Origin of the sequence: Cupriavidus mimosae, from assembly GCF_023952485.1 — a bacterium.
GTDB lineage: Bacteria > Pseudomonadota > Gammaproteobacteria > Burkholderiales > Burkholderiaceae > Cupriavidus > Cupriavidus taiwanensis_C.
The window spans coordinates 112,775-225,120 of record NZ_JALHRY010000011.1; the positions used below are offsets into that span (position 1 = coordinate 112,775).

General features: G+C 67.4%; 104 protein-coding genes, 1 tRNA gene and 1 other RNA gene (2 of these 106 running past the window's edge). 60 read left to right on the forward strand and 46 right to left on the reverse strand.

Annotation, left to right across the window (positions count from 1 at the left end; translation table 11 throughout):
• Positions 1-123 carry the start of a polyamine export protein PaeA gene (gene paeA, locus MKD50_RS20540; RefSeq protein ID WP_252668483.1) on the reverse strand. Its footprint begins 1,197 nt before the window's first position, so only the first 123 of its 1,320 coding nucleotides appear in the window; the start codon lies at positions 121-123; the stop codon falls past the left edge of the window.
• An 83-nt stretch (positions 124-206) separates the two neighbouring features.
• Positions 207-1,172 (reverse strand): LysR substrate-binding domain-containing protein, encoded by a 966-nt coding sequence (locus tag MKD50_RS20545; RefSeq protein WP_115706569.1) that lies wholly within the window; start codon positions 1,170-1,172, stop codon positions 207-209.
• Positions 1,173-1,354: 182 nt separating this feature from the next.
• On the opposite strand from MKD50_RS20545, the gene MKD50_RS20550 reads away from it, so the two are divergent.
• The 4 genes from MKD50_RS20550 to MKD50_RS20565 all read left to right on the forward strand — a co-directional run bounded on the left by MKD50_RS20550 (position 1,355) and on the right by MKD50_RS20565 (position 5,461).
• On the forward strand, positions 1,355-2,638 hold the full coding sequence (locus MKD50_RS20550) for a D-amino acid dehydrogenase (protein WP_252668484.1): 1,284 nt from the start codon (positions 1,355-1,357) through the stop codon (positions 2,636-2,638).
• Positions 2,639-2,742: 104 nt separating this feature from the next.
• Entirely contained in the window at positions 2,743-3,654 is a 912-nt protein-coding gene (locus MKD50_RS20555; protein ID WP_115706570.1) for a glutamate/aspartate ABC transporter substrate-binding protein, read from the forward strand.
• 193 nt (positions 3,655-3,847) lie between these two features.
• A complete protein-coding gene (locus MKD50_RS20560; protein WP_115706274.1) occupies positions 3,848-4,669 on the forward strand; it encodes a transporter substrate-binding domain-containing protein in 822 nt (273 codons plus the stop codon).
• A gap of 132 nt (positions 4,670-4,801) precedes the next feature.
• Positions 4,802-5,461 (forward strand): amino acid ABC transporter permease, encoded by a 660-nt coding sequence (locus tag MKD50_RS20565; RefSeq protein WP_240073872.1) that lies wholly within the window; start codon positions 4,802-4,804, stop codon positions 5,459-5,461.
• A gap of 245 nt (positions 5,462-5,706) precedes the next feature.
• Here the strand turns inward: MKD50_RS20565 and cphA (MKD50_RS20570) are convergent, their stop codons facing one another.
• On the reverse strand, positions 5,707-8,277 hold the full coding sequence (cphA, locus tag MKD50_RS20570; RefSeq protein ID WP_252668485.1) for a cyanophycin synthetase: 2,571 nt from the start codon (positions 8,275-8,277) through the stop codon (positions 5,707-5,709).
• Positions 8,278-8,320: 43 nt separating this feature from the next.
• Positions 8,321-10,954, reverse strand: coding sequence for a cyanophycin synthetase (cphA, locus tag MKD50_RS20575; RefSeq protein ID WP_252668486.1), 2,634 nt, complete (start codon positions 10,952-10,954; stop codon positions 8,321-8,323).
• Positions 10,955-11,192: 238 nt separating this feature from the next.
• Here cphA (MKD50_RS20575) and MKD50_RS20580 point away from each other — a divergent pair, with 238 nt between their 5' ends.
• A complete protein-coding gene (locus MKD50_RS20580) occupies positions 11,193-13,487 on the forward strand; it encodes a cyanophycin metabolism-associated ABC transporter (protein WP_115706278.1) in 2,295 nt (764 codons plus the stop codon).
• A complete protein-coding gene (locus tag MKD50_RS20585) occupies positions 13,477-13,971 on the forward strand; it encodes a cyanophycin metabolism-associated DUF1854 family protein (protein WP_240073875.1) in 495 nt (164 codons plus the stop codon). Before MKD50_RS20580 ends, MKD50_RS20585 begins: the two co-directional genes overlap by 11 nt.
• 15 nt (positions 13,972-13,986) lie before the next feature.
• Here the strand turns inward: MKD50_RS20585 and MKD50_RS20590 are convergent, their stop codons facing one another.
• The 6 genes from MKD50_RS20590 to ompA form a co-directional block, all read right to left on the reverse strand.
• Positions 13,987-14,388, reverse strand: a complete 402-nt coding sequence (locus MKD50_RS20590; RefSeq protein ID WP_115706571.1) for a hypothetical protein — start codon at positions 14,386-14,388, stop codon at positions 13,987-13,989.
• 99 nt (positions 14,389-14,487) lie between these two features.
• The gene (locus MKD50_RS20595; protein ID WP_252668487.1) at positions 14,488-15,510 is read right to left on the reverse strand and encodes a fimbrial protein; all 1,023 of its coding nucleotides are present in this window, start codon (positions 15,508-15,510) and stop codon (positions 14,488-14,490) included.
• A 410-nt stretch (positions 15,511-15,920) separates the two neighbouring features.
• Positions 15,921-16,279: a transfer-messenger RNA gene (gene ssrA / locus MKD50_RS20600) on the reverse strand.
• Positions 16,280-16,364: 85 nt separating this feature from the next.
• Complete coding sequence (gene gph, locus MKD50_RS20605) at positions 16,365-17,039, reverse strand: phosphoglycolate phosphatase (RefSeq protein ID WP_115706280.1); 675 nt, start codon at positions 17,037-17,039, stop codon at positions 16,365-16,367.
• The gene (gene ubiG, locus MKD50_RS20610) at positions 17,036-17,794 is read right to left on the reverse strand and encodes a bifunctional 2-polyprenyl-6-hydroxyphenol methylase/3-demethylubiquinol 3-O-methyltransferase UbiG (protein ID WP_252668489.1); all 759 of its coding nucleotides are present in this window, start codon (positions 17,792-17,794) and stop codon (positions 17,036-17,038) included. The genes gph and ubiG overlap by 4 nt, the downstream gene beginning before the upstream one ends.
• A 115-nt stretch (positions 17,795-17,909) precedes the next feature.
• A complete protein-coding gene (gene ompA / locus MKD50_RS20615; protein ID WP_012352078.1) occupies positions 17,910-18,563 on the reverse strand; it encodes an outer membrane protein OmpA in 654 nt (217 codons plus the stop codon).
• A gap of 433 nt (positions 18,564-18,996) precedes the next feature.
• On the opposite strand from ompA, the gene gyrA reads away from it, so the two are divergent.
• The 7 genes from gyrA to aroA all read left to right on the forward strand — a co-directional run bounded on the left by gyrA (position 18,997) and on the right by aroA (position 28,424).
• Positions 18,997-21,684: a DNA gyrase subunit A gene (gyrA, locus tag MKD50_RS20620; RefSeq protein WP_240073878.1), complete on the forward strand. Its 2,688-nt coding sequence runs from the start codon at positions 18,997-18,999 to the stop codon at positions 21,682-21,684.
• A 94-nt stretch (positions 21,685-21,778) separates the two neighbouring features.
• Positions 21,779-22,342: a DUF2059 domain-containing protein gene (locus MKD50_RS20625; RefSeq protein WP_115706283.1), complete on the forward strand. Its 564-nt coding sequence runs from the start codon at positions 21,779-21,781 to the stop codon at positions 22,340-22,342.
• 161 nt (positions 22,343-22,503) lie between these two features.
• Positions 22,504-23,661 (forward strand): 3-phosphoserine/phosphohydroxythreonine transaminase, encoded by a 1,158-nt coding sequence (gene serC, locus MKD50_RS20630; protein ID WP_252668491.1) that lies wholly within the window; start codon positions 22,504-22,506, stop codon positions 23,659-23,661.
• Positions 23,662-23,765: 104 nt separating this feature from the next.
• Entirely contained in the window at positions 23,766-24,929 is a 1,164-nt protein-coding gene (gene pheA, locus MKD50_RS20635; protein ID WP_115706285.1) for a prephenate dehydratase, read from the forward strand.
• A gap of 28 nt (positions 24,930-24,957) precedes the next feature.
• Positions 24,958-26,088, forward strand: a complete 1,131-nt coding sequence (hisC, locus tag MKD50_RS20640) for a histidinol-phosphate transaminase (RefSeq protein WP_252668493.1) — start codon at positions 24,958-24,960, stop codon at positions 26,086-26,088.
• A 78-nt stretch (positions 26,089-26,166) separates the two neighbouring features.
• The gene (locus MKD50_RS20645) at positions 26,167-27,066 is read left to right on the forward strand and encodes a prephenate dehydrogenase (RefSeq protein ID WP_240073881.1); all 900 of its coding nucleotides are present in this window, start codon (positions 26,167-26,169) and stop codon (positions 27,064-27,066) included.
• A gap of 53 nt (positions 27,067-27,119) precedes the next feature.
• Entirely contained in the window at positions 27,120-28,424 is a 1,305-nt protein-coding gene (gene aroA, locus MKD50_RS20650; RefSeq protein ID WP_115706287.1) for a 3-phosphoshikimate 1-carboxyvinyltransferase, read from the forward strand.
• Here aroA and MKD50_RS20655 read toward each other — a convergent pair.
• Positions 28,414-28,659, reverse strand: a complete 246-nt coding sequence (locus MKD50_RS20655; protein ID WP_252668494.1) for a DUF2061 domain-containing protein — start codon at positions 28,657-28,659, stop codon at positions 28,414-28,416. The two genes, aroA and MKD50_RS20655, sit on opposite strands and share 11 nt — an antisense overlap.
• A 125-nt stretch (positions 28,660-28,784) precedes the next feature.
• Here MKD50_RS20655 and cmk point away from each other — a divergent pair, with 125 nt between their 5' ends.
• The 11 genes from cmk to cysM all read left to right on the forward strand — a co-directional run bounded on the left by cmk (position 28,785) and on the right by cysM (position 40,243).
• Complete coding sequence (gene cmk / locus MKD50_RS20660; protein WP_115706289.1) at positions 28,785-29,453, forward strand: (d)CMP kinase; 669 nt, start codon at positions 28,785-28,787, stop codon at positions 29,451-29,453.
• A 170-nt stretch (positions 29,454-29,623) separates the two neighbouring features.
• Positions 29,624-31,318 carry a 30S ribosomal protein S1 gene (gene rpsA / locus MKD50_RS20665; RefSeq protein ID WP_062797346.1) on the forward strand — a complete coding sequence of 565 codons (1,695 nt, stop codon included), beginning with the start codon at positions 29,624-29,626 and terminating at the stop codon, positions 31,316-31,318.
• A gap of 30 nt (positions 31,319-31,348) precedes the next feature.
• Positions 31,349-31,768 carry an integration host factor subunit beta gene (locus tag MKD50_RS20670; RefSeq protein ID WP_252668496.1) on the forward strand — a complete coding sequence of 140 codons (420 nt, stop codon included), beginning with the start codon at positions 31,349-31,351 and terminating at the stop codon, positions 31,766-31,768.
• 283 nt (positions 31,769-32,051) lie between these two features.
• The gene (locus MKD50_RS20675) at positions 32,052-32,393 is read left to right on the forward strand and encodes a lipopolysaccharide assembly protein LapA domain-containing protein (protein ID WP_252668497.1); all 342 of its coding nucleotides are present in this window, start codon (positions 32,052-32,054) and stop codon (positions 32,391-32,393) included.
• A 3-nt stretch (positions 32,394-32,396) separates the two neighbouring features.
• Positions 32,397-33,626 carry a lipopolysaccharide assembly protein LapB gene (gene lapB, locus MKD50_RS20680; RefSeq protein ID WP_240073885.1) on the forward strand — a complete coding sequence of 410 codons (1,230 nt, stop codon included), beginning with the start codon at positions 32,397-32,399 and terminating at the stop codon, positions 33,624-33,626.
• A gap of 36 nt (positions 33,627-33,662) precedes the next feature.
• Positions 33,663-35,054, forward strand: a complete 1,392-nt coding sequence (locus MKD50_RS20685) for a UDP-glucose dehydrogenase family protein (protein ID WP_252668498.1) — start codon at positions 33,663-33,665, stop codon at positions 35,052-35,054.
• 80 nt (positions 35,055-35,134) lie between these two features.
• A complete protein-coding gene (rfaE1, locus tag MKD50_RS20690; protein WP_062797352.1) occupies positions 35,135-36,082 on the forward strand; it encodes a D-glycero-beta-D-manno-heptose-7-phosphate kinase in 948 nt (315 codons plus the stop codon).
• A 27-nt stretch (positions 36,083-36,109) separates the two neighbouring features.
• Positions 36,110-37,105, forward strand: a complete 996-nt coding sequence (rfaD, locus tag MKD50_RS20695; protein WP_115706293.1) for an ADP-glyceromanno-heptose 6-epimerase — start codon at positions 36,110-36,112, stop codon at positions 37,103-37,105.
• A 164-nt stretch (positions 37,106-37,269) separates the two neighbouring features.
• Positions 37,270-37,665 (forward strand): ComEA family DNA-binding protein, encoded by a 396-nt coding sequence (locus MKD50_RS20700; RefSeq protein ID WP_252668499.1) that lies wholly within the window; start codon positions 37,270-37,272, stop codon positions 37,663-37,665.
• A 236-nt stretch (positions 37,666-37,901) separates the two neighbouring features.
• On the forward strand, positions 37,902-39,203 hold the full coding sequence (locus tag MKD50_RS20705) for a solute carrier family 23 protein (protein WP_115706295.1): 1,302 nt from the start codon (positions 37,902-37,904) through the stop codon (positions 39,201-39,203).
• A 137-nt stretch (positions 39,204-39,340) separates the two neighbouring features.
• On the forward strand, positions 39,341-40,243 hold the full coding sequence (gene cysM / locus MKD50_RS20710; RefSeq protein ID WP_115706296.1) for a cysteine synthase CysM: 903 nt from the start codon (positions 39,341-39,343) through the stop codon (positions 40,241-40,243).
• Between the two features lie 66 nt (positions 40,244-40,309).
• On the opposite strand, the gene mltB is transcribed toward cysM, so the two are convergent.
• Complete coding sequence (mltB, locus tag MKD50_RS20715; protein WP_252668500.1) at positions 40,310-41,416, reverse strand: lytic murein transglycosylase B; 1,107 nt, start codon at positions 41,414-41,416, stop codon at positions 40,310-40,312.
• A gap of 169 nt (positions 41,417-41,585) precedes the next feature.
• Here mltB and MKD50_RS20720 point away from each other — a divergent pair, with 169 nt between their 5' ends.
• From MKD50_RS20720 to MKD50_RS20755, 8 genes are all read left to right on the forward strand, one after another.
• Positions 41,586-42,509, forward strand: a complete 924-nt coding sequence (locus tag MKD50_RS20720; RefSeq protein ID WP_115679712.1) for a histone deacetylase family protein — start codon at positions 41,586-41,588, stop codon at positions 42,507-42,509.
• A 12-nt stretch (positions 42,510-42,521) separates the two neighbouring features.
• Positions 42,522-43,325 carry an enoyl-CoA hydratase gene (locus tag MKD50_RS20725; protein WP_252668501.1) on the forward strand — a complete coding sequence of 268 codons (804 nt, stop codon included), beginning with the start codon at positions 42,522-42,524 and terminating at the stop codon, positions 43,323-43,325.
• A gap of 165 nt (positions 43,326-43,490) precedes the next feature.
• Positions 43,491-44,525: a methionine ABC transporter ATP-binding protein gene (locus MKD50_RS20730; RefSeq protein ID WP_252668502.1), complete on the forward strand. Its 1,035-nt coding sequence runs from the start codon at positions 43,491-43,493 to the stop codon at positions 44,523-44,525.
• The gene (locus tag MKD50_RS20735) at positions 44,515-45,168 is read left to right on the forward strand and encodes a methionine ABC transporter permease (protein ID WP_092308203.1); all 654 of its coding nucleotides are present in this window, start codon (positions 44,515-44,517) and stop codon (positions 45,166-45,168) included. The genes MKD50_RS20730 and MKD50_RS20735 overlap by 11 nt, the downstream gene beginning before the upstream one ends.
• A gap of 33 nt (positions 45,169-45,201) precedes the next feature.
• Complete coding sequence (locus MKD50_RS20740) at positions 45,202-45,999, forward strand: MetQ/NlpA family ABC transporter substrate-binding protein (RefSeq protein ID WP_115706299.1); 798 nt, start codon at positions 45,202-45,204, stop codon at positions 45,997-45,999.
• Between the two features lie 220 nt (positions 46,000-46,219).
• Positions 46,220-46,969 carry an electron transfer flavoprotein subunit beta/FixA family protein gene (locus MKD50_RS20745; protein ID WP_062797375.1) on the forward strand — a complete coding sequence of 250 codons (750 nt, stop codon included), beginning with the start codon at positions 46,220-46,222 and terminating at the stop codon, positions 46,967-46,969.
• A gap of 18 nt (positions 46,970-46,987) precedes the next feature.
• Positions 46,988-47,923 carry an electron transfer flavoprotein subunit alpha/FixB family protein gene (locus tag MKD50_RS20750; RefSeq protein WP_115706300.1) on the forward strand — a complete coding sequence of 312 codons (936 nt, stop codon included), beginning with the start codon at positions 46,988-46,990 and terminating at the stop codon, positions 47,921-47,923.
• 119 nt (positions 47,924-48,042) lie between these two features.
• A complete protein-coding gene (locus MKD50_RS20755; RefSeq protein ID WP_252668504.1) occupies positions 48,043-49,827 on the forward strand; it encodes an acyl-CoA dehydrogenase in 1,785 nt (594 codons plus the stop codon).
• Positions 49,828-49,905: 78 nt separating this feature from the next.
• Here the strand turns inward: MKD50_RS20755 and MKD50_RS20760 are convergent, their stop codons facing one another.
• Positions 49,906-51,210, reverse strand: coding sequence for a D-amino acid dehydrogenase (locus MKD50_RS20760; RefSeq protein WP_252668506.1), 1,305 nt, complete (start codon positions 51,208-51,210; stop codon positions 49,906-49,908).
• A gap of 107 nt (positions 51,211-51,317) precedes the next feature.
• On the opposite strand from MKD50_RS20760, the gene MKD50_RS20765 reads away from it, so the two are divergent.
• Together MKD50_RS20765 and MKD50_RS20770 are read left to right on the forward strand one after the other, a co-directional pair.
• Complete coding sequence (locus MKD50_RS20765; RefSeq protein WP_115706303.1) at positions 51,318-51,821, forward strand: Lrp/AsnC ligand binding domain-containing protein; 504 nt, start codon at positions 51,318-51,320, stop codon at positions 51,819-51,821.
• 11 nt (positions 51,822-51,832) lie between these two features.
• Positions 51,833-53,062: a PA0069 family radical SAM protein gene (locus MKD50_RS20770; protein ID WP_252668508.1), complete on the forward strand. Its 1,230-nt coding sequence runs from the start codon at positions 51,833-51,835 to the stop codon at positions 53,060-53,062.
• A 319-nt stretch (positions 53,063-53,381) separates the two neighbouring features.
• Here MKD50_RS20770 and MKD50_RS20775 read toward each other — a convergent pair whose 3' ends face one another.
• The 4 genes from MKD50_RS20775 to MKD50_RS20790 form a co-directional block, all read right to left on the reverse strand.
• Positions 53,382-53,873: an NINE protein gene (locus tag MKD50_RS20775; protein WP_115706306.1), complete on the reverse strand. Its 492-nt coding sequence runs from the start codon at positions 53,871-53,873 to the stop codon at positions 53,382-53,384.
• 145 nt (positions 53,874-54,018) lie between these two features.
• Positions 54,019-54,177, reverse strand: a complete 159-nt coding sequence (locus MKD50_RS20780) for a hypothetical protein (protein ID WP_252668510.1) — start codon at positions 54,175-54,177, stop codon at positions 54,019-54,021.
• Between the two features lie 272 nt (positions 54,178-54,449).
• Complete coding sequence (locus MKD50_RS20785; protein WP_115706307.1) at positions 54,450-54,845, reverse strand: hypothetical protein; 396 nt, start codon at positions 54,843-54,845, stop codon at positions 54,450-54,452.
• Between the two features lie 153 nt (positions 54,846-54,998).
• Positions 54,999-56,123 carry a PQQ-dependent sugar dehydrogenase gene (locus tag MKD50_RS20790; protein ID WP_115706308.1) on the reverse strand — a complete coding sequence of 375 codons (1,125 nt, stop codon included), beginning with the start codon at positions 56,121-56,123 and terminating at the stop codon, positions 54,999-55,001.
• Positions 56,124-56,275: 152 nt separating this feature from the next.
• On the opposite strand from MKD50_RS20790, the gene rpsP reads away from it, so the two are divergent.
• The 5 genes from rpsP to MKD50_RS20815 all read left to right on the forward strand — a co-directional run bounded on the left by rpsP (position 56,276) and on the right by MKD50_RS20815 (position 59,401).
• Positions 56,276-56,527 carry a 30S ribosomal protein S16 gene (gene rpsP, locus MKD50_RS20795; RefSeq protein WP_018007036.1) on the forward strand — a complete coding sequence of 84 codons (252 nt, stop codon included), beginning with the start codon at positions 56,276-56,278 and terminating at the stop codon, positions 56,525-56,527.
• Positions 56,528-56,648: 121 nt separating this feature from the next.
• On the forward strand, positions 56,649-57,272 hold the full coding sequence (gene rimM, locus MKD50_RS20800) for a ribosome maturation factor RimM (RefSeq protein ID WP_252668512.1): 624 nt from the start codon (positions 56,649-56,651) through the stop codon (positions 57,270-57,272).
• A gap of 52 nt (positions 57,273-57,324) precedes the next feature.
• Positions 57,325-58,107 carry a tRNA (guanosine(37)-N1)-methyltransferase TrmD gene (gene trmD / locus MKD50_RS20805; protein ID WP_252668514.1) on the forward strand — a complete coding sequence of 261 codons (783 nt, stop codon included), beginning with the start codon at positions 57,325-57,327 and terminating at the stop codon, positions 58,105-58,107.
• A gap of 74 nt (positions 58,108-58,181) precedes the next feature.
• Positions 58,182-58,577 (forward strand): 50S ribosomal protein L19, encoded by a 396-nt coding sequence (gene rplS / locus MKD50_RS20810; protein ID WP_115706311.1) that lies wholly within the window; start codon positions 58,182-58,184, stop codon positions 58,575-58,577.
• 143 nt (positions 58,578-58,720) lie between these two features.
• The gene (locus MKD50_RS20815; RefSeq protein WP_252668516.1) at positions 58,721-59,401 is read left to right on the forward strand and encodes a CoA pyrophosphatase; all 681 of its coding nucleotides are present in this window, start codon (positions 58,721-58,723) and stop codon (positions 59,399-59,401) included.
• 20 nt (positions 59,402-59,421) lie between these two features.
• On the opposite strand, the gene MKD50_RS20820 is transcribed toward MKD50_RS20815, so the two are convergent.
• The gene (locus MKD50_RS20820; protein ID WP_115706313.1) at positions 59,422-60,270 is read right to left on the reverse strand and encodes a sulfurtransferase; all 849 of its coding nucleotides are present in this window, start codon (positions 60,268-60,270) and stop codon (positions 59,422-59,424) included.
• A 207-nt stretch (positions 60,271-60,477) separates the two neighbouring features.
• On the opposite strand from MKD50_RS20820, the gene dnaE reads away from it, so the two are divergent.
• Positions 60,478-63,990, forward strand: coding sequence for a DNA polymerase III subunit alpha (gene dnaE / locus MKD50_RS20825; protein ID WP_252668518.1), 3,513 nt, complete (start codon positions 60,478-60,480; stop codon positions 63,988-63,990).
• A gap of 30 nt (positions 63,991-64,020) precedes the next feature.
• Here dnaE and MKD50_RS20830 read toward each other — a convergent pair whose 3' ends face one another.
• Positions 64,021-65,094: a glycosyltransferase family 4 protein gene (locus tag MKD50_RS20830; protein WP_252668520.1), complete on the reverse strand. Its 1,074-nt coding sequence runs from the start codon at positions 65,092-65,094 to the stop codon at positions 64,021-64,023.
• Positions 65,095-65,141: 47 nt separating this feature from the next.
• Positions 65,142-65,906 (reverse strand): glycosyltransferase family 2 protein, encoded by a 765-nt coding sequence (locus tag MKD50_RS20835; RefSeq protein ID WP_252668522.1) that lies wholly within the window; start codon positions 65,904-65,906, stop codon positions 65,142-65,144.
• A gap of 298 nt (positions 65,907-66,204) precedes the next feature.
• Here MKD50_RS20835 and MKD50_RS20840 point away from each other — a divergent pair, with 298 nt between their 5' ends.
• A complete protein-coding gene (locus tag MKD50_RS20840; RefSeq protein ID WP_115706316.1) occupies positions 66,205-66,978 on the forward strand; it encodes a glycosyltransferase family 25 protein in 774 nt (257 codons plus the stop codon).
• A 99-nt stretch (positions 66,979-67,077) separates the two neighbouring features.
• The gene (gene msbA / locus MKD50_RS20845) at positions 67,078-68,802 is read left to right on the forward strand and encodes a lipid A export permease/ATP-binding protein MsbA (protein ID WP_172582625.1); all 1,725 of its coding nucleotides are present in this window, start codon (positions 67,078-67,080) and stop codon (positions 68,800-68,802) included.
• A 76-nt stretch (positions 68,803-68,878) separates the two neighbouring features.
• Here msbA and waaC read toward each other — a convergent pair whose 3' ends face one another.
• Positions 68,879-69,856: a lipopolysaccharide heptosyltransferase I gene (gene waaC / locus MKD50_RS20850; RefSeq protein ID WP_252668524.1), complete on the reverse strand. Its 978-nt coding sequence runs from the start codon at positions 69,854-69,856 to the stop codon at positions 68,879-68,881.
• A 178-nt stretch (positions 69,857-70,034) separates the two neighbouring features.
• On the opposite strand from waaC, the gene MKD50_RS20855 reads away from it, so the two are divergent.
• Entirely contained in the window at positions 70,035-70,625 is a 591-nt protein-coding gene (locus MKD50_RS20855; RefSeq protein ID WP_115706319.1) for a peroxidase-related enzyme, read from the forward strand.
• Positions 70,626-70,669: 44 nt separating this feature from the next.
• Here MKD50_RS20855 and MKD50_RS20860 read toward each other — a convergent pair whose 3' ends face one another.
• A complete protein-coding gene (locus MKD50_RS20860; RefSeq protein ID WP_115679735.1) occupies positions 70,670-71,179 on the reverse strand; it encodes a hypothetical protein in 510 nt (169 codons plus the stop codon).
• 303 nt (positions 71,180-71,482) lie between these two features.
• Between MKD50_RS20860 and MKD50_RS20865 the strand changes: the two genes are divergently transcribed.
• Positions 71,483-71,812 carry a hypothetical protein gene (locus MKD50_RS20865; protein ID WP_252668526.1) on the forward strand — a complete coding sequence of 110 codons (330 nt, stop codon included), beginning with the start codon at positions 71,483-71,485 and terminating at the stop codon, positions 71,810-71,812.
• A 78-nt stretch (positions 71,813-71,890) separates the two neighbouring features.
• Here the strand turns inward: MKD50_RS20865 and rng are convergent, their stop codons facing one another.
• The 8 genes from rng to MKD50_RS20905 all read right to left on the reverse strand — a co-directional run bounded on the left by rng (position 71,891) and on the right by MKD50_RS20905 (position 79,340).
• A complete protein-coding gene (gene rng / locus MKD50_RS20870; RefSeq protein WP_092308241.1) occupies positions 71,891-73,357 on the reverse strand; it encodes a ribonuclease G in 1,467 nt (488 codons plus the stop codon).
• Between the two features lie 86 nt (positions 73,358-73,443).
• On the reverse strand, positions 73,444-74,058 hold the full coding sequence (locus MKD50_RS20875) for a Maf family protein (RefSeq protein ID WP_115706321.1): 615 nt from the start codon (positions 74,056-74,058) through the stop codon (positions 73,444-73,446).
• A gap of 41 nt (positions 74,059-74,099) precedes the next feature.
• Positions 74,100-74,579, reverse strand: a complete 480-nt coding sequence (rlmH, locus tag MKD50_RS20880; protein ID WP_022533932.1) for a 23S rRNA (pseudouridine(1915)-N(3))-methyltransferase RlmH — start codon at positions 74,577-74,579, stop codon at positions 74,100-74,102.
• 64 nt (positions 74,580-74,643) lie between these two features.
• Entirely contained in the window at positions 74,644-75,393 is a 750-nt protein-coding gene (rsfS, locus tag MKD50_RS20885) for a ribosome silencing factor (RefSeq protein ID WP_240073901.1), read from the reverse strand.
• Positions 75,394-75,456: 63 nt separating this feature from the next.
• Complete coding sequence (locus MKD50_RS20890; protein ID WP_115706323.1) at positions 75,457-76,194, reverse strand: nicotinate-nucleotide adenylyltransferase; 738 nt, start codon at positions 76,192-76,194, stop codon at positions 75,457-75,459.
• A gap of 10 nt (positions 76,195-76,204) precedes the next feature.
• The gene (gene hemF / locus MKD50_RS20895; RefSeq protein ID WP_252668528.1) at positions 76,205-77,116 is read right to left on the reverse strand and encodes an oxygen-dependent coproporphyrinogen oxidase; all 912 of its coding nucleotides are present in this window, start codon (positions 77,114-77,116) and stop codon (positions 76,205-76,207) included.
• Positions 77,117-77,256: 140 nt separating this feature from the next.
• Positions 77,257-78,525: a phosphoribosylamine--glycine ligase gene (gene purD, locus MKD50_RS20900; protein WP_115706325.1), complete on the reverse strand. Its 1,269-nt coding sequence runs from the start codon at positions 78,523-78,525 to the stop codon at positions 77,257-77,259.
• A gap of 89 nt (positions 78,526-78,614) precedes the next feature.
• Positions 78,615-79,340: a YebC/PmpR family DNA-binding transcriptional regulator gene (locus MKD50_RS20905; RefSeq protein WP_115706326.1), complete on the reverse strand. Its 726-nt coding sequence runs from the start codon at positions 79,338-79,340 to the stop codon at positions 78,615-78,617.
• Positions 79,341-79,548: 208 nt separating this feature from the next.
• Between MKD50_RS20905 and MKD50_RS20910 the strand changes: the two genes are divergently transcribed.
• On the forward strand, positions 79,549-81,060 hold the full coding sequence (locus tag MKD50_RS20910; protein ID WP_252668530.1) for a helicase HerA-like C-terminal domain-containing protein: 1,512 nt from the start codon (positions 79,549-79,551) through the stop codon (positions 81,058-81,060).
• A 76-nt stretch (positions 81,061-81,136) separates the two neighbouring features.
• On the opposite strand, the gene MKD50_RS20915 is transcribed toward MKD50_RS20910, so the two are convergent.
• The 6 genes from MKD50_RS20915 to MKD50_RS20940 all read right to left on the reverse strand — a co-directional run bounded on the left by MKD50_RS20915 (position 81,137) and on the right by MKD50_RS20940 (position 88,865).
• Positions 81,137-81,301, reverse strand: coding sequence for a DUF3149 domain-containing protein (locus MKD50_RS20915; RefSeq protein WP_115706328.1), 165 nt, complete (start codon positions 81,299-81,301; stop codon positions 81,137-81,139).
• Positions 81,302-81,439: 138 nt separating this feature from the next.
• Positions 81,440-82,090 carry a uracil phosphoribosyltransferase gene (gene upp / locus MKD50_RS20920; RefSeq protein WP_012352165.1) on the reverse strand — a complete coding sequence of 217 codons (651 nt, stop codon included), beginning with the start codon at positions 82,088-82,090 and terminating at the stop codon, positions 81,440-81,442.
• 139 nt (positions 82,091-82,229) lie between these two features.
• Positions 82,230-83,630 carry an MFS transporter gene (locus tag MKD50_RS20925; RefSeq protein ID WP_240073905.1) on the reverse strand — a complete coding sequence of 467 codons (1,401 nt, stop codon included), beginning with the start codon at positions 83,628-83,630 and terminating at the stop codon, positions 82,230-82,232.
• A 552-nt stretch (positions 83,631-84,182) separates the two neighbouring features.
• Positions 84,183-87,122 carry a c-type cytochrome gene (locus MKD50_RS20930; RefSeq protein ID WP_252668532.1) on the reverse strand — a complete coding sequence of 980 codons (2,940 nt, stop codon included), beginning with the start codon at positions 87,120-87,122 and terminating at the stop codon, positions 84,183-84,185.
• Complete coding sequence (locus tag MKD50_RS20935; RefSeq protein ID WP_115679747.1) at positions 87,119-87,616, reverse strand: (2Fe-2S)-binding protein; 498 nt, start codon at positions 87,614-87,616, stop codon at positions 87,119-87,121. The genes MKD50_RS20930 and MKD50_RS20935 overlap by 4 nt, the downstream gene beginning before the upstream one ends.
• Before the next feature lie 88 nt (positions 87,617-87,704).
• A complete protein-coding gene (locus MKD50_RS20940; protein WP_252668534.1) occupies positions 87,705-88,865 on the reverse strand; it encodes an FAD-dependent monooxygenase in 1,161 nt (386 codons plus the stop codon).
• A gap of 375 nt (positions 88,866-89,240) precedes the next feature.
• Here MKD50_RS20940 and MKD50_RS20945 point away from each other — a divergent pair, with 375 nt between their 5' ends.
• The 4 genes from MKD50_RS20945 to MKD50_RS20960 are packed head-to-tail and all read left to right on the forward strand — an operon-like array spanning position 89,241 to position 92,580.
• The gene (locus MKD50_RS20945; protein WP_010812897.1) at positions 89,241-89,993 is read left to right on the forward strand and encodes a maleate cis-trans isomerase family protein; all 753 of its coding nucleotides are present in this window, start codon (positions 89,241-89,243) and stop codon (positions 89,991-89,993) included.
• 11 nt (positions 89,994-90,004) lie between these two features.
• Positions 90,005-90,835, forward strand: coding sequence for an alpha/beta fold hydrolase (locus tag MKD50_RS20950; protein ID WP_252668536.1), 831 nt, complete (start codon positions 90,005-90,007; stop codon positions 90,833-90,835).
• A 28-nt stretch (positions 90,836-90,863) separates the two neighbouring features.
• Positions 90,864-91,952: a 2,5-dihydroxypyridine 5,6-dioxygenase NicX family protein gene (locus MKD50_RS20955; RefSeq protein WP_252668537.1), complete on the forward strand. Its 1,089-nt coding sequence runs from the start codon at positions 90,864-90,866 to the stop codon at positions 91,950-91,952.
• Entirely contained in the window at positions 91,945-92,580 is a 636-nt protein-coding gene (locus MKD50_RS20960; protein WP_115706335.1) for an N-carbamoylsarcosine amidohydrolase, read from the forward strand. Before MKD50_RS20955 ends, MKD50_RS20960 begins: the two co-directional genes overlap by 8 nt.
• Positions 92,581-92,607: 27 nt before the next feature.
• Here MKD50_RS20960 and MKD50_RS20965 read toward each other — a convergent pair whose 3' ends face one another.
• Positions 92,608-93,363: a TetR/AcrR family transcriptional regulator gene (locus MKD50_RS20965; protein WP_115708662.1), complete on the reverse strand. Its 756-nt coding sequence runs from the start codon at positions 93,361-93,363 to the stop codon at positions 92,608-92,610.
• 95 nt (positions 93,364-93,458) lie between these two features.
• Here MKD50_RS20965 and MKD50_RS20970 point away from each other — a divergent pair, with 95 nt between their 5' ends.
• On the forward strand, positions 93,459-95,747 hold the full coding sequence (locus MKD50_RS20970) for a xanthine dehydrogenase family protein molybdopterin-binding subunit (RefSeq protein ID WP_252668539.1): 2,289 nt from the start codon (positions 93,459-93,461) through the stop codon (positions 95,745-95,747).
• A 71-nt stretch (positions 95,748-95,818) separates the two neighbouring features.
• Here the strand turns inward: MKD50_RS20970 and MKD50_RS20975 are convergent, their stop codons facing one another.
• Positions 95,819-96,295 (reverse strand): MarR family winged helix-turn-helix transcriptional regulator, encoded by a 477-nt coding sequence (locus MKD50_RS20975; protein ID WP_115706338.1) that lies wholly within the window; start codon positions 96,293-96,295, stop codon positions 95,819-95,821.
• A gap of 194 nt (positions 96,296-96,489) precedes the next feature.
• Between MKD50_RS20975 and MKD50_RS20980 the strand changes: the two genes are divergently transcribed.
• The 4 genes from MKD50_RS20980 to MKD50_RS20995 are packed head-to-tail and all read left to right on the forward strand — an operon-like array spanning position 96,490 to position 99,706.
• Positions 96,490-97,389, forward strand: a complete 900-nt coding sequence (locus MKD50_RS20980; protein ID WP_240073910.1) for a DMT family transporter — start codon at positions 96,490-96,492, stop codon at positions 97,387-97,389.
• Positions 97,390-97,444: 55 nt separating this feature from the next.
• Positions 97,445-98,233 carry an SDR family oxidoreductase gene (locus MKD50_RS20985; protein ID WP_012352178.1) on the forward strand — a complete coding sequence of 263 codons (789 nt, stop codon included), beginning with the start codon at positions 97,445-97,447 and terminating at the stop codon, positions 98,231-98,233.
• A gap of 43 nt (positions 98,234-98,276) precedes the next feature.
• A complete protein-coding gene (locus MKD50_RS20990; RefSeq protein WP_172581773.1) occupies positions 98,277-98,678 on the forward strand; it encodes a methylglyoxal synthase in 402 nt (133 codons plus the stop codon).
• A gap of 50 nt (positions 98,679-98,728) precedes the next feature.
• Positions 98,729-99,706 carry a quinone oxidoreductase family protein gene (locus MKD50_RS20995; protein WP_115706339.1) on the forward strand — a complete coding sequence of 326 codons (978 nt, stop codon included), beginning with the start codon at positions 98,729-98,731 and terminating at the stop codon, positions 99,704-99,706.
• A 70-nt stretch (positions 99,707-99,776) separates the two neighbouring features.
• Here the strand turns inward: MKD50_RS20995 and MKD50_RS21000 are convergent, their stop codons facing one another.
• From MKD50_RS21000 to MKD50_RS21025, 6 genes are all read right to left on the reverse strand, one after another.
• Positions 99,777-100,070, reverse strand: a complete 294-nt coding sequence (locus MKD50_RS21000) for a YkvA family protein (RefSeq protein ID WP_092308282.1) — start codon at positions 100,068-100,070, stop codon at positions 99,777-99,779.
• Positions 100,071-100,425: 355 nt separating this feature from the next.
• Entirely contained in the window at positions 100,426-101,571 is a 1,146-nt protein-coding gene (locus tag MKD50_RS21005; RefSeq protein ID WP_115706340.1) for a BMP family ABC transporter substrate-binding protein, read from the reverse strand.
• 52 nt (positions 101,572-101,623) lie between these two features.
• A complete protein-coding gene (locus MKD50_RS21010; RefSeq protein WP_115706341.1) occupies positions 101,624-102,544 on the reverse strand; it encodes an ABC transporter permease in 921 nt (306 codons plus the stop codon).
• A 17-nt stretch (positions 102,545-102,561) separates the two neighbouring features.
• A complete protein-coding gene (locus tag MKD50_RS21015; protein ID WP_252668541.1) occupies positions 102,562-103,671 on the reverse strand; it encodes an ABC transporter permease in 1,110 nt (369 codons plus the stop codon).
• Complete coding sequence (locus MKD50_RS21020) at positions 103,664-105,232, reverse strand: ABC transporter ATP-binding protein (RefSeq protein ID WP_252668542.1); 1,569 nt, start codon at positions 105,230-105,232, stop codon at positions 103,664-103,666. The genes MKD50_RS21015 and MKD50_RS21020 overlap by 8 nt, the downstream gene beginning before the upstream one ends.
• Before the next feature lie 348 nt (positions 105,233-105,580).
• Positions 105,581-106,507 carry a pirin family protein gene (locus MKD50_RS21025; RefSeq protein WP_115706344.1) on the reverse strand — a complete coding sequence of 309 codons (927 nt, stop codon included), beginning with the start codon at positions 106,505-106,507 and terminating at the stop codon, positions 105,581-105,583.
• 668 nt (positions 106,508-107,175) lie between these two features.
• Between MKD50_RS21025 and MKD50_RS21030 the strand changes: the two genes are divergently transcribed.
• From MKD50_RS21030 to MKD50_RS21050, 5 genes are read left to right on the forward strand one after another with little or no spacing between them, the layout of a single operon-like run.
• Positions 107,176-107,892 (forward strand): ABC transporter permease, encoded by a 717-nt coding sequence (locus MKD50_RS21030; protein ID WP_252668544.1) that lies wholly within the window; start codon positions 107,176-107,178, stop codon positions 107,890-107,892.
• A 26-nt stretch (positions 107,893-107,918) separates the two neighbouring features.
• Entirely contained in the window at positions 107,919-108,854 is a 936-nt protein-coding gene (locus MKD50_RS21035) for a glycine betaine ABC transporter substrate-binding protein (RefSeq protein WP_115706578.1), read from the forward strand.
• 10 nt (positions 108,855-108,864) lie between these two features.
• Complete coding sequence (locus tag MKD50_RS21040; protein WP_252668546.1) at positions 108,865-109,515, forward strand: ABC transporter permease; 651 nt, start codon at positions 108,865-108,867, stop codon at positions 109,513-109,515.
• Positions 109,512-110,687, forward strand: coding sequence for an osmoprotectant ABC transporter ATP-binding protein OsmV (locus MKD50_RS21045; RefSeq protein WP_252668547.1), 1,176 nt, complete (start codon positions 109,512-109,514; stop codon positions 110,685-110,687). The genes MKD50_RS21040 and MKD50_RS21045 overlap by 4 nt, the downstream gene beginning before the upstream one ends.
• 51 nt (positions 110,688-110,738) lie before the next feature.
• Positions 110,739-111,113, forward strand: a complete 375-nt coding sequence (locus tag MKD50_RS21050) for a hypothetical protein (protein ID WP_252668550.1) — start codon at positions 110,739-110,741, stop codon at positions 111,111-111,113.
• Between the two features lie 43 nt (positions 111,114-111,156).
• Here the strand turns inward: MKD50_RS21050 and MKD50_RS21055 are convergent.
• A tRNA-Ser gene (locus MKD50_RS21055) sits at positions 111,157-111,246 on the reverse strand.
• A 296-nt stretch (positions 111,247-111,542) separates the two neighbouring features.
• Between MKD50_RS21055 and MKD50_RS21060 the strand changes: the two genes are divergently transcribed.
• Positions 111,543-112,052: an outer membrane lipoprotein gene (locus MKD50_RS21060; RefSeq protein WP_240074620.1), complete on the forward strand. Its 510-nt coding sequence runs from the start codon at positions 111,543-111,545 to the stop codon at positions 112,050-112,052.
• Positions 112,053-112,133: 81 nt separating this feature from the next.
• On the opposite strand, the gene hemW is transcribed toward MKD50_RS21060, so the two are convergent.
• On the reverse strand, positions 112,134-112,346 hold the end of the coding sequence (hemW, locus tag MKD50_RS21065; RefSeq protein WP_252668552.1) for a radical SAM family heme chaperone HemW. Its footprint extends 1,020 nt past the window's final position; 213 of the gene's 1,233 nt are visible here — the last part of the coding sequence; its start codon lies off the right edge, out of view; the stop codon is at positions 112,134-112,136.

Here is a 112,346-nt window from a genome sequence, read left to right on the forward strand (position 1 = left end):
GCGGCCGTCGCCGCGTTCGGACAGCACTTGCAGCTTGGTGCGGCGGGCAGCGGTCAGCGCGATCTCGGAGATCGAGAAGAACGCGCTGACAAGGACGAGCAGGATCAGGGTCAGGACGAACATAGGCAGGATTGCGCTGGCAGGTTGTGCCTGCAGGCGGCTTGATGATGGTGCACGGCGCGCGCGGCTGTCAATCTGTGCTCCCGTCAGTCGCGCCGCCTGGCGGGGGCGGCGTCGAAGCTTGCCGTAGGCGCCTCCAGCCGCTGCGGCAGCGTTGCCGCCAGCGCCGCGGCGGCCTGCGCGAACTGGTTGCGCAGGTCGTCGGCCAGGCTCGAGCCGGCGCGGTGGCTGGCGCGCAGCATCTGGATCTCGAACGGCAGCACCGGCGCCACGTCATGCAGTGCGACACGCTCAGCGCTGGCGCTGAGCGCGGTGTACTGGTCCAGCAGCGTCATGCCCAGGCCGGCGTCGACCAGCGCCAGCGCCAGCGAGTAGGTCTGCACCTCCAGCGTCGAGCGCGGTTCCAGCGCGTGCCGCGCCAGGGTCTGGCGCACCAGCAGGCCCAGCGAGCTGTTGTCGTCATAGCCGATAAAGGCACGCTCCATCAGCCGCTGCATCGGCGCCACGCGGCGGCGCCCGCCGCTGGGTAGCGGCTGCGCGCGCGGCACCGCCAGCAGCATGCGGCCGCTCGCCACAGGCTCGCTCGAGATGGCCTCGTGGCGGGGTGGGGCGAAAGCGAAGCCGAGGTCGATCTGGTTGGCCAGCAACGCGCCGACGATCTCGTCGGTATGGTGCGTCAGCACCTGCACCTGGGTGTCGGGGTGGCGCGCGCAGAAGCTGCGCACCGCCGGCACCAGCAGCGGGTTGGCCAGGCTCGGCGTGGCGGCGACGCGCAGCCGGCCCGCACCCTTGTGGCGCAGGCTTTCCGAGACTCTGCGCACGCGTTCGATCTCGCCATATAGCCTTTCGACATCCCCATACAGCGCGTTGGCCTCGGGTGTTGCCTGCAGCCGTCCGCGCACGCGCTCGAACAGGCGGAAGCCGAGCGAGGCCTCGGCATGCTGCAGCACGCGCGTGACCACCGGCTGCGACACGTGCAGCAGCCGCGCGGCCTCGCTGACAGTGCCGGTCAGCATCACGGCGCGGAACACTTCGATCTGGCGCAGGCGCATGGTATCGAGGGCGTGGTGGAAAAGGCGTGGTGGAAAAGGCGTGGTGGAAAGGGCGTGGCAAGGTGGCAATAGGCGGTTGGCGCGCCCATAGCCTGAAGACATATTCTGGCACGTATTCGCATTGGGCAAGCCGGCGCGCTTGCACTACGCTCTGCCTGATGGACGCAAGCAAAGGAAAGGCAATGCAGGTGGTGATCGTGGGCGCGGGCGTGGTGGGCATGACCACGGCATGGCGCCTGGCCGAGGAAGGCCACCAGGTGACGGTGCTCGAGCGCCACCACGGCCCCGGCGAGGAAACCAGCTTTGCCAATGGCGGGCAACTCAGCTACAGCTATGTGGCGCCGCTGGCGGGGCCGGGCGTGATGGCCAAGGTGCCGGGCTGGCTGCTGCGGCGCGATTCGCCGATGCGCTTTCGCCCGGCGGCAGACCCGGCGCAATGGCGCTGGCTGGCTGCCTTCATGTCCGCCTGCAACGCCGCCACCAGTGAGGCGACCACGCGCAAGCTGCTGCGGCTGGGCTTCTATTCGCGCGACCTGATGCAGGCCTTCGTGGCGCGGCACCAGCATGACGACGGCGGCGCCGGTTTCAATTTTGCGCGGCGCGGCAAGCTGGTGGTGCACCGCGACGCGGCGGCGTTCGATTCGGCCTGCCGGCTGCTGGACTACCAGGCCAGCCTGGGCTGCGAACAGCAGGCGCTGGACCGTACTGCCTGCGTGGCGCTGGAGCCGGCGCTGGCCGGCATCCGCGACGACATCGCCGGCGCCATCCATACCCCGAGCGAGGAGGTGGGCGACTGCCATCGCTTCTGCATGTCGCTGGCACGGTTGCTGCAGGATGGCGGGTACGCGGGCGTGTCGCTGCGCTTTGGCACCGTGGTGCAAGGACTGGTGCAGCAGGGCGGCCGCGTCATCGGGGTGCGCACGCCGGCGGGGGTGGTGCCCGCCGACGTGGTGATCATGTCGGGCGGCATCGGCAGCGTGCCGCTGCTGCGTCCGCTCGGGGTACGACCGATGCTGTGGCCGCTCAAGGGCTACAGCATCACGGTGCCGCTTTCCGGCGGCGCGCCCGCGCCGCATATCAGCGTGACGGATTTTGCCAACAAGATCGTTTATGCCCGGATCGGCAATACACTGCGGGTGGCGGGCATGGCCGACCTGGTGCGCGGCGGCACCCGTATCGATCCGGAACGGGTCGGCACGCTGGTGGCCCAGACCCGCGCGCTGTTTCCCGGCATCGTGCCGGACCAGCCGCTGGCGCAGCTGCAGCCGTGGGCCGGGCTGCGTCCGGCCACGCCGGACGGGCTGCCGCTGGTGGGGCCGTCGCGGGTGTCGGGGCTGTGGCTCAACCTGGGCCACGGCGCGCTGGGGTTTACGCTGGCGATGGGCAGTGCCGGCCTGCTGGCCGACCGCCTGGCGGGGCGCCGTCCCGCCATCGACGCAGAAGATTTCGACGCCGCGCGCGCCTAGCGCCGCGGCCGAGCAGGGTTGTTGCCGTACCGGCAAGTCCGCAGTACCTGAAGCTGTCCATGAAGCATGCCTCAATGACCAAGCCCCACTACAAGGAGCGCCACATGCAAACACTGCACCCCCATCGATGCGCCACCCGCCGCGCGCTTGCGGCCGCCACGCTGCTGCTGGCCGCCGGCGCCGCCCATGCCGCCGACGGCGATACGCTGAAGAAGATCAAGGACAGCGGCGTGATCTCGCTCGGCTATCGCGAATCGTCGATCCCGTTCTCGTACACCGACGGCAAGGAGGTCATGGGCTACTCGCATGAGATCCTGCTGCAGATCGTCGACAAGGTGAAGAGCGAGCTGAAGATGCCCAACCTGCAGGTGCGCCTGACGCCGATCACCTCGCAGAACCGCATTCCGCTGGTGCAGAACGGCACCATCGACATCGAATGCGGCAGCACCACCAACAACCTCGAGCGGCAGAAGCAGGTCGCGTTCTCCAACAGCCTGTTCGTCTACGGCATCAAGATGCTGACCAAGAAGGATTCGGGCGTGAAGGAGTTTGCCGACCTGAAGGACCGCAACGTGGTCACCACGGCGGGCACCACCGGCGAGCGACTGCTGGTCAAGATGAACGGCGAGAAGGCCATGAACATGAACCTGATCAGCACCAAGGACCACGGCCAGTCCTTCCTGATCCTGGAAACCGGCCGTGCCGCCGCGTTCGTGATGGACGAGCCGCTGCTCTACGGCGAGCGCACCAAGGCCAAGAACGCCGCGGACTGGGTGGTGGTGGGCGCGCCGCTGCAGACCGAGAACTACGCCTGCATGTTCCGCAAGGACGATCCCTCGTTCAAGAAGCTGGCCGACGGTGTGATCGCCGACCTGCAGACCAGCGGCCGCGCCGAGAAGCTGTACAACAAGTGGTTCATGGCACCGATCCCGCCGCGCGGCATCAACATGAACTACCCGCTGTCGGCCGACATGAAGGCGCTGTTCGCGGCGCCTAACGACAAGGCCTACCAGTAGGTCGGGGCGGGCCGCGGGGCGGAACCGGTCCCCGCGGTTATTTAGCCATGATGAATCGATATTTAGCATTCGATAGTGTTTGCGGTAGTGTTGAGCCCGATATAGGCTCATAGCAGCACAACAGCCGGCGGCGCTCCAAAAGAGGCCGGCGGGCGCTGCCCCACACTGCTTATCCGCATCGACTGGAGAACATATGCGATCGTTTCGTACTGGCTGGTTCAAATCCCTGCTGGCCGCTTCCCTGGTGGCCGGCGCCGGCCTGGCGGCCACCGCGGCCCATGCCGCCGACCTGCTCGACACCGTCAAGCAGGCCGGTGTGCTGAAGATCGGGCTGGAGGGCACCTATCCCCCGTTCGGCTTCCGTGGCGCAAAGAACGAGCTGGAAGGCTTCGACGTCGACGTGGCGCGGGCGGTGGCGGGCAAGCTCGGCGTCAAGCCGGAGTTCGTCACCACCGAATGGAGCGGCATCATCGCCGGCCTGCAGGCGGGCAAGTTCGATGTCATCGTCAACCAGGTCAACGTCACGCCGCAGCGCCAGCAGGTGCTGGATTTTTCCACGCCCTACGTCTACTCGGATGCGCAGCTGATCCAGCGCAAGGATGACAAGCGCCAGTTCAAGTCGCTGGAAGACCTGAAAGGCCACAAGCTCGGCGTCAGCCTGGGCAGCAACTACAACGACCTGGCCAAGTCGGTGGCCGGCATCGAGGTCAAGACTTACCCCGGCGCGCCCGAGTACCTGCGCGACCTGGCGGCACAGCGCGTCGACGCCGCGCTGAACGACCGGCTGATGGTCGCGTACCTGGTCAAGACCGCCAACCTGCCGCTGCGCCCGGGCGCGATCGTGGCGGGCGCCACCACGCAGGTGGCGATCCCGTTCCGCAAGGACAATCCCAAGTTCGCGCAGGCGATCAACCATGCGCTGGAAGACCTGGCCAAGGACGGCACGCTCGGCAAGCTGTCGGTGAAGTGGTTCGGCACCGATGTGACCAAGCCCGCCGGCAAGCCGATCAAGTAAGCCGGCCAAGTAAGCTGGCCAAGTAAGCCGGCCGGCAGGGCGTTATCATGTCGCGGCGCGGCGGCCTGCATGGCTGCCGCGCCGCTTTGCTTTGTGCCCTTTTATTGCTGATCCTTTTCGCGCCGCCACGCCATGTCCGCTCTCCAGCTCGTCATCGACTCCCTGCCCGTGTTGCTGCAGGGCACGCTGCTGACCATCAAGTTCGCATTGTGGTCGATGGTGTTCGGGCTGATGCTGGGCACGGTGGTGGCGCTGATGGGCATCAGCCATAGCCGTGCGCTCAAGGGGGTGGCGCGGGGCTACGTCAGCATCATGCGCGGCACGCCGCTGCTGGTGCAGATCTTCGTGGTCTATTACGGGCTTCCCGGCATCGGCATCGCGCTGGAGCCGACGCCCGCGGGCGTGCTGACGCTGAGCCTGAACGTCGGCGCCTATTTGTCTGAGAGCATGCGCGGCGCCATCCTGGGCGTGGCGCGCGGGCAGTGGCTGGCGGCCTACAGCCTGGGCCTGACGCCGGCGCAGGCGCTGCGCTACGTGGTGGGTCCGCAGGCGCTGCGGCTGGCGGTGCCAAGCCTGTCGAACAGCCTGATCAGCCTGATCAAGGATACGTCGCTGGTATCGGTCATTACCGTCACCGAGCTGCTGCGCACCGCGCAGGAGGTGATTGCCGCCACCTACCAGCCGTTGCCGCTGTATCTGGCGGTGGCGGCGATCTATTGGATATTGAGCACGGGCTTGTCAGGGCTGCAGCACCGGCTGGAGCGGAGGTTGTCGCTGCCCGGGCGGCATTGAGTCTCCACCGACAGGGAAGAGGAGAGCGGTGTGGGGTGCTCCCAAGCCACCCGAACTAGCCCAAGCAAGGTGTTTCCCTCTCCCCTCATGGGGAGAGGGCGGGGTGAGGGGTGGTTTAGCAAGGCACCACATCGAGCGAAGCCTTCGGTTATTCCAGCACGACGCCCGTTGAAGCGCCGGCCCTCACCCCCGCCCCTCTCCCGCAAGCGGGAGAGGGGAGCGCCCCAGCAGCACAGCTAAGGGATCTACCCCTGCGCGATGCGCCCGGCGATATGCCCCAGCGCCTCTTCCACCTGGTCCACCAGGATCAGGCACAGGTCGCCCGGCTGCAGGTGCGACAGCGCGGTATCGATGGCGAGGAACTCGCCGCGGATTTCCTCGACCCGGCTGACGCGCTGCGCGCCCTGCAGGCCTTCGCGCAGCAGCGCCAGCACCTCGCCGTCGGCGCGGCCGCGCTGGCACTGGTCCTGGTACAGCACGACCTCATCGAACGCGCCGCCCAGGATCTGGGTCTGGCGGCGGATGTCGTCGTCGCGGCGGTCGCCCGCGCCGCTGATCACCACCACGCGCCGCGTGGCGGGAATCGATTCGATCGCGTTGCACAGCGCCAGGATCGCATCCGGGTTGTGGCCGTAGTCGGCGATCAGCGTGGCGCCGCGGTAGTCGAACACATTGAAGCGTCCGGGCGCGGTCTGCGCATCGTTGACGAAGGTGGCCAGCCCGCGGCGGATCACCGCCCAGTCGATGCCGAGCGCCCACGCCGCGGCAATCGACGACATCGCATTCTCGACCTGGAAACCGATGGTGCCGTTGCGCGTCAGCGGGATCTCCGCCAGCGCGATGCGCACTTCGGCATCGCCCTCCGCGGCGACGAGGTCGGCGCCGTCGACGAACACCACGCGCTTGCCCTGCGCGCGGTGCGTGGCCATGGCGGGCTGGTCGGGATCGTGCGCGAAGAAGGTGACGCTGCCCGGGCAGGCATCGGCCATGCGCACCACCATCGGGTCGGCGGCGTTGAGCACGGCCATGCCGTGCGGTGCCACGTTCTGCACGATCACGCTCTTGAGCACCGCCAGGTCTTCCACCGAGTTGATGTAGGACAGGCCAAGGTGGTCGCCTTCGCCGACGTTGGTCACCACCGCCACGTCGCAGCGGTCGAAGGCCAGGCCTTCGCGCAGCAGGCCGCCGCGCGCGGTCTCGAACACGGCGGCGTCCACGTCCGGGTGCAGCAGCACGTTGCGCGCGCTGCGCGGGCCGCTGCAGTCGCCGGTGTCGATGCGCTCGCCCTGGATATAGACGCCGTCGGTGCCGGTCATGCCCATGCGCAGGCCGCTGCTGGCCATGATGTGGGTGATCAGGCGGACCGTGGTGGTCTTGCCGTTGGTGCCCGATACCGCCACCACCGGGATGCGGCCGTCGTCGCCGTCGGCAAACATGGTCGAGACGATGGCTTCGCCGACCGCGCGGCCCTTGCCGTACGACGGCTGCAGGTGCATGCGCAGGCCCGGCGCGGCGTTGACTTCGACGATGCCGCCGGCCTGTTCCTCGAACGGCTTGAGCATGGTCTCGCACACCGCGTCGACGCCGGCGATGTCCAGGCCCACCATTTGCGCCGCGGCCACGGCGCGCGCGGCGATGTCCGGGTGGACGTCGTCGGTCACATCGGTGGCGCTGCCGCCGGTGGACAGGTTGGCGTTGTTGCGCAGCACCACGCGGGTACCGGCGGCCGGCACGGAATCGGCGGTCAGGTTCTGCTTGGCCAGCGTGGCCAGCGCGATATCGTCGAAGCGGATCTTGGTCAGGGAGGTGGCATGGCCTTCGCCGCGGCGCGGGTCGCGGTTCACTTCCTCGACCAGCTGGCGCACGGTGTGCACGCCGTCGCCGATCACCTGCGGCGGATCGCGGCGCGCGGCCGCGACCAGCTGCTTGCCGACCACCAGCAGGCGGAAATCATGGCCCGGGATATAGCGCTCGACGATCACGTCGGAGCTGATGTCCGAGGCGACCTCGTAGGCCGTCATCACTTCCTCGCGGGTGCGGATGCGCACCGCCACGCCCTTGCCCTGGTTGCCGTCGCGCGGCTTGACCACCACCGGCGCGTCGATTTCCTGCGCCGCGGCCCAGGCTTCATCGGCGCTGCGCACCGAGCGGCCCAGCGGCACCGGCACCCCGGCGGCATGCAGCAGGGTCTTGGTCAGTTCCTTGTCCTGTGCGATCGACTCGGCCACGGCGCTGGTGCGGTCGGTCTCGGCCGCCTGGATGCGGCGCTGCTTGCTGCCCCAGCCGAACTGGACCATCGAACCCTGCGTCAGGCGCCGGTACGGAATGCCGCGCGCGACCGCGGCGTAGACGATCGAGCCGGTGCTCGGCCCCAGGCGCACGTCCTCGTCCAGCTCGCGCAGCCGGTGCAGCGCGTCGGCAAGGTCGAACGGGGTGTCGTGGCGCGCGGCCTGGCACAGCGCCTCGGCCAGTTCGAAGGCGAGCCGGCCGACTTCTTCCTCGCTGTATTGCACGATCACCTGGTAGATGCCGGGCTCGACCGTCTGCGCGGTGCGGCTGAACGTGACCGGACAGCCGGCGGCCGCCTGCAGGCGCAGCGCGGTCACTTCCAGTACGTGGGCCAGCGACAGCTCGACCGATTCCTCGTCCGGGCGCAGCGGCCCGATCTCGGGGAAGCGGGCGCGCAGCCGGTCTTCAAAGCCGGGCAGGGCCGACAGCATGTTGGCGGTGTCCTGGCAGGCCACGATCGCCTCGATGGCGGTGTGGCGGCACCACAGGTTCGGGCCCCGCAGGGCCCGGATTCGGGAGACTTCCATAGAACGGTTTCCGTGTCTTCTATGCGCGGTTAGGCTGGGGGCGTCAGGCGCGGCGGGCAGGCTGGCCCATCCAGTGGTGTACCAGGTCGACGGTGGCGCCGGTGGCGGCCTCGTCGCACTGCAGGACCAGCAGGTCGCCCGGCACCAGCTGGCCCAGGGCGGCTTCGATGGCGCTGGCGCGCGTGCCTTCGTCGATGATCTTGGTCACGCGCCGGCCTTCGTACAGGCCCTGCTTGAGCAGCGCGCGCGCCTCGGCGTCGGGCAGGGCGCGCTTGACGCTGCGGTCCTCGCACAGGAACACGCGGTCGAAATGCTGGCCCAGGGCCTTGCCCTGGCGCACCAGGTCGTCGTCGCGGCGCTGCAGGCCGGCGCCGTAGACCACCATGCGGCGCTCGGCCGGGAAGCGCTCCAGCGCGGTCGCCAGCGCTTCCAGCGCGGGGGCGTTGTGGGCGTCGTCGACCACCACCGTGGCGCCGTTGCGCTCGAACAGCGTGAAGCGGCCCGGCACGTCGACCTGGCCCACATCGAAGGTCACAACGCCGGCGCGAATCAGGTCATTGGAGATGCCCAGCGCCCACCCGGCGGCGACCGCGGCCAGCACGTTCTCGATCTGGAACGCAACGCGGCCGGCGTAGGTCAGCGGCACCGCGGCCACGTCCACCAGCGCGGTCTCGCTGGCGCCGGCGGCCAGCACGACCTTGCCTTCGCGCACGTACACCGCGCGCTTGCCCGCGGCGCGGTGCGACATGATCGCAGGCAGCTCCGGGGTCAGGCCGAAGAAGATCACGTCGCCGTCGCACAGTTCGGCCATCTCGACCAGGCGCTCGTCGCGCGCGTTGAGCACGGCGGCGCCGTTCTGCAGCACCACGTCGACCTGCGTGCGCAGCACGTTGTACATGCGGTCTTCGTCTTCGACGTAATAGTCGCCGAGATGGTCGGGTTGGTCGAAATTGGTGACCACGCCGACCTGGCAGCGGTCATAGGGCAGGCCCTCGGACAGGATGCTGCCGCTGTCGTTCTCGAACACGGCGGCCTCGACCGCGCGGTTCATCAGGATGCGGTGGCCGGCTTCCCAGTTGGCGCGGTCACCGCTTTCGACCTGGCGGCGGTCGAGGAACAGGCCGTCGCTGCAGGCCAGGCCGGTATGCTTGCCCGACAGCTGCAGCAGGCGCGCCACCAGGCGCGCCACCACGGTCTTGCCGTTGGTGCCGGTCACGCCCACCACCGGGATGCGGCCCTGGTCGTCTTCCGACTCGGGAAACAGATGGTTGACGATGGCGCGGCCCACCGGGCGCGGCGTGCCTTCGGCCGGCTTGATATGCATCAGCAGGCCGGGGCCGGCGTTGACTTCGACGATGGCGCCACGCTGTTCGTGCAGCGGGCGCGAGATGTCCTCGGCCACCAGGTCTACGCCGGCGATATCCAGCCCCACCACGCGCGCGGCCAGCGCGGCATGCGCGGCGACGCTGGGGTGCACGCGGTCGGTGACATCGAAGGCGACGTTGCCGTTGCGCTGGATCAGCACGGTGCGGCCTTGCGGTGGCACCGAACTGCCGTCCATGCCCTGGCGCTTCAGTTCCAGCCGCGCGGCGGAGTCGAGCCGCACGCGGTTGAGCGGGTGGTCTTCGGTGCTGCCGCGGCGCGGATCGGAATTGATCTGCAGCTCGATCAGTTCGTCGATGGTGGACTTGCCGTCGCCGACCACGCTGGCGCTCTCGCCCATGGCAGCGGCCACCAGGCGGCCGCCCACCACCAGCAGGCGGTGCTCGTTGCCGGGGATGAAGCGCTCGACGATGACGCCGCTGCCTTCGTCCATGGCCACGCCATAGGCGGTTTCCACTTCCTCGCGGGTCATCAGGTTGGTGAATACGCCGCGGCCATGGTTGCCGTCATAGGGCTTCACCACCACCGGCACGCCGATGTCCTCGGCGGCATCCCAGGCGTCTTCCGGCGATTCGACCAGGCGGCCTTCCGGCACCGGCACGCCGCAGGATTCCAGCAGGCTCTTGGTCAGGTCCTTGTCGCGCGAGATGCTTTCGGCGATGGCGCTGGTGCGGTCGGTCTCGGCGGTCCAGATGCGGCGCTGGCGCGCGCCGTAGCCCAGCTGTACCAGGTTACCGTCCGACAGGCGGATCGCCGGGATGTCGCGGTCGTCCGCGGCATCGACGATGCAGGCGGTGCTGGGGCCCAGGCAATGCTTGTCGACCAGGCGGCGCAGGTGCTCCACCGTGGCCGCGACGTCGTACGGGCGGTCCTCGATCGCCGCCATGACCAGGTCGCGCGCGCCGAACAGGGCGGCGCGCGTGACTTCCTCATGCCAGGCGCGCACGATCACCTTGTAGACGCCGCGCACCGGCGTTTCGCGCGCCTTGCCGAAGCCGCCCGGCATGCCCGCCAGGTTTTGCAGCTCAAGCGTCACGTGTTCCAGGATATGGCCCGGCCAGGTGCCTTCCTTCAGTCGCTGCAGGAAGCCGCCGCGCTCGCCGATGCTGCAGCGATGCTCGATCAGCGACGGCAGCCAGGCTGACAGGCGCTCGTAGAACCCCGGAATCGTGTTGGAGGGAAAGTCCTCCAGTTCCCCGATATCGACCCATGCCTCCAGCACGGGCCGATATGTCCACATATTCGGGCCGCGCAGCGACATGACATCGAAAATCTCAATGTCCTTCTTTTTCATTGAATTAGCTTGAGGCAGTGGGCGGAACGCCCGAGAAATGGAAGCCTAACCTTTCAGTAACGTTACAGCACGGAGCGGGTTGACTTTCTTGGTGTAAAAGTGATTGTGCAATGCATCAGGGCTACCCGCGCGTTCGTCGTTATGTATACTGCGGGCGAATTCGCGGGCCGCCAGCGCGTGCCCGGCCTAAATTGTTTCAAGTTATGTCCGCAATTCCTGGACGCACGCCGCGCCATCCATGACCCAGTCCTCCCTGCCTGTCCCTACCGCCACTGCCGCCGATGAACCCTGGCGGGCTGAATCCGGATCGTGGCTCCGACCCGGCGAGACTGTCCTGGCCGGACTGGCACTGGACCTCGACGCGAGGCTGCATTTTACCCAAGGGTGGCTGGTTGTGACGGACCAGCGCATCGTTGCCCGCGCCCCCGGCGAAAAAAATGTGCGGGAGTGGGACATCGCCCCGGCGCTGCGCTTGTCGCATACCGACCACGCGGGCGTGGGCACGCTGGAACTGAGCGGCCCGGCAGGCCGGCTCGCCAGCTGGCGATATACGCTTGGTTACAATCCCGCCGCTTTGCGGCTGGCGGACCAGTTCGAGGCCCAGCGCGATGCCGCCGCCTCGCAACCGGCCCCCGTGGCGGGCCAGGTGTTGTGCCCGAGCTGCAAGGCGCCGCTGCCGCCGGACGAGGAACAGTGCCCGCAATGCAGCCGCGAGCTGGAGACGCCGCCGTCGACCTGGGCGCTGCTGCGGCTGTGGCGCTTTGCCCGCCCATACCGCTGGCAACTGCTGGGCGGCTTCATCCTGACGCTGCTGTCGACCGCCGCCACGCTGGTGCCGCCGTACCTGACCATGCCGTTGATGGACCGGGTGCTGATCCCGTTCCAGAACGGCGTGCCGATTGACTATGGGTTGGTACGCCTGTACTTGGCAGGGCTGCTCGGCGCGGCGCTGGTGGCGTGGTCGTTGGGGTGGGCACGCACCTATCTGCTTGCGCGGGTATCGGAGCGCATTGGCGCCGATCTGCGCACGACAACGTATGAACATTTGCTAAAGCTGTCGCTAGAGTATTTCGGCGGCAAGCGCACCGGCGACCTGATGGCGCGCATCGGCTCTGAGAGCGACCGCATCTGCGTGTTCCTGTCGCTGCACCTGCTGGACTTCGCCACCGACGTGCTGATGATCGTGATGACGGCGGTGATCCTGGTCTCGATCAACCCCTGGCTGGCACTGGTGACGCTGGTACCGTTGCCTTTCATCGCCTGGATGATCCACCTGGTGCGTGACCGCCTGCGTCACGGCTTCGAGAAGATCGACCGGATCTGGTCGGAGATCACCAACGTGCTCGCCGACACCATCCCCGGCATCCGCGTGGTCAAGGCGTTCGCGCAGGAAAAGCGCGAAGTCACGCGTTTCCGCGAGGCCAACAGGCACAACCTGGCGATCAACGACCGCGTCAACGCGGTCTGGTCGCTGTTCACGCCGACGGTGACGCTGCTGACCGAGATCGGGCTGCTGATCGTGTGGGTGTTCGGCATCTGGCAGGTATCGCACAGTGCCATTACCGTGGGCGTGCTGGTGGCGTTCCTGACCTATATCAGCCGCTTCTATACGCGGTTGGATTCGATGAGCCGGATCGTCTCGGTAACGCAGAAGGCCGCCGCCGGGGCCAAGCGCATCTTCGACATCCTCGACCATGTGTCGAGCGTGCCGGAGCCGACGCGGCCAGCCCGGCTGGACCGGGTCGAAGGCGCCATCGACATGAGCGACCTCGGCTTCCGCTACGGCAACCGCGCGGTGATCCGCGGGCTGAACCTGTCGATCGCGCCGGGCGAGATGATCGGCCTGGTCGGCCACAGCGGCTCGGGCAAGAGCACGCTGGTCAACCTGATCTGCCGCTTCTACGATGTCTCGGAGGGCGCGATCCGCGTCGACGGGGTCGATATCCGCTCGCTGCCGGTATCGGAGTACCGCCGCCATATCGGCCTGGTGCTGCAAGAGCCGTTCCTGTTCTTCGGCACGATTGCCGACAACATTGCCTACGGCAAGCCTGATGCCACGCGCGAAGAGATCATCGCCGCGGCGCGCGCCGCCCATGCGCATGAGTTCATCCTGCGGCTGCCGCACGGCTATGACTCGCTGGTCGGCGAGCGCGGCCAGGCGCTGTCTGGCGGCGAGCGCCAGCGCATCTCGATTGCGCGCGCGCTGCTGATCAACCCGCGCATCCTGATCATGGACGAGGCCACCTCGTCGGTCGACACCGCCACCGAGAAGGAAATCCAGAAGGCGCTCGACAACCTGGTGCAGGGCCGCACCACCATTGCGATCGCGCACCGCCTGTCGACGCTGCGCAAGGCCGACCGGCTGGTGGTGATGGACCGCGGCCAGATCGTCGAAGTGGGCAGCCACGACGAACTGCTGCTGCGCGAAGGCGCGTACTACAAGCTCTACCAGGCGCAGGCGCGCAACGTCGATACCGAAGAAGACGACGCCGAAGAGCCGATCCAGATCCCGGAGACCGCCCATGCCCAATGACATTGCCGCCGCCGCGCCGACCCCCGTGTTCACGCTGGACCGCAACCCGTTCGGCCGCCTGGTGCTGATCGCCGAGGACGGCACTGTCCATGAGGGCGTGGTGCCGGTGCGCGCCTTCCCGATCTCGGCGCCGCAGGGCGGCATCGGCATGATGAGCGCCGACGGGCATGAGGTGGTATGGATTCCCAGGCTGGAAGACCTGCCGATCGCCGAGCGCGACATGATCGAGGCGGAGCTCGCGGCGCGCGAATTCATGCCGGAGATCGAGCGCATCGTCAGTGTGTCGACCTACGCCACGCCCAGCGTGTGGACGGTGAAGACCGACCGTGGCCAGACCGACCTGGTGCTGCGCGGTGAAGAGGCGATCCGGCGCCTGGCCGGCAGCACGCTGCTGATCTCGGACACGCACGGCATCCACTACCTGATCCGCGACCTGATGGCGCTGGACAAGCACAGCCGCAAGATACTGGACCGCTTCCTCTGAGGGGCGGTCGGGAGATCAGTGCAGCAGCTCGGACGAATCGTCCTCGTCGTCCCAGTCGTCGTGCATCACCGGCACGTCGGGAGCCATGTCGAACACCATCGAGTGATAGCGCACGCTGAACCACTCGCGGAACATCTTCAGCGACAGTTCCTCGGGCCATGCCGAGTCGTCGAACCATTCGCCGAGCATGAACTCGAAAAACTCCTGCCAGCGCTTTTCGACCCAGTGGACGGCGTTCTCGTGCGTGTCGGCCAGCTCCTCGGGCAGCAGGAACACGCTCTGGTCTTCGCGCACCTGCTCGAGCGTGAGGCCGGCCACGGGCTGGGGATCGACCGCCTGGATCCAGTCCAGGAACGGTTGTTCCGGAACCAGGGCGATCATCGAGCGGTTGATGGTGAAGCGAGGATGGTCGGACATCGCGAAAGCCTTGAATGACTGCAGCGGGCTATTGTAGTCCTTCGATTCCGGGATGTAGCGATGAACCATGCCTCCGTTACGTCACTGCCGCGATAGCGGTTACTGGTAGTCCAGCGTAAACACCATCGAGCTGCTGACATCACCCGGCGACGGGGTGCCGCCGAGGCTGGCATAGCGGGCGCCGAAGCGATAGGTGGCGGGTACGTTGGCCTGGATGCTTCCCATGGCATTGCGTACCTGCAGCGGTACCGGCGCGGTGCCGCTGGCATTCATGATCTGCACGCCCGCGCCGCCCGCCGCGCCGGGGGTCCCGGCATTGCTGAGGCCAAGGATGCCGGACGCGGTCGACAGCACCGGCGTGCCGGCGGCGGCGTCCAGCGTCATGCCGACGATGGCCGCACTGTTGCAGCTCAACTGGATGGCGAATGGCGTGTTGCCGCCGGAGCCTTGCGTCGCAAGCGTCTTGGCGCTGATCGCAGGCAGGCTCACCGTGGTGGGCGCGACGACATTGCAGGCGATTTCGCGCGTTGCGATGGTGCCGGAAAAGCCGATGTAGTTGTCGCGGTTACCCGTGCCGCTCAGCGCGCCTTCCACCGACCCGTTATAGACCCCGAAGCCGAAGCGCGTCTGGGCGGGGTCGAGGTTACCGGTCGAAATCGGCCCGGTCTTGACGAACTCGATGGTCACCGACACGGAATAGGTCAGGTCGGCATTGAGATGGCCCAGGTTGGCCGAGCGGGTGTCGCACCAGACGCCCGAAGCATTGGTCATCGGCTGGCCAGCGGCATTGCGCAGGCGGATGCCAACGCCCGCGACACCGGTGGAATAGACGCCTGGCCTTACTTCGGTACCGGACCCGTAGTAGCACGAGACGATCGGGGCGCCAGGCACCACCCAGGGCAGCACGTTGGTGCAGCTGCCGCTGAACTGGTAGCTGCGCACCGTTCCGGGAATCGTGCTGCCCTCGGCAAGGTTGACCGCGATGGCCATGCTGTCGAGGGTCTGGTCGTAAGGCAGAGATGGCGTGGCAGTGCACTTCGCATACGCAAGGTGCGGTGCCGCGAAGCACGCCACCACGACCAGCCAGCGGCGCAGGAGATGGAACAGTTGGGATCGGTTCATAGCAGGGTCAGGGATGCGGCTTGCCTTGTCGAAAGCCCGCGGTGCGCGGGAGTCCGGCCCATGACAGCCGGCGGCATGCCAGTCAAAGTTCCTTGCTACGATAGGACCCGCACACTCGTGAAGCGATAAGGCTTGGCCTATTTTGCGGTAGGAAATTTTCCCGTCCCTGGCCGTCGCACAAAAAGAAAAAAGCCCTCGGCCGGGTGGGCGAGGGCTTGAAGTGGCAGCGGGCGAGTCGCGGATCGCCCGCATCGGATCATGGGCCAGCATGGCGCGCCCGGCATCCCCAAATCTGGGGATGTTGCTTTTTCGCGGCGCATGCCGGTGGGCGCCGCCGGGAAAAGAAAAACCCGCGCAGCCTGAGCTGTCGCGGGTTGCTGGTCCTGCTGGTACTGCATCGGACTGAATACTGGTGGAGCCGGCGGGAATCGAACCCGCGTCCGCAAGCCCTCCACAGAGAGTTCTACATACTTAGTTCTGTCATTTGATTTAACCGGCGCATCGCGGACGAACACGCTCTACGACGGCGAGTCACTAGGTTTTCGTCCCCGGCTTCGTGACCCTTCCGGAGCTTATCTGACGTAAATGACCTCGCGTGGTCTTGCGACCCTAGCCCGTCAGCGAGCCAGTGCGAGGACGGCGGCCCTTAGGCTGCCAGTGCGTAACGTTCGTCGTTAGCAGTTATTGCATTCCCATTGATTAACGAGGTGACGGGTCCTCGGTATGCCCTCCACTGCTTTGTAACCCACGTCGAAACCAGGTCGGCCCCAGTGAGGAAGCTGGATTGTACCCGGTTGGACGCAAGCTGTCTTGGGGAGTTCCAGGCCGGCTCCCCGGATACTGCCAGCGCACTTTCAGGCGATCGCGGCGGGCACCAGCAGCGGGATCAGCTCCGCCGGGTGGCGGATCAGGTGGTCCGCGCCCCAGGCCTCGGGCGGGTCGCCGTCGCCGCAGTAGCCATAGGCGGCGGTCACGGTGATCATGCCGGCGGCCTTGCCGGCCTGGATGTCGCGCAGGTCGTCGCCGACATAGACGCAGCGGCTCGGGTCGACGCCGGCACTCGCGGCGGCATGCAGCAACGGGGCGGGGTGGGGTTTGGCGTGCGGCGTGGTGTCGCCGCTGACGACGGCGCTGGCGCGGGGCGCCAGGCCGATCGCGGCGACCAGCGGCACCGTGAAGCGCGCGATCTTGTTGGTGACGATGCCCCACGGGATGCCCGCCGCCTCGAGCGCGTCCAGCACCTGCGGCATGCCGTCGAACAGGCGCGTGTGCACAGCGATGTCGGCCTCGTAGTAATCCAGGAAGGCGTCGCGCAGGGCCGGAAATTCCGCGTCTTCGGGGCGCAAGCCGAACGCGGCACCCAGCAGTCCGCGTGCCCCATGCGAGGCGACTGGGCGCAGTTTGTCATAGGCCACCGGCGGGCGGCCGCGTGCGACCACCAGCCGGTTTGCCGCCGCAGCCAGGTCCGGCGCGGTGTCGGCGAGGGTGCCGTCCAGATCGAAGAAAACGCCCGCGATCGCCACGCTCATGCCGCCACCCGGCGGAAGGCCATCAGGTAGTTCACGTCCGTGTCGCGGCTCAGGCTATAGACCTGCGACAGCGGGTTGTAGGTCATGCCGCGCAGCTCGACCAGGTCAAGGCTGGCCTGGCGCGCGAAGCGGGCCAGTTCGGAGGGCGTGATGAACTTTTCGTAGTCGTGGGTCCCTCGCGGCAGCATATTCAGCACGTATTCCGCGCCGACCACGGCCAGCAGGTACGCCTTCAGGTTGCGGTTGATGGTCGAGAAGAACACATGGCCGCCCGGCCGCACCAGCGTCGCGCACGCCTGCACGATCGAAGCCGGATCTGGGACGTGTTCCAGCATTTCCATGCAAGTGACCACCTCCACGCTGGCCGGCTCGCGCGCGGCCAGCGCTTCGGCGGCGATCTCCTCGTAGGTCACGGCAACGCCGGACTCGAGGCTGTGCAGGTCGGCCACCTTCAGCGCCTTGCTGGAGAGATCGATGCCGCGCACGGTCGCTCCGAGGCGCGCCATGCTCTCGGACAGGATGCCGCCGCCGCAGCCCACGTCGACCACCCGCTTGCCCGCCAGTCCGGCGATGCCATCGATCCAGCTCAGGCGCAGCGGATTCAGCTCATGCAGCGGCTTGAACTCGCTCTGCGGATCCCACCAGCGGTGGGCCAGTTCGCTGAATTTGTCGATTTCCTTGGGGTCGGCATTCCGGCGCTGCGGGTGCTGGCTGGCGGCGTCGGCTGCGGGGAGGGTGTGCGATTGCAACGTCATCGTATGCGGGTCCGGCGGCGCTGGCCGCGGCGGTGGAGGAAGGGGACAGTCCGGGCAACTGTACCAAAAAAAAAGCCCAGCTTGCGCTGGGCTTCTTGGATCGGAAGGGTTCCGATTAACGTGCGCTGCGGGTGCCGACCACTTCGACTTCCACGCGGCGGTTCGGCTGCTGGCAAGCGATCTGCGACTTGCGGTTGCCCTTGCACGACTTCGGATCAACCTTCAGCTGACGCTTGCCCTTGCCTTCGGTGTAGACGCGGTTGGCTTCGACGCCCTTGCTCACCAGGTAAGCCTTGACCGATTCAGCGCGGCGGATCGACAGGCGATCGTTGTACTTGTCCGAGCCGAACGAGTCGGTGTGGCCAACGGCGATGATGACTTCCAGGGTGATGCCTTGCAGCTTCGAAACCAGGTCGTCCAGCTTGGCCTTGCCTTCGGGCTTCAGCACAGCCTTGTCGAAGTCGAACAGGGTGTCAGCAGCGAAAGTGACCTTCTCGCTCGAGACAACCGGCGGAGCCACCGGAGCCGGTGCCGGTGCTGCTACGGCCGGGGCCAGGGCGCCGTCGCACAGCGCGTTGGCCGTGGCCGGGGTCCAGGAGCTGTCGCGCCAGCAGAGCTCGTTCGTGCCATTCTTCCACACGTACTCGCTCGTACCGTTGCCCCAGTTGTCGTTCACTGCCTTCTTTTCATAAGGGACGGACTGAGCTTGAGCGGATGCAGCCATTACTGCGGTAGCTGCAACGAGCGCGAGCTTGGCAAATTTTTTCATATTTCTCCTCTCAGGATGAGATCACCGCAGGGTTACTGCGAGCAAATGGACGAAAACAAGTCATACATTCTTCGGAGTATAACATTCTCGATGTGGCGGATGCTCCACTTCGAACAATGTCTGGCTCTTCGCTGGGGAATTGTGCCACAAGGGTCGTTTCCTAAGAAGTAAATATATTCGATTCGCCGCATGGGTTTTGGGCCTGTGGTGTTTGTGCAACATGGGTCTTGTATCGCCCGCAAAGCCTTGTGGCATCAGGGATTCCGGGTTTCGGCAGCAGCCCCCGCGGGATGCCGCGAGGCCTGTCCGGAGAGCGTCGGGCAGGGGGTGCCGGCATGTTAGAATGGCACGTTGCCCAGCCGTCAGGCGCCCACCGGCGCCGCGTGCCAAAGGCCCGTCATTTGCTTAAACCTGCCGCATAAACCACGCCGCAATGGATCCATTCGCAAAAGAAACCCTTCCGGTCTCCCTAGAAGAGGAAATGCGCCGCTCTTACCTGGATTACGCCATGAGCGTGATCGTCGGGCGCGCGCTTCCAGATGTCCGGGATGGCCTGAAACCGGTGCACCGGCGCGTGCTGTATGCGATGCACGAACTCAACAACGACTGGAACCGCGCCTACAAGAAGTCGGCCCGTATCGTTGGAGATGTGATCGGTAAGTACCACCCGCACGGCGATACCGCAGTCTACGACACCATTGTGCGCATGGCGCAGGACTTCTCGCTGCGCTACATGCTGGTCGATGGCCAGGGCAATTTCGGTTCCGTGGACGGTGATAACGCCGCGGCCATGCGTTATACCGAAATCCGCCTGTCGAAAATCGCCCACGAGATGCTGCATGACATCGACAAGGAAACCGTCGATTTCGACAGCAACTACGACGGCTCTGAAAAAGAGCCCTCGATTCTCCCGGCGCGTATTCCCAATCTGCTAATCAATGGTTCGTCGGGTATTGCGGTGGGTATGGCCACCAATATCCCGCCGCATAACCTTAATGAAATCGTCGACGGTTGCCTGCACCTGTTGCGCAACCCGCAGGCGACCGTGGATGAGCTGATTGAATTGATTCCGGCTCCGGATTTTCCGACCGCCGGCATTATCTATGGCATTCAGGGCGTGCGCGAAGGCTACCGCACCGGCCGTGGCCGCGTGGTGATGCGCGCCAAGACGCACTTCGAGGATATCGACCGGGGCCAGCGCCAGGCCATCATCGTCGACGAGCTGCCGTACCAGGTGAACAAGCGCACCCTGCTGGAACGCATCGCCGAGCTGGTCACGGAAAAGAAAATTGAAGGCATCTCGGATATCCGCGACGAGTCGGACAAGTCCGGCATGCGGGTGGTGATCGAGCTCAAGCGCAACGAGGTGCCCGAGGTCGTCCTCAACAACCTATATAAGAACACCCAGCTGCAGGACACCTTCGGCATGAACATGGTGGCGCTGGTCGACCGCCAGCCGCGCCTGCTGAACCTGCGCCAGATGCTGGAGTACTTCCTGGCGCACCGCCGCGAGGTCGTTACCCGCCGCACCGTGTTCGAGCTGCGCAAGGCACGCGAACGCGGCCATGTGCTGGAAGGCCTGGCGGTGGCGCTGGCCAACATCGACGAGTTCATCGCCATCATCAAGGCCGCCCCGACGCCGCCGATCGCCAAGCAGGAACTGATGAGCAAGGCGTGGGACTCGGCGCTGGTCCGCGACATGCTGGCCCGGGCCGAAGGGGAAACCCCGGGCGGGCGCGCATCGTACCGGCCGGACGGGTTGCCGGCGGTGTTCGGCATGCAAGCCGACGGCCTGTATCGGCTGTCCGACGGCCAGGCGCAGGAAATCCTGCAAATGCGCCTGCAACGCCTCACGGGCCTCGAACAGGACAAGATCGTCCAGGAATACCGCGACATCATGGCGGAAATCGCCGATCTGCTGGACATCCTGGCGCGTCCGGAACGTATTACCACCATCATCATCGACGAACTGACGGCAATCCGCGCTGAATTTGGTGATGAGCGGCGCTCGCAGATCGAGCTGAACGCGACCGAGCTGGACACAGAGGACCTGATCACCCCGCAGGACATGGTGGTGACGCTGTCACACAGCGGCTACATGAAGAGCCAGCCGATCTCTGAATACCGTGCGCAGAAGCGCGGCGGCCGGGGCAAGCAGGCGACGGCGACCAAGGAAGACGACTGGATCGATACCCTGTTCGTGGCCAATACCCACGACTACATCCTGTGCTTCTCCAACCGCGGCCGGTTGTACTGGCTGAAGGTCTATGAGGTGCCACAGGGCTCGCGCAACTCGCGCGGCCGGCCGATCGTCAATATGTTCCCGCTGTCGGAAGGCGAAAAGATCAATGTGATCCTGCCGGTGCGGCAGTTCGACGCCGAGCACTTCATCTTCATGACGACCGCGCGCGGTACCGTCAAGAAGACCGCGCTGACCGAATTCTCCAACCCGCGCAAGGCCGGCATCATCGCGGTCGACCTGGACGACGGCGATTACCTGATCGGCGCGGCGGTGACCGACGGCCAGCACGACGTGATGCTGTTCTCGGACGCCGGCAAGGCCGTGCGCTTCGACGAGAACGACGTGCGTCCGATGGGTCGCCAGGCGCGCGGCGTGCGTGGCATGAACCTTGAAGACGGCCAGGCCGTGATCGCGATGCTGGTGGCGCCAGCCGAGACCGCTGAAGAGTCGGCGGATGCGGGCGTGCGCGGCAGCGTGCTGACCGCGACCGAAAACGGCTACGGCAAGCGCACTCCCATCGCCGAGTACACTCGACATGGCCGTGGCACCAAGGGCATGATTGCGATCCAGACGAGCGAGCGCAACGGTCGTGTGGTGGCTGCGGCACTGGTTTCGCCCGAGGACGAGATCATGCTGATCACCACCGGCGGCGTCCTGATCCGTACCCGTGTGGCGGAAATCCGCGAAATGGGGCGCGCCACGCAGGGTGTCACGCTGATCAACGTAGACGAGGGCACCAAGCTGTCCGGGCTGCAGCGCATCGTCGAAAGCGATGCCGACAACGGCGGCAACGGCGAGGAGCCTGACGAGGCCGAGGGTGCGGACGGTGCCGAGGGCGCCGAAGGTGCCGCCGGTGCGGATGCCGACGCCAAGCCGTAAGACCAAACGTAAGTTGTTGCAACAATAGGACGCCAGCCGGAACTCGCCTCGCGGCTGTCCGGACTAAAACGGACGTATTTACCAGGGAGTCACAATGCTCAAAACCTATCGACGTATCGCTGTTCTGGCTGCTTTTGTTCCGACCTTCATGATGGCGCAGCATGCCCACGCACAGGACGCGGATAAGACGGCAGCCATCAAGGAACTGCTTTCCGTCATGCAGGCAGACCAGGCTGTGAAGGGCCAGGCAGAGAACTGGCAGCAAGGCGCCAAGCAGGAAGCGCCGCTGGTCCTCGAGCAGGTGCTGGTCGAAAACAAGACCCTGAACGACAAGCAGAAGCAGGCCGCCGTTGAAAAGCTGAAGAAGAACGGCGCGGTCCAGCGTGTGGTGGATGGCGCCGGCACGGCGTTCACTACCGACGCGTTCCGCAAGGACGCGATCCAGGCGCACTACGATGCCTTCGGCAAGTACTACACCACGCAGGAACTGAAGGACCTGACCACCTTCCTGAAGTCGCCGACCGGCCAGAAGTTCATGGCCAACCAGGGCAAGGCAACGCAGGAAATCTGGGGCTCGATGATGCAGAAGTACGGCCCGCAGGTCGGCAAGTCGATGCGCGACGCCGCCGAGAAGGAAATCACCGCCGCTTCGAAGTGATGCCGGCGTGATCCGCAACGGATCCGCCCGCCACCCGTCCGAGCGCGCTTGCACGGGCGCTGTAACCCCGGGGCTGGCCCCCGGGCGCCCAACGGGGCGCGGGTTTGAGGGATAATGGCTGCTTGGGTAACACCGGCAGCCATTTTTCCATCCCCCGTCTCATGAACGATCCCCAGAATCCCGCTCTTGCCGGCATGATGCAGCGTGCATTGGCCGAACGCGTCTACAACTTCTCGCCCGGCCCGGCAGCGCTGCCCGCCGAAGTGCTGCAACAGGCCGCCGAGGAGATGCTGTCCTGGCGCGGGACCGGGGTTTCGGTGATGGAGATGAGCCACCGCAGCCGCGAGTTCGAAGGCATCCATGGCCAGGCCATCGCCGACCTGCGCGAGCTGCTGCATATTCCCCCCAACTATCGCGTGCTGTTCCTGCAGGGCGGCGCCATCGGCGAAAACGGCATCGTGCCGCTGAATCTGATGCGCCTGCGCCATGCCGATGCACCCAAGGCCGACTTCGTCGTCACCGGCACCTGGTCGGTCAAGACCGAGCAGGAAGCCCGCCGCTACGGTGCGGTCAATATCGCGGCCAGCAGCGAGGCACAGAAATACCACCGCATTCCCGCCGTGGCGGACTGGAAGCTGTCGGACGATGCCGGTTATGTCCACCTGTGCACCAACGAGACCATCGTCGGCGTGGAGTTCCAGGACATTCCCGATATCGGCCAGGTCAAGGGCGAGCGGGTCGTGGTGGCGGATGCTTCCAGCCATATCCTGTCGCGCCCGATCGACTGGTCGCGCGTGCAGGTGGTCTACGGCGGCGCGCAGAAGAACATCGGACCGGCCGGGGTCACCATCGTGATCGTGCGCGAAGACCTGATCGGCCATGCCCATCCGCTGTGCCCGTCGGCATTCAGCTGGCGCCTGGTGGCCGAGCACAACTCGATGTACAACACTCCGCCGACCTATGCGATCTATATCGCCGGCCTGGTGTTCCAGTGGCTCAAGCGCCAGGGTGGCGTGCCCGCGATCGAACAGCGCAATATCGCCAAGGCGTCGGCGTTGTACGACTACCTCGACCAGAGTGATTTCTATCGCAACGAGATCCACCCCAGCTGCCGCTCGCGCATGAACGTGCCCTTCTTCCTGGGCGACGAATCGCGCAACGAGGCGTTCCTGCAGCAGGCCCGGGCCAACGGCCTGGTGCAACTGAAGGGGCACAAGACCGTGGGCGGCATGCGCGCCAGCATCTACAACGCCATGCCGCTGGAAGGCGTGATGGCGCTGATCGAATTCATGCGCGAGTTCGAGCGGACCTCCGCCTGACGCGCATTCCCGAAGGCGGCTCGCGCATGCCAGCTACGGCATGCCGGCCTGCTCGGGCAGTGTTCCTGGCCGCCACGCCCGGCGGCCCACCGGATTGATACAACATGACAAGCCAAGACCGCACCCCCGCGCGCGAGGAGACGCCGCCCAATGCGCCGCAGAACGGCGACAGCCCCCTGAGTGATGCCGAGCGCAAGCTGTCGGTCGAGCTGGGACCACTGCGCGAGCAGATCGATAGCGTCGACCGCGAACTGCTGGCGATGCTGAACCGCCGTGCCAAGCTGGCGCTCGAAGTCGGCGAGGTCAAGAAGAAGTACGGCGCGCCGGTGTTCCGTCCGGAGCGCGAGTTGCAGGTCATCCGCAAGGTGCAAGGGGCCAACCCGGGCCCGCTGCTGGGCGAAAGCGTGGCGGCAATCTGGCGCGAGGTGATGTCCGCCTGCCGCGGGCTGGAGAAGCCGCTGGAAGTGGCGTTTCTGGGGCCGGCCGGCACCTTCTCGGAGCAGGCGCTGTACGCGCATTTCGGCCATGAGGTGTCGGGCGTGCCTTGCCCCAGCATCGACGAGGTGTTCCGCGCGGTCGAGGCGGGCACGGTCGAATACGGCGTGGTGCCGGTCGAGAATTCCACCGAGGGCGCGGTGTCGCGCACGCTCGACCTGTTTCTGCAGACCTCGCTGAAGATCAGCGGCGAGATCGCGCTCAAGGTGCACCACAACCTGATGGCGTCGACCCCCGACATGAAGGGCGTCACGGTGGTGCGCGCGCACGCGCAGGCGCTGGCGCAGTGCCAGCACTGGCTGACCGCCAACTATCCGCAGCTCGAGCGCCAGGCGGTGTCGAGCAATGCCGAAGCGGCGCGCATGGCCAGCGAAGACCCGACCGTGGCCGCGATCGCCGGCGAGTCTGCCGCCAACCGCTACCACCTGCACCTGGTGCGCACGCATATCCAGGATGATCCGCACAACCGCACGCGCTTTGCCGTGATCGGCCGCTATGAGACCGAGCCCTCGGGCAGCGACCAGACCTCGCTGATCCTGTCGGTGCCCAACAAGGCCGGCGCGGTGTACCAGCTGCTGGCACCGCTGGCCGCGAACGGCGTGTCGATGTGCCGCTTCGAGTCGCGTCCGGCGCGCAGCGGCGCGTGGGAATACTACTTCTACGTCGACGTGGAAGGGCACCAGCATGAACCGTCGGTGGCGCGCGCGATTGAAGAGCTGCGCCGCAACGCGGCCTACCTGAAGGTGCTCGGCTCGTATCCGTCGAGCAAGTAAGGCAGCCGCACCAGCACAAGGAGACAAGATGGCAGAGCAGGGCAAGCAAGGCGGCGCTACGGTGTTCGGGCCGGATTATGTACGGGCGATTTCGCCATACGTGGCAGGTAAGCCGATTTCCGAAGTCGCGCGCGAGTTCGGCCTGGACGAGGCCGGCATCGTCAAGCTCGCCTCCAACGAAAATCCGCTGGGCATGCCGGAATCGGCTCGCACCGCGGTGGCCGCGGCCGTGGCCGAACTGGGCCGCTATCCCGATGCCAACGGCTTTGCGCTGAAGGGTGCGCTGTCGGCGCGCTTCGGCGTGCCCGCCGACTGGCTGACGCTGGGCAACGGCAGCAACGACATCCTGGAACTGGCCGCCCATGCGCTGGTGGAGCCGGGCCAGTCGATTGTCTATGCCGAGTACTCGTTCGCGGTGTACGCGCTGGCCACGCAGGAGATCGGCGCCCGCGCCATCGAAGTGCGCGCGCTCGACTACGGCCACGATCTCGACGCGATGGCCGCGGCGATTGCGCCGGATACGCGCCTGGTCTTTATCGCCAACCCCAACAACCCGACCGGCACCTTCCTGCCGGCGGCGCGGATCGAGGAGTTCCTGCAGCAGGTGCCGCGCCATGTAGTGGTGGTGCTGGACGAGGCCTACAACGAGTACCTCGATGCCGACCAGCAATACGACGCGATTGCGTGGGTGCGCCGCTACCCCAACCTGATGGTGTCGCGCACGTTCTCCAAGGCCTATGGCCTGGCGGGGCTGCGCATCGGCTATGCGGTGGCGCAGCCGGAGCTGACCGACCTGCTGAACCGCATCCGTCAGCCGTTCAACGTCAACAGCGTGGCGCAGGCCGCCGCCATCGCCGCGCTGGCCGATACCGATTTCCTCCGCCGCAGCGCCGAGCTGAACCGTGATGGCAAGCGGCAGCTGACCGAAGCGTTCGACCGGCTCGGCCTGGAATACGTGCCGTCGTCCGGCAACTTCGTGCTGGTGCGCGTGGGCGACGATGACGGCGCCGGCGCGCGCGTGAACCTGGCCTTGCTCAGGCAGGGTGTGATCGTGCGTCCGGTGGGCAACTACAACCTGCCGCGCTGGCTGCGCGTGACCATCGGCTTGCCAGAAGAGAACGCGGCGTTTATCGCGGCGCTGGAGCGGGCGCTGGCCTGAGGGCGGCCGCTGCAAATTGCGCCGCCCATTGATTGACCTCGGTCTGAACCGAACTACTGCCGCTTGCGGCCTGTGATTGTGAGTGCATTGCATTTTTCCCGTGTTGTCATTGTCGGCGTCGGCCTGATCGGCGGCTCGCTCGCGCTGGCGCTCAAGCGCGCCGGCGTGGTAGGCACGGTGGTGGGGGTCGGGCGCTCGGCGGCTTCACTGCAGAAGGCGCTGGACCTGGGCGTGATCGACGAGGCCGCGACGCTGGCCGATGCCGCGCGCGGCGCCAGCGTGATCGTGCTGTGCGCGCCGGTGGCGCAGAACTTCGCGCTGCTGCATGCGCTCGAGCCGCACCTGCAGCCGGGCACCATCGTCACCGATGCCGGCAGCACCAAGTCCGACGTGATCATCGCCGCCAAGACCGCGCTGGGCGACAAGGCCGCGCAGTTCGTGCCCGCCCATCCGATCGCCGGGCGCGAGCTCAACGGCGTCGAGGCCGCGCTGCCAGGCCTGTACGACGGCAAGAAGACCGTGCTGTGTCCGCTGCAGGAAAACGCGCGCGCCGATGTTGCCGCGGTGCGCGCCATGTGGGAAAGCGCCGGCGCGCATTGCCACGTGATGTCGGCGGTGCAGCACGACGCGGTGTTTGCCGCGGTCAGCCACCTGCCTCACGTGCTGTCGTACGCGCTGGTGGCGCAAGTTGCCAACGCCGAAGATGCGGCGCTGAAGCTGGGCTTTGCCGGCGGCGGTTTTCGCGACTTCACGCGGATCGCGGCCTCGTCGCCGGAGATGTGGCGCGACATCTGCGTCGCCAACCGCGACGCCCTGCTGCGCGAACTGAATACTTACCAGTCGGTGCTCGCGCACCTGAAGACGCTGATCGAGAAGGGCGACGGCGACGCGCTCGAGCGCATCTTCACGCGCGCCAGCAAGACCCGCCTGGCCTGGGGCGCCGAGCGTGCCGCGGGCAACAACCATATCGAACCCTGATGGCCGGCCCTGGCCAATCGCCTGACCGCGGCGCCCCGGCGCCCACGACATCCATGGAACACCTGACGCTAGGCCCCCTGACCCGCGCCCACGGCACCGTCCGGCTGCCGGGCTCGAAGAGCATCTCCAACCGCGTGCTGCTGCTGGCCGCGCTGGCCCACGGCGAGACCCGCGTGCGCGACCTGCTCGACTCCGACGACACCCGCGTGATGCTGCAGGCGCTGCGCACGCTGGGCGTGGCCTGGCGGCAGGAGGGCGCCGACTACATCGTCACCGGCGCCGGCGGCAACTTCCCCAACAAGTCGGCCGAGCTGTTCATGGGCAATGCCGGCACCGCGATCCGTCCGCTGACCGCCGCACTGGCGCTGCAGGGCGGCAACTACAAGTTGTCCGGCGTGCCGCGCATGCATGAGCGGCCGATCGGCGACCTCGTCGATGGCCTGCGCCAGGTCGGCGCGGTGATCGACTACCTCGGCAACGAAGGCTTCCCGCCGCTGCATATCCAGCCGGCCAGCCTGCGCATCGACGCGCCGATCCGCGTGCGCGGCGATGTCTCGAGCCAGTTCCTGACCGCGCTGCTGATGAGCCTGCCGCTGGCGCAGTCCGCCAGCGGCCGCATCGAGATCGAAGTAGTGGGCGAGCTGATCTCCAAGCCGTATATCGAGATCACGCTGAACCTGCTGGCGCGCTTCGGCATCGAGGTGGAGCGGCAGGGCTGGGAGCGTTTCATCCTGCCCGCAGGGGCGGCTTACCGCTCGCCGGGCGAGATCTTTGTCGAGGGCGATGCGTCGTCGGCTTCGTATTTCCTGGCCGCCGGCGCGATCGGCGGCGGCCCGGTGCGGGTCGAAGGCGTCGGCATGGCCAGCATCCAGGGCGATGTGCGCTTTGCCGATGCGCTCAACCGCATGGGCGCAAATGTGATGGCGGGCGACAACTGGATCGAGGTGCGCGGCACCGAGCGCGACGACGGGCGCCTGCATGGCATCGAGCTGGACTGCAACCATATCCCCGATGCCGCCATGACGCTGGCGGTGGCAGCGCTGTTTGCCGAAGGCACCACCACGCTGACCAATATCGCCAGCTGGCGCGTCAAGGAAACCGACCGCATCGCCGCGATGGCGACCGAACTGCGCAAGCTGGGCGCCGTGGTCGAGGAAGGCGCCGACTACCTGCGCGTGACGCCGCCGCAGCCGTGGCAGACCCCGGCCGACGGCATTGGCACCTATGATGACCATCGCATGGCAATGTGTTTCTCGCTGGCGGCGTTCGGCCCGTTGCCGGTGCGGATCAATGATCCGGGCTGCGTGGCGAAGACCTTCCCGGACTACTTCAGCGTGTTCGCCGGCGTCACGCGCTGACGAGATCGGCGCCGGTGCCAGGGTTGGCAGGCGCTGCGGCGCTGCCGCCGGCCGCCGACGCCTGGCGATGTTCGCGCTTGTCCCAATACCGGTCGAAGAAGTAGTGGGCCACGGTATTGATGGCCGGTTCGATAAAGGTGACGGCACCGCTCACGGCCAGACTGCCGGTCAGCGCATAGGTCACGCTGAACGCGATGCCGAGGTGCATGATGCCGAACGTCAGGGTTTTTGTCATGGTAGATTGCCTCGCGACCAATACTGAGGGATGCGCTGCGCTTGCCGCGGCGCGATGCCATGGATCAAATAGTAATGATTCTCAATAGAATTAACAATCAATCGTTTCACTGGGTGCCATAAGCAATGACTATCGTCAACGTCATCACCATTGACGGACCGACTGCCTCCGGCAAGGGCACGGTGGCGCACAAGGTTGCCGACGCGGTGGGCTTCCACCTGCTCGACAGCGGCGCGCTGTACCGGCTGGTAGCGCTGGCCAGCGACCGCGCGGGTGTTGACCTGGCCGACATGGACGCCCTGGCGCGGATCGCGTCGCGCCTCGATGTGAAGTTCGGGCCCGACCGCGTCTGGCTGCAAGGCGAGGAAGTGAGCCTGGCCATCCGCGCCGAGGCGATCGGCAACCGCGCCTCGGCCATCGCCGTGCACCAGCCGGTGCGCGACGCGCTGACCCAGCTGCAGCGCAGCTTCCGCAAGCTGCCCGGGCTGGTGGCGGACGGCCGCGACATGGGCACCGTGATCTTCCCGGACGCCCAGCTCAAGGTGTTCCTGACCGCGAGTGTCGAGGCGCGCGCGCGCAGGCGCTATAAACAATTGATTGATAAGGGAATTTCTGCTAATATCGAAGACCTTTTGCGTGACCTCGAGGCGCGCGACGCGCGGGATCGAACCCGTGCCGCCGCACCGCTGCGTCCCGCCGAGGATGCAAAGCTGCTCGATACCTCCGACATGACGGTGGATCAGGCGGTGGCGCAGGTGCTGGAGTGGTTTGCCGCTGTGCGGTCCGGTGCATGAACGCATCGGACGCATGACAAGTGAACGGACCTCGCCCGCACCAGATGGCGCCAGCCCGGACATGCCTGACCGGCCCGACGCTGGCTTTTGTCAAACCTGACCCCGCTGCACTGGCAGACTGAGCGCGATAGTCGCGCCGGCCAGCGTACCGCGGATTTCACCTTACGTTTATGTCCGACCTGCAAACTAACGAATCCTTTGCCGCACTGTTCGAGGAATCGATCGCCCGCTCCAATATGAAGGCTGGCGAAGTGATCTCCGCTGAAGTCGTGCGCATCGACCACAACTTCGTGGTCGTCAATGCCGGCCTCAAGTCCGAGGCATTTGTGCCGGTGGAGGAGTTCCTGAACGACCAGGGCGAACTCGAAGTGCAGGCCGGCGACTACGTCTCCGTGGCCATCGACGCACTCGAGAACGGCTATGGCGACACCATCCTCTCGCGCGACAAGGCCAAGCGCCTGGCCTCGTGGCTGAACCTCGAGAAGGCCCTGGAAGACGGCGAAATCATCTCGGGTACCGTGACCGGCAAGGTCAAGGGCGGCCTGACGGTGATGGTCAACGGCATCCGCGCGTTCCTGCCGGGCTCGCTGGTTGACGTGCGTCCGATCAAGGACACCACCCCGTACGAAGGCAAGACCCTGGAATTCAAGGTCATCAAGCTGGACCGCAAGCGCAACAACGTTGTGCTGTCGCGCCGCGCCGTGGTCGAAGCCACGCTGGGCGAAGAGCGCCAGAAGCTGATGGAAACCCTGAAGGAAGGCGCCATCGTCAACGGTATCGTCAAGAACATCACCGACTACGGTGCGTTCGTTGACCTGGGCGGCATCGACGGCCTGCTGCACATCACCGACCTGGCCTGGCGCCGTGTCCGCCACCCGAGCGAAGTGCTGTCGGTTGGCCAGGAAATCACCGCCAAGATCCTCAAGTTCGACCAGGAAAAGAACCGCGTCTCGCTGGGCGTGAAGCAGCTGGGCGAAGATCCGTGGGTCGGCATCTCGCGCCGCTACCCGCAAGGCACCCGCCTGTTCGGCAAGGTCACCAACCTGACCGACTACGGCGCGTTCGTCGAGATCGAAGCCGGCATCGAAGGCCTGGTGCACGTGTCGGAAATGGACTGGACCAACAAGAACGTGGCCCCGTCCAAGGTGGTCCAGCTGGGCGACGAAGTGGAAGTCATGGTGCTGGATATCGACGAAGACAAGCGTCGTATCAGCCTGGGCATGAAGCAGTGCAAGGCCAACCCGTGGGACGATTTCTCGCGTAACCACAAGAAGGGCGACAAGCTCGCCGGCCAGATCAAGTCGATCACCGACTTCGGCGTGTTCATCGGCCTGCCTGGCGGTATCGACGGCCTGGTGCACCTGTCCGACCTGTCCTGGCAAGAGTCCGGCGAAGAGGCCGTGCGCAAGTACAAGAAGGGCGACGAAGTCGAAGCCGTGGTACTGGGCATCGACGTCGACAAGGAACGCATCTCGCTGGGCATCAAGCAGCTGTCGGGCGATCCGTTCAACAACTTCATCTCGGCCAACGACAAGGGTTCGCTGGTGCAGGGCACGATCAAGGCCGTTGACGCCAAGGGTGCCGTGGTCCAGCTGGCCGACGACGTCGAAGGCTACCTGCGCGCTTCGGAAATCTCCGCCGACCGCGTGGAAGATGCCCGCAACGTGCTGAAGGAAGGCGAGCAGATCACCGCCCTGGTGGTGAACGTCGACCGCAAGTCGCGCAACATCAACCTGTCGATCAAGGCCAAGGACAGCGCAGAGCAACAGGAAGCGATGCAGAAGTTCCAGGCCGACACCGGCACGGCTGGCACGACCAACCTCGGCGCCCTGCTGAAGGCCAAGCTCGGCCAGGACAACCAGTAATCGCAGGCCCCCGCGCTTGCGCGTATGCCCATGACCAAGTCGGAGCTTGTCGAAAAACTGGCTGCCCGCTTCCCCCAGCTGCTGCTGCGGGATGCGGACATCTCGGTGAAAACGATACTCGACGCGATGTCCGAAGCGTTGGCCGACGGCCACCGCATCGAGATCCGCGGATTCGGCAGTTTTGGTCTGAACCGGCGTCCGCCTCGCGTGGGGCGCAATCCCAAGTCCGGCGAGCGGGTGCTGGTACCTGAAAAACGGGTGCCGCACTTCAAGGCGGGCAAGGAATTGCGCGAACGGGTTGACCGCAGCCAGCCGGCGCCCGCGGGCGTCAATGGCAACGGCCATTCCGGCGGCACGGCGCAAGTCCTGCCGGGCAAGGCAGGCCAGGGCGCGGCATCCGCCGCGCCGACGGGGTTGCACGAGAGCGGACTGGATTTCATTCGTTCCTGACTTCGACTGGCACTGCCTGCTACTGAGTTGTGAAAAAAGCGTCCCTTGGGGCGCTTTTTTTTTGGTCGATGCAAACCGGGGCGGCATGCCGCCGCGCCTGCCAGGCACACCGTCCACGCCCGCGAGGCGCGGGCCGGCACGCCGTTACCGCCACGTTACCGAATCCGTGAAGTGATTCCGTTACAATGCCGGGGTCTTTGCCGGGCCTTGCACGGAGCGTCCTGTTAGCCGCTGCCTCCGCGCCTGCCTGCCCCAACGCCACGCTGCCTCGCCGCCTACCCGCATGAAACTGTTTGCCTGGATCGTCCGCATCGTCGTATTCGTGCTGCTGTTCGTGCTGGCCCTGCGCAATACCGCAGAGGCCTCGCTGCAGCTGTTCTTCAATGCCGTCTGGCATGCGCCGCTGATCCTGATCCTGTTTGCCGCGTTCGCGCTGGGCGCGGTGGCGGCGCTGGCCTCGGTGGCGCCCGGACTGATGCGCCAGCGCATGGAACTGGCCAGGCTGCGCCGCGCGGCCGCGGATGCACGGACGCCCGCGGCGGCGCCATCGGCGGCCCCCGCAAGCGCCGCCCCGGTGCCGCGCGACGGCAAGTCTCCCTATAACGTAGTCGGCCCGAAAGTCTGATCCATGATGTTCGAAACCTGGTGGCTGTTGGTGCTGCCACTTGTCTTTGGCCTTGGCTGGATGGCGGCGCGCTTCGACGTGCGCCAGATGATCAGCGAGCAGGGTGCCTTGCCGCGCTCCTACTTCAAGGGACTCAACTTCCTGCTCAACGAGCAGCCCGACAAGGCCATCGATGCCTTTGTCGAAGTTGCACGGCTGGACCCGGAAACCACCGAACTGCACTTTGCGCTGGGCGCGCTGTTCCGGCGCCGCGGCGAAACCGAGCGTGCCATCCGCGTGCACCAGAACCTGGCCACGCGCCCCGATCTGCCCGAGCCCGAGCGCGAGCATGCGCTGTTCGAGCTGGGCGAAGACTACCTGCGCGCGGGCCTGCTAGACCGTGCCGAGGAATCGCTGCGCCGGCTGATGTCGGGACCTTACGCGGCATCGGCCAAGCGCGTGCTGCTCGAGCTCTACGAGGTCGAAAAGGAATGGCAGAAGGCCATCGATGCCGCGCGTGAGCTGCAGACGCTGGAGCAGAAGAGCTACAGCGTGCAAATCGCGCAGTTCTGCTGCGAGCTGGCGCAGGACGCGCTGCAGCGCAAGCGCCCCGAAGACGCGGTGAAATGGCTGAACCAGGCCGTGGCCGAGAATCCCGCCAACGTGCGCGCGCCGATCTTGCTGGGCGACGTCGCCGCCGCGGCGGGCGATGCGCGCGCGGCGCTGGGTCACTGGCTCGGCATCGAGCGCCAGGACGCCGCCTTCCTGCCGCTGGTGGCCGAGCGCGTGGTCAAGGCCTATGCCGCCCTGGACGAGCAAGGCGTGGCGCTGGAATGGCTGCGCGGCTTGCTCAAGGGCAAGCTCGCGCCCGAGGTGCTCGACACCGCGTACAAGGCCGAACTGGAAGTGAACGGCGCCGAAGCCGCGGCGCGCCTGATGCGCGAACAGCTGCGCCGCCAGCCCACGCTGCTGGCGCTGACCAAGTACTTCGAGGCGCAGGCGGCAGTGGCCGCCGAGCCCGCCGCGCAGGCCGCGGTGGCCGAGGCTGCGACTGGCCAGGCCGAAGGCGCCGAGGACGGTGACGAGGCCAAGGAAACCACCGCCATCCGCGACCTGCTGCAACTGCGCACGCGCAACATGGCACGCTATACCTGCCGCGAATGCGGTTTCCGTGCGCGGCTGTTCTATTGGCAGTGCCCTGGTTGCAACCGCTGGGAAACCTATGCCCCGCGGCGTTCCGAAACGCTCGGCTGATTCCCGGTGGCCGTGCAACGGATGTGAATTGAAGCTATGAAAGTCACCATTATCGGCAGCGGCTACGTCGGTCTCGTCACCGGCGCCTGCCTGGCGGAGCAGGGCAACGACGTGTTCTGCCTGGACCTGGACGAGCAGAAGATCGCGCTGCTCAACGCGGGCGGCGTGCCGATCTACGAGCCCGGCCTGCAGGAACTGATCCAGCGCAACCGCGAAGCCGGCCGCCTGACCTTTTCCACCGACGTGGCCGCCAGTGTCGAGCATGCCGACGTGCAGTTCATCGCGGTGGGCACGCCGCCGGACGAGGACGGCTCGGCCGACCTCAAGTACGTGCTGGCGGCGGCCCGCAATATCGGCCGCCACATGACCGGGTTCAAGGTGGTGGTCGACAAGTCGACCGTGCCGGTGGGCACCGGTGACCGCGTCACCGCCGCGATCCGCGAGGAACTGGCCGCGCGCGGGCTGGAAGACCTGCAGTTCTCGGTGGTGTCGAACCCCGAGTTCCTGAAGGAGGGTGCAGCGGTCGAAGACTTCATGCGCCCCGACCGCATCGTGCTGGGCTGCAACGCCGACGCCGCGGGCCGCCACGCGCAGGCCACCATGCGGCAGCTGTACGCGCCGTTCAACCGCCATCATGAACGCACCTTCTACATGGACGTGCGCTCGGCCGAGTTCACCAAATACGCGGCCAATTCGATGCTGGCCACGCGCATCTCGTTCATGAACGAGCTGGCCAACCTGGCCGACGAAGTCGGCGTCGATATCGAGCTGGTGCGCATGGGCATCGGCTCGGACCCGCGCATCGGCTACAGTTTCCTGTATGCCGGCGCTGGCTATGGTGGATCGTGCTTTCCCAAGGACGTGCAGGCTTTGATGCGCACCGCCGCCGACCACGGCAAGCCGATGCGCGTGCTGGAGGCGGTGGAAGCCGTCAATGGCGCGCAAAAGCGCGTGCTGGGCGAAAAGATCGTGCGCCGCTTTGGCGAGGACCTGACCGGCCGCGTCTTTGCGCTCTGGGGTCTGGCCTTCAAGCCCAATACCGACGACATGCGCGAGGCGCCGTCGCGCGTGCTGGCGCGCGAGCTGGTGTCGCGCGGCGCGTCGCTGCGTGTCCATGACCCGGTCTCGATGGCCGAGGCGCGCCGGGTGCTCGAGGCGGACCTGGCCGACGTGCCGGGGGGCGCGGCGCGCGTGAGCTTCCACCAGCACCAGATGGACGCGCTCGACGGCGCCGACGCGCTGGCGATCGTGACCGAATGGAAAGTGTTCCGCAGCCCTGACTTCGGGCAGATCAAGCGGCGGCTGAAGTCGCCGGTGGTCTTCGATGGACGCAATCTGTATGAGCCCGAGGCGATGCGCGAGACCGGTGTGGAATACCACGCCATCGGCCGCCCGACCCGCAAGGCTGTGCCGCCGGCGAACGAATGAGGCGCACGCGGGTCAACGGACTCATCAACCGATAAGCTAACGCGGCGGCCGCTGCCGCCGCGATATTGCCAAGGATCTTCATGAACAAGACCGTCATTCCGCAGGAGCAGATCCGGCAGTCCCATATCCTGGTGGTCGGCGACATGATGCTGGACCGGTATTGGTTCGGCGACGTCGAGCGCATTTCGCCGGAAGCGCCGGTGCCGGTGGTGCAGGTCAAGCGCAGCGACGAGCGCCTGGGCGGCGCCGCCAACGTGGCCCGCAACGCCGCGGCGCTGGGCGCGCGCGTCGGCATGCTGGGCGTGGTCGGCGACGACGAGCCGGCGCGCACGCTCGAGGCGCTGCTGGCCGAAAGCCACGTGCAGCCCTACCTGCACCGCGATGCCAAGATCAACACCACCATCAAGCTGCGTGTGGTGGCGCACCAGCAGCAACTGCTGCGCGTGGATTTCGAGAACACGCCGGCGCATGAAGTGCTGCTCGCGGTACAGGACAAGTTCCAGGGCCTGGTCAACGATTACCAGGTGCTGGTGCTGTCCGACTACGGCAAGGGCGGGCTGACCCACGTCACGCGCATGATCGACGCCGGCCGCGCGGCCGGCCGCAAGGTGTTGGTCGATCCCAAGGGCGACGACTACTCTCGCTATCGCGGCGCCACCCTCATCACCCCCAACCGCGCCGAGATGCGTGCCGTGGTCGGCGCCTGGAAGACCGAGGCCGACCTGACCATCCGCGCGCAGAACCTGCGCCGCGCGCTGCAGCTCGAAGCGCTGCTGCTCACGCGCTCGGAAGAGGGCATGACGCTCTATACCGAAGCCGAAGTGCTGCACGTCTCGGCACAGGCCCGCGAAGTCTATGATGTATCCGGTGCCGGCGACACCGTGATCGCCACGCTTGCCACCATGATGGGTGCGGGCGTGCCGCTAAAGGAAGCCGTGCAGCATGCCAATCGCGCCGGCGGCATCGTGGTCGGCAAGCTGGGCACCGCCGTCGTCACTTATCCCGAATTGTTCGGCGCCGCTGCCTGAGGCGCGGCGCCCCATCCTGATCCGACCATGACCATCATCGTCACCGGTGCCGCGGGTTTTATCGGCAGCAATCTCGTCAAGGGCCTGAACGAACGCGGCGAGACCAACGTCATCGCCGTCGACAACCTGTCCCGCGCCGACAAGTTCCACAACCTGGTCGACTGCGAGATCTCCGATTACCTGGACAAGCAGGACTTCCTCGCGCGCTTTGCCCGCGGCGAGTTCGGCAAGGTCCGCGCGGTGTTCCATGAAGGCGCCTGCTCCGACACCATGGAGACCGACGGCCGCTATATGATGGAGAACAACTACCGCTACACGCTGTCGCTGATGGAGAGCTGCCTGGAGCAGGGCACGCAGTTCCTCTACGCATCGTCGGCGGCGACCTACGGCGCCTCGCAGGTGTTCCGCGAGGACCGCGAGTTCGAGCGTCCGCTCAACGTGTACGGCTACTCCAAGTTCCTGTTCGACCAGATCGTGCGGCGCCGGCTGCCGTCGGCGCTGTCGCAGATCGTCGGCTTCCGCTACTTCAACGTGTACGGGCCGCGTGAAACGCACAAGGGCCGCATGGCCTCGGTGGCGTTCCACAACTTCAACCAGTTCCGCGCCGACGGCACGGTGAAGCTGTTCGGCGAATACGGCGGCTATGGCCCTGGCATGCAAAGCCGCGACTTCGTCTCGGTCGAGGACGTGGTCAAGGTCAACCTGTTCTTCTTCGACCATCCGGAGAAGTCCGGCATCTTCAACCTGGGTACCGGCCGCGCCCAGCCGTTCAACGACATCGCCGCGACCGTGGTCAACACGCTGCGCGAGGCCGAAGGCAAGGCGCCGCTGTCGCTGGACGACCTGGTGCAGGAAGGGCTGGTCGAGTACGTCAAGTTTCCCGACGCACTGCGCGGCAAGTACCAGTGCTTTACGCAGTCCGATGTGTCCAAGCTGCGCGGCGCCGGCTACGGCGAGCGCTTCCTGACCGTCGAGGAAGGCGTGGCGCGCTACTGCCGCTGGCTGCTCGAGCGCAACGGCTGAATCCGCATCGTTCCTGCCCTGCGCCGGCTGACACGCTTTCGTGCGGCCGGTGTCAACTTTTGTTGCCGCATGCGCCGCCCTCGCGGCGCGCCCCTATCCTGACCTGACCTCGCCGCCCCGGCGGGGGTGGTACCTCAGACCATCCACAGGAAAGGAGAGCCTTCATGGCCATGCACTGGATCCGGCAACTTGCCCGGCGTTTTTCCCTGATCTCCCTCGCGGCAACCGTGTGCCTGCTCGCCGGCGGTACCGCGCGTGCCGCGGTCGACGTCAACACCGCCGACGAGGCGGCGCTGACCTCCGTCAAGGGCGTGGGCCCGGCCACGGCCCGCCACATCGTCGAAGAGCGCAACAAGCGCGGGCCGTACAAGGACGCCGCCGACCTGGCCGAGCGCGTCAGCGGCATCGGGTCCAAGTCCGTGGCCAAGCTGCAGGACGCCGGCCTGACCATTGCCGGCAAGGGGTCGGCCGCCGCCACGCCATCCGCTGCACCGGCGGCCACGCCGGCGCCCGCCAAGGGGGCAAAGGCAACGCCTGCACCGGCAAAGCCGGCCCGCTAGCATCGCCACTGCTGCCCTGTGACCGGTCGTGCTGCGTCCGGGTGCGTTGTGGCTGGTATGCGTTGTGCTAAAGCTTGCCGGCTTCGCAGCCCCCGTGGCGGCGGAGTATCATGCGGACGCCGCGCAGGCAGGACCTGCCGCGCGGCTGCCGACCGGCATTCCACACCTAACAACCAGGCACAAGCGCGGCGGCCGCCGATCCGGTGGCCAGCCCGGACCACAGGGAGCAAGACAATATGGCGAATGGCGAGGACGCGGGATTCCTGCCGCAATGGCGGCTCAAGACCGAAGGCGTGATCGGCCCTGATGAGCGGCTGCCCGCGGGGCAGACGCTGCTGGCCGGAATCCAGCACGTGGTGGCGATGTTCGGCTCGACCGCCATCGCGCCGATCCTGATGGGCTTCAACCCGAATATCGCCATCCTGTTTTCCGGCATCGGCACGCTGATCTTCTTCCTGTGCGTGCGCGGCCGGGTTCCCAGCTACCTGGGCTCCAGCTTTGCCTTCATTGCGGTGGTGATTGCCGCCACCGGCTATGCCGGCAGCGGCCCCAATCTCAATATCCCGGTGGCGCTGGGCGGCATCATTGCCGCCGGTGCGCTGTACACCGTGATCGGTCTGGTGGTGCAGGCGGTGGGCTACGCCTGGGTGGAAAAGCTGATGCCGCCGGTGGTGACCGGCGCCATCGTCGCGGCGATCGGGCTGAACCTGGCCCCGGTGGCGGTCAAGGCGGTCAGCGGCGCGGCGCTCGATACCTGGGTGGGGCTGCTCACCGTGGTCGCGGTGGGGCTGGTCGCGGTGCGCGCGCCCGGCATGATCGGCCGCCTGCCGGTGCTGATCGGCGGCCTGGCCGGCTACGTTGCCTATTACCTGGGCACCAACGTGATGGGGCTGGGCAAGCCGATCGATTTTTCCGGCGTGGCCGCCGCCAGCTGGTTCGGCCTGCCGGCGTTCACCGCGCCGACGTTCGAGCTCGGCGCGATGCTGCTGATCGCGCCGGTGGCGATCGTGCTGGTGGCCGAGAACCTCGGCCATATCAAGGCCATCGGCGTGATGACGGGCCGCAACCTGGATCCGTACATCGGCCGCGCCTTTATCGGCGACGGCATCGCTACCATGCTGTCGGCCAGCGGCGGCGGCACCGGCGTGACCACCTATGCCGAGAACATGGGGGTGATGGCGGTCACCAAGATCTATTCGACGCTGATTTTCGTGGTGGCGGCCGCCGTGGCCATCCTGCTGGGCTTCTCGCCCAAGTTCGGCGCCCTGATCCTGACCATCCCGGGGCCGGTGATCGGCGGCCTGACCATCGTCGTGTTCGGCCTGATCGCGGCCACCGCAGGCCGCATCTGGGTGCAGAACCACGTGGATTTCTCCAGCTCGCGCAACCTGATCACGGTGGGCGCCACGCTGACGGTGGCGGCCGGGGACCTGACGCTGAAGCTGGGCGGCATGACGCTGGGCGGCATCGGCACCGCCACCTTCGGCTGCATCCTGCTGTATCACCTGCTGGGCGAAGGTAACCGCGAAGAGGATTGAGCCACGACGCAAGCGGGCGGGCGGCAGAGCAAATCCCGCCTGCCGGCGAGGGGATAGGGGTCTGGATTACAATGGCCGGCGAATTGGAATCCACCGGAATCCTCCGGATTCCCCCGTTTGCGACCTTCCTTCGCCCCATGGCCTACAAGACAATTGAAGACACCATCGGCAACACGCCGCTGGTCAGACTGCAGCGCATCCCCGGCGCCGCCAACGACGCGCGCGGCAATGTGATCCTCGGCAAGCTCGAAGGCAACAATCCGGCCGGTTCGGTCAAGGACCGCCCGGCGGTGTCGATGATCGCGCGGGCCGAAGCGCGCGGTCGCATCAAGCCGGGCGATACCCTGATCGAAGCGACCTCGGGCAATACCGGCATCGCGCTGGCGATGGCGGCCGCCATCCGCGGCTACAAGATGGTGCTGATCATGCCCGAGGACCTCAGCCTCGAGCGCCGGCAGAGCATGGCCGCCTACGGCGCCGAGATCATCCTGACGCCGGTCAAGGGCGGCATGGAATATGCGCGCGACCTGGCCGATTCGATGGAGCGCGACGGCAAGGGCGTGATCCTCGACCAGTTTGCCAATCCGGACAACCCGCAGGCGCACTACGAGGGCACCGGCCCCGAAATCTGGCGCGATACCGACGGCCGCATCACCCATTTCGTTTCCGCGATGGGCACCACCGGCACCATCACCGGCGTGTCGCGCTTCCTCAAGGAGCAGAATCCCGCGATCCAGATCGTCGGCGCGCAGCCGGCCGAAGGCTCGCGCATCCCGGGCATCCGCAAGTGGCCCGAAGCGTATCTGCCCAAGATCTACGATCCCAAGTTCATCGACCGCACCGAGCCGGTCAGCCAGGCCGATGCCGAGCACATGGCGCGCCGCATGGCATCGGAAGAGGGTATCTTCTGCGGTATTTCCGCCGCCGGTGCGCTGTGCGTGGCATTGCGCGTCGCCGAAGAAGTCGAGAACGCCACCATCGTCTTCGTGGTGTGCGACCGCGGCGACCGCTACCTGTCGACCGGCGTGTTCCCGGCCTGATCCGCAGCGTTGCAATCAAAAAAGGCCTCGCTGCTGCGAGGCCTTTTTTGCTTTGGCCATGCCGCCTCAGCCCATCGCCGCCTTGACCGCCTCGCCCAGCTGGTACACCGCCAGCGCATAGAAGAAGCTGCGGTTGTACCGCGTCAGCACGTAGAAATTGCGCAGGCCGAGCAGGTACTCGGTGGGCTGGTCGGGCGTGGGCAGGTCCACCACCAGCACGCCGGTTTCGCCTTCGCGCGCCAGGTTGATGGGCTCGTCCACGCGCAGCCCGGCGCGGGTCAGCTGGTTGAGGGTGCGGGTCGGCCACGGCTCGCCATCGGCAGCCGCGGTGGCGATGCCCAGGCTGCCGGTGTCGGGGGCGATGCGCCACACCACCGGACGGCCCGGCTCCCAGCCGTGCAGCTGCAGGAAGCGTGCCACGCTGCCGATGGCGTCGGTGGGGCTGTTGCGCAGGTCGATGTGGCCGTTGTTGTCGTAGTCGAGGGCGTATTCGCGCAGGCTGGTCGGCATGAACTGCGGAATGCCGATGGCGCCGGCGTACGAGCCCAGCACCGAGTAGACGTCGGTGCGGGAGTCGCGGCACCACAGCAGGTAGTCGGCCAGCTGGTTGCGGAACAGCGTGCTGCGGGCTTCGCGGTTGGGCGTGGCCGGGTAGTCGAACGCCAGCGTCGACAGCGAATCGAGCACGCGGAACGAGCCCATGTCGCGCCCATAGATGGTTTCGACGCCGATGATGCCGACGATGACCGAGGCCGGCACGCCGAATTCGGTTTCGGCGCGGCGCAGCGTGTCGCGGTTGTCCTGCCAGAAGGTCACGCCGGTATTGATGCGGATCGGCTCGATAAAGCGCGAGCGGTAGGTGCGCCAGCTTTTGCGTCCGGTGGTGGCGGGCGGCATGATCAGCCGTACTACGGTGGCCGAGTAGACCGCCTGCCCGAACCATTCCTGCAGCATGCCGCGGTCAAAGCCGTGGCGCGCCACCATCTCGTCGATAAAGGCACGTGCTTGCGGGTTGTCGCGGTAGCGGCCGGGTTCGATTTCCTCCTCGCGCACGCTGACGCGGCGTTTGCCGGCGGCGAGCAGGCTGGGGGAGAGGCCGCAGAGTCCGAGTGCGGCAGCGGAAAGCGCGGCGCCCAGCAGGGGGCGTCGCAGTGAGCGCTGGGTGTCGGTCATGGTGTCCTTTGCAAGTCGCACCGAGTATAGCGGATGCCACCGCGGCATCCGCGGCGCGGCGGGTGCGGCATGGCGCGCCGGCGCTGCTGGGTCCCCTGGCGTGGCCTGTGCTAACGTAACGTTTGGAGACAACATGGCGACGCACTGCAACCCATTGCGACGATAAGAGATGCCGACCGGCTATTACACGCACCCCGAGTTCCAGCGGCACGAGATGGGGCACTTCCACCCCGAGTGTCCGGAGCGCCTGCAGGCGATCGAGGATCACCTGATTTCGCATGGCCTGGACGGGCTGCTGGAGCGCCGCGAGGCGCCGCCCGCCACGCGCGAGCAGCTCGAGCGCGTGCACCGGCCCGAGCACGTCGACGCGCTCGCAAGCGCCAGTCCGTCGAGCGGCTACCACGCGATCGATCCGGACACCTCGATGAACGCGCACACGCTCGCTGCCGCGACGCTGGCCGCGGGGGCGGCGGTGGCGGCCACCGATGCGGTGATCGCCGGCGAGTTCGAGAACGCCTTCTGCTGCGTGCGCCCGCCGGGCCACCACGCCGAGCCCGGCCGCGCCATGGGCTTCTGCTTCTACAACAACGTGGCCATTGCCGCGCGCCATGCGCTGCAGGCGCACGGGCTGGAACGGGTGGCGATCATCGACTTCGACGTGCATCACGGCAACGGCACCGAGGCGGCGTTCCGCGGCGACGAGCGCGTGATGATGTGCAGCATCTTCCAGCACCCGTTCTATCCCTACAGCGGCACCGAGCATCTGGCGCCGAACATGGTCAACATCCCGCTGCCGGCCTACAGCAACGGCATGGCGGTGCGTGAAGTGGTCGAGACCATCTGGCTACCGCGCCTCAATGAATTCCGTCCGCAGATGCTGTTCATTTCGGCCGGCTTCGACGCGCACCGCGAGGACGACCTAGGCCAGATGGGCCTGGTGGAGCAGGACTATGCCTGGATCACCGGCCAGCTGGTCGACGTCGCGCGCACCCATGCGCAGGGCCGCATTGTCAGCTGCCTGGAGGGCGGCTACAACCTCAGCGCGCTGGGACGCAGCGTGCTGGCGCACCTGAAGGTGCTGCTGGAGCATTAGGAGACCGCCGCCATGGCCGAGAACGATGCGCGCGTCGACGCGCCGCTGCTGACCGAATCGCGCGACGCCGCCGGCGTGGCACGCCTGACCATGAACCGGCCGCAGGCGTTCAACGCCTTGTCCGAAGGGCTGCTCGATGCGCTCACCGATGCGCTGCGCCGGCTCGCCGCCGACGAGAGCGTGCGCGTGGTGGTGCTGGCGGGCGCAGGCAAGGCCTTCTGCGCCGGCCACGACCTGCGCGAGATGCGCGCGGCGCCGTCGCACGCTTACTACCGGCGGCTGTTCGACCGCTGCACGCGCATGATGATGGCGATCCAGCAGATGCCGCAGCCGGTGATCGCGCGAGTCCACGGCATTGCCACCGCGGCCGGCTGCCAGCTGGTGGCGATGTGCGACCTGGCGGTGGCCGCGGACGATGCGCGCTTTGCCGTGTCGGGCGTCAATCTGGGTCTGTTCTGCTCGACCCCCGGCGTGGCGCTGTCGCGCAACCTGCACCGCAAGCAGGCCATGGAGATGCTGCTGACCGGCGACATGATCGACGCCGCCGCTGCGCGCGAACGCGGGCTGGTCAACCGGGTGGTGCCGCCCGGCGAACTGGATGCCGAAGTGGCGCGGCTGGCCGCCAGCATCTGCGCCAAGCCGGCCGCCGCCGTCGCCGCCGGCAAGGGGCTGTTCTACCGCCAGCTCGAGATGGGCATCGAGGCGGCCTACCAGCTGGCCGGGCAAACCATGGCCTGCAACATGATGGACGATGCGGCGCTGGAGGGGGTGCAGGCCTTTATCGACAAGCGGCCGCCATCCTGGCGTGCCTCGTGATCGACTTTCGGGGTCTTTATATGCCGGGAACGCATAAAGACATCGGCAAAAAGTCGTTTATGGTATGAAGCCAATCGCATAAAATACGCGCTTCAGAAAAATAACGAGCGGCAACAGCGCTGGAGATCCCTCGCCTGTTGCCGTTTTCTTTTGGTCACCTTTTCCATGATCGAACTGCAAGGACTGTCGCAGCGCTTCCCGGGCGCGTCTGGCGACGTGCATGCATTGCGGGACGTCAGCCTGTCGATTGGGGCGGGCGAAGTCTTCGGCATCATCGGCCGCAGCGGCGCCGGCAAGAGCACGCTGGTGCGCGCCATCAACCTGCTGAACCGGCCCACCGGCGGCCGCGTCGTCGTCGCCGGCCAGGACCTGACCGCGCTGGACAACGGCGCGCTGCGCCTGGCGCGGCGCGAAATCGGCATGATCTTCCAGCACTTCAACCTGCTGTCGTCGCGCACCGTCTATGACAACGTGGCGCTGCCACTGGAGCTGGCCGGCAAGCCCAGGGCAGAAATTGCCGCCACCGTGCTGCCGCTGCTGGACCTGGTCGGGCTGTCGGCGCTGAAGGACCGCTATCCGGCGCAGATCAGCGGCGGGCAGAAGCAGCGCGTGGGCATTGCGCGCGCGCTGGCCAGCCAGCCCAAGGTGCTGCTGTCGGACGAAGCCACTTCAGCGCTGGACCCGGAGACCACGCGTTCCATCCTGGACCTGCTCAAGCAGATCAACCGCGAGCTGGGCCTGACCATCGTGATGATCACGCACCAGATGGAAGTCATCAAGCAGGTCTGCGACCGCGTGGCCGTGCTCGAAGCCGGCCAGGTGGTGGAGACCGGCCGCGTGATCGACGTCTTCCTGCGTCCGCAGCACGAGGTCACGCGCGCCATGATCGGCGACGTCATCTCGCAAGAACTGCCGGCGAGCGTGCTCAAGCGCGTCGAAAGCCGGCTCGGCAACGGGCGCGACCACGTCTACCGACTGGCCTTCACCGGCGAGGGCGTCGACCAGCCGGTGCTGGCGCAGGCGATCCGCCGCTACGGGCTGGATTTCAACATCCTGCACGGCCATATCGACGAAATCCAGGGGCAGGCTTTCGGCTCGCTGGCGATCATGGCCACCGGCGAACTGGCCGATGTGAAGGCGGCAATGGAATACCTGCAGGCGCAAGGCGTCGTGGTGGAGGAGTTCGAGCATGTGGTCTGAAATGTTTGACCTGTTCCTGACCTCGTTCAACGAGACCCTGCTGATGGTGGCGATCTCGGGCGTGGTCGGCGCGCTGCTGGGCGTGCCGCTGGGCGTGCTGCTGCACCTGACCAACCGCGGCGGCGTGCTGTCGCATCCGCTGTTCAACCGCACCATCGGCGTGGTGGTCAACGCAGTGCGCTCGATTCCGTTCATCATCCTGCTGGTGGTGGTGATCCCGTTCACGCGCTTTATCGTCGGTTCGTCGATCGGCACCACCGCGGCCATCGTGCCGCTGACCATCGCGGCGATCCCGTTTATCGCGCGCCTGGTCGAAAGCGCGCTGCGCGAGGTCGACAAGGGCCTGGTCGAGGCGGCGCAGTCGATGGGCGCCACCACGCGCCAGATCGTGTGGAAGGTGCTGCTGCCCGAGGCCATGCCCGGCATCGTCGCCGGCCTGACCATCACCTTCGTCAGCCTGGTCGGCTATTCGGCCATGGCCGGCGCGATCGGCGGCGGCGGCCTGGGCGACCTCGGCATCCGCTATGGCTACCAGCGCTACATCACCGAGGTGATGGTGGCGGTGGTGGTGATCCTGATCGTGTTCGTGCAGGCGGTGCAGAGCTTCGGCGACTGGCTGGTCCGCCGCATCAGCCATCGCTGAACCCAAGACTTTATCGAGATAGGAACGCACATCATGCAACGTCGCAACCTGCTGCAATGGATTCTCGGCGCCGCCCTCGGCGCCTCGCTGGCCACCGGCGCGCTGGCCCAGGACAAGCCGATCAAGATCGGCGTCACCGGCGGCCCGCACGCCCAGATCATGGAACAGGTGAAGAAGGTCGCCGCCAGGGACGGCCTCAATATCCAGGTAGTCGAGTTCAGCGACTACATCCAGCCCAACGCCGCGCTCGCCGCCGGCGACCTGGATGCCAACAGCTACCAGCACCTGCCGTACCTGGAAGCCCAGATCAAGGACCGCGGCTACAAGTTCACGCATATCGCCTACACGGTGACGTTCCCGATGGGCGTGTACTCGAAGAAGATCAAGTCGCTCGACCAGCTCAAGCAGGGCGCGCGCGTGGGCGTGCCCAACGACCCCACCAACGGTGGCCGCGGCCTGTTGCTGCTGCAGAGCAAGGGCGTGATCAAGCTCAAGCCCGACGCGGGCCTGAAGGCGACGCCGCTGGACATCGTCGAGAACCCGAAGAAGATCCGCATCGTCGAACTTGACGCCGCGCAGCTGCCGCGCTCGCTGGATGATCTGGATGCCGCCGCGATCAACGGCAACTACGCGGAATCGGCGGGCCTGTCGCCGACCAAGGATGCGATTGCCATCGAGGGTCCGAAGGGTCCGTATGCCAACCTGATCGCGATCCGCGAGGCCGACAAGGGCAAGCCCTGGGTGGCCAAGCTGGTGAAGGCCTACCATTCGCCGGAAATCAAGCAATACGTCACATCGACCTTCAAGGAATCGGTCATCACCGCCTGGTAAGCCGGCGTCACTCGAGGGTTTCATCCAATCGGACGAGGCCTGCCGGCGTGGCTTTGCGGCACAATCGCCTGACCGGTAAAAAAGGTGCCGGGCCTATGCCCGGCATCATTTTGCCGATAAAATAGTACGATCGTTCGAAAAATAGGAGAGCCGCCAACCCGGTGGTTATAATGACGAGCGAACAAAATTTCTGACTATCAGCTATCAGTGGAGTGAGCGCATGAAAGTACTCGTCGCAGTCAAGCGGGTGGTGGATTACAACGTCAAGGTCCGCGTCAAGGCGGACGGTTCGGGCGTCGATCTGGCCAACGTCAAGATGAGCATGAACCCCTTCGACGAAATCGCCGTGGAAGAGGCCGTGCGCCTGAAGGAAGCCGGCGTTGCCACCGAAGTGGTCGCCGTGTCGTGCGGTGTCACGCAGTGCCAGGAAACCCTGCGCACCGCGATGGCCATCGGTGCCGACCGCGGCATCCTGGTGGAATCGAACGAAGACCTGCAACCGCTGGCCGTAGCCAAGCTGCTGAAGGCGCTGATCGACAAGGAACAGCCGCAACTGGTGATCCTGGGCAAGCAGGCCATCGACGACGACTCCAACCAGACCGGCCAGATGGTCGCCGCGCTGGCCAATCTGCCGCAAGCCACGTTCGCCTCGAAGGTGGTGGTGGCCGATGGCAAGGCCTCGGTCACGCGTGAAGTCGATGGCGGCCTGGAAACGCTGTCGCTGAGCCTGCCGGCGGTGGTGACCACCGACCTGCGCCTGAACGAGCCGCGCTACGTGACGCTGCCGAACATCATGAAGGCGAAGAAGAAGCCGCTCGACACCGTCAAGCCGGAAGACCTCGGCGTCGACGTCAAGCCGCGCCTGTCGACCCTGAAAGTGGTCGAGCCGCCCAAGCGCAGCGCGGGTGTGATGGTGCCGGACGTCGCGACGCTGGTGCAGAAGCTGAAGAACGAAGCCAAGGTTATCTGAGCGCGGGGGAGATAGAACATGACTGCACTCGTCATTGCTGAACACGACAATCAATCGATCAAGGGCGCCACGCTCAACACCGTGACCGCCGCAGCCCAATGCGGCGGCGACGTGCACGTGCTGGTGGCCGGTGCCAACGCCAAGGCCGCGGCGGATGCCGCCGCCAAGATCGCCGGCGTGACCAAGGTCCTGCTGGCCGACGCCGCCTACTTCGGCGACGGCCTTGCCGAGAACGTGGCCGAGCAGGCGCTGGCCATCGCCAACGACTACTCGCACATCCTGGCCCCGGCCACCCCGTACGGCAAGAACATCCTGCCGCGCGTGGCCGCCAAGCTGGACGTGGCTCAGATCTCGGAAATCTCCAAGGTCGACGCCCCGGACACCTTCGAGCGCCCGATCTACGCCGGCAACGCCATTGCCACGGTCAAGTCGGAAGACAAGATCAAGGTCATTACCGTGCGCGGCACCGCCTTCGACGCCGCCGCTGCCGAAGGTGGCTCGGCCGCGGTCGAGACCCTGCCGGCCGTGGCCGACGCGGGCGTTTCGCAATTCGTCTCGCGCGAAGTGGCCAAGAGCGACCGTCCGGAACTGACCGCCGCCAAGATCATCGTCTCGGGTGGCCGTGGCGTGGGCTCGGGCGAGAACTACACCAAGGTGCTGACGCCGCTGGCCGACAAGCTCAACGCCGCGCTGGGCGCCTCGCGCGCCGCGGTGGACGCCGGCTTCGTGCCGAACGACTACCAGGTCGGCCAGACCGGCAAGATCGTCGCGCCGCAGCTGTATATCGCCGTCGGTATCTCGGGCGCGATCCAGCACCTGGCCGGCATGAAGGACTCCAAGGTGATCGTCGCGATCAACAAGGATGCCGAGGCCCCGATCTTCTCCGTGGCCGACTACGGCCTGGTGGGTGACCTGAACACCGTGGTGCCGGAGCTGGTGGCAGCACTGGGCTGATGCCGCGCCGGCCGTGCCGACCGCATTGCGGCCGGTACGGATTGCAGCAGGCAGCAAGTAACGAGCCGTTCCGGGGGGCGACCCGCGAACGGCTTTTTCATACATGTTGGGAGACATCGATGACTTACCGTGCGCCGATCAAGGACATGCTGTTCGTCATGAACGAGCTGGCCGGCCTTGAGGCCGTCAGCCAGCTGCCCGGCTTCGAGGAAGCCACCCCCGAGACGGCCGAGGCCGTGCTCGACGAGGCCGCCAAGTTCAACGAGCAGGTGGTGGCGCCGCTGAACCGCGCCGGCGACCTCGAGCCGAGCAGCTGGAAGGACGGCGTGGTCACCACCACGCCCGGCTTCAGGGAAGCCTTCCGCCAGTTCGGCGAGGGCGGCTGGCAGGGCGTGCTGCATCCGCAGGAATTCGGCGGCCAGGGCCTGCCCAAGCTGATCGCCACGGCGTGCAACGAGATGCTGAACAGCGCGAACCTGTCGTTCGCGCTGTGCCCGCTGCTGACCGACGGCGCCATCGAGGCGCTGCTGACGGCAGGTTCCGACGCGCAGAAGGCCACCTTCCTGCCCAAGCTGATCTCGGGCGAGTGGACTGGCACCATGAACCTGACCGAGCCGCAGGCAGGCTCGGACCTGGCCGCGGTGCGCACCCGCGCCGAGCCGCAGGGCGACGGCACCTACAAGGTGTTCGGCACCAAGATCTTCATCACCTACGGCGAGCACGACATGGCGCAGAACATCGTGCATCTCGTGCTGGCCCGCACCCCCGACGCGCCCGAAGGCGTGAAGGGCATCTCGCTGTTCATCGTGCCCAAGTTCCTGGTCAATGACGATGGCAGCACCGGGACACGCAACGACGTGCATTGCGTCTCGATCGAACACAAGCTGGGCATCAAGGCCAGCCCCACGGCGGTGCTGCAGTTCGGCGACCATGGCGGCGCGATCGGCACGCTGGTCGGCGAAGAAAACCGCGGCCTCGAGTACATGTTCATCATGATGAACTCGGCGCGCTTCTCGGTCGGCATGCAAGGCATCGCGGTGTCCGAGCGCGCCTACCAGCAGGCGGTGGCGTATGCGCGCGAGCGCGTGCAAAGCCGCCCCGTGGATGGCTCGGCGCGCGAGGCGGTGACCATCATCCACCATCCCGACGTCAAGCGCATGCTGATGACCATGCGCGCGCTGACCGAAGGCGCGCGCGCGGTGGCGTACGTTGCCGCGGCCGCCAGCGACGCGGCGCACCAGCATGCCGACGAAGCCGTGCGCAGCCAGAGCCAGGCCTTCTACGAGTTCATGGTCCCGGTGGTGAAGGGCTGGAGCACCGAACTGTCGATCGATGTCACCAGTCTCGGCGTGCAGGTGCATGGCGGCATGGGCTTTATCGAGGAAACCGGCGCGGCGCAGCACTACCGCGACGCGCGCATCCTGCCGATCTACGAGGGCACCACGGCAATCCAGGCCAACGACCTGGTTGGCCGCAAGACCGTTCGCGACGGCGGCGCCATGGCCCGCGCGATCTGCGCGCAGATCGCCGAGACCGAGGCCGCGCTGGGCCGGCACGGCGGCGCCGCCTTCACCGCGGTGCAGGCGCAGCTGGCCAGGGGCCGCGCCGCGCTGGAGGCCGTGGTCGAGTTCGTCGTCGCCACCGCCAAGTCGGATCCGAACGCGGTCTTCGCCGGCAGCGTGCCTTACCTGAAGCTGTGCGGCATCGTGTTCTCCGGCTGGCAGTTCGGCCGCGCCATGCTGGCCGCTGATGCGAAGCGCGCCGACGATCCAGCCTTCCACGAAGCCAAGATCGCGATCGCGCATTTCTTTGCCGAGCACATCCTGTCGCAGGCATCGGCCTTGCGCGACGCCGTGGTCAGCGGCGGGGCGCCGGTCAATGCCTTGAGCGCCGAGCAGTTCTGAGCGTTGCGCGCGGCGCGCGGATAGAAAAAGGGCGACCGGCAAGGTCGCCCTTTTTTGCCTGCGGAAGCCGACCTTTTATCAGGCGGCTGCCGGACGCGGCGCCAAGTGATGGCGCGTCGGCTTCAGGTAGCGGCTGACCGACAGGTCGTCGGCACGGATCGCCGGCGACTTGCCCGAGACCAGGTCCGACAGCAGCTTGCCGGACCCGCAGGCCATGGTCCAGCCGAGCGTGCCGTGGCCGGTGTTCAGCCACAGGCCGCGCACCTGGGTCGGGCCGACAATGGGCGTGCCGTCCGGGGTCATCGGGCGCAGGCCGGTCCAGAAGGTGGCCTGGCCGACATCGCCGGCGCCAGGGAACAGATCGGTCACCACGTGCTCGAGCGTGCGGCGCTTGGCCGGGTCGAGGCTGCGGTCATATCCTACGATCTGCGCCATGCCGCCGACGCGGATGCGGTCGTCGAAGCGGGTCAGCGCCACCTTGTAGGTCTCGTCGAGCACCGTCGAGACCGGCGCGCGCGAGGCATCGCTGAGTGGCACGGTGATCGAGAAGCCCTTGAGCGGATACACCGGCAGGTTGGACATGCCGCGCAGGAAAGGTTTGACCAGCTGCGTCGACCAGCTTCCCAGCGCCACCACCACCAGGTCCGCCGCCATCGGCTCGCCGTCGACCACGGCGCCGGTAACGGCACCGCCCTGGCTCATCAGGCCGTCGATCGAGCGGTTGTACAGGAAGCGGACGCCGAGCGTGCCGGCCATGTTGGCCAGGCGCTGCGTGAACAGCGCGCAGTCGCCGGTTTCATCATTGGGAAGGCGCAGGCCGCCGGCCAGCTTGTGGCGGACGGCGGCCAGCGCCGGTTCGCTCGCGGCGAGTTCTTCGCGCGAAAGCAACTGGTAGGGAACCCCGGCCTGTTCCAGCACCGCGATGTCCTTGGCCGCGCCGTGCAGCTGCTCGTCGGTGCGGAACACCTGCAGCGTGCCTTGCTGGCGGCCTTCGTAGGCAATGCCGGTTTCCGCGCGCAGCGCGCGGATGCAGTCGCGGCTGTATTCGGCCAGCCGCACCATGCGCTCCTTGTTGACGGCATAGCGCCCGGCGCTGCAGTTCAGCAGCATCTGCCACATCCATTGCAGCTGGAACAGCGTGCCGTCGGGACGGATGCTGAGCGGCGCGTGTTCCTGGAACATCCACTTGATCGCCTTGAGCGGCACGCCGGGCGCGGCCCACGGCGACGCGTAGCCGGGCGAGATCTGGCCCGCATTGGCAAAGCTGGTGCCGAGCGCGGGGCCGGCCTCGCGGTCGACCACGGTGACTTCGTGACCGGCCCTGGCCAGGTACCACGCGCTGGTGACGCCAATCACGCCACTGCCAAGTACGAGAACGCGCATTTCGGGGGCTCCAACTGCGATAACTACGATAGAGAGGATTTGTCTCTATACTATTGAAGACATTGCAGTCATAGTTACCGAATTTCTAAGGAAAACAGGAAAAACTCATGAGAACGAGTCGCCAGCCCCAGCGTACGCTCGACCGGCTCGATCGCAAGATCCTGACCGCGCTGCAGAGCGACGGCAGGATGTCGATGAAAGACCTGGCCGAGGCGGTCGGGCTGACCATCACGCCGTGCATCGAGCGCGTCAAGCGCCTGGAGCGCGATGGTGTCATCATGGGCTACTACGCACGGCTCAACCCGGCGCTGCTGGGCAGTGCGCTGCTGGTGTTCGTCGAAATCTCGCTGGGCAACAAATCGGGCAATATGTTCGAGCAGTTCCGCCGCGAGGTGCTGCGCATTCCGGAGGTACTGGAATGCCACCTGGTTTCGGGCGATTTCGACTACCTGATCAAGGCGCGCATCCGCGAGATCGGCGAATACCGCCGGCTGCTGGGCGACATCCTGCTGCAGTTGCCGGGCGCGGCGCAGTCGAAGAGCTATGTGGTAATGGAAGAGATCAAGGAGACACTGGCCATCCCGGTCGAGGAGAAGAGCCAGGCCGCGTGACGAAGGCAAGCATGGAGCGCCCCCCGCCAAAACCCAAATCCCCCGCCAGACCTCTCGCCAGCGCGACGCGGCGCGAGGCCGATGCCGAGGCGCAGGCGCCGCAGGCCGGCGCGCGAGCGCCCGTGGCGCGCAAGGGCCGCGGCGCCGTCAGCAACCTGCAGGGGCGTTTCGAGCGCGACCAGCGCGAAGTGTTCGACGATGGCTGGGGTCCGGTGCCGGAAGACACCGCTGCGGCGCTCGAGGCAATCGCGGGCGCGGACGACGCGCCGCTGCCGCCGCTCCGCACCGAAGTCCATCTCGAGCGCGCCCGTTCCGTGCTGACCCGCAATGCCTCCCCGGACGTGCCCTTCGACGTTTCGCTCAATCCCTACCGCGGCTGCGAGCACGGCTGCATCTACTGCTTCGCCCGCCCGACGCACGCCTACCTCGACCTGTCACCGGGGCTGGACTTCGAAACCCAGCTCTATGCCAAGACCAACGCCGCCGAGCGCCTGCGCGAAACGCTGGCGCGGCCGTCGTACCGCTGCGAAACCATCGCGCTGGGCGTCAACACCGACGCCTACCAGCCGATCGAGCGAGAACAGCGCATCACGCGCAGCCTGCTGGAAGTGCTGCATGAATGTGACCACCCGGTGGCGCTGATCACCAAGTCTTCACTGATCGAGCGCGATATCGACCTGCTCGCGCCGATGGCGGCCAAGCGGCTGGCAGTGGCCGCACTGACCATCACCACGCTCGACGCCGGCATCGCACGCACGCTGGAGCCGCGCGCGGCGACGCCGTCGCGCCGGTTGCGCACCATCCGCGCGCTGACCGACGCCGGCATCCCGGTCGGGGTCAGCATCGCCCCGGTGATTCCCTTCATCACCGAGCCTGACCTGGAGCGCGTGCTGGAAGCGGCGCGTGAGGCGGGCGCCGTGTATGCGAACTACATCGTGCTGCGGTTGCCGTGGGAGGTGCGGCCGCTGTTCGAGGAATGGCTGCAGGCGCACTTCCCCGACCGGGCCGAACGCGTCATGAACCGCGTGCGGGACATGCGCGAAGGCAAAGCCTACGATGCGAGCTTTGCCACGCGCATGCGCGGCACCGGCGTGTGGGCGGACTTGCTGCGCCAGCGCTTCTACAAGGCCGCCGAACGGCTCGGCTTCCGCTACAACCGGTTTGAACTGGATACTTCGCGCTTTCGCCCGCCAGTGGTGGGCCCCAGCGGCAAGGACGATCCGCAGGGTTCGCTGTTCTGAGCCTTCAGAGCGGCTGCGGTGGCCTGCTGGTCGCCGATCATGCTGCTGGCGAGTTCCAGCGCGGCCTTGGCGCTCGATGGCGGCAGTCCCGAGGACAGCGCCAGCCGGACGGCGATCGCCGCCAGGCGTCCTTCCTCATAGCTTGGCATGTCGATTCTTACTCCTTTGCGCTGCCGGGGCATGGCCTCGCCGCGCGTCGCGCCGCCAGGATCGGACGGCTCTACCAGTATGGGCGAATTGGCGGAAAGCGATACCGGCGATTGCGGCCGCCTTGATCGCGCGCAAGAGATGCGTGAGACGCGGGTCGGCGCGCCGTCGCCTATTGCGACAGTTCGCGCGCGGCCTCGACCTGGGACTCGAAGAAGGTCTGGAAGCTGATCGCCAGCCCCGCCATCAGCAGGCCAGTGCCGATCAGCAGCGACAGGATCACCAGGATCACCACCGGCCAGCCCGAGCGCGTGGGTTTGCCGTGCGGGTTGAAGCGGGCATCCCATTTGTCGTCCGGGCGCAGCCCGTAGACGATCGCCGCCAGGAAGGCGCTGATGACGGAAATGCCGCCGGCCACGGCAAAGGTCCAGTTCAGGGCCGGGCTGCCCGCGCCGGTGGCCATCGAGGCCACGCCGATGGCGCCCGCCAGCAGCGCCAGCAGGTGCATCCAGCCATACAGGTCGCGCAGGCCGCCCAGGTAGAAGCGGTGCGCGCCCAGGCTGCCGAACAGGAACGCCAGCGCCACGGTCAGCAGCTTCGATTTGCCGCGCGCGGACGGCGCGGCGAGCGGAGAGGCGTGGCGGGCTGGCGTGGCTGCGGGCATGGTCGGAAAGAGAGTTTCAGGCCTGAGGTGCAGGCCGGCATTGCGCCGGCACGGGAAGTGGCGGCGCAAGGGTACCGGCCGGCCCACATTGTACGCCGGCAGTCAGCGCAGGGAAGGGAAGTGCGTCAAAAGGCGCCGGGCGGCACTAATGCCAGCCGCCGGCGAGCAGGCCTCGGATAAAGGCCGAGGCGTGCTCGCTGATATGGGTTTCGCTGTAGAGAACCAGGGTCAGGATGCCCATGAACAGGATCGACAGCGATAACTGGCCCGCGTGTTCGGCCAGGTCGCTAAGCAGGGGTGACATGACAAACCTCACAGAATTATTGTCATTCTGGAGGCTGCGCCCGGGCCGTCTTGGTCGGGTCCCGGCAGGAGGTGTCGGGCAGAGGCAGGTCAGTTCGATTGCCGTCCGCACATGACGGCACGCAGTGAGCCCCGGACGGCGCCGGGCGGCAGCCTGTGCGTGCGCCCGCAATCGGGGCACACACTTAAGTAGAGACAGGCCGGTCAGGGGCGGAGTTCCGCAGCGGCGGAGGGGCGCGGTCTTCAGCCGCCAGGGAAACGGCGCCGCTCCGGTCAGCGGCCGTTATCGCGACCGCGCGCCTGCCAGCCGGGGCCTACCTGGCCCTGGCGCGGCTCGTTGCGGGCGTCATTGGGGGGATTGCGTTCCGGACCGCGGCCACGGTTGTCGTCGCGGGCGCCGGCGAGCGCTGCGCGGCGGCCGCTGAGGCGGTCGTCGGCGCGGGCGCGCGCCTCCATGCGGTCGATCTGGGCCTGCACGTGTTCACGGCTTTCGGCGCGCACGCTGGCCATCTGCCAGCCATCGCCGGATTGGATCCGGGCGGGCCGGCCATCGGAACGGACTTGTTGCCAGAACGCGACCTGGGCATGGCTGGCGGCTACCGCGCCGACCAGGCCCGAGGCCACCAGGATGCCAGCCACCAGGTCGCGCAGGAGAGAGCGGGTGAGCATGCGGATTCCCAGGGTCCTGTCGCGCTGTGTTGCTGTTGGAAGATGGGTTCATGGTACGCATGGGGCATCGGGGCGCCTATGCCAATCCCGTTACCGGTGTAACGGATTGTTTCGCCCGCACAAAGCCGCGCCGGACGCGGCTTTCAGCCGGATTCAGGGCTGGTAGCGGATGCGGTAAATCGCCCCTGCATGGTCGTCGCTGACCAGCAGTGAACCGTCAGGCGCGACCAGGACATCGGCGGGCCGGCCCCAGGCCCTGCCGCCGCGCAGCCAGCCCTCGGCGAACACCTCCTGGCGCACGGCCTTGCCGGCGGCGTCCAGGACCACGCGGACCACGCGGTAACCGGAGGGCTCGCTGCGGTCCCAGCTGCCGTGTTCGGCAATCAGGACGTTGTTGCGGTAGTCCGGCGGGAACTGCGTGCCGGTGTAGAAGCGCATGCCCAGCGCGGCGACATGCGCGCCCAGGCGGGCCACTGGCGGCACGAACTCGGAGCAGGGGCGTTTGCCGCCGAATTCCGGGTCGGCGACGTTGCCGGCATGGCAGTAGGGGTAGCCGAAATGCTGGCCGGGCGCGGTGACGCGGTTCAGTTCGTCGTCGGGCACGTCGTCGCCCATGCGGTCGCGGCCGTTGTCGGTGAACCACAGTTCGCGCGTGGCGGGGTGCCAGTCGAAGCCGACGGTGTTGCGCACGCCGCGCGCCACCACCTGCAGGCCGGAGCCGTCGGGCTTCATCCTGACGATGTTGGCATAGCGGGCTTCGTCTGGCTCGCACACATTGCAGGGGGCGCCGGTGGCGACGTACAGGTAGCCGTCCGGGCCGAAGCCGATGAATTTCCCACCGTGGTGGCCGTCCGAGGGGAAGCGGTCGCTCACCACTCTGGGCGCGGGCGGCTGCTCCAGGCGGGCCTCGATCTGGTCGAGCCGCACGATCTTGGAGACCGAGGACGCATACAGGCTGCCGTCATGGAAAGCCACGCCAAGCGGATTGCGCAGTCCGGTGGCGACGGTGCGCACCCGCGGGCGCGTGCCGAGCGCATCGCTGACCGCATAGAGCTTGCCTTCGCTGCGCGATCCCACGAACAGCGTGCCGGACGGCGACATCGCCATGGCGCGCGCGCCCGGCACGTCGTCGGTGAGCACCTCGATGCGGAAGCCGGGCGGCAGGCGCAGCTGGTCCAGCGGCAGGGCGGCCAGCGCGGACTGGCTCGTTGCCAGTACCATGAGCGCCAGCAGCGTACGCGGTACCATGCCGACCATGAAGTGCAGAGCGGGGCGCATGCGTGGCCTCCTGTCGCGGTTTTTGCCACGATGCCTGCGCCGCGTTCACGCGTCAACCGCCTAAGTGTTTGTTTGGCCTCGGGAATTGGGCTATACTCTTGCGTTTCGTGTTCGAACGCCCTTGAACACCCCGTTTTCTGAGGACTCATTCCATGGTCGTTATCCGTCTGGCTCGCGGCGGCAGCAAGAAGCGCCCGTTCTTCAACATCGTCGCCACCGACTCGCGCAACCGTCGCGATGGTCGTTTCATTGAGCGCGTTGGTTTCTACAACCCGCTGGCAGCCGAAGGTGAAGAAGGCCTGCGCCTGTCGCAAGACCGCCTGGCCTACTGGCAAGGCGTTGGCGCGCAGCTGTCGCCGACCGTTGCCCGCCTGGTCAAGCAAGGCGCCAAGGCTGCTGCCTGATTGCCGCTTGCAACGCGCCCTGCCTTAACCGGCGGGGCGCGTTTGCATTGGACCACGCGCACACGTGACTGAGCGAAAGCAGGACGCCGGGCGGCCGACGCGGCCGCCGCTGAACCGGTCCATGAACCGATCGCAGGGCGAGCCGGCCAAGGCGCTCAGGCTGCCCGCGGCGCTGCTGCATGCCGCGGCCCTGCCGGAGGATCTGGTGGAGGTGGGCTATGTCAGCGCTGCCTATGGCATTCGTGGCTGGATCAAGGTCCAGCCGCATGCCGACGATGCGTCGGCGCTGCTGCACGCCCGCCGCTGGTGGTTGCTGAGCCCGCCGCAGGCGGGGCTGGTGGCGGCCGACGCGGCACGCGCCGGGCCCGTTTGCGTGAAGATCGCGCAGTCGCGCGAGCACAGCGGCACCGTGGTGGCGCAGGCGACCGGCGTGGCCGACCGCAACCTGGCGGAAGCGCTGCGTGGCCGTCGCGTGTGGATCCGGCGCGCTGATTTTCCGGCGCCGGAAGACGATGAGTTCTACTGGGTCGACCTGATCGGCTGCAGCGTCAGCAACGAGCAAGGCGAATTGCTGGGCGAAGTGTCCGGGCTGATCGACAACGGTGCCCACCAGATCCTGCAGGTTGCCTTCGTGCAGCCCGACGGCAAGGCCGGCGAACGGCTGATTCCATTTGTCGACGCGTTCCTGCGCACAGTGGATACCGTCGGCAAGCGCATCGTGGTGGACTGGGGGCTCGATTACTGAGCAGTGACTGCGCAGGTGTGACGCAGTGTGAAACAAGGAAGGGAGAGAGCGGATGCAGTTCGACGTGATCACGCTGTTTCCCGAAATGTTTCGCGCGCTGACCGACTGGGGCATTACCAGCCGGGCGGCCAAGCAACAGCGGTATGCGTTGCGCAGCTGGAATCCGCGTGATTTCACCGTCGACAACTACCGCACCATCGATGACCGGCCCTATGGCGGCGGTCCCGGCATGGTGATGCTCGCCAAGCCGCTGGACGATGCCATCGATGCCGCGGTGGCGGCGCAGGCGCAAGCCGGCGTGCCGAAGCCGCATGTGGTGCTGATGTCGCCGCAGGGGCAGACGCTGACGCATGTCAAGGTCATGGAGCTGGCCCAGCGGCCGGGCCTGGTGTTGCTGTGCGGCAGGTACGAGGCGATCGACCAGCGGCTGATCGACCGCCGCGTGGACGAGGAAATCAGCCTCGGCGATTTCGTGCTGTCGGGCGGCGAACTACCGGCGATGGCGCTGATCGACGCGGTGGTGCGCCACCTGCCCGGCGTGCTGGGCGACGCGCAGTCCGCGGTGCAGGACAGCTTTGTCAATGGCCTGCTGGATTGTCCGCATTACACCCGGCCGGAAGAATATGAAGGCGTGCGGGTCCCCGACATCCTGCTCGGGGGCCATCATGCCGAGATTGAAAAATGGCGGCGCCAGCAGGCGCTGGCCAATACCGCGCGCAAGCGCCCCGACCTGATCGAGGCGGCCCGCGAACAAGGTTTGCTGACCCGTGCCGACGAGAAATACCTGTCGGAATGGGCGGCGAAGGAAGGGCAGGGGGAAACTCCCGCCAGGTAAAACCCCATCCTCTGCCGGGGCCCGGGAAGTCCTGGGGCATACAACGCCGGCACGATGGTTACGGAGAAGAAACGATGAACCTCATCGAACAGATCGAGAAGGAAGAGATCGCGCGTCTGACCGCGAACAAGACCATCCCCGCATTCGCGCCTGGCGACACCGTCGTCGTCAGCGTCAACGTGGTGGAAGGTAACCGCAAGCGCGTGCAGGCCTACGAAGGCGTCGTGATTGCCAAGCGCAACCGCGGCCTGAACTCGTCCTTCATCGTGCGCAAGATCTCGTCGGGTGAAGGCGTGGAGCGTACGTTCCAGCTGTACTCGCCGCTGATCGCCGGCATCGAAGTGAAGCGTCGCGGCGACGTGCGTCGCGCCAAGCTGTACTACCTGCGCCAGCGTTCGGGCAAGTCCGCACGTATCAAGGAAAAGCTGGTGTCGAAAGCTGCTGTCGCTGCCAAGGCTGCTGCACAGTAAGCTGGACATGCCGGCCGGGGCAACCCGGCCAGCGTTTCCTCAGGAAGGGCACCCCAGGGTGCCCTTTTTGCATGGTCGCGCGGGTCCACCGCCGCGCTTTGCTGCGGCGCCAGATGGCGCGCTTCTGTCATACTTGCGATGTTATGCGTCCCGCCTTCGATCCCGAATCCCTTCCCGTCATCGATACCGACCTGCGCAACGGTGCGCTGAGCGCGCCGCGCCTGCAGGTCGACTTTATCCGGCACCGCTTCCAGGCGCCGCCGGCGTGGGCGCCGGAGCTGACCGACGAATCACGGGTCTACGATCGCAGCCGCGGGCTGCGCGACGCCGCGGTGCTGGTGCCGCTGGTCGAGCGCAGCGATGGCCTGACGGTGCTGCTGACGCAGCGCAATGCCAATCTCAGCGCGCATGCCGGTCAGATCAGCTTTCCCGGCGGGCGGCAGGAGTCGTGGGACGTCAACCGCATCGACACCGCGCTGCGCGAGACGGAAGAAGAAGTCGGGCTGGAGCGCGACTATGTCGAGGTGCTGGGCGCGCTGCCGGATTACATCACCGGCACCGGCTTCCATGTGAGCCCGGTGGTGGGCCTGGTGCGCGATGGCTTCACGCTGCGGCCGGACGCTTCGGAAGTGGCCGATGTCTTCGAAGTGCCGCTGGCCTTTCTGATGGATCCGTCCCACCATGAGCGGCGCCTGTTCCGCTGGGTCGACGGCGAACGCATGTTCTACGCCATGCCCTATCCGCGCGAGAACGGCGGCCAGCGCTTTATCTGGGGCGCCACCGCCGGCATGCTGCGCAACCTCTACCACCTGCTGGCGGCCTGAGCCGCGTACGCGGGCAGCCCTCAGGCGGCGGCCCGGTCCTTGCCGCCGATGCAGTGCGGACAGCTCTTGCCTACCACATAGTGGGGGCTTTGCTGCTGTTCGGGCGTGACCACGGCGCGGCAGGCAAAGCACTGCTTCGGCCCGGCCGGTTCCAGGCTGGGGTTCAGCGCGGTGCGGTAGTCGAAGACGAAGCAGTCGCCGCGATAGTGGCTGCCGCCGACCTCCTCGAAGTACTTCAGGATGCCGCCTTCGAGCTGGTAGACGCGCTCGATGCCGACTTCCTGCATGTGGATCGCGGCCTTCTCGCAGCGGATGCCGCCGGTGCAGAAAGAGACCACGGTCTTGCCCGCCAGCTCAGCCTTGTGCGCGGCGACGGCGTCGGGAAATTCGCTGAACTTGGCGATGTCGTACTCGACCGCGTCGGCGAAGGTGCCGACCGCCACCTCGAAATCATTGCGGGTATCGAGCATCACCACCGGACGGCCTTCGTCGTCGTGCCCCTGGTCCAGCCAGCGCTTCAGGTCCACCGGCCGCACCGACGGCGCGCGGCCCGCCTCGGGGCGGATCAGCGGCATCTTCATGGTGATGATTTCCTTCTTGGCGCGCACCAGCATGCGCTTGAAGGGCTGGTGGTCCGACAGGCTTTCCTTGGGCGCGATATCGGCAAAGCGCGCATCGGCGTGCAGCCACGCCAAGAAGCCGTCGATGGCTGCGCGCGGGCCGGCCAGGAACATGTTGATGCCCTCCGGCGCGAGCAGGATCGTGCCCTTCAGGCCCGCCGCCTCGCAGCGCTCGCGCATGGCCGGGCGCAGGGTCTCGATGTCGTCCAGCGAGACAAACTTGTAAGCGGAAATATTGACGATCTGCATGGGACACTGCGCCGCCGCGGCGGCGTCCCGAGGGGCGCCGACAGCCTGCGATAACTGCCTGATTGGAAAGGCGAAATTATAGCGTGCGCGCAAGCTTCCCGCGGCGCATACCCCAGCACGCCGATCAGCTATGCGCCGCGGCGCGCCGGCTCCCGTGGCACGAACATTGGCGGCATGCCGGCGGGCCGAGCCGGTACAATGTCGCCCATGTCCGCACCCCGCTTCGTACACCTCCGCCTGCATTCCGAATACTCCGTCGTGGACGGCATTGTCCGCCTCGATGATGCCGTCAAGGCCGCCGCCGCCGATGGCATGGGCGCGCTCGCCCTGACCGACCTTGCCAACGCCTTCGGGCTGATCCGCTACTACAAGGAAGCGCGCGGCAAGGGCGTGAAGCCGGTGGTCGGCGCCGACGTGTGGCTGACCAACGCCGAGGACCGCGACAAGCCCGCGCGCCTGCTGCTGCTGGTGCAGGACCGGCGCGGCTACCTGAACCTGTGCATGCTGCTGTCGCGCGCGTGGCTGGGCAACCAGCATCGCGGCCGCGCCGAGATCGATCCGTCGTGGTTCCTGGAACAGGGCGAAGACGCCCTGCCGCTGGCCACCGGCCTGATTGCGCTGTCGGGCGCGATGGGCGGCGATATCGGCATGGCGCTGGCCAACGGCAACGCCGACGGCGCGCGCCGTGCCGCGCAGCACTGGGCCTCGGTGTTCCCGCAGCGCTTCTATATCGAACTGCAGCGCGCCGGCCATGCCGGCACCGATGCCTATGTGCAGCAGGCCGTGCAGCTGGCGGCCGAGCTGCAATTGCCGGTGGTTGCCACGCATCCGGTGCAGTTCATGACGCCGGACGACTACACCGCGCATGAAGCGCGCGTGTGCATCGCCGAGGGCGAACTGCTCGCCAACCCGCGCCGCACGCGGCGCTTCACCACCGACCAGTACTTCAAGACCCAGGACGAGATGTGCGCGCTGTTCGCCGACATCCCGTCGGCGCTGGAGAACGCGGTCGAGATCGCGCGCCGCTGCAACCTGACGCTGGAGCTGGGCAAGCCGCGCCTGCCGCTGTTCCCGACGCCGGATGGCATGTCGCTGGACGACTACCTCGTGTTCATGGCCAAGGATGGCCTGGAGAAGCGCCTCGCGGTGCTGTTCCCGGACGAGGCGGTGCGCGAGGCGAAGCGCTCGGAATACTACGCACGGCTGGAGTTCGAGACCGGCACCATCATCAAGATGGGCTTCCCGGGCTACTTCCTGATCGTGGCGGACTTTATCAACTGGGCCAAGAACAACGGCGTGCCGGTGGGCCCGGGCCGCGGCTCGGGTGCGGGCTCGCTGGTCGCCTATGCGCTGGGCATTACCGACCTGGACCCGCTCAAGTACGCGTTGCTGTTCGAGCGTTTCCTGAACCCGGAACGGGTCTCGATGCCCGACTTCGACATCGACTTCTGCCAGCACGGCCGCGATCGCGTGATCACGTACGTGAAAGAAAAGTACGGCAAGGACGCGGTGTCGCAGATCGCCACGTTCGGCACCATGGCAGCCAAGGCCGCGGTGCGCGACGTGGGCCGCGTGCTCGACCTCGGCTACGGCTTCGTCGACGGCATCGCCAAGCTGATCCCGTTCAAGCCGGGCAAGCTGGTCACCATCGAAGAAGCCAAGAAGGAAGAGCCGCTGCTGACCGAGCGCGAGCGCAACGAGGAAGAAGTGCGCCAGCTGCTGGAGCTGGCGCAGCGCGTCGAGGGCATGACCCGCAACGTCGGCATGCACGCCGGCGGCGTGCTGATCGCGCCCGGCAGGCTGACCGACTTCTGTCCGCTGTACACGCAGGGCGGGCAGAACGACGGCATGAGCGGCGTGGTCAGCCAGTACGACAAGGATGACGTCGAGGCCGCCGGGCTGGTCAAGTTCGACTTCCTGGGCCTGACCACGCTGACCATCCTGGACTGGGCCGAGCGCTATATCCGCCGCCTGGACCCGAGCAAGGCCGACTGGAACTGCAGCCATATCCCGCTCGACGACGGCCCCGCCTTCGACATCCTCAAGACCGCCAACACGGTCGCCGTGTTCCAGCTGGAAAGCCGCGGCATGCAGGGCATGCTGAAGGATGCCAAGCCTGACCGCTTCGAGGACATCATCGCGCTGGTGGCGCTGTACCGGCCGGGCCCGATGGACCTGATCCCCAGCTTCTGCGCGCGCAAGCACGGCCGCGAGAAGGTGGAGTATCCCGATCCGCGCGTCGAACCCGTCCTGAAAGAGACCTACGGCATCATGGTCTACCAGGAGCAGGTGATGCAGATGGCGCAGATCATCGGCGGTTACTCGCTGGGCGGCGCCGACCTGCTGCGCCGCGCCATGGGCAAGAAGAAGCCCGAGGAAATGGCGCAGCACCGCGTCATGTTCCGCGAGGGCGCCGACAAGAACGGGCTGTCCGCGCAGCAGGCCGACGATATCTTCGACCTGATGGAGAAGTTCGCGGGCTACGGCTTCAACAAGTCGCACGCCGCCGCCTATGCGCTGCTGGCGTACTACACCGCGTGGCTCAAGGCCCACCATCCGGCCGAATTCATGGCAGCCAACATGTCGCTGGCCATGGACGACACCGACAAGGTCAAGATCCTCTACGAGGACTGCAAGCTCAACAAGATCGCGGTGCTGCCGCCCGACGTCAACGCCAGCGAATACCGCTTCGCGCCGACCGATCCGAAGACCATCCGCTACGGCCTGGGCGGCATCAAGGGCAGCGGCCAGGGCGCGATCGAGGACATCCTGCGCGCGCGCGAGGAGCGGCCCTTCACCGACCTGTTCGATTTCTGCGAGCGGGTCGACCGCCGCCAGGTCAACCGGCGCACCATCGAGGCGCTGATCCGCGCCGGCGCCTTCGACAGCCTCAACGACAACCGCGCGCAGCTGCTCGCGTCGGTGCCGATCGCGATGGAAGCCGCCGAGCAGAAGGCAGAATCCGCCAACCAGGTGTCGCTGTTCGACCTGATGGGCGACGCCGGCGACGCGCACCGCCCGGAGCTGCTCGACGAGCCGCGCTGGAGCCCCAAGCGCACGCTGCAGGAAGAGAAGCAGGCGCTCGGTTACTACTTCTCGGGCCACCTGTTCGACGCCTACCGCGACGAGGTACGCCGCTTCAACAAGGGCACGCTGGCCGGGCTGGAAAAGGAAGTGCAGGGCAACGGCGGCGGCTTCGGCCGCGACGTGCGCGGCAAAACCATCGCCGGCGTGATCAGCGGCATGCGCACCCAGATGACCCAGCGCGGCAAGATGCTGATCGTCACGCTCGACGACGGCACCGGGCTGGTCGAGATGACCGTGTTCAATGAGGTCTTCGACGCCAACCGGCAGATGTTCCGCGAGGACGAACTGCTGATCGCCACCGGCAATGCGCGCCACGATACCTTCACCGGCGGCGTGCGCTTCACCGCCGAATCGGTGATGGACCTGGTCGCCGCGCGGGTGCGCTTTGCCAGCGCGGTGCGGCTGGCGATGAACGGCAATTCCTCGACCGGCATGCTGCGCGAGCTGCTGATGCCCCACCTCGCGCGCGCCAGCGGCGCGCAGGGCCTGCCGGTGCGGATCCGCTACGAGGCGAAGTCCGCCAGCTGCGAAGCCATGCTCGGCGCCGACTGGCAGGTGGTGCCTTCCGACGAGGCGCTGACCGCGCTGCGCCAGGTGCTGTCGGCGGATGCCGTCAGCACGGTCTACGAATAAGCGCGGCCTGAATTCGTTGCCGACGCCGCTTCAGGCGGCGTGCCGGGCGCCCCGCGCGTCGGCGGCGAGCCGCAGCAGCGCGTCGACATGGACCTCGATATCCGGATCGTAGTCGAGCAGCGCGAGCGGGTTCGCCAGCCGCGCCTGGCCGCTGCGCACCGACGCCACCGCGGCGCGGATGGCATGGTCCAGGGTCTCGCCGCGCGCGCGCGAGAACGCATGCACGGCCTGCGGCCGGATCACTTCCAGGCAGGCGATATTGTCGGCAAACACCAGCGGCGTGCCGCACAGCACCGATTCCACCCCCACCAGCCCGAACGGCTCATAGCCCGACGCCAGGATGGTGAAGTCGGCGGCGCGGTAGAGTGCGTCGATGCGGCTGCTGTAGCCGAGTTCGCGCACGCGCGCGATGGTGCGCCCGACCGGGCGGCCGGCCACCGCCAGCGTGATCGGCAGGTCCGAGCGCGAGAAATAATCGGCGAGCAGGTCGAAGCCCTTGCGCGCATGGCCCGATGACGGGAACAGGAACACGATCTCGTCGTCGCCGAAACCGAATTCGCGCCGCAGCCCGGCACGCGCACCGTCATCGACCGGCGTGAAGCGCTGCGTGTCGACCGGCGGGTAGACCAGCTCGACGCGCTCGGGCGCGATGCCGTACAGCGCGATCACTTCGCGCCGCATCAGCGCGGAATGCGCCACCACGCGGTGCGCGCCGGCATATTGCGCGCTTTCGAGGTCGATCTGCCACTGGTCCGAGCGCCGCGCCGGCGTGCCGCGCGCGGCGAGATAGCCGCGATGCGTGCCGCCGCAGATGGCGATATCGGATCCGCGCACGCGGTTGCAGCCGATCAGTACTTCGCCGGTATCGCGCAGCCCCTGCAGCCGCCACGAGAAATAGCGGTCGCGCAGCTTGCCGGGCAGCCACGACACCACGATCCGATGCGCGGCAACACCCGCGGACGCCGCCACGCCGGCGTCGAAACGGCGCGCGTAGACCGAGACCTCGGTATCGGCGCGCTTCGCCATGGCGCGGCTGATGTCGAGCGCGTAGCGCTCCAGGCCGCCGCCGGCGCCGAAGCGATTGCAGGAGATGCCAACTTTCATCGATCGAGAAGGTAAGGGTGGGGCGGCGCGCGGCCGCGTCGGGCGCCTCAGCCGGCGGCCTTGTTTTCGGCCGCGGCGTGCAGTTGCGCCAGCTTGGCGTACTTGTAGTAGCTGGCCTGCGCATTCATCAGCGCGACGCCGAAGCCGGCGCCGCCGTCGAGGAAGCCGCGCTTGAGGAGGTAGGTGCGCACGAACGCCCACAGGCCGTGGCCCGCCGCCGATGCAACCGAGCTGCGCTTGCCACGGGCATAGGCCTGCTGCGCGCCGGCGCTGGAATAGCTGTCGATCTTGCGCAGCACGTCCGACAGCGAGCGGTAGCTGTAGTGCACCAGCGGCTCGCGCAGCCGCGCGACCTGGTCGTCCACCTTGAGGTGTTCGTGCACCAGGTCGTCGGTGAAGCGGCCGCGGCCCTTGCGGAAGACGCGGGTGACGTAGTCCGGATACCAGCCGGCGTGGCGCACGAAGGTGCCGCAGAAAGCGGACAGGCGCGGCAGCGCCAGCGCCTGGGCGTCGTTGTGCTGAAGTTGGTTCAGGATTTCGTCGCGCAGCGCGGGGGTGACGCGTTCATCGGCATCCAGGCTCAGGATCCAGTCGCCGCTCGCGGCCTGGACCGCGCGATTTTTCTGCGGGCCGAAGCCGGGCCAGTCGTCGGTCTGGATCACGGTGGCGCCGGCGGCACGCGCGATCGCCACCGTGTCGTCCGTGCTGGCCCAATCCACTATAATCGCCTCTTCGCACCAGGACACGCTTTCAAGGCATGGCCCGATATTGTGAGCTTCATTCCTGGTGATGATGACGGCGGAGACTTTCATGGAACGTAGGGGCGCGCCCCGTCCGGGCCAGACCGGCGGGCCGCCGGCGTCGCCGCCAGCCGGGCGCTGATGGAAGAGCGCGTATTCTACCGCACCGGCGCAGTGGCCCCGCAGCCGCCTGTCCGCGATTGCCGGCGCGCGCCGCGCGCGCTGAAGCCCAGATCTCAGTTGCCAAATTGATGACACGAGCACATTGGTCCCGATTCACAGGGATGGAAACGGTTTTATCCCTGGTGGCGTGTGCCGCATCGATCTCCCTTACACGCCGGATCGGTCCGGACGCATCGGCGGTGGCGGCATGATCGGCGCCTATGTGATCAATCTCGAAACCGCCGGGGCGCGTCGCCAGCGCATTGCCGGCCAGCTGACGCGGCTCGGCGTGCCGTTCCAGGTGTTTGCCGCCGTGAACGGACGCGCCCTGGCCGAGGACGAGATCGCGCGCCGTTACGATGCGGATGCCGCCAGCGCCAGCTACCGCCCGATGAGCCGCGGCGAGATCGGCTGCGCGCTCAGCCATCTGGGGGTCTACCGCAAGATGCTGGAAGACGGCGCCAGCCTGGCGCTGGTGCTGGAAGACGACGCGCTGCTGGGCGATGACGTGCCGGCCGTGCTCGAGGCACTGGAGTCGCAGATGGACCCCGCCCGCCCGGAGGTCGTGCTGCTGTCGCATGTCGACAAGTTCACCCGCTGGGGCACCAGGCCATTGGGTCCGCAGCGCAAGCTGGTGCGGCGCTATGGCGAATGGTGGCGCGCGCATGGCTATGTCGTCACCCGTGCCGCGGCCGAGCGGCTGGTGGCGGGGCTGCAGCCGACCTGGTGCGCCGCCGACTTCTGGTCCGCGTTCGAGCGGCGCGGGCTGGTCTCGGTGCGCGCCGTGGTCCCGTATTGCATCGGCCTGACCGAACTGGCCGAGGCCTCGTCGCTGGAAACGCATCGCGCCGACCTCGACGCCACCGACAAGGCGCGCCGCAGTGTCGGCTATTATCTGCGCCGCTATGTCTACCAGCGCTTCCTGTTCCAGGTCTTCGTCAGGCCCTTCCTGCGCGTCGCGCGCCAGAAGCGGCCGGGCTAGCGCCGCGCCCTGGTGCCGCAACGCCGCCATCACCCAGAAGAAAACTCAGTGACCACATCCAAACCTCCGATCTCGCCAGGTGCCGCCGTGCCGTCCAGCATGGCCAGCCGGCTCTGGTCTTACCTGCGCCCCGAGCTGCGCATCTTTATCGGCGCCATCCTCGCCATGGCGGTGGTGGCCGCCAGCGAAGGGGTGATCCCCAAGGTCGTCAACGACCTGCTCGACAAGGGCTTCGGCGGCGACTATGCCGGCACGCTGTGGCATGTGCCGGCGATCCTGACCGGCGTGGCGCTGATCCGCGGCGTGGCGCAGTTTGCCTCGGGCTACCTGCTCAACCTGATCTCGAACCGCGTGCTGCTGAAGATGCGGCTGCAGATGTTCGAGCGCCTGCTGCAGGCGCCGGCGTCGTTCTACCACCGCAATACCGCGGCGTCGCTGATCAACGCGGTGATCTTCGAGGTCAACCAGGTGCTGCAGATCCTGACCAGCGTGTTCATCACGCTGGTGCGCGATTCGCTGACCGTGGTCGCGCTGCTGATCTACCTGTTCTATACCAACTGGCGCCTGACGCTGATCGTCGCGGTGATCCTGCCGGTGATCGGCTACCTGATGTCGAAGATCAACCGCCGGCTGCGCAAGCTCAACCGCGATCACCAGACCTATACCAACAATGCCGCCTACGTGGTCGAAGAGGCCGTGGGCGGCTACAAGGTGGTCAAGCTGCATGGCGGCGAGGCCTATGAACTGCGGCGCTTCCGCACCGTGGCCGAGCGGCTCAAGAACTACTCGATGCGGATGGCGGTGGCGGGCGGGCTGAACCAGCCGGTCACGGCCTTCCTGGCGGCGCTGGCGCTGTCGGTGATCATCACCATCGCCATGGTCCAGGCGCAGGCCAACCAGACCACGGTGGGCGGCTTTACCGGCTTCGTGATGGCGATGCTGCTGCTGATCTCGCCGCTCAAGCACCTGACCGACATCAACCAGCCGCTGACGCGCGGCATCACCGCCGCCGAGATGATCTTCCGTCTGATCGACGAACCGGTCGAGCCGCAGGACGGCGGCAAGCCGCTTGCCCGCGCCCGCGGCGAACTGGCCTTCGAGCAGGTCGGCTTCCGCTATGGCGAGGCGCCGCGCGCCGCGCTGGAAGGCATCGACCTGCGCGTCAGCCCGGGCGAGGTGGTGGCGCTGGTGGGCCCGTCGGGCAGCGGCAAGACCACGCTGGTGAACCTGGTGCCGCGCTTCTTCGATCCCACCTCCGGTCGCATTTTGCTCGACGGCGTGCCGTTGACCGAGCTGGCGCTCAAGGACCTGCGCAACCAGATCGCCTTCGTCAGCCAGGACGTGGTGCTGTTCAACGACACGGTCGCGGCCAATGTGGCCTATGGCGCGCAGCCCGGCAGCGAGATCGACATGGACCGCGTCGAGCGCGCGCTGGCGGCGGCCTACCTGACGGAAACGGTCAAGGGCCTGCCCGAGGGCGTGCAGACCAATATCGGCGACAACGGCATGAAGCTGTCCGGCGGCCAGCGCCAGCGCCTGGCGATCGCGCGCGCGCTGTACAAGGATGCGCCGATCCTGATCCTGGACGAGGCCACCTCGGCGCTGGACTCGGAATCGGAGCGCCAGGTGCAGGCGGCGCTGGAGGAACTGATGAAGGGCCGCACCACGCTGGTGATCGCGCACCGGCTGTCGACCATCGAGAATGCCGACCGCATCGCCGTGCTCGACCATGGCCGCGTCGCCGAGACCGGCACCCACGCGCAGTTGCTGGCGGCCAATGGCCTGTACGCCGGGCTGCACCGGATCCAGTTTGCCAGCCATTAGGCGATAGCAAACCATCGAGCAAAAAGAGGGCCGGTGCATTCACACCGGCCCTCTTTTTGTCGCCGTGGCGGCGAGATCAGTTGGTCGAAAAGACCTGCGGCATCACTGCGTCGATGGCTGCCAGCACTTCGGCCCGTTGCGGCACCACGCCGCCGCCGCCCAGCGACACCGCACGGCCGGGCGCATCGACGCCGTACAGGTGGCGCGAGGTGGTGGTGAACAGGATCACCGTGGGCCGGCGCAGCGCGTCGGCAATATGCACGAAGCCGGTGTCCATGCCGACCACCAGCGACGCCTTGCCCACCATCTGCGCCACGCCGGTAATGCTCAGGCGCGGCATCACCTCGGCGCCGGGCACGCTGGCGGCGATGGTCTCGGCTTCCAGGCGCTCGGCGTCATTGCCCCAGGGCACCAGCACGCGCAGGCCGCGCGCCGAGATGGCGCTGCCGACGCTGATCCAGTCGGCCACCGGCCACTTCTTTTCTTCGCTGGAAGTGGCGTGGAACAGCATCGCATAGGGCCCCTTGCCTGCGGCAGCGGGGGTGCCGGCCGGCATTTCCAGGCCGTAGTCCATCTCGCGGGTCATTTCGTAGCCGAGTGCGCGGCTGACGGCGCGGCGCATGCGGTTGCGCGCGCAGTCCTCTTCCACGAACGGCTGGAACACATGGTTGTAGGCGAAGCGTGCGCCGCTCTCGCCCAGTTCCTGGACCGGCAGGCCGTAACGATGGCGGGTGCGGGCAAGGAAGGTGACGATGGCGCTCTTGTAGACGCCGTGAACGTCCAGCACAGCATCGTACTTCTCGCGGCGCAAGGCGCGCAGGGCACCGAAGATCTCGCGCAGGCCGGCCCAGTTGCGCGCTTTCTTGAAGCCGCGCAGCGGTGCGGCGATCACACGGTCGATGTTGGGGTTCCAGCGCGGCACGTCGGCGCAGTAGGAGTCGGCGATCCAGTCGATCTTGACGCCGGGAAAGGCGCGCTGCAGGTCAGCCACCAGCGGCTGGGTGAACACCATGTCGCCGAGCGAAGTCAGCTTGACGATGAGAATACGTTTCATCGGGAACAGTAGCGCGGTCAGGGGCCCGCCTGGTTCGGAAGGTGCGTAGTATGCCTGATCCGGCCGGCATCTGTCCGTGCGATGGATGGTCGACATGCGGCCCGCCGGCTTGCGCTTGATCCGTTAGTATTGGTGCACAAGCCTCACGACGATGACGCCAATCCAACCGGAGACCACCATGTCTGACACGGCATTCCCGATCAGCCGCTACGCCATCCCGGCGCTGGCCGACCTTCCCGACGATATCCGCGCGCGCATCCTGGAAGTCCAGGAAAAAGCCGGCTTCGTTCCCAATGTGTTTTTGGCGCTGGCGCACCGTGCCGACGAGTTCCGCGCCTTCTTTGCCTATCACGATGCGCTGATGCTCAAGGACGGCGGCCTGACCAAGGGCGAGCGCGAAATGATCGTGGTGGCCACCTCCGGGGCTAACCAATGCCTGTACTGCGTGGTGGCGCATGGCGCGATCCTGCGCATCTACGAGAAGAAGCCGCTGGTCGCCGACCAGGTCGCGGTGAATTACCTGAAGGCCGACATCCCGCCGCGCCAGCGCGCCATGCTGGACTTTGCCATGAAGGTCTGCACGGCCTCTCATGAAATCGAGGAGGCCGATTTCGACGCGCTGCGCGCGCACGGCTTTTCCGACGAGGACGCCTGGGATATCGCCGCGATCACCGCGTTCTTCGGCCTGTCCAACCGCATGGCCAATACCATCGGCATGCGCCCGAACGACGAGTTCTACCTGATGGGCCGGGTGCCGAAGGCGAAGTAGCGGCGCCGCGGTGCGGCGGCGCCGGGTGGTTGCGCGTACTTCGCTCAGCGCACTTCGGCGCAGGCACCGCTCTTGGGATCGAACAGCACCGGCCACGCCTGCTCGTAGATGCCGGGCGTGCAGTACTTCTCGCAGCGGTTATGCGCCAGCGTGACGCGGCGCGGATCCTGCCAGACCAGCAGCTTGCACTGGCTGCCGTCGATTGCCTGCAGCTCGATGTGCGGCGTCGCGCGGACCTGGCGGAACTGCACCAGGTTGAATTCGCAACTGCCGCGCCGCGATACCCACAGCTTCCATTTCAGCGCGCGCACCTCGTTGGCCTGGACGTCCATCAGTGCGTCTTCGCGGAAGCCGTCGTCCTCGGTGCGCTTGCATGCCGCGGCAATGTTGATGACCTTGGGCGCGATCGGCGTGGCGCGCTCCTTGGGCGCCTGGGGGACTTCGACCCTGGCCTGGGGCGGCGGCGCCGGCGCGCGCCTGGCGATCGGCAATGGCGCGCACGCGACCGATAACAGGAGGGCCAGCACACAGGCCCCATGGTTCGTGGCGTTCATGCCGGACTCCTCGCTTGCCGAACGGCCATGCGCGCCCGAACGGCTCGCGCGGACAGCCGGGAGCGGCCTCCGTGCGAAGGCCGCTGACTACCTTCGTTTAGTTATAGCGGATGGCAAACGGAAATGGGCTAGGGCCATTACCGAGTCCGGAATTCCGCGTGCGCCAGCCATCGGACAAGCGCCGTCGATGCATCGCGCTTACGTTCGGGCTTACGTTCGCGGTTACGTAATTAAACAGCTTGAAACACTGCAGTGCGCGCGCGCGTGCTAGCCTCGCCCCAACCTGTTCTTGCCCGTTCCGACATGAAGCCCCGTCTCCTGGTATCCCTCGTGGTCCTGCCCGTGCTCCTCGGCACCTTCTGTGCCGCCGCCCATGCCGATGACGACTGGGACGACGATGACCGTTACTACGGGCGGCACCATGGCCGCTATCACAAAGGCGACGACTACAAGGAAGAGTTCTGGGTCGGCAACTGCAAGATCAAGCGCAAGTGGAAGGACAACGGCGAGTACAAGGAAGAGCGCAAGTGCAAGGACCGCCCGGTGGTGTACCAGCCGCCGCCACCGCCGCCGGTGTATTACCAGCCCGAACCGGCGCTGGTGATCAGCCCGCACGTGGTGATCCGGCCGTAAAGCAAGACAGCCCGCCAGTTGGCGGGCTGTCTTGCTATGGTGGCGGAAATCGCGACGGAAAAATGCGCGCCGGCCGCTTCACATCAGGATGATGTCGTACTGCTCCTGGTGGAAGGTAGATTCCACCTGCAGAGAAATCGGCTTGCCGATGAAATCGCCCAGCATCGCCAGGTGCTGGCTTTCTTCTTCCAGGAACAGGTCGATCACTTCCTGCGAGGCCAGGATGCGGAACTCGCGCGGGTTGAACTGGCGCGATTCGCGCATGATCTCGCGCAGGATGTCGTAGCAGACCGTGCGCGGGGTCTTGACCTGGCCCTTGCCCTGGCACACCGGGCATTGTTCGCACAGCACATGCGCCAGCGACTCGCGCGTGCGCTTGCGCGTCATCTCCACAAGGCCCAGCTGCGAGAAGCTGTTGACGGTGATGCGGGTGCGGTCGCGCGACAGCGCGCGCTTGAGCTCGGACAGCACCGCGTCGCGGTGCTCGGCGTTCTCCATGTCGATGAAATCGATGATGATGATGCCGCCGAGGTTGCGCAGCCGCAGCTGGCGCGCGATGGTGTGGGCCGCCTCCAGGTTGGTCTTGAAGATGGTGTCGTCGAAGTTGCGCGCACCGACGTAACCGCCCGTGTTGACGTCGATGGTCGTCATCGCCTCGGTCTGGTCGATCATCAGGTAGCCGCCCGACTTCAGGTCGACCCGGCGCGACAGCGCCTTCTCGATCTCGGCGTCGATATTGAACAGGTCGAAGATCGGCCGCTCGCCGGTGTAGTGCGACAGCCGCGGCAGCACCGCCGGCGTGTATTCCTTGGCGAACTCCAGCAGCATCTGGTAGTTCTCGCGCGAGTCGATCTGGATCACGCCGGTGGCGTCGTTGATGAAGTCGCGCAGCACGCGCTGGGCCAGGTTCAGGTCCTGATAGAGCAGGCTGGGCGCGGGCAGGGTAGTGGCGTTCTGGCGGATCGCGCCCCAGATCTTGCGCAGGTAGGCGATATCGTTGCCGAGTTCCTCGTCGGTCGCTTCCTCGGCGATGGTGCGCACGATAAAGCCGCCGCGCTCGTCGGCCGGCACCAGCCCCTGCACGCGGCTGCGCAGCGCCTCGCGGTCGACCTCGCCCTCGATGCGCTGCGAGATGCCGATATGCGGGTCCTGCGGCAGGTACACCAGCGTACGCCCGGCGATGCTGACCTGGGTCGACAGCCGCGCCCCCTTGGTGCCGATCGGGTCCTTGATCACCTGCACCATCAGCGCCTGGCCCTCGAACAGGGTCTTCTCGATGGCGAGCTGCGGCGTGGAGTTGTTGCGGTCCGGGTCGCGCGGATGCCAGATGTCGGCCACGTGCAGGAAGGCGGCGCGCTCCAGGCCGATGTCGATAAAGGCCGACTGCATGCCGGGCAGCACGCGCACCACCTTGCCCAGGTAGATGTTGCCGACCAGCCCGCGCGTGAGCGTGCGTTCGACATGCAGTTCCTGGACCGCGGCCTGCTGCACGATGGCGACGCGGGTCTCTTGGGGCGTGATGTTGACGAGTATGTCTTCAGTCATAGCGGGTGAAGCGCGTCGCCGGTGGCCCGGCTGTAGAGGGTGGCCCGGCGCGGGGCCGGGTCTTGTCCGGGCACGGAGGCCGCGGCTCAGAACCGCAGCCGGGCCTGGCGAAGTAACGCCGCCGTCTCAAACAAGGGCAGGCCCATGATACCTGAATAGCTGCCTGCAATCCGCGCCACGAACTCGGCCGCGCGGCCCTGGATGCCGTAGGCGCCGGCCTTGCCCAGTGGCTCGCCGCTGGCGACGTAGCGCTCGATCTCTGCGGGCTGCAGCGGGCGGAAGGTGACTTCGGAAACCGACAGCGCATGGCGCATGCCGGTGGTCGATACCACCGTCACCGCGGTCAGCACGCGATGGGTGGTGCCCGCGAGCGCGCCCAGCATGGCCGCGGCGTCGGCGCCGCCGGCGGGTTTGCCGAGGATGCGGCCGCCGAGGCAGACCGTGGTGTCCGAGGTCAGCACCGGCGCGTCCGGCAGCGCGCGGCGTTCGCGGCGGCGCAGCGCGGCTTCGGCCTTGAGCGCGCACACGCGCTGGACATAGTCGTCGGGAGTCTCGCCGGGCAGCACGGCTTCGAGCGCTTCGGCGTCTTCGTCGTCGTCGGCCAGCAGCAGTTCGTAGCGCACGCCGAGCTGGGTCAGCAGCTCGCGGCGGCGCGGGCTTTGCGAGGCGAGGTAGAGGTAGTCGTGCAGGGTGTCGGGCATCGCGGCGGGGGCCTTCCGGCGACGGCCGGAGATCAGTGGAATCAGGCCCGATGGTAGGGGTGGTTCTGCGTGACGGACCACGCGCGGTACAGCTGCTCGGCCAGCAGCACGCGCACCATGCCATGCGGCAGGGTCAGGCTGGAGAGCCGGATCAGCGTGCTGGCGCGGGCCTTGAGCGCGGGATCGAGCCCGTCGGCGCCGCCGATCAGGAAGGCCACGTCGCCGCCCTCGCGCTGCCAGTCGGTCAGCTGCGCGGCCAGTTGCACCGTGGTGAAGTCGCGCCCGCGCTCGTCCAGCGCGACGATGCGGCATTGCTTCGACAGGCTGCCCAGCACCGTCTCGATGCGCGCGGCTTCGCGCTGCATCACGGTGGCGGCGTTATTGCTGGACGAGCGGGTTTCGGGCTTGACCTCGCGCAGCTCGATGCGCAGCTCGGGCGGCATGCGCTTGGCGTACTCGCTGAAGCCGGTTTCGATCCAGCCGGGCATCTTGTGGCCGACGGCCACGATCACCAGTTGCATGGGTCAGGCGATGGGGTGGGGCGGCACGGCCGCGGGCCTGACGCCCAACGGCCGCGCATCGGACTCAGGCCGAGCGGGTGGCGCGCTTGCGCGCGGCCGGCTTGGCTGCGGCGGTCTTGGCAGGGGCCTTCCTGGCGGGTGCCTGCTTGGCCGCGGTCTTGGAGGCCGTCTTGGTCGCGGTCTTGCGAGCGGTGGTGCCGGCGGCGGTCTTGCGGGGCGCGGCCGCGCGGGCGCCGGCGGTCTTGCTGGCCGTCGTCTTGGTGGCGGTCTTGCGGGCCGGCTTGCGGATGGTGGCGATGGCGTCCGCGTCGGTGTCCTCATGGCCCATCGGCGGCGACGGCTCCTTCATGCCTTCGGGCAGGCGCGCCAGCGCCGGGCGCAGGTTGCTGGCACGGCGCACGGTGCGCACCGGGGCCTCGTCCTCGTCTTCGTCGATCGGCTCGCTGGCCTTGGCCAGGCCGCGGGCGCCGCTGGCGAGCTTCATGCGCACCGGCTTGTCGCCCCAGATCTCTTCCAGGTTGTAGTACAGGCGCAGTTGCGGCTGCAGGATGTGGACCACGGCATCGCCGCAGTCGACCAGCACCCATTCGCCGGTTTCCAGGCCCTCGACCGCCACGATATGGCCGCCTGCTTCCTTCACCGTATCCCGCACCGACGCTGCCAGCGCCTTGGTCTGCCGGTTGGATGTCCCGCTGGCAATCACCACCCGGTCGAACAGTTCCGTCAGGTGGCTGGTGTCGTACACCTTGATGTCCTGCGCTTTGACATCCTCGAGGCCGTCGACGATGGCGCGTTGCAGTTTACGAATATCCATGGGTGTCTTCTTGTTCAGCTCAGATCGGTTTGGGGGTGGGCGCCGGGATCGATGCAACTCCGGTCATGCCCGGGCCGGGGCGTTGCGGTACAGCCCGTGGCTGGCAATGTAGTGTGCCACGCCGGGCGGCAGTTGGTCATCTGCCGGCTGGCCGGCCGCCAGCCGCTGGCGCAGATGGGTGGAAGAGAGGTCGACGGCGAGCGTCTGGTCGATCCACATCCGGCCGGAGGGCGTGCATTGTATCAGGTGCGTGTCGGCCTGGCGCTCGGCCAGCGCGGCCAGCACCGGGCCCTCCAGCGCCTCCAGCGCAAAGCGCGGCCGTGTCGCAGTGCACAAGTGCACGTGCGCGAACAGTTCCTGCCAGCCATGCCAGGTGTGCAGGCGCAGCAGCTGGTCGGCGCCCATCAGCCAGCACAGCGAGGCCTCGGGACCGTATTCGTCGCGCAGCTGGCGCACCGTGTCGATGGTGTAGCTGGGGCCGGCGCGATCCACTTCCATGCGGCTGACGCGGACCCTGGCGCCGCTGTCGCCGAGCGCGGCGGCGGCCAGTTCGGTCATCGCCAGGCGGTCGGCGGCCGGAGTCACGTCGTCGCCCTTCTGCCAGGACTGGCCGGTGGGAATCCACACCAGCTCGTCCAGGCCCAGGTGGTCGATGCACAGCCGGGCCAGCGCCAGGTGCCCGACATGCGGCGGATCGAAGGTGCCGCCCAGGATACCGAGGCGGTAAGGGCGGGCGGCGCCAGCCTGTGGCGAGGCGCCCGCGTCGGCGGCGGGCTTGCGGGGGGGCGCGGGATGGGCCATGGCTCAGCCGTCAGGCCCAGTCGCGCGCCGGCAGGAAATCGGTGTACAGCGCCGCTTCGGGGCTGCCCGGTTCCGGTTGCCAGTCATAGCGCCAGGTTACCAGCGGCGGCATCGACATCAGGATGGATTCGGCGCGTCCGCCCGATTGCAGGCCGAACAGCGTGCCGCGGTCGAACACCAGGTTGAATTCGACGTAGCGCCCGCGCCGGTAGGCCTGGAAAGCGCGCTCGCGCTCGCCGTAGGGCGTGTCCTTGCGGCCCTGCAGAATGGGCAGGTAGGCGTCCAGGAAGGCGTCGCCGACCGCCTGCATCATGGCGAAGCTGCGCTCGAAGCCGAGCGCGGAGAAGTCGTCGAAGAAGATGCCGCCGATGCCGCGCGCCTCGTTGCGGTGCTTCAGGAAGAAATACTCATCGCACCACTGCTTGAAGCGCGGATACAGCTCGTCGCCGAACGGCGCCAGCGCCTGCTGGCAGGTGCGGTGGAAGTGGGTGCAGTCGCCGGCGTTGCCGTAGTAGGGCGTCAGGTCCATGCCGCCGCCGAACCACCAGACCGGTTCCGCGCCGGGCTTGAGCGCCAGGAAGCAGCGCACGTTCATATGCACCGTCGGCACGTGGGGGTTGCGCGGATGGAACACCAGCGACACGCCCATGGCCTCGAAGCTGCGCCCCGCCAGTTCCGGCCGGTTGGCCGTGGCCGACGGCGGCAGGGTGTCGCCGCTGACGTGCGAGAAGCCCACGCCCGCGCGCTCCAGCACCGCGCCGCCTTCGAGGATGCGGGTGCGGCCACTGCCGCGCAGACGTTCGGTGGGCGGTTTCTCCCAGGCGTCGGTCAGGAACGGCTGGCCGTCGATGGCACCGATGGCATCGGTGATGCGGTCTTGCAGACCGAGCAGATAGGCACGGACTGCCTGGGAATCGATCATGGTGGGCTGAATCGGATAAACCGACGAAGGGACCGGCCGGATGGCAGTCCGGCAGCCAGTCGGCTGCCGGTTGCGTCACAGCATTGTCACGATTGTACCGGCTGGGCGGCCTGTTAGTCGCCAGAGGCCGCCGGCGCCGGTCAGCGCTTGATGGCGCGGTAGCCGATGTCGGTCCGGTATTGCATGCCGTCGAAGCGGATCTGCTCGACCGCGGCATAGGCGGCGCGCTGCGCGGCCTTGACGGTGTCGGCCAGGCCGACCACGCACAGCACGCGTCCGCCCGAGGTCAGCAGGGTGCCGTCCTTGAGCGTGGTGCCGGCGTGGAAGGTCACGCTGTCGTCGGTTTCGGCCGGGATGCCGGTGATGGCATCGCCCTTGCGCGGGCTGTCCGGGTAGTTGTAGGCGGCCATCACCACGCCCAGCGCGGTGCGGCGGTCCCAGTCCAGCTCGATGCTGTCGAGCTTGCCGGAGACGGCGGCCTCCATCACGTCGACCAGGTCGGTCTTCAGGCGCGCCAGGATTGGCTGGGTTTCCGGATCGCCCATGCGGCAGTTGAATTCCAGCGTCTTGGGGTTGCCGTCCTTGTCGATCATCAGGCCGGCGTAGAGGAACCCGGTGTACGGGATGCCATCCTTTTCCATGCCGCGCACCGTCGGCAGGATGATCTCGCGCAGCGCGCGCGCGTGCAGCGCGGGCGTGACCACCGGCGCCGGCGAGTACGCGCCCATGCCGCCGGTGTTGGGGCCGGCGTCGGCGTCGAGCAGGCGCTTGTGGTCCTGGCTGGTGGCCAGCGCCAGCACGTTCTTGCCGTCGACCAGCACGATAAAGCTGGCTTCCTCGCCTTCCAGGAACTCTTCGATCACCACGCGTGCGCCGGCGTCGCCCAGCTTGTTGCCGTCGAGCATCATGTCGACCGCCTGGTGCGCTTCTTCCAGGGTCATCGCCACCACCACGCCCTTGCCCGCGGCCAGGCCGTCGGCCTTGATCACGATCGGCGCGCCCTGCGCGTCGATGTAGGCATGCGCCTGCGCGGCGTCGGCGAAGGTCTGGTAGGCGGCGGTGGGAATGCCGTGGCGCTGCATGAAGGCCTTGGCGAAATCCTTGGACGATTCCAGCTGCGCCGCGGCCTGGGTGGGGCCGAAGATGCGCAGCCCCTTGGCGCGGAAGATATCGACGATGCCCGCGGCCAGCGGGGCCTCGGGGCCGACCACGGTAAAGGCCACGCCTTCCCGCTCGGCAAACGCCGCGATGACCTCGGGATCGGTCAGCGGAACATTCTGCAGGCGCTTGTCGAGCGCGGTTCCGCCGTTGCCCGGCGCGACGTACACCACCTGCACCTTGGGCGACTGGGCCAATTTCCAGGCCAGCGCGTGTTCACGTCCACCCGAGCCGACAACCAATACTTTCATGATCCACTGCCAGAAAAGAAACGCATGCAAAAAGGCGGCAGCTGGGTCTTGAAAGCCGGGCTGCCGCCGTTGGGGAGCTTGTTACCGTTTTAGTCTTCGATCACCGCGTTGGTGAAGACTTCCTGCACGTCGTCCAGGTTTTCCAGGGCGTCGAGCAGTTTCTGCATCCTGGCCGCGTCGTCGCCGCTGAAGCTGACCTCGTTTTGCGGCTTCATCACCACGTCGGCAACTTCGGCCTTGAAGCCGGCGGCTTCCAGGGCCGCCTTGACCGCCGAAAAATCGTTGGGCGGGCAGGTGACTTCGATCGAGCCGTCATCGTTGGTGACGACATCGTCGGCGCCGGCTTCCAGCGCGGCGTCCATCAGCTTGTCTTCCGGCGTGCCGGGGGCAAACAGGAACTGGCCGCAGTGCGTAAACATGAACGCCACCGAACCCTCGGTGCCCATGTTGCCGCCGTGCTTGGAGAACGCATGGCGCACTTCGGCCACGGTGCGGGTGCGGTTGTCGGTGAGGCAGTCGACGATGATCGCCGCGCCGCTCAGGCCGTAGCCCTCGTAGCGGATTTCCTCGTAGTTCACGCCTTCCAGGCCACCCACGCCGCGCTGGATCGCGCGCTGGATGTTGTCCTTGGGCATGTTGGCGTCCATGGCCTTGTCCATGGACAGGCGCAGGCGCGGGTTGGAGTCGGGATCACCGCCGCCGAGCTTGGCGGCCACGGTGATTTCCTTGATCAGGCGGGTCCAGATCTTGCCGCGCTTGGCGTCGGCGGCGGCTTTCTTGTGTTTAATATTGGCCCATTTCGAGTGACCGGCCATGATTCTCTCCGAAGCGGAATGCGGTGATCTGCTGTGATGTTGTGCGGGGTAGCCAGGCGCGCCGCGGCGGCATCCGCAAGGCGGGCGGGCAGCGCGCGCCAGGTGACGGATATGCCTGGCGGCTGGCTATAATCAGCCCAGGATTTTATCACGCGGGCCTGCCTGCGCCGTCCAGACCCAACCGACCCTCACGGAATCCAGGAACATCATGGCCGACCCCATCCTCATCGCCAAGAATGCCGAACATGAACTGGTGCTGCTGCCGCAGATGGGCAACCGGCACGGGCTGATCACCGGCGCCACCGGCACCGGCAAGACGGTCACGCTGCAGACGCTGGCGCAGGGCTTCTCGCGCCTGGGGGTGCCGGTGTTCATGGCGGATGTCAAAGGTGACCTGACCGGCATTTCACAGCCCGGCCAGCCGTCGGCCAAGCTCAAGCAGCGGCTGGCCGACCTGAACCTGCCCGAGCCGGTCTGGGGCGGCTGCCCCACCACGTTGTGGGATGTGTTCGGCGAGAAGGGCCACCCGGTGCGCGCCACGGTCTCGCACATGGGGCCGCTGCTGCTGTCGCGCATGCTTGAGCTCAACGACACGCAGCAGGGCGTGCTGAACCTGGTGTTCCGCATTGCCGACGCCAACGGCCTGCTGCTGCTCGACGCCAAGGACCTGCGCGCGATGCTGCAATACGTCGGCGACAACGCCAGCCAGTTCACCACCGAATACGGCAATATCTCGGCCGCTTCGGTCGGCGCGATCCAGCGCGGGCTGATCGCGCTGGAATCGCAGGGCGGCGACGTCTTCTTCGGCGAGCCCATGCTGAACCTGGAAGACTTTATCCAGACCGACAACGGCCAGGGCGTGGTCAATATCCTGGCCGCCGACAAGCTGATGAACTCGCCGCGGCTGTACGCGACCTTCCTGCTGTGGATGCTGTCCGAGCTGTTCGAGAAGCTGCCCGAGGCCGGCGACCTGGACCAGCCCAAGCTGGTGTACTTCTTCGACGAGGCCCACCTGCTGTTCAACGATGCGCCCAAGGCGCTGCTCGACAAGATCGAGCAGGTGGTGCGCCTGGTGCGTTCCAAGGGCGTGGGCGTGTACTTCGTCACGCAGAACCCGGTCGATATCCCCGACACCGTGCTGGGGCAGCTGGGCAATCGCGTTCAGCACGCGCTGCGCGCCTTCACCCCGCGCGACCAGAAGGCGGTCAAGGTGGCGGCCACCACCATGCGCGCCAACCCGAAGCTGGACCTGGAAACCGCCATCGGCGAACTGGGCGTGGGCGAGGCGCTGGTGTCGTTCCTGGACGCCAAGGGCACGCCCTGCGTGACCGAGCGCGCCTGGGTGCTGGCGCCCGGCAGCCGCATCGGCCCCGCGACCGAGGACGAGCGCAAGCAGCTGATCGCGAACTCGCTGGTGGCGGGCACCTATGAGAAGACCGTCGACCGCGAATCCGCCTATGAAAAGCTGCGCGGCAGCGTGCCGACGGTGTCTAACGGCGGCAAGGGCGCGGGTGGCGCGCCGGCGGGCGAGCAGGACAGCGGCTGGCTCGGCACCGCCGGCGAGATCTTCGGCACGCTGACCAAAGGCACCGGCAAGAGCGGCCGCGGTGACTCGATCCTGGAATCGATGGCCAAGTCGGCCGCGCGCACGGTGGGCTCGCAGGTCGGGCGCGAGCTGATTCGGGGGGTGCTGGGAAGTTTGCTGGGGAAAAAGAAGTAGGCAGTGCAGACTTGCCCGCGGTTGGCTCGCCTCTCCAGACGCGGGAGAGGGAGTACACCCGCGGTCATTCAGGGGGTCAGCGCCGCTGCGCCGCCTCTCTCGCCTTCGCCGCTTCAGCATCCTCGCGCATCTTGCGCGCGAACATGCGGGCGAAGAACCAGCCCATGCCGATGATGAAGACGATCACGCCCAGGCTCATCAGCCCGGTGCTGGTACTGAACAGGATCTTGAAGGCTTCCATGCGTGGCTCCCTTTATGTGTGGACGCTGGCACGCGGCGAGATCTCGCCGGCTTGCCGCCAGTGTAGGGAGCCGCATCAGGCAGGCTATTGAGGCCGGTCAAGCGCCGGCCAGCCCGCCCGGGCATTGTCAGTGCACCGTCAGTTCTTGGTGCCGAACAGCCGGTCGCCCGCATCGCCCAGACCGGGCACGATATAGGCATCGGCATCCAGGTGGCTATCGAGCGAGGCCACGAACAGCTTTACTCCCGGATGCGCCTTCTGGAACACTTCCACTCCCTCGGGGGCGGCCACCAGCGCGACGAAGGTGATGGCCTCGTCCTTGACGCCGCGGCGCTTGAGCACTTCCACCGCGTGCGCGGCCGAATAGCCGGTGGCGACCATCGGATCGCACAGGATGAAGCTGCGGTCTTCCAGCGCCGGCAGGCGCACCAGGTATTCCACCGGGCGGTGCTGCTCGTCGCGGTACACGCCGATATGGCCGATGCGCGCCGACGGGATCAGCTCGACCAGCCCATCGCTCATGCCCACGCCCGCGCGCAGCACCGGCACGATGGTCAGCTTCTTGCCGGCGATCACCGGCGCGTCCAGCTCGACCAGCGGGGTCTCGATGCGGCGCGTGGTCAGCGGCAGGTTGCGGGTGATCTCGTAGCCCATCAGCAGCGTGATCTCGCGCAGCAGCTCGCGGAACGTGCGCGTCGACGTCTCCTTGTCGCGCATGTGCGAGAGCTTGTGCTGGATCAGCGGGTGGTCGAGGATGAAGAGGTTGGGAAAGCGCGGGTCTTGTTTCATGGCTGGCGGCGAGGGCTCGGCGGGATGGCGAGTGAAGCGGGCGCGCCAGGCCGGTTGGGGCTCGCGCGCCGCGCCGTTGCAGCCGGATTGTAATGGAAGCGGGCCGCCGCGCCAGGCAGCGGCCCGGTGGCGCCTTCGGCTAGTCGAGCGCGCGGTCCTTCGACTCGATATCGACCAGGAAGATCGCCAGCGCCGCCACGGCCAGGAACGAAGACAGCAGCGCCAGTGCCAGCGTGAACTGGCTGGCCATGATCGGCGCCACGATCGACGGGGCGAACAGGCCGCCGAAACGCGCCATCGCGCCCGCGGTGCCCATGCCGCTGGCGCGCAGGTCGGTCGGGTACACCTCGGGCGTGAAGGCGTACAGCGCGCCCCAGGTGCCGAGCAGCGAGAAGCTCATCAGCAGGGTCGAGCCGATCACCAGCGCAGGGGACTGGCCCAGGCTGTACAGCATGCAGCCCGCCGCGCTCAGCAGCAGGAAGCCGATCAGGGTGGGCTTGCGGCCCCAGCGCTCGACGCCGTGCGCGGCCAGCGCGAAGCCGGGCAGCTGCACCAGCGCCAGCACGATCAGAAACACCTGGCCGCGCATGAAGCCGAAGCCCTGGCCCGCCAGCTTCACCGGGAGGTAGACAAAGACCCCGTAGTAGGCGATCGAGATCAGCATCCACGCGGCCAGCAGGCAGATGGTGCGGCGCCGGCAACCGGAGGCGAACAGCGCAAACACCGATTTGCGCTCCATCTTCTGCGGCTGCAGCGCGCCGATCTCCACCGACACGCGGTTGGCCGCGGCCACCCGCTGCAGCACCGCGCGGGCCTCGTCCGAGCGCCCCGACTTGTTCAGGTAGAGCGGCGATTCGGGCACGAAGAAGCGGAACACCACGCCGACCAGCGCCGGGATGCCGGTAACCAGGAAGATCAGCCGCCAGGCATCGTCGCCACGCGACACCGCGATCAGCGCCAGGATCGCCAGCAGGATGGTGCCGACCGCCCAGAACGACTCCAGCAGCACCAGCCAGCGGCCGCGCCGGTCCGACGGCAGGAACTCGGCCATCATGGTGTAGTCGACCGGCAGGGTGCCGCCGACGCCGATGCCGGTCAGGAAACGCAGCAGCAACAGCCACTGGAAGTCCGGCGCGAAGGCCGAGGCGACGCCGCAGATGGCATCGATGACCACCGCCATCATCAGCACCGGACGGCGGCCGATGCGGTCGGCCAGACGGCCGAACACGAACGCGCCGATCAGCATGCCGACGAAGAACATGGTGCCGGTCTGCAGCGCCGTCGGCACCGGAATGCCGAAGGTCGACGCAATCGACGGCGCGGTGAAGCCGATCGACAGCACCTGCATCGCGTCGGCGAGCCAGACCAGGCCGAATATGACGAACAGCCGATACTGGAAGCGGCCGACGCCGGCGGCGCGGATGCCTTGCTCGATCGTGATCGGTTGCGACGACGCTGCGCGCGCGCTGGGATGGGGGGGCGAGCCTAGCGCGGCCTCCGGGATGGTCGTAGTGGCCATGGATGAAATGGATGACGACATGTTTGTCTACCTGTCTCGTTATAGGCTGGTTCTGGAACTCGGAAGCACGCGCGGCGCGACGCAGGCTGGCACGTGATGCGGGCTGCTGCGGGATCCGGCGGGGACGATAGCTTCCGCCTGGCGAGGCTGGAACTAGCCCGGTAGCACGCCTGCAACTGCTTGCTTGGTCTGATACGACATAGTCACTCCTGGTTGTCTACCCTTGGTTTGGTCAGGCCCGGTGTCCCGGTGGTCTGGCGGAACCATGCAAGCCCCGCGCCAGCGCGTCCGGTGATCTATCGGGCCGGTTTTATGGTTTTGTGTTCTTGTCCGCCGCTTGCGGCGCGCCGTCCTTGTGCGGGGAGGCACCGCTGCGTGCCCGCTTGGCACTCATGTAGTGCGCACTACATGATCGTTCAGCGTAAGCTACATGAAACTGGCGGGCAAGGCCGAATTGCGTTTCTCTCCTCGGGGTTTTCCCGCGCGCAGGCCGGCTGGCGCAGGGTCGGTCACGCCCGCGCGCCCGCGCCGCTGCGCAAGGCCCGCCAGCGTGGTGCACGGTGCTGCGGTGGTTCAGTGGGCAGGCCCCGCGCGCAGCCGCGCGACGGTGTTCTGCAGGTCCTGCCAGGCGGGTTTGTCGGGCGCAAAGCGCGCGCGCAGGTACTGCGCCAGTTGCGCGATCTGCTGGTCGTCGAGCGTGTCGGCATAGGCCGGCATCGCGCCCAGTTCGCCGTTGGGCGGTGCCGGCATGCCGCGCAGCAGCACCTGGATCACGTTGTCCGGCAGCTTGCTGTGCAGGTTGGTATTGAGCGCCAGCGACGGCTTCACGCCGAATTGCGCAATGCCCTGGTCCGACTGGTGGCAGACCGCGCAGGCGCTCTGGTACAGGCGATCGGCGGGACCGCCCAGAGTGCGCGCAGCCTGCTGGCTGCGTTGCTCGACCTGCGCCGCCTGCGCCGCCAGCACCGACGGTGCCGGCGCGGGCGCGCCGAACGAGGCCACGTAATGCGCGATCGCGCGCACGTCGTCCTCGGGCAGTTGCGCGAGTTCTTCCACCACAGGCGCCATCGGTCCCGCTGCGGCGCCATGGTGCGGGGCATAGCCGCCGCGCAGGTAAGTGAACAGGGCGGCCTCGGTCCACGGCACCGGGGCTTGCGACAGCGCGGTCAGCGCCGGCGCTTCCCAGCCTTCGGCGCTGCCGCCGGTCAGGTAGCGGCGCCCGCCTTGCTCGGCGCCGAGCGCATTGCGCGGCGAATGGCAGGCACTGCAGTGGCCCAGCCCCTCGGCCAGGTACGCGCCGCGATTCCATTGCGCCGAGCGCGACGGGTGCGGCGTAAAGCGTTCATTGCGATGGAACAGCAGGTTCCAGCCGGCCAGCAGCGGCCGCAGGTTGAACGGGAAGGCGAGCTGCGTCTGCGGCACCGCGGATGTCACCGGCTCGGCTGACATCAGGTAGCCGTACAGCGCCTGCATGTCGCCGTCGCTGATTTTGGCGAAGGCGGTGTATGGGAACGCCGGATACAGGCGCCGCCCGTCGCGGTGGATGCCTTCGCGCATGGCGCGCTCGAACGCGGCGAAGGACCAGTTGCCGATGCCGGTCTGCGCATCCGGCGTGATGTTGGTGCTGTAGACCGTGCCGAAGGGCGTTTCCAGCGGCAGGCCGCCCGCGTTCTTCGCGCCGCCCGGCGCGGTATGGCAGACCGCGCAGTCGCCGGCGGCGGCCACCAGCCGGCCGCGCTCGAGCGTGGCGGCGGAATAGAAGCCGGGTTCGGGCGGTGCCACCGGCGCGATCGGTGCGCGCCACGGCAACAGCGTGGCGCACACGCCTGCCGCGGCGGCGGCGGCCGCGGCGATCCAGCCGCGTTTCTTGCGTTTGTTGCCGGGATTGGCCTCGGCCAGTGCCAGGCGGATGCGTTCGGCGCTGAACGGTGGCTTGCGCAGGCGCACGCCGGTGGCATCGAAGATGGCATTGGCGACGGCGGCGGCCGCGGGCATCGAGTCCGTGGGACCGGCCGCCAGTGCATCGTGCGCGGCCAGCGTGCCGGCCAGCCGCACTTCCGGCAGGGCCTGGGCCGGCACGGCAGGCAAGGCTTCGCCCGCAACCCGCGCGTCGGCCGGCCAGGTGTCGAATCCAGGCGTGGCGGCGGTCAGCTGCAGCGCGGTTGCGGCCACGTCCCGCTCGATCGAGCGCGTCGTCGCGGCGGCTTGCGGTGGCGGCAGCGATTCGCTGTCGTGGCCGACCGTGACGCGCGTGACCGCGAGCTCGCCGGTGCTGCCGTCGACCTCGACTTCCGCAACCCACGCCGACCAGCTTTCGCCAGCGTCGTGGTCGATGGTGTGGGCGTAGGCAAAGCCGCGGCCGCGCCGCACATTGCCCGCCGCAGAGCTGGCGCGTGGCGCGGCGGCATTGGCGTCCAGGTCCCAGCCGGCGCGCTCGGCCACCTGCCGCACCAGCGCGGCGCCGCGCGGGTCGTCCAGATGCGCGAGGCGCAGCGCCACCGGGTCGGCGTCGCTGGCGGCGGCAAGCTCGTCGAGATGGGATTCGCGTGCGAACACCTGCGCGCGGGCTGCCGTCAGCGGCGCGGCTGCGAACGCAACGGGGTCCCCGGACACCGCGAGTTCGACATGCGGGATGCAATAGGGCGGCAGCGCAGCGTCGCCGCCATGGCTCGCATCGATGCTGTCCGTCACCGGCGCCGGCGTACGGGTCAGCCACAGCGCCAGCGGTGACGCCGGCGCCGTGGCGCCCGCCAGCGTTGCGGCAAAGGCGTCGACGGTGGCACCGGTGCGTGCGCTGTCGACACGGATCTCGAGCGTGGCATCGGCCAGGCCCACCTCGGCGGCGCGCAGCCGGCGCACCACCGGTTGGCCGGTGGCGTTGGCCAGCAGGGCCGCATCGGCGGCGGCGTGCGGTGCCAGCAGCGCGGCGTCGGCGCGGTCGTTCGGGTCTTGCCAGCAGACCAGTAGCACTTGCGTTGGGGCGATGCCCAGCAGTGCGGCGAGTTCGGCGCGCAGTGCGCCGGGACGCGTGGCGGGTAGCCATACGGTCAGCGTGCCGTCGCGCCAGTCGGCGACAGCGGTGCAGCAGGCATCGTCGCGGGTGCCTGCCAGTGGCCATTGGTAGTCCTGCGTGTGGGATGCGCGGGCGTGTTGGAGCGCATCCGCGGCATCGCCGCGTTGCGCCACTGTGTGGCGCGCCGCAGGGGTGGCGTCGGCGCGCGGCGGACCAGACCAGCGCGCCCGCAGGGCCTGTGCCGCCTCGGCGGCCTGGGCGGCGGAGACCGCGGCCACGCCGGCAAAGTTATTGCGGACCACCACCGCGCGGATGCCGGGCAGCGCCAGCGCGGCGTCGCGTTCGGCGTGAAGCAGGCGCGCCGCGAGCGGCTCGCCGCCCACCCAGCGCAGGCCAGGGGGTGTCAGTACATGGGCCACGAGGCAATCGGCGGCGCCCGGTGGCAGGCCGGCGGCCAGTGCGGTGGCCGGCGTCGTCGCCTGCACGATGCCGGCGCTCACGACGCTGCCCCTTGTGCGGCCTGCCGCTGCAGCACCGCGGCCCGCCTGACCGCGCGCACGATTTCCACATGCGTGCCGCAACGGCACAGGTTGAAGCGCAAGGCTTCGCGGATCTGCGCTTCGTCGGGATCGGGGTTCTGCGCCAGCAGCGCCTTGGCGGTCATGATCATGCCGTTCAGGCAGTAGCCGCATTGCGCGGCCTGTTCCTCGATAAACGCCTGCTGCACCGGGTCCGGATGCTGTGCCGTGCCCAGGCCCTCGAGCGTCGTCACCGCGTGGCCCACCACGGCCTTGACCGGCAGCACGCACGAACGCGCCGGCAGGCCATCCACCAGCACCGTGCAGGCGCCGCACTGGCCCAGGCCGCAACCGTACTTGGGCCCGTTGCAGCACAGGTCGTTGCGCAGGATGTAGAGCAGCGGCGTGTCAGGCGCCACGTCCAGCGTGTGCTCGGCGTGGTTGACCTGCAGGGTCAGGGGGCGGGGCGTGTTCATCGGGGGCTGGGGGCGGTTTGAACATCACGCATCGCTGCGCCGCGCCCCATTCTGGCAAGGGGCGGCGGCGGGCAGGGCGGTCAGGCGATCAGGCGGCTTCGGACAGCGGCTTGCTCCCGGCCGACACCAGCGGCACGTTGAACACATCGTAGCCGAAACACCAGTCCGGGTTCTCGTTGCTGCGCAGCCAGGTGTTGTTGTGCGAAACCAGCTGGACCTTGCCGGCGCGCTCGGCGCGGTTGGCTTCATAGAGCGCGAAGGCACTGGCGTAGTCGTCGGTGCCGGCTTCGGTGAAGCAGCGCGTCAGCATGGCGGCATCCTCGATCGCCATCGCGGCGCCCTGTGCCATGTGCGGCTTCATCGGGTGGCAGGCATCGCCCAGCAGCACCAGGCGGCCGCGGCTCCACAGCGGCAGCGGGTCGCGCTCCAGCAGCGGCCACTTGGTCACTTCGATCGTGCCTTCGATCAGCGATTGCACGCCTTCATGCCAGCCGTCGAAGGCCGCGCGCATCTCTTCGATGCTGCTCGGCACCCAGCTCTTGCTCATGTCCCATTCGGGCTCTGGCACGCCGGTAACGTAGTAGATCTCGTCGAGCTTGCTGGTGTCGAAGTAGACCATCATGTGGCGGTCATCGGTCCACCACTTGGTGCAGCGGTCGTGCGTGAAGCCCTTGACGCGCGCGATCGGAAACACCGCGCGGTGCGCCACGTAGCCGGTGTACCTGGGCGGCTCGGCGCCCAGCAGGGTCTCGCGGATGCGCGAGTTGACGCCGTCGGCGCCGATCACGATATCGGCTTCCTCGACCGTGCCGTCGGTGAAGCGCAGCTGCACCACATCGCCCTTGTCGGTGACGCTTTCCAGCTTCTTGTTGAAGAACAGCGTGCCGGGCGCGACGGCGTCGGTCAGCAGCTTGTGAAAGTCGCCGCGGTGGACGGTCAGGTAGCTGGCGCCGTAATGGCGCACCGCATAGTCGCCCAGCGGGATCTGTGCGATCACCTCGCCGGTGAGGCCGTCGCGGCTGTACCAGTAGTCGGGGTGGCAACCCATGTCGTTGAGCGCGTCCTCGATGCCGATGCGCCGCATGATCTTCATCACGTTGGGCCCGACATGGATGCCCGCGCCCAGGCGCGAGAACGCCGGTGCCTGCTCATACAGCCTGACTTGGAAGCCGGCTCGCTGCAGCAGGGCGGCCGCGGCCGTTCCTCCGAGTCCGGCGCCGACAACTGCGATTCGCGGTTTGCCTTGCACGTTATTTCTCCTGGCAATGACACAAGGTCGATGGGGGCTGGGGCGGCCATGTGGCCGACCGTTGAAACGAGTGTACACACTCAAAATATCCAGGTAAAGGCGAAATTTTGCGATCCTATGGAAAACCCTGATACCGATGTGACCTCATCGCAATGATGCGCTGCAATGGCGAAAACGTGCGCAAAAACAGGGATTCATGGATTCAGTGTGCACTGAACGAGTGAATCGCGGCCGGTGCAGAATCTGTTTGCCTATATAAAGTGTGTACACTACAATCGATCGCAGCATGCAGGCCCATGGGCCGCTGCAGGCAGCCAGACCGACAGCGCGACCAAAGCGCAACCAAGGGCAGACAAACAGATGACGGAGTCGACAGTGCAGAAAGTTTTCCGAATCGGCCAGATCGTGCCGAGCTCCAACACCACCATGGAAACCGAGATCCCGGCGATGCTGGCCGCGCGCCAGCTGGTGCGCCCGGAGCGCTTCACCTTCCACTCGAGCCGCATGCGGATGAAGAAAGTGGTCAAGGAAGAACTGGCCGCGATGGACGCGGAATCCGACCGCTGCGCGGTGGAACTGAGCGACGCCCGCGTCGACGTGCTCGGCTACGCCTGCCTGGTGGCGATCATGGCGATGGGCCACGGCTACCACCGCGTCTCCGAGCAGCGCCTGCAGGCGCATACCGCCGAGAACGGCGGCGACGCGCCGGTGATCACCAGCGCCGGCGCGTTGGTCGATGCGCTCAAGGTGATGGGCGCGAAGCGCATCGCGGTGGTGGCGCCGTACATGAAGCCGCTGACCGAACTGGTGGTGGACTACATCCGCAATGAAGGCTATGAGGTGGTCGACTACCGCGCGCTGGAGATCCCCGACAACCTGGAGGTCGGCCGCCATGATCCGGCCAGGCTGCCGGAGATCGTCGCGCAGATGAACACCGCCGATGCCGACGTGATCGTGCTGTCGGCCTGCGTGCAGATGCCGTCGCTGCCTGCGGTAGCGAAGGTCGAGGCCATGACCGGCAAGCCGGTCGTGACCGCCGCTGTTGCCACCACCTATGCGTTGCTCAAGCGCCTGGGGCTGGAGCCGGTGGTGCCGGGCGCCGGCGCGCTGCTGTCGGGCGCGTACTGAAGGGGCGGGCCATGGCAGAAAGTACCTTTCTCTACGGCGCCAACGTCCACGCCAACGGCATCCGCCAGCACTATCTGCGCTATGGCGGGCAGGCGGGCGCGCGCGCGCAGCGCGATGCCGTCATCATCGTGCCCGGCATCACCAGCCCGGCGGTGACCTGGGGCTTTGTCGGCGAACGCTTCGGGCAGCAGTTCGATACCTATGTGCTCGACGTGCGCGGCCGCGGCCTGTCGCAGGCCGGTGCCGAGCTGGACTACAGCCTCGATGCGCAGGCCGCCGACGTGGTCGCCTTTGCCGCGGCGCTGGGACTGCGGCGCTATGCCGTGGTTGGCCATTCGATGGGCGCGCGCATCGGCATCCGCGCCGCGCGCGCCAAGCCCGAGGGCCTGACGCGGCTGGTGCTGGTCGATCCGCCGGTGTCCGGCCCGGGGCGCCGCGCTTATCCGTCGCAACTGCCCTGGTACATCGACTCGATCCGGCTGGCGCAGCAGGGCATCGATGCCGAAGGCATGCGCCGCTTCTGCCCGACCTGGACCGAAGACCAGCTGCGCCTGCGCGCGCAATGGCTGCATACCTGCGACGAGCGCGCGATCCTGGCCAGCTTCAACGGTTTCCACGAGGACGACATCCACGCCGACCTGCCGCAGCTCGCCGTGCCGGCGCTGCTGATGACCGCCGGCCGCGGCGACGTGATCCGCGCGGAAGACGTGCAGGAAATGCGCACGCTGCTGCCGGCCTTGCTGGTCGCGCACGTCGCCAATGCCGGCCACATGATCCCGTGGGACGACGAGGCCGGCTTCTACCGCGCCTTCGGCGATTTCCTCGGCGCGCCGTTGAATTGAGCGCTGAATTGATGGATAGGGAGCGAACATGCCCGTAAGCGATTACGACCTGACGGCAGCGTGGAAGCAGGTGCTGACGCTGTCGAAGCTGCAGCCGGGACAGACCGTCACCGTGCTCACCGGCGCCGCCACGCATCCGCAGACGCTGCGCACGGCAATGGTGGCGGCGGCGTCGATGGGCGCCATCGTCAACCGGCTTGACCTGCCGCCCGTCAACGGCGAGAAGGCGCTCAGCCGCGATGCGCTGGCCTACCTTGGGACCACGCCGCTGACCGGCAATCCGGCGGCGATCGCCGCGCTCAAGGCGAGCGACCTGGTGCTGGACCTGATGACGCTGCTGTTCTCGCCCGAGCAGCACGAGATCCTGTCCGGCGGCACCAGGATCCTGCTGGCGGTGGAGCCGCCGGAAGTGCTGGCGCGGCTGGTGCCGAGCGAGGCCGACCGCGCCCGCGTCAAGGCCGCCACGCAGCGGCTGGGCCGCGCGCGCGAGATGCATATCGTGTCCGACGCCGGCATGGACCTGCGCTGCCGCCTGGGCGAATTCCCCGCGATCAGCGAGTATGGCTTTGTCGACGAGCCCGGCCGCTGGGACCACTGGCCGAGCGGCTTCGTGCTGACCTGGCCCGACGAGGGCGGCACCGACGGCACCATCGTGCTGGACCGCGGCGACATCCTGCTGCCGATGAAGTCCTACCTGCAGGCGCCGATCCGCATCACGGTCGAGGCCGGCTACGTGCGTCGCATCGAGGGCGGCGTCGATGCCGAGCTGCTGGCCGACTACATGGCCTCGTTCAACGATCCGGAAGCGTATGCCATGTCGCATATCGGCTGGGGCCTGCAGCCGCGCGCGAGCTGGTCGGCGCTGGCGATGTACGACCGCGAGGCCACCATTGGCATGGACGCGCGCGCCTACGAGGGCAATTTCCTGTGCTCGTTCGGCCCCAACAATGAAGCAGGCGGCAGCCGCACCACCGCCTGCCATATCGATATTCCCGTGCGCCACTGCACCGTCAGCCTCGACGGCGAGCCGGTGGTGGTGCGCGGCAAGGTGATGGACGGGCACCACGCCCCGGCCGCATCGCTCTACAAGGCAGACAAGGACTCGCGCCATGGATGACGCAGTGCAGACTTACCAGCGCCAGGGCTTCGGCGCGGCGATGGAACCGAAGCCGCCGTACGGCCTGCTGATCATCGACTTCGTCAACGGCTTTGCCGATCCGGCGGTGTTCGGCGGCGGCAATATCCCCGAAGCCATCCGCAACACCCAGCCGCTGCTGCGCGCCGCGCGCGAGCACGGCTGGCCGGTGGCGCACAGCCGCATCGTGTTCGCCGACGACGACAGCGACCACAACATCTTCACGCTGAAGGTGCCGGGCATGCTGACGCTGAAGGAGGATGGCCACAACAGCCAGATCGTGCCCGAGCTGGCGCCCGCGGCGGGCGAGCTGGTGGTGCGCAAGACGGTGCCGTCGGCGTTCTTCGGCACCTCGCTGGCGGCATGGCTGACGCAGCGCGGCGTGCAGACGCTGCTGGTGGCGGGCTGCGTCACCAGCGGCTGCGTGCGCGCCAGCGTGGTCGATGCGATGTCGCTGGGGTTCCGCCCGCTGGTGGTGTCGGATTGCGTGGGCGACCGCGCGCTCGCGCCGCATGATGCCAACCTGTTCGACATGGCGCAGAAGTACGCCACGGTGCTGACGCGCGACGAGGCGCTGGCGCAGGTGGCGGGCGTGCGCGCCGCCGCCTGAGCCTGGCCGATGGCGCCGGTGCCGGTCTCAGCCCGCCGCCGCGCGCCTGGCGCGTGCCGCCTTGCGCGGCGCGGCGGCGAGTGGCACATGCGCCTCCGGCACGGCGCCGGGCACGGCCACCGTGCGCAGCACGGTCTGCTGAATCACATCGCGCCAGTGCGCCAGCGCGGGCGGGCTCATCATGGGCTCGCCCAGGAAGGCGCTGAGCGTATGATGGTTGGAGTTATAGAAGTAGCCAAGCGAAGCGATCACCATATACACGTCGCGCGCGCCGGCGTCCGCGCGGAACAGCCCGGCGGCCTTGCCGCGCGCGAGGATGCCGTCGAGCACCGACAGCGCATAGCTGGAGATCTCGCGCAGCCGCACCGACTTCTTCGCGTGCTTGCCCTGGCTCATGTTCTCGCTGGTCAGGATGGCGACGAACTCGGGATGGTCCAGGTAGTACTGCCAGACGAAGTCGACCAGTTGCGACAGCGCCCGCACGGGGTCGGCGGCGTCGAGCTCATGCTCCAGCTGCTGCTCGGCCTGGTTGAGCTGCAGGTAGATGGTCTCCAGTACTTCGACGAACAGCTTCTCCTTGCTGCCGAAGTAGTAGTAGATCATCCGGTCGTAGGTCTTGGCCAGCGACGAGATGCGTTCGATGCGGCCGCCGTCGTAGCCGCGCTGGGCGAACACCTTGATGGCGGCTTTGAGGATGCGCTCGCGGCTGTCCTGCGCTTGCCGGGCCCGGGTGCCGGCTGCCGCCCGACGGGTGGCGGGCGCGGCCGCAGTCTTGGTGGTCATGGTGGGTGTTCTTGCCGTGTGCCTGTTGGCTGGCAGTATAACGTTGACATGCGCGGCGGCCCCGCGCGGCGGCCGATGATGAAGAGAGTAGAACGATGACGGCAACCCAGCTGCAACCCCCGGCACAGGCCGACGCCGCCACGCCGCGCGCACTGCGGCTGACGCTGCTGCAGGCCACCGGCGTGCTGCTGGTGACGCGCCCCCCGCAGCCGGCCGCGCGCCCGGCGCCTGGCCAGCCCGGCGCGGCGTCGGACTATGTGCCGGCGCTGCCGGACCTGTTTATCGCCGTGCGCGACAGCGGCGAGGTGCTCGCCTTCAACGGCCACGTCGACCTGGGCACCGGCATCCGCACCGCGCTGGCGCAGATCGTCGCCGAAGAACTCGACGTGCCGCTCGCGCAAGTGCGCATGGTGCTGGGCCATACCGAGGCCACGCCCAACCAGGGCCCGACCATCGCCAGCGCCTCGATCCAGATCTCGGCACTGCCGCTGCGCCGCGCGGCGGCACAGGCGCGCGCGTGGCTGCAGGCGCGCGCGGCGCTGCAGCTCGGCGTCGACGCCTCCGCGCTGGAAGCGGAGAACGGCGTATTCCGCGTGCGCGGCACGCAGGCCAGCCTCGGTTACGCGGCGCTGGTCGCCGGCGAGCACGTGGAGTTGCCGCTGGCCGACGACATGCCGGTCAAGCCGGTCGAGTCCTACCGCATCGTCGGCCGCGCGGCGCCGCGCGTCGATATCCCCGACAAGGCGCGCGGGGCGCTGACCTTCGTCCACGACGTGCGCGTGCCCGGCATGCTGCACGGCCGCGTGGTGCGCCCGCCGTATGCCGGGCGCGACAGCGGCGCCTTCGTCGGCCACAGCCTGCTGGCCATCGACCGCGATTCGGTGCGCGACGTGCCCGGCCTGGTCGAGGTGGTGGTGCAGGGCGACTTCGTCGGCGTGGTGGCCGAGCGCGAGGAATATGCGGTGCAGGCCGCGCGCCGGCTGCGCGTGCGCTGGAAGCCGGTGCCGCCGTTGCCCGCGCTGGACGATCCGGAGCCGGCGCTGCGCGACAACCCCGCCACGCGGCGCGAGCTGCTGACAGAAGGCGAGCTGCCCGCCGGCGGCGCCGGCACGGTACTGCAGCGGCGGTACGTGTGGCCGTACCAGATGCACGGCTCCATCGGCCCGTCCTGCGCCGTGGCCGACTGGCATGAAGAGGGGCTGACGGTATGGTCCGGCACGCAGAACCCGCACATGCTGCGTATCGACCTGTCCAGGCTGTGCGGGCTGGGCGAAGACAGCATCGAGATCGTGCGCATGGAGGCTGCCGGCTGCTACGGGCGCAATTGCGCCGACGACGTCTGCGCCGACGCCGCGCTGCTGTCGCGCGCGGTGCGGCGGCCGGTGCGCGTGCAGCTGTCGCGCGAGCAGGAACACTTGTGGGAGCCCAAGGGCGCGGCCCAGCTGATGGATGTCAGCGCCACGCTCGGCGCCGACGGCGCGCTGCTCGGCTATGACTTCACCAGCCGCTATCCGTCCAACGACGCGCCCACGCTGGCGCTGGTGCTGACCGGTGCCGTGTCCAATGCCCCGCGCACCCTGGAGATGGGCGACCGCACCGCGGTGCCGCCCTACGCGTATGCCGCGCGCCGCATCGGCTGCGACGACACGCCGGCAATCGTGCGCGCGTCGTGGCTGCGCGGCGTGTCGGCGTTGCCCAATGCGTTCGCGCACGAGTGCGTGATCGACGAGCTGGCGCTGGAGGCTGGCGCCGATCCGGTGGAATTCCGCCTGCGCCACCTGCCCGACCAGCGCGCCGCGGATCTGCTGCGCGCCGTCGCCGATGCGGCCGGCTGGCAGCGCGGCGCGGCCGGATCACGCGGCGTGCCGGATGCCGACGGCCGGCTGCGCGGACGGGGCGTGGCCTACGCGCGCTATATCCACAGCCGATTTCCGGGATTCGGCGCAGCCTGGGCCGCCTGGGTGGTGGACCTGTCCGTTGACACGGGCACGGGCCGCATCACCATCGACAAGGTGGTGGTGGGGCAGGACACCGGCATGGTCGTCAATCCCGACGGCGTGCGCCACCAGGTCCACGGCAATGTGGTGCAGACCCTCAGCCGTGTGCTGAAGGAGCAGGTCCGCTTCGATGCCGACGGTGTCGCCAGCCGCGAATGGGGCAGCTACCCGCTGCTGACCTTCCCGGAAATCCCGCCGATCGAGGTGATGCTGATGCCGCGCCAGTCAGAGCCGCCGCTGGGCGCGGGCGAATCCGCCTCGCTGCCGGGCGCGCCGGCGATCGCCAACGCGCTGTTCGATGCGCTGGGGGTGCGCCTGCGCCGGCCGCCGTTCGTGCCGGAGACAGTGCTGGCGGCAATGAAATCGATGGCCTCAACCAACGGCTAACTGTGTACTCCCTCTCCCGCAAGCGGGAGAGGGGAGAAACCCGCGCGCGGCAGGGAGCCTGCGGCGCCGCGCTAGGCGCCATTCCCCTCGTCGATCTCGCTCATCTTGCGCAGCAGGTAAGTCACGGCCACGCGCTCGGCCGGATTCAGGCTGCCGAAGGTCTGCTCCGAAATCTCCTTCGCGAACGGCACGGTCTCGTCGATCAGGGCCAGCCCGGCGGGCGTGACCGTCACCACCACCTTGCGCCGGTCGTTGGGATCATGCGAGACCGCGATCAGCTTGCGCGACTTGAGCCGGTCGATGATGCCGCGCACCGTGGCCTGGTCGATCGCGGTCGCGCGCACCACCTCGTTCATCGAACACGGCTGCCGGTCGCGCACCGCGCACAGCACCACGAACTGCGCCGCGGTCAGCTGCGAATCGGGGATGGTCTGCTGGAAGATCGCCACATGGCGCTGGTAGGCGCGCCGCAGCAGGTGCCCCACCTGCTCGGTGAAGTCATAGTCGGCGGCGGGCTTGCCGGAAGGCGTATCGGCGGGCTGAGGCACGAAGCAGGCGCGGTGGCTGAAGGTGACCCAGAGTATACCGAGGAAGGCGGCAAAACAGGTGGCGCGCGCGGCCGGGGCGGCGTCCGATGCCCTCGCGCCTTTTCGAATACAATCGTCGGGTCGTTTTGCGGGACCGCCGTGCCGGTCCGCTTTCCCCCGTATTCTTCGTGCCCGCCTCCCACAAGTCTCTCGCCATGCCCGCCGCGCTGCCTTCGCCGCAGCGCTCCGGTCTTGTCATCGCCGCCGTGGGCGCGGTGCTGTTTTCGGCCAAGGCAATCGTCGCCAAGCTGATGTACCGCTACAACGTCGATGCCGTGATGGTGATCACGCTGCGCATGCTGTTCGCGGTGCCGCTGTTCATGGCGATCGGCTGGTGGCAGTCGCGCCGGCTGGCGCCGCTGTCGTGGGCCGACCGGGGCCGCGTGGTGTTCCTCGGCTTTATCGGCTACTACCTGTCCAGCTTCCTTGACTTCATCGGCCTGCAGTACATCACTGCCGGGCTGGAGCGGCTGATCCTGTTCCTGACGCCGTCGTTCGTGCTGCTGGTTACCGCGCTGGTATTCCGCCGGTCCATCGGCAGGCACCAGTGGCTGTCGCTGCTGCTGGCCTATGCCGGCATCGTGCTGGTGTTCGCGCATGACCTCGATGTCAGCGGCAGCCAGGTGTGGCTGGGCGGTGCGCTGGTGCTGGGCAGTGCCATCACCTATGGTATCTACCTGATCCTGAGCGGCGAGCTGGTGCGGCGCATCGGCTCGCTGCGGCTGGTGGCGTATGCCATGTGCGTGTCGACCGCGTGCTGCGTGATCCAGTACCTGGTGCTGGGCCGGCCGCTGGCGGAGCTGGCGCAGCCAGCGCCGGTGCTGTGGCTGTCGCTCGTCAACGCGGTGTTCTGCACCGTGCTGCCGGTGTCGCTGACCATGGTGGCGGTGTCTCGCATCGGCGCACCGATGGCATCGCAGGCCGGCATGATCGGGCCGGTGTCGACGCTGTTGCTGGCCTTCTGGCTGCTGGGCGAGCCCGTCAGCGGCGTGCAGCTGGCCGGCAGCGCGCTGGTGATGGGCGGCATGTATTTGCTGTCGGCAAGGAAAAACTGATTCGCGGGCCCGCCTGGCGCGGGTCCGTCACAGACAACAGACTAGGGAGAAACACATGGATCTGGGACTGCGCGGCAAGCATGCGCTGGTATGTGGCGCCAGCAAGGGCCTGGGCTTCGCCTGCGCCGATGCGCTGGCCGCCGAGGGCGTCGACGTGGTGATCGTGGCGCGGGGCGCGGAGGCGCTGGAAAAGGCCGCGGCCGACCTGCGCGCGCGCCATGGCCGCCGAGTGATCGCGGTGGCGACCGACATCACCACGCCCGAGGGCCGCAAGGCGGCGCTCGACGCCGCCGCCAAACTCGGCGACCTCGACATCCTGGTCAACAACGCCGGCGGCCCGCCGCCGGGCAATTTCCGCGACTGGGAGCGCAGCGACTGGCTGGCTGCGCTCGACGCCAACATGCTGACCCCGATCGAGCTGATCAAGGCCACCGTCGACGGCATGATCGCGCGCAAGTGGGGCCGCATCATCAATATCACCAGCGGTGCGGTCAAGGCGCCGATCGATGTGCTGGGGCTGTCCAATGGCGCGCGCTCGGGCCTGACCGGTTTCGTTGCCGGTGTCGCGCGCGAAGTGGCGCAGCACGGCGTCACCATCAACAACCTGCTGCCGGGCCCGTTCAATACCGACCGCCTGTTCAAGACCATGGAAGGCGGCGCGAAGAAGGCCGGCCTGAGCGTCGAGGAAGTGGCGCAGCGCCGCGCCGCGGCCAACCCGTCGCGCCGCTTCGGCGAGCCGGCCGAGTTCGGCGCCACCTGCGCCTTCCTGTGCAGCCGCCACGCCGGCTACATCACCGGCCAGAACATCCTGCTCGACGGCGGCGCCTTCCCTGGCACGTTCTGAGCCGCAGTGTCCTGACGTTACCCGTACCCCGCAAAAGGAAGCCCTGATGACCCGGCCCCGTATCGCGCTGATCGCCCATGACCACAAGAAGGACGACATCGTCGCCTTCGCCGCACGCCATCGCGACTTCCTGTCGCAGTGCGAACTGCTTGCCACCGGCACCACCGGCGGGCGCCTGATCGACGAAGTCGGGCTGGACGTCACGCGCATGCTGTCGGGCCCGTGGGGCGGCGACCTGCAGATCGGCGCGCAGCTGGCCGAAGGCCGCGTCAGCGCGGTGGTGTTCCTGCGCGACCCGATGACGCCGCAGCCGCACGAACCCGATATCAACGCGCTGGTGCGCGCCTGCGACGTGCACAACGTGCCGTGCGCGACCAACGTGGCCAGCGCCGAGCTGCTGCTGGCCGGGCTTGCGCGCGAGAACGGCGCGGCGCAGGCCGGCTGAAGTACTCCGCATTCCCGATCGATGCCTCACCAAAACAAGGAGCGACGCAGATGAGCAAAGCCATCCGGATCGAGCAGACCGGCGGTCCCGAAGTCATGCAGTGGGTCGATGTACAGGTGGGCGACCCCGGCCCCGGCGAAGTGCGCGTGCGCCACGAGGCCGTGGGCCTGAACTATATCGATGTCTATTTCCGCACCGGGCTGTACAAGCAGCCGCTGCCGGGCGGGTTGGGCATGGAAGGCGCCGGCGTGGTCGAGGCGGTGGGCGAAGGCGTGCGCCACGTTGCCGTGGGCGACCGCGTGGCCTATGCCGGCCGTCCCACCGGCGCTTACGCGCAGGTGCGGGTAATGCCGGCCGACATCGTGGTGCGGCTGCCCGACGCGATCCCGTTCGACACCGCCGCGGCGATGATGCTGCAGGGGCTGACGGCGCAGTACCTGATCCGCGACAGCTACAAGGTGCAGCCGGGCGACACCGTGCTGCTGCACGCGGCCGCGGGCGGCGTCGGCCTGATCGCGTGCCAGTGGCTGAAGGCGCTGGGCGTGACCGTGATCGGCACCGTCGGCAGCGACGAAAAGGCCGAACTGGCACGCGCCAACGGCTGCGCCCACACCATCGTCTATACGCGCGAGTCGTTCGTCGAGCGGGTCCGGGAAATCACCAACGGCAAGGGCGTGCCAGCGGTCTATGACTCGATCGGCGCGGATACTTTCCGCGGCTCGCTCGACTGCCTCGCGCCGCGCGGCACCATGGTCAGCTTCGGCAATGCTTCGGGTCCGGTGCCGCCGTTCGACCTGTCGGTGCTGGGCAACAAGGGCTCGCTGCGGCTGACGCGGCCGACGCTGATGACCTACGTGGTGCACCGCGAACTGCTCGAGCCGATGGTGGCTGACCTGTTCGACGCCGTCACCACCGGCAAGGTCAAGATCGACATCCGCCAGCGCTACGCGCTGTCCGAGGTGGCGCAGGCGCACCGCGACCTGGAGTCGCGCAAGACCACCGGCTCGACCATCCTGCTGCCGCACTGAAATCGGTTCTGCGCGGGCATGAAAAATCCCCGGGGCACCCAGTGTCCCGGGGATTTTTTTGTTGGTTGCTTCAGTGTGGCCGGACCGTGGTGGCGGTGGCACGCGCCTGCGCCTGGCGCAGGATATGCGGCGGCAGGCGCTTCAGGATCAGGTGGACGGCCAGCGGGATCAGCACCACGTCGTCGACCAGCCCCAGGCCGGCAACCACGTCGGGCACGAGATCGATCGGCGAGATCGCGTAGAACAACAGGCCGATGGCGGCAGGCTTGAGCCACGCGGGCGCATCCGGATGGCGCAGCGCGTACCAGAACAGGCGCCCGTCGCGGCGAACCAGCGTCCACAGGGCCGAAAAACGCTTCAACATGAGAGGCCTCCTTCACATGGCGGGCGCCTGACACTGGCGCATACGCAGAGAGGTTGGGCCGTTGTGGCGGGGTTCAAGTTCCGCGGGTGCGGGGAGGTGCGTAGGGCGCTTCTAACCTGCCGGTTTGCTCCCCTCTCCCGCGCGCGGGAGAGGGGCCGGGGGTGAGGGCAGGAGCGTCAAAGGCTGAGGCCTGTGAGTTAAAACCGTCGGCCCCGCTTGATGTGGTTCCCAGCCGAACCGCCCCTCACCCCGACCCTCTCCCCGTGAGGGGAGAGGGAGAACACCTTGCTTGGGTCGGCTCGGGCGGCTTGGATGCACCTCACGGTGGCCAGCCCGAGCGCGGTTGATCAACGAATCACCCCGGAATCTTTCCTTCCACCCCCTCGACATAGAACTTCACGCCGTGCAGGAATTTGTCGTCCGCGACCTGGTCCTTGGCCAGCTGTTCCTTGCCGGTGTTGTCCTTGATCGGGCCCTTCCAGATCGGCGCGGTGCCGTCGATGATGCCCTTCTTGCGCTCGTCGACGAGCGCCTTGACCTCGGCCGGCACGTCGGCGTTGTAGCTCTTCAGGTCGATCATGCCTTCCTTCAGGCCCCACCACGTGGTGCTGTTCTTCCACTGGTTGTTGAGCACGTCTTCCACCACCTTGTTGTAGTAGACACCCCACGAGATCACCGACGCGGCCAGGTGGGCCTTGTCGCCGAACTTAGTCATGTCGCTGTCCCAGCCGAAGGCATGTACGCCTTTTTCCTGCGCGGTCTGCACCACGGCGGCGGAGTCGGTGTTCTGCATCAGCATGTCGACGCCCTGGCCGATCAGCGTAGTCGCAGCTTCGCGTTCCTTGCCCGGATCGAACCACTTGTTGACCCACACCACCTTGACCGTGGCGTTCGGGTTGACGCTGCGCGCGCCGAGCGTGAACGAGTCGATGTTGCGGATCACTTCGGGGATGGGCACCGAGGCCACCACGCCCATCTTGCCGGTCTTGCTCATCTTGCCGGCGACCACGCCCGCGAGGTAAGCGCCCTCATAGGTGCGCACGTCGTACTGGGCCAGGTTGGCGGCGGTCTTGAAGCCGGTGGCGTGCTCGAACTTTACGTCCGGGAATTCCTTCGCCACCTTGAGCATCGACTCCATGTAGCCGAAGGTGGTGCCGAAGATCAGCTTGTTGCCCTGGCTGGCCAGGTCGCGGAACACGCGCTCGGCGTCGGCGGCGGACTCGGGCACGTTCTCGACGAAGGTGGTCTTGACCTTGTTGCCGAACTTCTCTTCGACCGCCTTGCGGCCGTTGTCATGCGCAAAGGTCCAGCCGGCATCGCCGACCGGGCCGATATAGACGAAGGCGACCTTGAGCGGCTCGGCCGCCTGCCCGGCAGCGGGCGCGGAAGCGGCACCGGCGGGTTCGGCGGGCTTGTCGGCCTCTTTCTTGCCGCAGCCGGCCAGGGCCAGCACGGCGGTGGCGGCCAGCGCCGCCAGGGTCTTCCTGCGCGTGACGATCATGATTTCTCCTTGTGTGTATGGTTGATGGCTCGGGATTTCCGTCAGAAAACGATCAGGCGTTGCCGGGGCGGAACGGCTTGCCCAGCGACGCCGGCATGTTCAGGCGTATCCACGCGGGATTGCGCGAAATCAGCGCCAGCACCACGATGGTGGCGGCGTAGGGCAGCATCGACAGGAACTGCGACGGCACCGACACGCCCACGCCCTGCAGGTAGAACTGCAGGATGGTCACGGCGCCGAACAGCCATGCGCCCACCAGCACGCGGCCCGGGCGCCAGGTGGCAAAGGTGGTCAGCGCCAGCGCGATCCAGCCGCGGCCCGCCACCAGGTTCTCGACCCACATCGGGGTATAGACCAGCGACAGGTAGGCGCCCGCCAGGCCGCAGCAGGCGCCGCCGAACAGCAGCGCGCCGAAGCGGATGGTGCGCACCGGGTAGCCCAGCGCATGCGCCGACTCCGGCGATTCGCCGATCGCGCGCAGCGTCAGCCCGGCGCGCGTGCGGAACAGGAACCACATGATGGCGAAGCACAGCAGCAGGCTGAAATACACCATCCAGTGATGCTGGAAGAAGGCCGGCCCGACAAAGGGCAGCTCGGCCAGTCCCGGCACGGCCTTGGCCTGCGCCGGCATGGCGAATCCGACGAAGCGCTGGCCCATGAAGGCCGACAGTCCGGTGCCGAAGATCGACAGCGCCAGCCCGGTGGCGACCTGGTTGGTGGCCAGCACCAGCGCCAGCCACGAGAACAGCGTGGCCATCAGCATGCCCGCCAGCGCGCCGGCGGCAAAGCCGAGCATGGGCGACTGGGTCTGGTAGCCGACCATGAAGCCGGCCACCGCGGCCACCAGCATCATGCCTTCGGCGCCCAGGTTGAGCACGCCCGAGCGTTCGTTGATCAGCAGGCCCAGCGCCGCCAGCAGCAGCGGCGTTCCCGCGTTGATGGCGGTGGCGATGAGGGGAGCGAGTTGTTCCATGTTTTTTCTTGCTCCACTCAGGCCGTGGTGGCGCGCCAGCGCAGGCGGTTTTCGATCAGCGTGTCGCAGGCCAGCAAGAAGAACAGCAGCATGCCCTGGAACACCCAGCCTATGGCCGACGGCAGGCCCAGGCGGGATTGCGCCATCTCGCCGCCGATATAGAACAGCGACATCATGATGCCGCCGAAGACGGTGCCGACCGGATGCAGCCGCCCGATAAACGCGACGATGATGGCGGTGAAGCCATAGCCCGGCGAGATCGACGGCAGTAGCTGCCCGATCGGCCCGACCACCTCGAACGCGCCCGCCAGCCCCGCGGTGGCGCCCGAGATCAGCAGCGCGCTCCACAGCGCGCTGCGCGCCGAGAAGCCCGCATAGCGCGCCGCCGCCGGGGCGGTGCCGCCAACCTGCAGCCGGTAGCCGGCAAAGCTGCGGAACACGAACACTGTCATTACCGCCACCAGCACCAGCATTACCACAAAGCCGGCATGCAGCCGCGAGCCCGCCATCAGGTTGGGCAGCAGGTACTCGGACGAGAACACCTTCGATTGCGGGAAATTCATGCCGTCGGGATCCTTCAGCGGCCCGTTGACCACCCACAGCAGCAGCTGCTGCGCGATATAGGTCAGCATCAGCGAGACCAGGATCTCGTTGGCGTTGAAGCGGTCCTTGAGCAGCGCGGTCAGCGACGCCCACGCCATGCCGCCGGCGATGCCGGCCAGCGACGCCAGCACCAGCACCACGGTGCCGCTCATCGTTTGTCCCGGCACATCGAAAACCAGCACCGCCGCGCCGGCGCAGATGCCGCCGGCAATCAGCTGGCCGTCGGCGCCGATATTCCACACGTTGGCGCGGTAGCACACCGACAGGCCCAGCGCGCAAAGCACCAGCGGCACGGTCTTGAGCAGCACCTCGCCAATCGCGCGCTGGTCGCGCAGCGGATCGGCCAGGAACACCTTGAGCGCGGCCACGGGGTCCTTGCCGAGCGCCAGGAACAGCAGCGCCCCGAACAGCAGCGTCAGCGCCAGCGCCAGCACCGGCGAGGCGTAGGCCATCGCGCGCGAGGGCATGCCGCGCGGCGCCAGCGTCAGGGGGGAACAGGGCAGCAGGGTACGCACCTCAGCCATGGCTTGCCACCTCCCCGCCGGCATGGGCATGGGCCTGGGCCGGCCCGCCTGGCCACAAGCCGCTCATCCACAGCCCGACCTGCTCGCGCGTGGCGGTCTCGGTCGCCACCGAGGGCGACAGCCGGCCCTTGGCGATCACATGCAGCCGGTCGCAGATCGCGAACAGCTCGTCGAGCTCCTCCGACACCACCAGGATGGCGCAGCCGGTGGCCTTCAGCGCCAGGATCTCGTTGTGGATCTGCGCCGCGGCGCCCACGTCCACACCCCAGGTGGGTTGCGCCACGATCAGTACCCTCGGGCCGCTTTCGATCTCGCGGCCGACAATGAACTTCTGCAGGTTGCCGCCCGACAGGCTGCGCGCCAGCGCCTGCGGACCGCTGGCCTTGACGCGGAAGCGGTTGATCACCGCCGAAGCCAGCCCGCTGGCGGCGCCGGGCGAGATCATGCCTTGCCGGACATAGGGCGGGGTCTGGTGCGACAACAGGATATTGGTGGCCAGGCTCATGCCTGGCACCGCGCCGCGGCCCAGGCGCTCTTCCGGCACGAAGGCCAGCCCGGCGCGGCGGCGCCGGCGCGCATCGAGGCGGCCGGCGGGCTTGCCATCGAGCTGCACCGAGGTGGTGTCGGCGCGCGTGTCCTCGCCGGACAGCGCGGCCAGCAATTCCTGCTGGCCGTTGCCCGAGACCCCGGCGATGCCGACGATCTCGCCCGCGTGGACATCGAGCGCAACCTGGCTCAGCTCGGTCGCGAACGCATGCGCGCGCGGCAGTGACAGGCCCTGCACGCTCAGGCGCACCGGGCCGCGCTGCGCGGCCACGCGCGTCTCGCGCGGCGGCTCGCCGCCGATCATCAGGCGCGACAGCGATGCCGCGGTCTCCTGGCGCGGATCGCACACGCCGGTGACCTTGCCCATGCGCATCACGGTGGCGTGATGGCACAGCGCTCGGATCTCGTCGAGCTTGTGGCTGATATAGAGGATGCTGGTGCCTTCGGCGGCCAGCTGGCGCAGCGTCACGAACAGCGTTTCCACCGCCTGCGGCGTCAGCACCGAGGTGGGCTCATCCAGGATCAGCAGTTGCGGGCTGGCCAGCAGCGCGCGCACGATCTCGACGCGCTGGCGCTCGCCCACCGACAGCGTGTGCACATGGCGGTGGGGCTCCAGCGGCAGGCCGTAGCGCTCGGCGGTGGCGCGGATGCGCTCGGCCAGCTGCTTCATGTTGCCCTGCTGCGCGGCCGGCAGCCCCAGCGCGATGTTCTCGGTGACGGTGAGCGTGTCGAACAGCGAGAAATGCTGGAACACCATGGCGATGCCCAGGTTGCGGGCGTCGTGCGGGCTGCCGATGCTGACCGGCGCCCCGTTGAAGTGCATCTCGCCGGCATCCGGACGGACCGCGCCGAAAATGATCTTCATCAGGGTGGACTTGCCGGCGCCGTTTTCGCCAAGCACGGCATGGATCTCGCCGGGCGCAACGCTGAGGCTGACGTCGTCGTTGGCGACGACGCCCGGGTAACGCTTGCTGATATGGGCCAGCGCCAGCCGGGGAGGGAGTTGTGATGTCACTGAGGCGGCTCGGGTTGTTGTTGTGGCAGCAACGGGGATGCGTCAAAGCGCGGCAGTGCGTGGCGCAGCATCGCCGCGACGCATTGCAGCATTCATCATGGATTCGTGATGCCGGATATTGGTGATGAATTATATAAGTGCGCGGGGTCCGGAAGGCCCGAATCGGGCCGGTGTCCAGTCGGTGCAACGGTTGGCGGGTGGTTGCAAGTCGCATGCCGGCCGGGCATGAAAAAAACCGCCGCCTCTGGTGGAGGCGGCGGCTTTGGGTCTTGAGACGACGCAGTACCTGCGAGGGTTTTCTGCCCTCTCCCATCTATTGGGAGAGGGGAGCACGCCGGCGGTATGTCGTTACGCCTGGCTGCCAGCCACGCTGGTCGCAAACTTCCCATCCCGGAAATCCGCCAGGGTCTGGTAGATCTGCTCCTGCGTGTTCATCACGAACGGGCCGTACTGCGCGATCGGCTCGTTCAGCGGGCGGCCGGCGATCAGCAGGAAGCGCGCGTCGGCCTCGGCCCTGACGATGACGCCGTCAGCCTGGCCGGCGTTGTCGAGCACGCCCATGCGCTGCGCCTCGACCACGGCGCGGTCGTCGCCCGCGCCGACCGAGACTTCGCCCCGATACACGTAGATAAAGGCGTTGTGCCCGGCCGGCAGTGCCTGCGTGAAGGCCTGGCCTGCCGGCAGGTCGACGTCCAGGTAGACCGGTTCGGTCACCGGCCGCGTGATCGCGCCCGCCACGCCATGGCTGGCACCGGCCAGCACGCGCACCGTGGCCCCATGCTCCAGCGCCACCGTCGGGATCTCGGCGGCGGGCAGGTCGCGGTACCACGGCGCCGTCATCTTGTCGGCGGCCGGCAGGTTCAGCCACAGCTGGAAGCCTTCCATGCGGCCGTCTTCCTGCTCGGGCATTTCCGAGTGGACGACGCCGGCGCCCGCCACCATCCACTGCGCGCCGCCGTTCTGCAGCAGGCCCTCGTTGCCGGCGCTGTCGCGATGGCGCATGCGCCCGGCCAGCATGTAGGTGATGGTCTCGAAGCCGCGGTGCGGATGATCGGGGAAGCCGCCGATGTAGTCGTCCTTGCTGTCGGTGCCGAAGGCATCGAGCATCAGGAAGGGATCCAGCCGTCGCTGCAGGTTCTGCGTCAGCACGCGCGTCAGCTTGACGCCAGCGCCATCCGAGGTGGCGATGCCGCGCACCACGCGGTCGATGGTGCGCGAGCGCTGCACGCTTTCCGCGGCGGTGGCGGGAATGGTGGCGAGGGTACGGGTGTCCATGTCTTGCTCCTGTGGGGCGGTCCGCGGCCGCGATGGCGGCGGTCCGTCGTTTCAGCTACCTCGTCAATTTAGTGGTTTGGCGGGGAAAGAGTAGAGGGCGCCCGGGCAACAGATTGTTCTGCTGGTGCGCCAAATCTCGCATCCCGCTGCGCTGATTTCGGAACGATCGCGGCGCGTGTGTGCCGCGTCCGGGGCCTCGTACAGCGGCGGCATGGAGGCCGAAGATCAGTGCCAGATCGGCCCTGGAAAGGCTAAAGATGACAAGATCGATGAAGATCGCTATAATAGCGCTCTCTTTGTCATCCGTTGATGCGAGAAGCAGGGTCGGGAAAATCCCGCCAGCCCTTGCCAGTCAACGGCCGATGGACCGGCGGCGCGTCGGAAAACTTCAATACTTGCGCTGCCACTGGCCAACCCTTCGCGATGTGCCTTGCACCGCTGGTTGCGCCGCTTCAGGGACTGCCGTCCACGGCATCCCGTCAATCGCGATTCCCCGCCCACGGCGGACGAATCCACAGACCGTCCGCCGGCAATCGTGCCGGTCATGGCGGCAATGCAATCTGAACCGGGCCTGGTGGCGCCCCATCTCCGCACGCACCAGCCCATATTGTTTTCCGTTGCCGGAAAGTGGCGTGCTGCGCGCTTTTGGGCCTGGAGAAGGGGAGAGTATGTCAAAGCGATCGGCACGGGCGCTGGCCTGGGCGGGACTGACGCTTGCCGCGCTGGCCGCACTGGTGGCGTGGATCGGCGTCGATGTGATTCGCCAGTATCAGGAGCGCCTGCTCTACGACGTCGCCGACCACCTGCGGCTGGTGGTGCTGTCGATGGCGCTGGTGCTGGCCACCGGCATCCCGGCCGGGATCGCGCTGAGCCGGCCGTGCATGCGCCGCTGGGCCGACCGGCTGATGCAGGTCTTCAATGTCGGCAATACCGTGCCGTCGCTGGCGGTGCTTGCCCTGGCGCTGGCCGTGCTCGGCATCGGCGAGCGGCCCGCCATCCTGGCGCTGTGGCTGGCCTCGCTGCTGCCGATCGTGCGCAATACCTACGAAGGCCTGCGCAATGTCTCGCCCACGCTGCTGGAAGCGGCGCGCGGCATCGGCATGACCCCGGCCCAGCGCCTGCTGCGCGTGGAACTGCCCAACGCGCTGCCGGTGATGCTGGCCGGCATCCGCATCGCGCTGGTGATCAACGTCGGCACCGTGCCGCTGTCGTTTCTGATCGGCGCCAACAGCCTGGGCGAGCTGATCTTCCCGGGCATCTACCTGAACAACCAGCCGCTGCTGCTGCTGGGCGCCGCCGCCACCGCGCTGCTGGCGCTGGCGCTCGATGCACTGTTTGCCGCCGCCGGCCAGCTCTACCTGCGCCGCCGCGGCCTGGCGCGCTGAACTGGGATACCGAAATGGAAAAGCAGATGCAATACCTCCGCCGCCGCGCGCGTCGGGCGGTGCTGTTGGTGGCGGCGGTCACCGCCTTCGCCGCCGGCCTGGCGCTGGCCACCGCGCCCGAAGCCCGGGCCGCAGGCGCACCCGTCCGCGTGGGCGGCAAGAACTTCACCGAACAACTGCTGCTGTCGTCGATGACCACCAAGTACCTGCGCGCCAAGGGCTTCGACGCCGAGCTGACCGCCGGCCTGGGCAGCACGCTGATGCGCCAGGCCATGGAGAACGACCAGCTCGACGTGGTGTGGGACTACACCGGCACCGCGCTGATCGTGTTCAACAAGGTCGAAGAAAAGCTCGATGCCCGGGAAAGCTATGCGCGCGTCAAGCAGATGGACGGCGCGCGCGGACTGGTGTGGCTCGACGCCTCGGGCATCAACAACACCTATGCGCTGGCCATGCCTAAGGAACGCGCGGCCGCCAGCGGCGCGACCACGCTGTCGGCCTTTGCCGAGCAGATGCGCAAGGCCGGCGCCGACGCCAGCCACCCGTTCGCCGTCGACATGGAATTCGCCGCGCGCCCGGACGGGCTGGAGCCGCTCAAGGCGCTGTACCAGCTGCCATTCTCGCGCCGCGACGTGATCCAGCTCGACCCCGGCCTGGTCTACACCGCGCTGAAGAACAACCAGGTTGAACTGGGTCTGGTCTACGCCACCGACGGCCGCGTGAAGGGCTTCGACCTCGTGCTGCTCGAGGACGACCAGCACTTCTTCCCGCCGTACAACGCGGTGCCGGTGGTGCGCAAGCCGGTGCTCGACCAGCATCCGGAACTGGCGGGCCTGCTCAATGCGCTCGCGGCCAAGCTCGACAACCAGAGCATGACCGAGATGAACTACAAGGTGGACATCGGCCAGCAGCCGGTGGACAAGGTGGCGGAGGACTTCCTGCGCGGCCACGGACTGATCTGAGGAGAGCCGCATGGACTTGTTCGCATACCTGCAGCACAGCTGGCCCACGCTGCTCAAGCTGACCGGCGAGCACCTCGCGCTGGTCGGCTCGGCGGTAGGGCTGGCGATCCTGATCGGGGTGCCGCTGGGCATCGTCATCACGCGTTTCCGCGCGCTGGCCACGCCGCTGCTGGCGGTGGCCACCATTGTGCTGACGCTGCCGTCGATCGCGCTGTTCGGGCTGATGATCCCGGTGTTCGCGCGCTTCGGCCATGCGCTCGGCTACGTGCCCGCGGTGACCGCGGTGTTCCTGTACTCGCTGCTGCCGATCATGCGCAACACCTATACCGCGCTGGCCAACGTCGACCCCGGCATTCAGGAAGCGGGCCGCGGCATCGGCATGACCACCTGGCAGCGGATGCGGCTGGTGGACCTGCCGCTGGCGGTGCCGGTGATCCTCGGCGGCGTGCGTACCGCCGTGGTGATGAATATCGGGGTTGCCACCATTGCCGCCATCATCGGCGCGGGTGGCCTTGGGGTGCTGATCCTGCAAGCGATCAGCCAGAGCAACATGAGCAAGCTGGCCGTGGGCGCGGTCCTGGTCAGCCTGCTCGCCATCGTGGCGGACGCCTTCCTGCAGTGGTTGCAGCGGGCGCTGACGCCGAAGGGGATCCGTCTATGATCGAACTCGACCAACTCACCAAGTCCTTCCCGCAGAAAGACGGCACCGACATGCGCGCCGTCGACGCTGTGTCGCTGACGGTGCCGCGCGGCGAGATCTGCGTCTTCCTGGGGCCCTCGGGCTGCGGCAAGACCACCACGCTGAAGATGATCAACCGGCTGATCGAGCCGACCTCGGGCACGGTGCGGATCGAAGGCGAGGATACGCGCGGCCTCGACGGCGTGACCCTGCGCCGCAAGATCGGCTACGTGATCCAGCAGATCGGCCTGTTCCCCAACATGACCATCGAAGAGAACATCATGGTGGTGCCGCGCCTGCTGGGATGGGACAAAAAGCAGTGCCGCGAGCGCGCCCGCGAGCTGATGGCGATGGTGCAGCTCGATCCCGTCCGGCTGCTGTCGCGCTATCCGCGCGAGCTGTCCGGCGGCCAGCAGCAGCGCATCGGCGTGATCCGCGCGCTGGCGGCCGACGCGCCGCTGCTGCTGATGGACGAGCCCTTCGGCGCGGTCGACCCGATCAACCGCGAGAGCATCCAGAACGAATTCCTGCAGATGCAGCGCCAGCTCGGCAAGACCGTGATCATGGTCTCGCACGATATCGACGAGGCGATCAAGCTGGCCGACAAGGTCGCGGTGTTCCGCCGTGGCAAGCTGGTGCAGTTCGACCACCCCGACGCGCTGCTGGCGCACCCGGCCGACGAGTTCGTGCAGGCCTTCGTCGGCCATGACAACACGCTCAAGCGGCTGTTGCTGGTGCGCGCCGGCGATGCCGCCACCATGCCGCCGAGCTGCCGCCCGGACATGCCGCTGGCCGAGGCACTGGGCGTGATGGACGATGCCGACGTGCGCCACCTGCCGGTGGTGGACGATGCGCAGCGCGCACTGGGCTATGTCACGCGCCGCGACGCGCGCGCGGGCCAGGGCCAGTGCAGCGAGGTGATGCGCCCGTTCGCGGTGACCGCGGCGTTCGACGAGCACCTGCGCATCGTGCTGTCGCGCATGTACCAGCACAACACCAGCTGGCTGCCGGTGATGGGCGCGGACGGCGACTACCTGGGCGAGGTCACGCAGGAATCGATCGCAGGCTACCTGAGTTCCGGCCGTTCGCGCGGCCACGCCGGCGCGCCGGCGACCCCGGCCGCGTCCGCCGCGCCGCTGCGCGCAGCCGCCTGATCGCGTCACCACGCCACGGCGCGAGCGCGGCTTGCGCGCTATGCTAGAGGCATGCTCCGCTGCTGCCGCTCGCCCCTGTGCCTGGTCATTGAAACCCGCTGGCTGGTCCCACGCGGGTTTGACGGCTTCACGCCAGGTCCGCTGATCCTGCTGCGCCCCGGCGCCAGCCAGGCGCTGATCGAACATGAGAAGGTCCACGTGCGCCAGTTCTGGCGCAGCTGGGGCCTGATGGGCGTGCTCTACCTGGCCAGCCGGCGCTGGCGCCTGCGCTATGAAGTCGAAGCCTACCGCGAGCAACTGCGCCACAGCCCGCCGGGCGCGGCCCGCGGGCTGGCACGCGTGCTGGCCACCAAGTACCGTCTCCGGATATCAGAGGCCGAAGCCTACCGACTGCTGAAGCAAGGCCTGCACCACGACGCCGAATGAAAAACGGCCCGCACCAGTCGCTGGCGCGGGCCGTTTTGTTGTCTGGCGGAAGCGGTGAGATTCGAACTCACGGATGGGTCACCCCATCGGCAGTTTTCAAGACTGCTGCCTTAAACCACTCGGCCACGCTTCCGAAAAAAGTGCGGGCATTGTAGCGCGAAGGGCGGGGCCTCCGGCGCAGTGCCGCATGCAGACGCTACGGTCCGGCCGCGCATTATACAAGGCCCGCGCGCATGCATGGTGACTTGCGCAACGGCACGGGCTCAGCCGTAAATTTCTTGCCACATCTGCTGCCGCGTTGTCGGGCTCTGTCTGACAGGGCGGAACCTTCACATCGCGCCATCGCTCATATTGTCGTGCCGGGCACTGCGGTGTGTGCCGCATCCCCGGCTTTCGCCTGGCAACAGAGGAGAACTCAAAATGCGCAAAATGCGAATCCCTAGCAAGACATGGCTGATCGTTCCGGTGGCCGCGGCGGCTGCGCTGGCCGGTTGTGCGGCGCCGTACAACAGCGGCTACGACCAGGGCTACAACACCGGCTCCAACGCGCCGCCCCCGGGTTACCAGACTCCCCCCACCTCACAGGCCCCGGCCGGCGCGGTCTACTACGGCCGCGTGGAATCGATCGAGCCGATCACCAACACGCAAGGCAGCTCGGGCCTGCTCGGCACCGTGATCGGCGGTGCCGCGGGCGGCCTGCTGGGCCACCAGATCGGCGGCGGGCGCGGCCAGACCGCGGCGACCATCGGCGGTGCCGTGGTCGGCGCCGTGGCCGGCAACCAGATCGAGAAGCGCGCGGGCAGCAATACGCAGACGGTCTATCGCGTGAACGTACGGCTCGATGACGGCCGCCTCGCCACGGTGACGCAGTCCAGCCTGGGCAGCCTGCAAGTGGGCATGCGCGCGCGCGTGGCCAACGACATGGCCACGCCGTACTGACCTGCCAGCCTGACGTTTGCCAGAAGTCAAAGGCCACGCGCTAGCGTGGCCTTTTTTTATCGCTGCCGGCGTGCGGGCCGCTCAGTCCTTCAGGAACATCTCTTGCAGGTCGTTGAGGAAGCGCCGGCCCAGTTCGGTGGGGCGGATCGTGGCCAGGTCGGCTTCCAGCAGGCCTTTTTTCTCGGCCTCGGCCAGCTGCTTGCTGATGGTGTGCAGCGGCAGCCCGGTGTAGTCGTGGAAGCTGGAGGCGGGCACGCCATCGGTCAGGCGCAGCGCGTTGAGCATGAACTCGAA

Bases quoted from the DNA above. Each gene is read 5' to 3' on its own strand.
- MKD50_RS20545 (WP_115706569.1), bottom strand. From the start codon at position 1,172: ATGCGCCTGCGCCAGATCGAAGTGTTCCGCGCCGTGATGCTGACCGGC.
- MKD50_RS20550 (WP_252668484.1), top strand. From the start codon at position 1,355: ATGCAGGTGGTGATCGTGGGCGCGGGCGTGGTGGGCATGACCACGGCA.
- MKD50_RS20555 (WP_115706570.1), top strand. From the start codon at position 2,743: ATGCAAACACTGCACCCCCATCGATGCGCCACCCGCCGCGCGCTTGCG.
- MKD50_RS20560 (WP_115706274.1), top strand. From the start codon at position 3,848: ATGCGATCGTTTCGTACTGGCTGGTTCAAATCCCTGCTGGCCGCTTCC.
- MKD50_RS20565 (WP_240073872.1), top strand. From the start codon at position 4,802: ATGTCCGCTCTCCAGCTCGTCATCGACTCCCTGCCCGTGTTGCTGCAG.
- cphA (WP_252668485.1), bottom strand. From the start codon at position 8,277: ATGGAAGTCTCCCGAATCCGGGCCCTGCGGGGCCCGAACCTGTGGTGC.
- cphA (WP_252668486.1), bottom strand. From the start codon at position 10,954: ATGAAAAAGAAGGACATTGAGATTTTCGATGTCATGTCGCTGCGCGGC.
- MKD50_RS20580 (WP_115706278.1), top strand. From the start codon at position 11,193: ATGACCCAGTCCTCCCTGCCTGTCCCTACCGCCACTGCCGCCGATGAA.
- MKD50_RS20585 (WP_240073875.1), top strand. From the start codon at position 13,477: ATGCCCAATGACATTGCCGCCGCCGCGCCGACCCCCGTGTTCACGCTG.
- MKD50_RS20590 (WP_115706571.1), bottom strand. From the start codon at position 14,388: ATGTCCGACCATCCTCGCTTCACCATCAACCGCTCGATGATCGCCCTG.
- MKD50_RS20595 (WP_252668487.1), bottom strand. From the start codon at position 15,510: ATGAACCGATCCCAACTGTTCCATCTCCTGCGCCGCTGGCTGGTCGTG.
- gph (WP_115706280.1), bottom strand. From the start codon at position 17,039: ATGAGCGTGGCGATCGCGGGCGTTTTCTTCGATCTGGACGGCACCCTC.
- ubiG (WP_252668489.1), bottom strand. From the start codon at position 17,794: ATGACGTTGCAATCGCACACCCTCCCCGCAGCCGACGCCGCCAGCCAG.
- ompA (WP_012352078.1), bottom strand. From the start codon at position 18,563: ATGAAAAAATTTGCCAAGCTCGCGCTCGTTGCAGCTACCGCAGTAATG.
- gyrA (WP_240073878.1), top strand. From the start codon at position 18,997: ATGGATCCATTCGCAAAAGAAACCCTTCCGGTCTCCCTAGAAGAGGAA.
- MKD50_RS20625 (WP_115706283.1), top strand. From the start codon at position 21,779: ATGCTCAAAACCTATCGACGTATCGCTGTTCTGGCTGCTTTTGTTCCG.
- serC (WP_252668491.1), top strand. From the start codon at position 22,504: ATGAACGATCCCCAGAATCCCGCTCTTGCCGGCATGATGCAGCGTGCA.
- pheA (WP_115706285.1), top strand. From the start codon at position 23,766: ATGACAAGCCAAGACCGCACCCCCGCGCGCGAGGAGACGCCGCCCAAT.
- hisC (WP_252668493.1), top strand. From the start codon at position 24,958: ATGGCAGAGCAGGGCAAGCAAGGCGGCGCTACGGTGTTCGGGCCGGAT.
- aroA (WP_115706287.1), top strand. From the start codon at position 27,120: ATGGAACACCTGACGCTAGGCCCCCTGACCCGCGCCCACGGCACCGTC.
- MKD50_RS20655 (WP_252668494.1), bottom strand. From the start codon at position 28,659: ATGACAAAAACCCTGACGTTCGGCATCATGCACCTCGGCATCGCGTTC.
- cmk (WP_115706289.1), top strand. From the start codon at position 28,785: ATGACTATCGTCAACGTCATCACCATTGACGGACCGACTGCCTCCGGC.
- rpsA (WP_062797346.1), top strand. From the start codon at position 29,624: ATGTCCGACCTGCAAACTAACGAATCCTTTGCCGCACTGTTCGAGGAA.
- MKD50_RS20670 (WP_252668496.1), top strand. From the start codon at position 31,349: ATGACCAAGTCGGAGCTTGTCGAAAAACTGGCTGCCCGCTTCCCCCAG.
- MKD50_RS20675 (WP_252668497.1), top strand. From the start codon at position 32,052: ATGAAACTGTTTGCCTGGATCGTCCGCATCGTCGTATTCGTGCTGCTG.
- lapB (WP_240073885.1), top strand. From the start codon at position 32,397: ATGATGTTCGAAACCTGGTGGCTGTTGGTGCTGCCACTTGTCTTTGGC.
- MKD50_RS20685 (WP_252668498.1), top strand. From the start codon at position 33,663: ATGAAAGTCACCATTATCGGCAGCGGCTACGTCGGTCTCGTCACCGGC.
- rfaE1 (WP_062797352.1), top strand. From the start codon at position 35,135: ATGAACAAGACCGTCATTCCGCAGGAGCAGATCCGGCAGTCCCATATC.
- rfaD (WP_115706293.1), top strand. From the start codon at position 36,110: ATGACCATCATCGTCACCGGTGCCGCGGGTTTTATCGGCAGCAATCTC.
- MKD50_RS20700 (WP_252668499.1), top strand. From the start codon at position 37,270: ATGGCCATGCACTGGATCCGGCAACTTGCCCGGCGTTTTTCCCTGATC.
- MKD50_RS20705 (WP_115706295.1), top strand. From the start codon at position 37,902: ATGGCGAATGGCGAGGACGCGGGATTCCTGCCGCAATGGCGGCTCAAG.
- cysM (WP_115706296.1), top strand. From the start codon at position 39,341: ATGGCCTACAAGACAATTGAAGACACCATCGGCAACACGCCGCTGGTC.
- mltB (WP_252668500.1), bottom strand. From the start codon at position 41,416: ATGACCGACACCCAGCGCTCACTGCGACGCCCCCTGCTGGGCGCCGCG.
- MKD50_RS20720 (WP_115679712.1), top strand. From the start codon at position 41,586: ATGCCGACCGGCTATTACACGCACCCCGAGTTCCAGCGGCACGAGATG.
- MKD50_RS20725 (WP_252668501.1), top strand. From the start codon at position 42,522: ATGGCCGAGAACGATGCGCGCGTCGACGCGCCGCTGCTGACCGAATCG.
- MKD50_RS20730 (WP_252668502.1), top strand. From the start codon at position 43,491: ATGATCGAACTGCAAGGACTGTCGCAGCGCTTCCCGGGCGCGTCTGGC.
- MKD50_RS20735 (WP_092308203.1), top strand. From the start codon at position 44,515: ATGTGGTCTGAAATGTTTGACCTGTTCCTGACCTCGTTCAACGAGACC.
- MKD50_RS20740 (WP_115706299.1), top strand. From the start codon at position 45,202: ATGCAACGTCGCAACCTGCTGCAATGGATTCTCGGCGCCGCCCTCGGC.
- MKD50_RS20745 (WP_062797375.1), top strand. From the start codon at position 46,220: ATGAAAGTACTCGTCGCAGTCAAGCGGGTGGTGGATTACAACGTCAAG.
- MKD50_RS20750 (WP_115706300.1), top strand. From the start codon at position 46,988: ATGACTGCACTCGTCATTGCTGAACACGACAATCAATCGATCAAGGGC.
- MKD50_RS20755 (WP_252668504.1), top strand. From the start codon at position 48,043: ATGACTTACCGTGCGCCGATCAAGGACATGCTGTTCGTCATGAACGAG.
- MKD50_RS20760 (WP_252668506.1), bottom strand. From the start codon at position 51,210: ATGCGCGTTCTCGTACTTGGCAGTGGCGTGATTGGCGTCACCAGCGCG.
- MKD50_RS20765 (WP_115706303.1), top strand. From the start codon at position 51,318: ATGAGAACGAGTCGCCAGCCCCAGCGTACGCTCGACCGGCTCGATCGC.
- MKD50_RS20770 (WP_252668508.1), top strand. From the start codon at position 51,833: ATGGAGCGCCCCCCGCCAAAACCCAAATCCCCCGCCAGACCTCTCGCC.
- MKD50_RS20775 (WP_115706306.1), bottom strand. From the start codon at position 53,873: ATGCCCGCAGCCACGCCAGCCCGCCACGCCTCTCCGCTCGCCGCGCCG.
- MKD50_RS20780 (WP_252668510.1), bottom strand. From the start codon at position 54,177: ATGTCACCCCTGCTTAGCGACCTGGCCGAACACGCGGGCCAGTTATCG.
- MKD50_RS20785 (WP_115706307.1), bottom strand. From the start codon at position 54,845: ATGCTCACCCGCTCTCTCCTGCGCGACCTGGTGGCTGGCATCCTGGTG.
- MKD50_RS20790 (WP_115706308.1), bottom strand. From the start codon at position 56,123: ATGCGCCCCGCTCTGCACTTCATGGTCGGCATGGTACCGCGTACGCTG.
- rpsP (WP_018007036.1), top strand. From the start codon at position 56,276: ATGGTCGTTATCCGTCTGGCTCGCGGCGGCAGCAAGAAGCGCCCGTTC.
- rimM (WP_252668512.1), top strand. From the start codon at position 56,649: ATGAACCGATCGCAGGGCGAGCCGGCCAAGGCGCTCAGGCTGCCCGCG.
- trmD (WP_252668514.1), top strand. From the start codon at position 57,325: ATGCAGTTCGACGTGATCACGCTGTTTCCCGAAATGTTTCGCGCGCTG.
- rplS (WP_115706311.1), top strand. From the start codon at position 58,182: ATGAACCTCATCGAACAGATCGAGAAGGAAGAGATCGCGCGTCTGACC.
- MKD50_RS20815 (WP_252668516.1), top strand. From the start codon at position 58,721: ATGCGTCCCGCCTTCGATCCCGAATCCCTTCCCGTCATCGATACCGAC.
- MKD50_RS20820 (WP_115706313.1), bottom strand. From the start codon at position 60,270: ATGCAGATCGTCAATATTTCCGCTTACAAGTTTGTCTCGCTGGACGAC.
- dnaE (WP_252668518.1), top strand. From the start codon at position 60,478: ATGTCCGCACCCCGCTTCGTACACCTCCGCCTGCATTCCGAATACTCC.
- MKD50_RS20830 (WP_252668520.1), bottom strand. From the start codon at position 65,094: ATGAAAGTTGGCATCTCCTGCAATCGCTTCGGCGCCGGCGGCGGCCTG.
- MKD50_RS20835 (WP_252668522.1), bottom strand. From the start codon at position 65,906: ATGAAAGTCTCCGCCGTCATCATCACCAGGAATGAAGCTCACAATATC.
- MKD50_RS20840 (WP_115706316.1), top strand. From the start codon at position 66,205: ATGATCGGCGCCTATGTGATCAATCTCGAAACCGCCGGGGCGCGTCGC.
- msbA (WP_172582625.1), top strand. From the start codon at position 67,078: ATGGCCAGCCGGCTCTGGTCTTACCTGCGCCCCGAGCTGCGCATCTTT.
- waaC (WP_252668524.1), bottom strand. From the start codon at position 69,856: ATGAAACGTATTCTCATCGTCAAGCTGACTTCGCTCGGCGACATGGTG.
- MKD50_RS20855 (WP_115706319.1), top strand. From the start codon at position 70,035: ATGTCTGACACGGCATTCCCGATCAGCCGCTACGCCATCCCGGCGCTG.
- MKD50_RS20860 (WP_115679735.1), bottom strand. From the start codon at position 71,179: ATGAACGCCACGAACCATGGGGCCTGTGTGCTGGCCCTCCTGTTATCG.
- MKD50_RS20865 (WP_252668526.1), top strand. From the start codon at position 71,483: ATGAAGCCCCGTCTCCTGGTATCCCTCGTGGTCCTGCCCGTGCTCCTC.
- rng (WP_092308241.1), bottom strand. From the start codon at position 73,357: ATGACTGAAGACATACTCGTCAACATCACGCCCCAAGAGACCCGCGTC.
- MKD50_RS20875 (WP_115706321.1), bottom strand. From the start codon at position 74,058: ATGCCCGACACCCTGCACGACTACCTCTACCTCGCCTCGCAAAGCCCG.
- rlmH (WP_022533932.1), bottom strand. From the start codon at position 74,579: ATGCAACTGGTGATCGTGGCCGTCGGCCACAAGATGCCCGGCTGGATC.
- rsfS (WP_240073901.1), bottom strand. From the start codon at position 75,393: ATGGATATTCGTAAACTGCAACGCGCCATCGTCGACGGCCTCGAGGAT.
- MKD50_RS20890 (WP_115706323.1), bottom strand. From the start codon at position 76,194: ATGGCCCATCCCGCGCCCCCCCGCAAGCCCGCCGCCGACGCGGGCGCC.
- hemF (WP_252668528.1), bottom strand. From the start codon at position 77,116: ATGATCGATTCCCAGGCAGTCCGTGCCTATCTGCTCGGTCTGCAAGAC.
- purD (WP_115706325.1), bottom strand. From the start codon at position 78,525: ATGAAAGTATTGGTTGTCGGCTCGGGTGGACGTGAACACGCGCTGGCC.
- MKD50_RS20905 (WP_115706326.1), bottom strand. From the start codon at position 79,340: ATGGCCGGTCACTCGAAATGGGCCAATATTAAACACAAGAAAGCCGCC.
- MKD50_RS20910 (WP_252668530.1), top strand. From the start codon at position 79,549: ATGGCCGACCCCATCCTCATCGCCAAGAATGCCGAACATGAACTGGTG.
- MKD50_RS20915 (WP_115706328.1), bottom strand. From the start codon at position 81,301: ATGGAAGCCTTCAAGATCCTGTTCAGTACCAGCACCGGGCTGATGAGC.
- upp (WP_012352165.1), bottom strand. From the start codon at position 82,090: ATGAAACAAGACCCGCGCTTTCCCAACCTCTTCATCCTCGACCACCCG.
- MKD50_RS20925 (WP_240073905.1), bottom strand. From the start codon at position 83,630: ATGTCGTCATCCATTTCATCCATGGCCACTACGACCATCCCGGAGGCC.
- MKD50_RS20935 (WP_115679747.1), bottom strand. From the start codon at position 87,616: ATGAACACGCCCCGCCCCCTGACCCTGCAGGTCAACCACGCCGAGCAC.
- MKD50_RS20950 (WP_252668536.1), top strand. From the start codon at position 90,005: ATGGCAGAAAGTACCTTTCTCTACGGCGCCAACGTCCACGCCAACGGC.
- MKD50_RS20955 (WP_252668537.1), top strand. From the start codon at position 90,864: ATGCCCGTAAGCGATTACGACCTGACGGCAGCGTGGAAGCAGGTGCTG.
- MKD50_RS20960 (WP_115706335.1), top strand. From the start codon at position 91,945: ATGGATGACGCAGTGCAGACTTACCAGCGCCAGGGCTTCGGCGCGGCG.
- MKD50_RS20965 (WP_115708662.1), bottom strand. From the start codon at position 93,363: ATGACCACCAAGACTGCGGCCGCGCCCGCCACCCGTCGGGCGGCAGCC.
- MKD50_RS20970 (WP_252668539.1), top strand. From the start codon at position 93,459: ATGACGGCAACCCAGCTGCAACCCCCGGCACAGGCCGACGCCGCCACG.
- MKD50_RS20980 (WP_240073910.1), top strand. From the start codon at position 96,490: ATGCCCGCCGCGCTGCCTTCGCCGCAGCGCTCCGGTCTTGTCATCGCC.
- MKD50_RS20985 (WP_012352178.1), top strand. From the start codon at position 97,445: ATGGATCTGGGACTGCGCGGCAAGCATGCGCTGGTATGTGGCGCCAGC.
- MKD50_RS20995 (WP_115706339.1), top strand. From the start codon at position 98,729: ATGAGCAAAGCCATCCGGATCGAGCAGACCGGCGGTCCCGAAGTCATG.
- MKD50_RS21000 (WP_092308282.1), bottom strand. From the start codon at position 100,070: ATGTTGAAGCGTTTTTCGGCCCTGTGGACGCTGGTTCGCCGCGACGGG.
- MKD50_RS21005 (WP_115706340.1), bottom strand. From the start codon at position 101,571: ATGATCGTCACGCGCAGGAAGACCCTGGCGGCGCTGGCCGCCACCGCC.
- MKD50_RS21010 (WP_115706341.1), bottom strand. From the start codon at position 102,544: ATGGAACAACTCGCTCCCCTCATCGCCACCGCCATCAACGCGGGAACG.
- MKD50_RS21015 (WP_252668541.1), bottom strand. From the start codon at position 103,671: ATGGCTGAGGTGCGTACCCTGCTGCCCTGTTCCCCCCTGACGCTGGCG.
- MKD50_RS21025 (WP_115706344.1), bottom strand. From the start codon at position 106,507: ATGGACACCCGTACCCTCGCCACCATTCCCGCCACCGCCGCGGAAAGC.
- MKD50_RS21030 (WP_252668544.1), top strand. From the start codon at position 107,176: ATGTCAAAGCGATCGGCACGGGCGCTGGCCTGGGCGGGACTGACGCTT.
- MKD50_RS21035 (WP_115706578.1), top strand. From the start codon at position 107,919: ATGCAATACCTCCGCCGCCGCGCGCGTCGGGCGGTGCTGTTGGTGGCG.
- MKD50_RS21040 (WP_252668546.1), top strand. From the start codon at position 108,865: ATGGACTTGTTCGCATACCTGCAGCACAGCTGGCCCACGCTGCTCAAG.
- MKD50_RS21045 (WP_252668547.1), top strand. From the start codon at position 109,512: ATGATCGAACTCGACCAACTCACCAAGTCCTTCCCGCAGAAAGACGGC.
- MKD50_RS21050 (WP_252668550.1), top strand. From the start codon at position 110,739: ATGCTCCGCTGCTGCCGCTCGCCCCTGTGCCTGGTCATTGAAACCCGC.
- MKD50_RS21060 (WP_240074620.1), top strand. From the start codon at position 111,543: ATGCGAATCCCTAGCAAGACATGGCTGATCGTTCCGGTGGCCGCGGCG.